The following is a 98,324-nucleotide window of genomic DNA, read 5'->3' as shown; positions in this document are numbered from 1 at the left end:
CCCTTTTCCATATTCCCTTTCAGACTTCCTGTTGGAAGAAGCTGTAAGAATGCAATTGTAAGTTTCATATATTCCTCCATATCATTGTAGAAACCAACTCAATGCTCTACAAATACCGATTTTTAACTGACCACATCTCCGTCACACATCATATTATACCAGACATCATAACCTTTTCAATCACCAACTTGCATGACGAAATGGAAAAATCATATTTTCTCCCGCCTACAAACTCTTATATTTCTGCACTAATGCCCCCAATTCTTCCAATAATGCATCAGATGATGCCACAGTTTTGTCCCCCTTCAGTATGTAATCCGTACTCACTCCATAAATTTCACTAAACATCAACAGCGAGTCAATCGACATTCCCTTTGCTCCTCGCTCTATCCTACTGATCGTTCCCGGCTCAAGTCCAACTGCCTCCGCTACCTGCTCCTGTGTCTTTTCTGTCTGTTTTCTTAATATCTTTAATCTCTTACCGCTTGCTTCCATGTCATAAATCATCATAATTCTTCATCCTTTCCAGCCATCTCGATAGCCAGAAGTAAGATGATGAAAAATTATTTTTGAATTTTCCGCTCCCTGAACTACGCAAAAAAACGCAAAGGAAAGCCAGTTTGAGATGGTCATCCATTTTTGTAACATTCACACTGAAAAAATCATTGATTGGAATATCTCTTTTCAAACGGTGTCATGTATCCATTTGATGAATGTGGACGTATATGATTGTAATAGCCATATACATAATCCAACGTGCTTTCATTTAACTCGTGGTCTGTTTCAAAACAATTCTGTCGTATAAATTCCGACTTAAATGTTCCATAAAAACTTTCCATCGGAGAATTATCATAAGGACATCCTGCTTTGCTCATGCTCTGTCGAATCCCTTTTCCCTCACAAAATTCTGTGAAGGCTCTGGATGTATACTGTGACCCCTGATCACTATGCAGAATAATTTCTCCTTTTACAGGATTTCTGTCCAGGGCAATCTGTAATGTCTGGATAGCCAATTCCGCATCTATTCTTTTGCTGTTCAGGGTTGCCAGTACCGATTTATCATACAGATTTATGATACTGCAGTTATATCTTTTTGCACCATCCGAAAGATGAAGATAAGTAAAATCTGTACACCATTTTTCGTTTGGCTTAATTGCTGTGAAGTCCTGCTTTAACAGATTATTAAATCTTTTATAACAGTCTCCTTTACGGTACCGAGGTTTTTTGGGTATCACAACAGATCTGAGCTTTAATTTCCTCATATATTTGAGTACAGTTGTCCTACTCAGACTGATTACCCTTCTTCTTAAAAATATAACCATCATCCGATATCCGGGACGTCCATCATATTCATAGTAAATACTTAATATTTGTTGTTTTTTCTTTTCTTTGTCTGCCAGATAACTTGCCTTTCTGTTCTTTTTGTAATTATAGTAGGAATTCGGATAAATATGGAATCGGGCAAGAAGCCATCTTACTCCGAACTCATTGTGGTATTGGTCAATAAATCGGTATTGCTCTAATCGATTTCCTTTGCGAAGAATGCAATGCCACCAGCGGTGGCTATGGCTTTATTTTAGGAAACGAACTTCTTTTTCTGCTTCTTCCAATTTTTTACGGAGTCTGCGGTTTTCTTCATAAATGTCTTTTGTGTCTTTTGTTTCTGGATTTTTTTCGCATTCTTCTTCAAACTGTCTGATCCAGCTCCGGACAGTTCCTTCTCCTAAGCCATACTCTTTATTGACGCTTGCGATGGTTCGTCCTTCTTCTAATACCAGCCGGACCATCTTTTTTTTGAATTCAGGCTCATAACGTTTGTTCGTGTTTGCCATTTTAATCACCTTCACTTTCATTTTGATTATATCATTTATTCCAGTGTTGGTGTTACAACTTTATTATACCATCTCAAGGATTAAACTGCTCATCAAGGATATTTTGCAATTCATTACTGAAATCGGAATCCTTGGTTGTTACTGTCCATGGACGGATCCATTGGGCTTTGATGCCCATTTGTTTCATGTATTTACCGACAGTTCTTTCAGAAATGTTTTCCCCTGTTTTACGCAATTCCCTTGTAATCTTAGGGGCACCATAATTCTGATGAGAATTGTCATAAATCTTTTTGATCTTGTCTTTGAGCAGTTCTATTCCATGTTCCAGCAAATATTGACTTAACAAATCACAGGTATGCCCACAACAATCATTTGGGAAGTTATTAAATGGATATAAATTTCTAAACATATCATCTTCCCATGCCGCATCTAATGCATTTCGAAATTGTCTTGCAATTCTTTCTATCTTTTTCATTCTTAATCTCCAATGTAACCATTTTAGATTTCCACAATATACTCTCTAACTATATCCATTATAAAATCAGCACTTGCGGGTGTATAATTTGGAGATTGCGCCATTACAACAAAGTCAAAGTCCCCATTATACTTTACATCTTGAATAGACGGAATAATAAATAGAGGAACCTCTGGCTCTTTTACAGCATTCTTCAAATATGCTTGCTTTTCTTGTTCATCTGCATTATACGAAGGAAATTCCATATCTGGATTACAGACAAGCTGTATAGTATTCTCAACCGGTTTGTCCCAAATGAACTTCTCTTCAAAATCTTTCAGTGTCTCCCACACATAATCATTTTTGTTGCCATTGGGATTAGCACAATAGGTCAAACTATTTATCCAGCGAAAGGCAATGGCATACAGCAGGTAATCTCCTATTCCAACATCATTCAACTGCCCAAAGCTATCCAAATATTTTGTATGCATACGTCGTTCTTCAACCGGATATTGAAGCAAATCATCTAAAATATATGTCCATGAAAGATAACCCAAACCTAAATCCGCATGTGAATCTATATGCGCAACTTCAAATGGCGTTTCCAAACTTTCTTTTGTTATCAACTCCTGCCAAAAGAATAGTGCTTCGTTGTGTCCGGTCACAATTCTTCCCTTGATTTTTCTATCTTTTGAAAGTCCAAGGTTATCTTCCAGAAAACTCCTTATTCGTTGCTCACTCCAAACACAATATCCATACTCATCTTCTGACAGACGTTCTTCTCTGCTTTCCGTAATCCCGATAGCTATATTCTCCATAAAATAGTCCATATCCAAATCAAGAAGTTTCATTTGCATCTCCTGTCTAAGTAGCATCCACTCTCAAATCCGCACTGTTTCCAAAAAGATTCACTTTCTTCTCCAGATGGTTCTAAATTTACTTCTCCATAATAGTCTTGTAAAAACTGAGCAATAATTCTTTTCCCCAGTCCTCTGTCTCGATATGGCTTAAACACCTCGAACAATGCAATCATCATCCTATCTTTGTTCTCATTTAAAAAGTAATAATTGATCAGAGCCACCATTGTTCCATCTTCATCATATACTTTTTCAGTTACATCTATATATTCCTTTTCAAGCAGTGTCCAACCGCTTAGCAACAAATCTTCTCTGCGTTGTATTGCCTGCAACTCTTCATAAGAACATTTTTCAAATATAAACACAGCTTTCTCCTCCTGTTGTATCAAGTTCCTCAAGCTATCAAGTTACTCCAACCCATGTATTTCTTTCTGCAACTTTTCAAGAAATACAAGGATATCTTTAAATTCCGGTATATTTCCATATATCATATTCCGCATAGCCTGATAATCATCTTCTAATTCTTTATGTATTCGCTCTCCCGGCACAAGCATAATGTTTTCTAAAGTTGCTGTTTCATAATGTGCACCTTTTGCATAATAGAATTTTTGCTTATAGAATTTTGCTGCTTCCGAATTAATCTGCTTATTGAATAAATCCTGCTTGGTTTTTGACCTTTCTTCCCAAGGATTTACCTCGTCATTAATTATTTTTCGCCAGTCCAAAATCAAATCTATATCCTCGGAAAACCGCTCAATAACATGGTATGATTTAGAAAGGCTTGTTCCACCTTTAAATACGAAGGCGTTTTTGTACCTGCAATCATGGAATAAATGATCCAACATAAAACATACCCAAAAGTCTTTCTCGATTACATTAGGTTGCATTCCCATAGAAATTGCAGTAGCCTGAAACAATTCTGTTCTATCCTTTATCTGTAATTTAGCAACTTCTTTCACTATTCAGCACACACCTTTCTGATCACTGCATGTATCCATTCACTTACACCTGTTGCTTCCTCTAACATCTTTTTCTTTTCCGCCTCAGGTAATCTACTTTTTAAGCTCAAGATAATACTCTCATCAATCCGCTCTTTTCCCAATGTCTTTAATGCCTCAACAACCAAAGTGGTCGTCTCAGACATAAATGAAATCTCTCTATTTGCACGGTGCTTAAAAGACAATGCTATATTATCCCACGAAAATTTTCTATAAGGACCGTCACTGATATAGGACCAAACAACCGGAACCTGTGTAGATAGTCCCAACTTATTTAATGCTACATCTCCGCACGGAGCAATGGTCCAATGAAAACTTCTGGCAATAGCATAAGCTACCAGCTCAGGATTTGCTGGAATATACTCTTTAAGCAATTTACTATATACAGGCTTCTCATACACTCCGTCCATAATCCTTCGTATATTTTTCTCTTCAACTTGCCGAGCTAGACATTTTCTGACAGTTGTTGTTGTCGCAATGTCCGTAAAATCCGATGTCAAAAAAACCGTTCCCGACTCAGCCAACTCTATTCTCTTCTTTATTTCTGTATAAATGCCGCTTGCCATAAAATCACGCTCCTTATTTTGTCACGATTATTATATAATTTTCGCGACATTTTTTCAATATCATTTATATATTATTCCATAAAAAATAGAAAAAGATGTTTCATCTCTCATTTTTTGATGAAACATCTTTGATAACTCGTAAAAAATTCAAATTAATACGTGTTTCCAGGCTCACCAGAAGCCTAAACTTGAATTTACTTATATCTATTCCTATAAAAGTGTCAATATATATCCGTCTATCAGAGCAATTAGCAGATACATAATAAAGGCTCTGATAAACGCTTCTATATGCTTTTTCGGATTTTGATACAATTCCTTTTCTGGTATTTTTCTTAAACGAACACGCTTTGTATTCCGCCACCATAAAAGGTCTACAATAAATAAGTCAAAGATATTCAATCCCTGTCCTATAATACTTAAACAAAGAAAATTATGTGTGAAGCCATTTTCTTTGATAAACAACCCTAATATAAATAGTACGAACAGAAATAACAGAAAATTGGATATAAATGTAACCACTTTATTGCTTTCCTTAAATTTTCCTTGATATTCTGCAATACTATTTATTCGATTTTGCACTTCATCTGGATAAGATGAATAGCTTTTTAAATTTTTGTTATCTGTTCCTGTTCCCCAAAAACATATTAGAAAAAACGCGATACATAAAATTACGGTTTCGATTATTATAATCATTCTGTTTCACTCCAAATTCCGATTGAACAAAATCGTTGCGCGATGGCCTGCCAAGGCTGTAGCGCAGTTTTATTTTTATTAAAAAAGCAGAGGCATTACTTTTCATAATCCGTTATTGTTAAGTTACCACACGAAACAACTGAACTAAGAAAGCTCCACTGCCTATGATAAGAATAACATTTTCCAGTCTCTTCCGCAATCGGAATTATGACGCCAATGCACCTCCGAATAGGTAGATATAATTATTAACACTACTTATTCTGGAGGTTTTATTATGTATAAAGATATTTTTGAATCCATCCGCAATGAAGCGGAAAAACGTAACCTGCGTGAAAGAACTATTCAACTGTATTGCTCTGATGTCAGTTACTTCCTTCGTTGGATTGGAAAAAATGTTTCTGATCTTACACTTGAAGATGCGGAAAGTTTTCTTACTGCCAAACGTCTGGAAGGAAGGTCTCCTGAAACTCAAAATCACTATCGGTCTGCAATCAAGTTCTTATATAAAAAGGTGCTGAAGATTGTCTGGGATGATGACACTGTTCCGGCTATGAAAAGAGAGCGAAATCTTCCTGCTGTTCTATCCCACGATGAAATAAATGCAATCATTGACGCCACTCCGAATCTGAAGCATAAAGCGATTATTGCAACTATGTATTCTTCCGGATTACGTGTATCAGAGGTTGTTCATCTTCATTATGATGACATTTCACGTACCAACATGACGATTCATGTTCGTGAAACCAAAGGCATAATTGACAGGTATACAATTCTGTCTCAAAAAAATTTAGACCTTCTCACAGAGTATTGGTACAAATGTGGTCGCCCTAAAAATGAAGTGCTATAATAAAGTTGTAACAGAGATGGCTAGCCGCATGAGTTAATACAGATATTTTTTTAGCCAAAAGTGTTACAAAAAAGCTTGACCACAACAGCCACCACGCTGCTTTTCTGTTCCACGATTTTGTGCTGTAGCGCCGTCATCTTTATTTGAGTATCATGCAGGCACTCAAGAGTACTGCTATTCCTCTTCCGCCTGTTCCAAGCGTTTCTGAATAGTTTCCTCTTTAATAATGTGCTTTATCGTACTAAGCCGACAAATTTGCCGCTATACATCATTCATTCAAAAATCTGTTTTGGTATCTTAAAAACAGCATTGTCAAAACGCGCAAGATTGTGTTATAATTACACGATAGTGTGTGCTGGCATATAAATTCCATCTGTGCACAGCGTGCGAAGCGCAGATGATAGATGTGACCGGCACCGGTAACAATTTGATTACGAAGAAAATACGCACGCAGAAAAGAGGATATCATGGCAGAAAAGAAAAACATCTTGACCGAAGAAGGTCTTGCAAAACTGGAAGATGAATTACAGGACTTAAAGGTAAATAGACGTAAAGAAGTTGCAGCAAAGATTAAAGAGGCAAGAGAACAGGGTGACTTGTCCGAGAACGCCGAGTATGATGCAGCGAAAGATGAGCAGAGAGATATTGAGATCCGTATTGAAGAGATCGAGAAGATCTTGAAAAATGCAGAGGTTGTCAGCAGCAAAGATGTTGATGCTAATGCGATCAACATTGGTTCTACCGTTCGCATCAAAGATCTTTCTTCCGGAGAAGAGATGCAGTATAAGATCGTAGGTTCTACGGAGGCAGACATTCTTGGTGGTAAGATTTCCAATGAGTCTCCGGTTGGTGTTGCATTGATCGGTGCGAAAGCAGGTCAGACTGTTGATGTTGAAACACCAAAGGGAACTGTATTGCAATATGAGATCCTTGAGATTCAAAAATAATAAATGCAATGCGAGATCCTTGAAATATAGGAATAATAGATTTTGTATAATAGCATGAACTTGCAGAAACAAGAAAATCTGCATACAGAAATCGTCGATAGATATAAGAGAAAGGGGCTAAGATCGTGGCTGAGCAGCAGAAGAAACCACAGAAGGAGCAGGATATCAACCAGCTTCTCAAAGTTCGTAGAGAAAAATTAGCAAATTTACAGGCAGAAGGCAAGGATCCTTTTGTTATTACAAAATATGATGTTACACATCATTCTATGGAGATCAAAGATAACTATGATACATTAGAGGGAAAAGAAGTGTCAGTGGCAGGCCGTATGATGTTTAAGCGTGTCATGGGTAAGGCATCTTTCTGTAATGTGCAGGATCTTCAGGGTAACATTCAGGCATATGTCGCTAGAGATGACATTGGCGAGGATTCCTATAAGGATTTCAAAAAATATGATGTAGGAGATATTCTTGGTATCAAAGGATTTGTCTTTAAGACAAAGACCGGAGAGATCTCTATCCATGCGAAGGAAGTTACGTTATTGTCTAAGAGTCTGCAGATCCTTCCGGAGAAATATCATGGACTGACTGACACAGATACTCGTTATCGTCAGCGTTATGTCGATTTGATCATGAATGAAGACGTTAAAGATACTTTTATCAAGCGTTCCAAGGTAATCAGCAGCATTCGCCGCTATTTGGATGGACAGGGCTTTATGGAGGTTGAGACCCCAATGCTTGTCTCCAATGCCGGTGGTGCAGCCGCAAGACCATTTGAGACACACTTTAATGCTTTGGACGAAGACTTAAAACTTCGTATTTCTTTGGAGTTGTACTTAAAGAGATTGATCGTGGGCGGCATGGAGCGTGTATACGAGATCGGCCGTGTATTCCGTAACGAGGGATTGGACACTAGACACAATCCGGAGTTCACGTTGATGGAGTTATATCAGGCATATACAGACTATCACGGCATGATGGACCTGACAGAGAACCTGTATCGTTACATTGCAAAGGAAGTAACCGGTTCGGAGGTGCTTACTTACGGCGAGCATACAATGGATCTGTCCAAACCGTTTGAGCGTATCACAATGGTAGACGCGGTTAAGAAGTACGCAAATGTTGACTTCAACGAAGTTGCAGATACAGCCGCTGCTAAGAAATTGGCAGATGAGCATCATATTGAATATGAGGATCGTCATGAAAAAGGTGACATTCTCAACCTCTTCTTCGAGGAATATGTAGAGGAGCATTTGATCCAGCCAACCTTTATTATGGATCATCCGATTGAGATTTCTCCTCTGACTAAGAAGAAACCGGACAATCCGGATTATGTAGAGCGTTTTGAGTTCTTTATGAACGGCTGGGAGATGGCAAATGCATACTCTGAGTTGAATGATCCGATCGATCAGAGAGAGCGTTTCGAGGCACAGGAGAAAGCGTTTGAAGCTGGTGATGATGAAGCAAATCACACCGATGAGGACTTCTTGAATGCTTTGAGCATTGGTATGCCTCCTACCGGCGGAATCGGATTTGGTATTGACCGCATGGTTATGATGATGACAAACTCACCGGCAATTAGAGATGTGTTGTTGTTCCCGACAATGAAGAGCCTCGACAAGTAAATTTCTATAAATAGGTGTTTAAACCGTGTAAAATGAATTAAGAAAACAAAAAACCTTTTCAAAATGAGAAATCATTTTGAAAAGGCTTTTTTATTTTGAAAGATCTTTACCAAGATCCACCGCCGCCTCCGCCGGAACCACCGCCGGAATGACCGCCGCCAGAACCTCCACTTCCCTTAGAGCTTGGCGTCGACGTCATTGCCGCTGTGACAGACCGCATCGTCGTATTCATAAAATGATGGAACCGCACTGTATCAAACGTGTTGTAATGCCCATGAGATGAATACCATTGCGGTGGTTCGATCGCAATAGATTCAAATTTCTCCATCCATATATCCGACACGTCAAGCACATATGCATACGGCAATATATTGTAGAAATACTGCGGTTCACGCTCTACCATAGTCTCCAGGCGATCTTTTTCTGCTGTCTGCAAAAATGTCCGAAATCCTCGTAATCGTCCCAAAACCTCCGTGCCATACTCTGTACGCTTTGGCATATAATGATCAAAGAACATGATCACACCACATGCGATAATCGCCAACACAAAGGCGATCCGATAAATTGTCGGTGTATATAACACAACATTACGCAGTCCCAGACAATATCCGCTGATCATAGCGATCGACATCACGACGCTGAGGATCTTACTAAAGATCGTCTCTGAACTAAAGATCGTCCGAATAATAAATGCCAGCACAAAACCAAACATGATCGGTATTGTTAGTGAAAATGTCGCATTGTATGTATAATCATATATCGGCAGATACGTTGCTAAAAAGAAAATCCCCGCCATCATCGCATAACAGATCAAATGCTTATTAATGGAATTAGCATAAAATAACACTTGTCTATTTTGCTTTGTATTTACCATTTTCAAGATCTTATTCACCGTCTTGTAGAATTTATCCTTCAGCTGATCTTTATTGGTAACATCAAAGCCACGAAACAAGCCTTTCATGAATGCCCGTTCTATCGCATTATTTCCATCATATTCTTTCAATTTGCGGATCGTAAAATCCTGATTTCCAAGCAGGCCCTTCTTCCCTTCAACAATTTCTATATAACCCTTTTGTGCCAGGTACACTAACAACGATATAACATCATTCGCATCCACCTTGCCCTTATAGGCAAAGGCTGCCTCTACACTATTGAATTCCTTTGGCGGATGGAACTGTATCGTTTCCACTACCACATTATCCCGTCCGACTTTCCACCAAAGCAGAAATGCTGCACCCGCTGCTGCCAAGGACAACAAAATACTGATCAGCGCCGGCCAGATCCTTTGTTTGACCTGATCATAATATCCATCCGGTAAGACCATTCTAACTGTAACTGCCTCTCCTGGATTTAAGATAATGGAGGAATCTACATATCCTTCCATCACTTTGCCATTGATCGTATACTGCAGTCCCTCATTATTAGTCGAACCACTCTCACCATATGCCATACCGACTTTACTTTCGTCAATATCTTCCGGCATCATGATATGAAAGGTAACATTTTGGATCGTTGTATCCCAACTGGTTCCAATGATATTATAATAGAACTCATCTTCCCCTTTACGTACATCTTTCCCCATATTGTAATCGTAAGAAATGTGATACATATGCTCGCCAACAAGCGTCTTATTCTTATCTCCCAGCTGAATACGGCAATAAGAACCCTCTCGGCCTACGGTCCTTTTTTCACCATAGGTTTTGATATTCGTTACGCGCGCCTGAATACGGGAAGTTGATCCATCCTCGCGACTTACGTTATTGATAACCGGTATGTCTCGGTAAATACCATGTCTCGCCTGGTTAAAGTTCACCTGCAGCCTCTCCGTAACATGATACACATTATCCTTACCAACTTTAACTGTGACATCGTATCCTTGTATCTCGTAGGGATAATAAGAGTCTGCCAAAGCCGGTTTTGCCATCAGCAAAATCCCGGCAAGCAACATAAAGCCAAAAAGCTTTCCTTTTCTCCAAATGCTCTCCACCACTAAAATTTCACCTGCACATTCTGCCGCTCAACAGCATTCTCAACCTCAAACATCTTCTTTGTCTCAAAATGAAACAGACCGGCGATCAAACTTCCCGGAAACATCTGTACTTTCATATTGTACTGCTTCACCGCACCGTTATAATATTTTCTTGCATTTGCAATATCATCCTCTGTTTCATTCAGATTATGACTCAGATCCATAAAATTCTGATTTGCTTTCAGATCCGGATACTGCTCTGCCACTGCCATGATCTGTGGTATCATTTTAGAGATCTGTGCACCATTCTGAATCTTTTCCTCCGGTGTCATTGCGTCATAACTGCCGGTACGCAGCGATATCACCTTTTCCAATGTTTCTTTCTCATGCGAAGCATATCCTTTGACTGTTTCCACCAGATTTGGGATCAGATCATAACGTTTTTTCAGATACACATCCATCGTTGCAAATGCCTCATCTACAACAATTCTTCCTTTGATCAGCCCATTGTATGTACCAATCACCCAACAAACGATCAATAGTACAACAACTATTCCAATAATCCATCCTATCATCTTTGTTCCTCCTATGCTTTTGCGGGATCAAACCCATTACGGCTGCCGGTTGCAACTGCACCATCCTCACGAGAAGTGCGAAATGGTGCTGCCGGAATGCCGTTTTGTCCAAACAACGTTACCGGTCGATAATTAGTCCAGCAATATCTTCCGTATACAGGTTCTTTCACCTCATCACAAGTCAGTTCTATTTCTTCTCCCTTTAGAACTGCCTTCGCCTCATGATACACTTTATCTTTACCGGCAAGTTCAAAACCGGTTAAAGTTTCCTCTGTACAATGTAGTCCCTTCGCATGGGCAAATGATACAATCATCGCACTATTCTCAATGCGGTAAGACTGATACATCGGGCCAAACGCCTCTTCTTTCGTGCATAAACCATACACTTCATACATTGCCTGCAAAGCGAGACGCTCACCAACGCTGTCTTTCTCTGTCGGATGAATATTGCCAAACTCACCCTTATCCAGAATCACCGCAATCCCGGTATGCTTGAACGTGTCGAACACACGCATCTGTGCCTCTCGAATAAATGGCCAGTTCTGGTAATCCGGCTCCCCCTCTCCATTTTGGAACATCGGAAGCTGTACCAGCATAAACGGTAACGTATCATCTTTCCAATCGCCTCTCCACTGACGGATCAGCGCTGATAACAAGGAGTAATAGCGGTATGGACGATGATCGTCCTCCTCTCCCTGATAATACAAAAATCCACGTAACGTATACGGACAAACTCTTTGCAGCATCGACTCGTACAAACCACACGGTCTGGTCTCTGAACGCGGTCCCATTGGTCCCGGATATTGATTCTCACCGTACAGACGTAATGCCTCCTCCCAAGTCGGGTTCTCTGCTGTCTCGTAATATTTCCCTACATTTTTGTCAAACTCTGCCTGATATACAAGATATGCCTCACGCGCTTTGATATATTCCTCCGGATCCTGCTCAGCAATAATTGCATCATAATCATCAATATACTCTTTGATCTCCTGCGTTCCTTCCAACGCTTCACGGCTCACCCAGCAGGAAGCAGACGTTCCGCCCCAGTTACAGCCAATAATGCCGACGGTTACCCCTGTCTCTCGCGCGATCTTATCTGCAAAATAATATGCAACCGCTGACCATCGTCCTGCCTTATCCGGCGTACACAGATCCCATGCACTTTCCTTTTCTGCTTCTTCCAACTTATCCCCTACATACGGAACCTGTGGAGTATAATAATAGCGTACTCCATCATTATGTATATTTTGAACGATCTCCTTGCCGTTTTTGCTATTTTGCAACTCCAGCTCCATATTGGACTGACCGCCGGCAAGCCATACTTCGCCGATCATAACATCTTCATACACCACTTGTTCTGTCTGAGACTGCACCGTCAGTGTATATGGTCCACCTGCCTCAAATGGCGGTAATATAGCCTGGAACCTTCCCTGTTCCGGAACCACACTCACAGATTTGTCTGCCAAAGTAATCTTAAGCGACTCTGCATCACTGTCTCCCCATACGCTGATATTTTTCTGTCTCTGCAAAACCATGTGACTGCTAAAAACAGCTGATAATTGAATCATTCTTTTATCCTCTTTTCACTTATTTATTAGTGTGATGTTTTCTTGCCTACCGGTGCCTGAAACGGTTTCTCCTGCTCCGTTCCCAGATCCATCACATAGACAGATTTTCCATCATATGTTTCATAAAACAAATACTTACTTGTCAGATGCAGATAATTGTAATTGCCATCCGCGATCTTACGCACTTCTCCACCCTCTAAATCCTTTACATACAATCCATTGCTCGTTCCATTATCTACCTGATAATATACAGCACTCTCCTTTTCATCCACATTATATGTTGCCAAGCGGTCTGAAACGATCGTGACCGGATCAGAGCCATCCAAATTCACACGTACTAATGCATAATTTTGTGACATATCTATAAAATACAAATGCTCTCCTGCCCGAATCAATGAAGTACAATTACCATTGTAAATTGTCTGCTCATCTGAACCGTTAATATTCATGGTATGTATGTTATGATCCTTGTCATAACCTGTATAATACATAACGCCCTGCGAAATAGAATACGGCGATACTCCCTCATCCAACAATAATTCATCGCTGGAGCCGTCCATCTTAGCTGCATTTAACTGTAATCCCTTTTTTTCATCGTAATGCTGATAATACAGATAGTTTCCGTATAAGCACACAGACTGTGTCGGATCATCATACAGCTTACCCATATTTTTGCCATCGGTCGTTAAGCGGAACAATCCCGTCTTACTTAATGCCAACACATTACCGCCGGTAACACTCTTGCGGTCATTACGTCTTGTATAGAAAATATAATCACCTGCAACATTCAAATAACTAACCGTATCTCCATGTAATTTCGTGCTTTTCTGTAATTTATCATCTGTTACATAGAGAGAATCGTTATCATACGGATCAGCATAATAGATTCTGCCATCTGCCTCGCAAAACTTACCCCCGTTAAGCAGATTTCCAGCCGTATTTCCTGTCGTATTCGGATCATCATATAGCTGTACTTTCGTCTTCTGCCACATAAAAAATCCCACAACAACCAAAATCACCGCCCCAAGACCCCCTAAGATCCGATTCCGTACATGATGTTTGGAACTTGCTGCCATTCTTCACTCTCCCTTTCAAAACCACGATTACCCACCTCTATAAGAATACCATGCTGCAAATGACTAATCAAGTGCCATCAACAGCATAAAATCATCTTCTCTCACTGATCAAGTGCCATCAACAATTCGTGAATTGTCTTTGAGCAGATCGGATGTACCCGATATGGTGCGATCTGATCAAGCGGTTCCAACACAAATCTTCGATTACACATTTCCGGATGCGGAATGGTAAGATTCTCTTCTACAACGACCTCTTCATCATACAATAATATATCCACATCGATCGTTCTCGGTCCCCAATGAATGGTTCGAACACGATCTAATTTCTTCTCAATGACTCCAATCTGATCCAAAATCTGTTGAGGCGTATATAATGTCTGCATAACAACCGCGCCATTCAAAAAATCATCCTGCTCGACACCGCCTACCGGTTCCGTCACGATATAATCTGATACTTTTACCAATTGATTATGCTCATCTGCTGCCAAGATTTCCAAAGCCTGGTCCAGATTAGCATGCTTATCCCCCATATTGGAACCAATTCCTAAGCATACCGTATGCCATCCTCTTTGAATCTCTACAGAAACCGTCTTAAGCGGCAGTCGTATCGGTGCCCACGGCTTATCTATCCGAAGCGACAATGACTTCACCAACGGAAATGTTAATAAGATCTGCTCTGCCAAGTGTCCGGCAAGGTGCTCGATCAACTGAAACGTATTGCGTTTCGTCTCTGAATGGATCAGTTCCGCTACCTCTACGTAATTAACAGCATCTTCTATATCATCCGATTCGGCTGCCTTGCTTGTATCAACAGTAAGATCTACTGATACAACAAACTTTTGTCCCAGTTCATTTTCTTGTTTCAGTACTCCATGATTGGCAAATACTTCTAATTCCTTAATTTGAATGTGATCCATGATCCATCCTCCCCGCTTTTTGAAATGTTGCTCTAACTCCAATACCACGCACTTCCTGTACACTTCATTAATACACGACGCGGTAATTTATCATATACAAGACCCAGACGATATCCGATCAATCTGCATCCGCACTGTACGCAGAAATAAAAAGCATCCCATACATGTCCACCCTTTAACAACGTTTTCACGATCTTCGCTGCATATCCTGCGCCCTCTTTTTCCGAAGACACCTTCGCAAACACCTCCGCATACTGCTTATGAGATACGCCAAGATCAAAGTTTCTGGCGAACTGCTGCCTGCACGTGTAATCATGAGAATGCACCACTTTTGCCTCTGCGCAATATGCAACACGATATCCTTCCTGCATCATCATATATGCTATGATCATATCTTCATTAAAAATCGTTGGCTGCACAAATCCGCCAACCTGCTCATAATACGCCTTACGATACAGGGCACATACATCAGAGCAAAAATATGTCTTTACACCGAGTTCTTTCTTGTCATCCTCACTCTTAATACGGCTCTGTGCAGGATAATTATAGATTCTCGTCATACGTTCCACTCGCCCTGAATTTGGACGGGCAAGCTGTCTCGCATAAGCAACAGCTACCGAAGCATCCTCCATGCAGGCAAGCAGATTCTCTATCAGATGCTCATCTGCCGGAACTGCATCCTGCGTCATCATTAAGACAAACTCTGCAGTAGATTTGTCCATGCCTAACGCACGCGTGCCGCCATGGTCAAACTCAGACTGCATCACGGGTATGATCCGGATACGCTCATCCATAGACTGTACCATTATCTCTGATTCATCCCGAATCGTCTGCATAATAAAAATATGTTCCGGGACAACTGTTTGATGCATTAAACGCTTGATCAGATCACTAAATTCACTTCCCGGTTTATATACGGGTATCACAATATCGATCTTTGTCTGCTCCATCCGCTACTCACCATACCTTTCCATCAAATTGCTCCTGCCTTCTTTTATCTTCCTAAAAGTCTGGCAACTTCCACAACAGCTTCCTGTGCATCTTTAGAGTAACCTTCTGCACCAATCTCATCTGCAAAGCTGCGTGTGATAACGGCTCCACCGATCATAACCTTCACCGGAAGATTCTGCTCACGAACCATATTCACTACTTTCTTCATTTCCATCATCGTCGTTGTCATAAGTGCAGAAAGCCCGATAATATCTGCTTTTTCACGAATAGCTGCCTGTATGATATCCTCCGCCGGGACATCTTTACCCAGATCCACCACACGATATCCATAGTTACGTAACATCAATGCAACCAGATTTTTACCAATATCATGAATGTCATGCTCCACTGTTGCAATGACGATCGTTCCAAGCGGCTCACTAGACCGATTGGCTGCAAGGATCGGCTCTACCACACCAATACCTGTCTCCATCGTCTCTGCGCTCGAAATAAGCTGGGGCAGAAAATATATCTGCTTATCAAAGAGCACTCCGACATGATTGATCGCCGGGATCAAACTCTCGTCAATCACTTTCTGTGCATCTATTCCACCTTGTAAAGCATCCTGCACCAAAGTTTCGATCTTATTTTTACGGCCCTTTACAACCGCCTCAAAGATCTTATCCCCCTCATGTTCCGGTGGAATCAAGTCCTTTGATCCGGATCCACTCTTTTTCGTCGTTGTCTGTACAGAATCGACCTCTCCGGACACAACGGAGATCTTATGCTCGGACACGCGATTGATATAACGCAGATCGGCATCAGGTTTATTCATCAACAGATCAGCCGCAAATACCGCATGCATTAACAAATCCTGAGACGGATTCGCAATCGCCATCGTCAGTCCCTGTCCGATTGCTAATGCCATAAACGAACTGTTCACAAAAAGTCTCTCCGGCAATCCAAAGGAAATATTAGAAAGTCCGCACGCCGTTGCCAGACCAAGCTCATGTTTGCAATATCGGATCGTCTCCAACGTTTCGATCGCAGCATTGCGGTTGGCGCCGATCGTTGCCACCAAGCCATCTACTACAATGTCCTCACCACATAACCCATGGCGTTTTGCCTCTTCATATATCGTATGGATAATCTCCTTTTTCTCATCAAGATTCTCCGGCAAACCTTTTTCTGAAAGTGGAAGCAAAATAAACATCGCACCATATTTCTTGGCGATTGGGATCAGCTTCTCAAACTTCTCCGGCTCCAGCGAGATCGAATTGATCAAGGCACGGCCCGGATAGATACGAAGCGCTGCCTCAACCACATCTACATAACTCGAATCAATGGATAACGGCAGATTACTCACCATCGTAAGCTCATTCACCGCTTTAAGCATCATCTCTTTTTCATCAATGCCATTCATTCCCATATTGACATCCAGGATTGCCGCTCCGTCCTCTTCCTGTGCTTCTGCCATCTCCGTAACAAGGTCAAGCTGTCCGGCACGAAGCTGCTCCTGCAATGCTTTCTTACCTGTCGGGTTAATACGTTCTCCGATCACCATAAACGGTCCGTCCAAGTCGATCGGACGAGTCACACGTTCATTAGACAGGGCACGACGTATCACCTTACCCTGTCTGCTCAGATGGGACACCTCATCCATCCGGCCACTCTGCTGTATTTTCTGAGTGAGCAAACGGATATGCTCTGGCGTTGTACCACAGCAGCCTCCTAAAATATCGGCTCCGGCATCGATCAACGCCATCATTTCTTCCGCAAATTCTGGTGCTTCCATTTCGTAGACGGTCTTTCCATCTACAAGCTGCGGCAGTCCGGCATTCGGCTTCGCAACCAATGGAATGTCCGCATATGCACGCATTTTGCGTACTACATCACACATTTTATCCGGTCCTGTGGAACAGTTCACACCTAACGCATCCACTCCAAGTGTAGTAAGCACAAGAGCTGCCGTCTCCGGATCCGTTCCAAACAAAGTACGTCCATCCTCTGCAAAGGTAAGTGTCACCATGATCGGTAAGTCACAGCATTCTTTCGCTGCAATCACCGCTGCACGACACTCCTGCAGGCTCATCATCGTTTCAACAGCCAAAAAATCCACACCTGCGTCAACTAACGCCTCTGTCTGCTCCTTATAAATGTCTACCAGCTCTTCAAAAGACAAAGGGCCCATCGGTTGTACCTGCTTACCCGTCATAGTCAGATCGCCACATACATACAATGGCTTGTCTGCATCTACAAGTCCGCGTTCCTTCACCTCTGCCACCGCCTGCTTCGAAATTGCTACCAAGCCATGGTTCATCTCCACCAAATTATCTTGCAGACCATACTCTTCTAACTTAATTCGGTTTCCGGAAAAAGTGGGTGCATACACTGCATCAGACCCTGCCGCATAATACTCTATCTGTAATTCTTTCAGCACGCCAGGATTCTCTAATATCCACTCCTCAGGGCATACTCCCGCCGGAAGACCTCTCTCCTGCAAATTGGAACCGGTCGCACCGTCCAATATCATTTTCCCCTGTGCCAAACGTTCACGAAACTGCTCTTTTGTCATGTTGCTGTCAATCTCCATTCTGCTATATTGGTATATTTCCTGCTCCCGGCTCACGTGGCTTCATACCACCTAACACATAGCCCTCCCTGTGTGCCGATAGACAAAATCTTCTCTTTCGATTGTACCACATGGCATCACATACGTAAAGAAGTATTCCTTTACAACCCGTGCTTTTTTTGCTTTTTTGTGCAAAATCCGATATACTATAAGAATCACTGCAAACGGAGGATATCATTATGATTTTACAATGCAGTCATATAGACAAAGCATTTAGCACAGATGTCATTCTTTCTGACATCTCTTTTCATATCAATGAACATGAAAAAGCAGCCATCGTCGGTGCAAATGGTTCCGGCAAATCAACACTGCTTAAGATCATTACAGGACATTTATCCGCAGACAACGGTGAGGTGATCCTGTCCGGCGGCACGACTGTCGGCTACTTGGCACAGAACCAGGAATACGCTTCCGAGCACAGCATCTACGATGAAATGCGTGATGCCAAACCGGAGATCATACAGTTAGAGCAGCAGATGGAAAAACTGTCTGCACGCATGGATATTGAAACCGGCGAAGCTCTAGAGCAAGTCATCAAACAGTATGACAATGCAAGACAACGCTATGAGCGTCTCGACGGATACGCCTACCAAAGCGAGTTGGTGGGTGTCTTGAAAGGTCTTGGCTTCACAGAAGAAGACTTTGAGAAACCGGTCATTTCCCTATCCGGTGGTGAAAAGACTCGTGTTGCTCTCGCCAAGATGCTGTTGCAGGCGCCGGATCTTATCATATTAGACGAGCCTACCAACCATCTGGATATCAATGCCATTGCATGGCTGGAATCCTACCTGACCAATTATCGCGGTGCTGTATTGATCGTAGCCCATGACCGTTATTTTTTGGATAAAATTGTCACAAAAGTTATCGAGCTTCGCCAGACGCACGCTCGTATGTATATGGGCAATTACAGCGAATATGCCGCCAAACGTCAGCAGATCATGGATAGTCTGATGAAACAATATCTCAACCAGCAGGCAGAGATCAAACATCAGGAAGAAGTTATTGCTAAGCTGAAATCCTTTAACCGCGAAAAATCGATCAAGCGCGCCGAGAGCCGCGAAAAGATGTTAGATAAAATAGAGCGCATTGAAAAACCTGTCGATGAAAACACGCAAATGCGCTTATTGTTTACACCAAAGATTCAAAGTGGTAACGACGTATTGACCGTAGAGGGGCTTTCCAAATCCTTTGATGGAACGCCTTTATTTACCGACCTCTCCTTTGAACTGAAGCGTGGAGAACATGTAGCGATCATCGGAGACAACGGAGCAGGTAAGACAACGATCCTCAAAATAATAAATGAATTGCTCCCTGCCGACAGTGGTAAGATCACGCTTGGAACAAACGTGGAGATTGGCTACTACGATCAGGAGCATCAAGTTCTGCACCCGGATAAAACATTGTTTGAAGAGATCAGTGATGCGTATCCTCATATGAACAATACGCAGATCCGTAACACACTGGCCGCCTTTCTATTTACGGAAGACGATGTATTCAAGCAGATCAAGAGTCTGAGCGGTGGAGAACGCGGTCGCGTATCCTTGGCAAAACTCATGTTGTCCGATGCTAATCTTCTCATTCTCGATGAGCCGACAAACCATTTAGATATGGATTCTAAGGAAATATTAGAAAATGCGATCCGACATTTTGAGGGAACTGTATTGTATGTTTCCCATGATCGTTACTTTATTAATACAACCGCAACCCGAATCTTAAATCTTACAGGCGGACATGTTTTGAACTATGTCGGAAACTACGACTATTATCTGGATAAAAAAGAAGATGTGGAGCGTGCTTACTATGCGGCCCAGCCAAACCACAACGCATCAGCGATAGCTTCCACCGATGCTGCCGGGCCATCTCCTTCCACTGAAATGTCCACAGCAGACGGTACTGCTCCTCAAGCGGAAAATAATACGCCTAACGCAGCCACGTCTTCCAATGCACTATCCTGGCAGGAACAAAAGGAAGAACAGGCACGACTGCGCAAAATACAAAAAGAATTAAATCGCGTTGAATCAGAGATTGAACGCTTAGAAGCAGAAAACACCGCATTAGATGAGGCAATTGCTGATCCTGCTAATGCAACCAATTCTGCAAAACTGCAGGAGCTCTCCATCCAACGTGGTGAAAACGATGCAAAATTAGAAGAACTCCTAGAACATTGGGAAGAACTTTCGGAATAACTGTGTGCTATTCTGCAGTCATGCGCTCCATCCGCCGGCGTGCCTGATCATAGACTTCCTGCGGCGAAACGCCAAGAAAGAACTGTCCATCTTCATACATAATACGCCCTGCGATCATCGTCAATTTTACGTTTTGTTTACTGCCACTATATACGATGTTCTTCGCAACATTATTCATAGGCTGCATATTCGGCTGTGTCATATCTAAGATGATCATATCCGCCTGCCTGCCTTCTGCAAGCACGTCACAGTCCTGCAGCCCCATGGCTTCTGCGCCTCCTACCGTTGCCATCTCTAACACATCCAATGCATCCAATGCTGATGCGTCCCCTAATACTACTTTTTGCAACGCTGTCGTCAAAAACATCTCTCGAAACATATCCAAACAATTGTTGCTTGCCGGTCCATCCGTACCAATTGCAAGACCAATCCCCATATCTTTCATCCTCTGGATCGGTGCAATGCCACTCGCAAGCTTTAGATTCGATGCCGGATTCGTGACAACCCACACCTGCTTGTCTTTGCAGATCTGCAAGTCTTCATCCGTCATATGCACACAATGAAAACCGCCACCACCATACTCAAACATTCCCAGCTTATCAAGAAACTTTGTAGGCGTCATGCCATAGCGTTCCACACATTCTGCCACTTCCTTTGCCGTTTCCGAATTGTGTGTATAGACCGGTGCATGATATTTCTGCCCTAAAGCCGCCATCCTTTCCAAAATTTCACGGCTAGTCGTGTATTCCGCATGAAATCCAAACCGATAAGATACCAATGGATCACACGCATTGTATTTGAGAAACTGCTGCTCCATTTCCTCAACCGTACCAACAAAGTTATTGATGCTGCCACACAAAACCGTTCGAAATCCGGTATCCATGGAAGCTTTCACAATAGCATCATTCTTCTGATACATATCAAAACATGCCGTAATGCCACTCGTCAGGTACTCCATATAAGCTAAAATTGTAAACCAATAAACATCTTCTTCCGTCAGCTTATCCTCCATCGGGAACACACGATCATACAGCCACTCCTGTAATGGCAGATCATCTGCATAAGAGCGCAAAAATGTCATTGCAGAATGTGTGTGTGCATCCTTAAATCCCGGCATTACAACATTTCCACCTGCATTAATCTGACGATCCCACTGTAAAGATGGTGCGCCATCTTCCGTTCCCAGATATACGATCTTGTCATCCTGTATATGAACTTCCCCACAAAACATTCTTTGCCCCGGCTGCATCGTTAATATATTCGCATTATATATTCGGATTCTCATAATTTTGTCCTCATTCCTGCTATACAGTATGAATGGCAGTAATACATTCTGTCACAAGCTTCTTAAACAACGGTGCCACTCTGTCTGCCGTTTCCTGCACTTCCTGATGTGTCAATGGATTTGCTGTAATGCCACACGCCATATTGGAAATACAAGAAATGCCACAAATTTTCATTCCCATATGATTGGCCGCAACTGCCTCACATGCCGTACTCATCCCCACTGCATCTGCTCCAAGTGTCCTGCACATACGAACTTCTGCCGGAGATTCGTAATTTGGTCCCGTTAATTGTATATATACCCCTTCTTGCAACGGAATATCCTTTAACGCTGCCGTTTTCCGCAATATCTGCTGTAGATCCGCATCATAAATCTGACTCATATCCGGAAAACGAGCACCCAACTCTTCCGCATTCGGTCCGATCAACGGCGATGGCACGAACGAAGAAATCTGATCCTTGATCATCATAAAGTCTCCTGCCTTAAAACAAGTATTGATACCACCGGAAGCATTTGTCAAAAACAACACCTGCGCTCCCATCAGTTTCATAAGACGTATTGGCAGTACAACATCACTGATCGGATAACCTTCATAGTAATGTACGCGCCCCTTCATACATACGACCGGCACTTCATTCACATATCCCAAGATATACTTCCCCTGATGCCCTGCTACCGTCGATACCGGAAAACCTTCCATTTCATGGTAATCGATCTCCGCAACAACTTGAATATCATCTGCATAATCCCCCAAACCGGATCCAAGCACCAATGCGATCTCCGGAACAAAATCAATCTCCCGTGCCTTGCAAATCTTCTGATACTGCTCATAACATTTGTTTAACTTTGCATACACCTCATTCATAAACAGCCTCCGTTCTTATAACAAAGGGAACGCTGCTGTGCGTTCCCCGTATCTTTCTCTGTACTCTTTGTTACTCATTCTGTTTTAAATGTGTACGAACAATCTTTCCAACACGCATTGCATCTGCATATGCTAACAAACGATCCATCTGATTGGAATTACGCTGCAAGAAATTCGAAATGATCAAATGCAGCATGTCCTCCCCAATATCTGCACGAAATCGAATACAATCACAAACACTGCGTTCAATGTCATACACACGAATCTTGCCATACGGTGTCTCATCCACCTGCATATCCTGCTGAAATGCCAAATCAGAATAATAATGTCTGCACACCGGAAAATTAAGCTGCATACGAGAGCGATCCGTCTTCAATGTGGCAACCGACAATCTCTCCGGCTCCACATCGATCAAGCCATGATAATAACATGCGCTATCTGCACAGATCACCGCTCTTGAATTAACTCTGCAAGCCTCGATCATCTTATAATTCTCCGGCTTGCCATTCTCCTCGTCTACAAGCCAATAATGACCATGTGACACACGTTCAATAATCCCCATATTCACCAATTCCTTGATCTGCACCGTCGTGATCTTCGCGTCCTTCAACTCCGATGCATCCCGATAGCCATTGCCACTTTCAAACAAGTCCATCACTTTCTTATACGTATTTAACAACATATCTTCTCCTCCTCTTCCAACCGATAGTCTCCTACCCGTTTCCTGCTCTGTCATAATGCTAACGTGCAAAAAGATTTTGCCTGATAATATTTATTATATCACGTGTTACGAAAATTGCAATATCCTATTATAGAAAAACAACAGAAAAAAAGGGCAAAACTAATGTTTTGCCCTACACTGCCTCAATCTCTTCCCTACACCGCTTTTCCGGTATACAACTGATAATATTTGCCCTTACGCTCCAGCAACTCGTCATGCGTACCGCGCTCAATGATACGCCCCTGCTCTAATACCATAATGCAGTCACTATTGCGTACCGTCGACAAACGATGAGCGATCACAAATGTTGTGCGTCCTTTCATCAGGCGGTCCATACCTTCCTGTACCAATTTCTCAGTACGTGTATCGATCGAACTCGTTGCTTCGTCCAAAATAAGTGCCGGTGGATTGGCAACGGCTGCCCTCGCAATGGCTAACAACTGTCTCTGACCCTGGCTTAAATTCGCACCATCACCGGTGATCATCGTCCGGTAACCATCCGGCAGACGTTTAATAAAGCTGTGTGCATTTGCCAATTTAGCTGCTGCGATCACTTCGTCATCTGTAGCATCCAACTTACCATAGCGAATATTGTCCATTACTGTTCCGGTGAACAAATGCGTATCCTGTAACACAATGCCAAGCGAACGGCGCAGATCCTTTTTGTGGATCTTATTAATGTTGACACCATCAAAACGGATCTTACCATCCTGAATATCATAAAAACGATTGATCAAATTGGTGATCGTCGTTTTACCTGCACCGGTTGCACCAACAAAAGCTATCTTCTGTCCCGGTTTTGCATAGATCTTGATATTATGCAAAATGATCTTCTCATCATTATATCCAAAATCAACATCATCAAATACAACATCACCTTCCAACTTGCGATAAGTTGTTGTTCCATCATCCTGATGATAATGTTTCCAAGCCCACAATCCGGTCTGTTTCTCGCTCTCCTTGATCTGACCATCCTGCTCGGTCACATTCACGAGCTGCACATAACCTTCGTCCACCTCCGGCTCTTGGTCAAGCAGCTTAAAGATACGATCTGCACCCGCCAATGCCATAACGATCGCATTGATCTGCTGACTGATCTGATTGATCGGCTGACTGAAAGATTTATTAAACGTTAGGAAACTGACCAATTTACCAAGCGTAAATCCTGCGAAGCCCTGCAATGCAAGGACACCGCCTGCCATCGCGCAGAATACATAGCTGATATTACCAAGCTGCGCATTGATCGGCATCAGGATATTGGCAAACGTATTTGCATTATTGGCGCTCTCAAACAACTCTTCATTCATTTTGTTGAACTCTTCTAACGAAGCCTGTTCATGACAGAATACTTTAACTACTTTCTGTCCATTCATCATTTCTTCGATCTGCCCATTCACTTTAGCCAGATCACGCTGCTGTGACAGGAAATAACTACCGCTCAGTCCGGCGATCTTCTTCGTCACCACCAAAGTAATACCAATCATGATCATTGTCAATATCGTTAATGGAATACTCAAGACAACCATACACACAAATACACTCACGATCGTTATACCACAGTTGATCGCCTGCGGTATACTCTGGCTGATCATCTGCCGCAGTGTATCAATATCATTCGTATACGTTGACATAATATCACCATGTGCATTCGTATCAAAATATTTTATTGGCAGTGTTTCCATCTTCTCAAACATCTCTACGCGAAGATTTCGAAGCGTTCCCTGTGTCACATTAACCATAATACGGTTATACGCATAGGTCGTAATAACACCAATTCCATAAAAACCGGCCACCTGCAGGATCTTCGCCGCTAACGGTCCAAAATTCGGATGCGCTGTCTTCGTCAATGGTACAATATAATCATCGATCAACGACTGCGTAAACATGGTTCCCTGCACATTGGCAAGTACGCTGATAATAATACAGACAAGCACAAAAAAACAATGAGGTCCATAACTCTTAAAAATATAACAAAACAGCCGCTTAAGCTTTCCCATCGGATCTTCAATCTTTGGCTTCGGTTTTCCTATAGCATTTGGTCTTGGCATCGTCTATCACTCCTTTCCCGGTTCATCAAAATCTGCATTACCCGCTGCCTGTGACTCATAAATCTCCTGATAGATCTGATTTCGCGCTAACAATTCCTCATGTGCACCAAAGTCATTGACACGTCCATCCTCCATCACAATAATGCGGTCACAATTTTGTATACTGGATATACGCTGTGCAATAATAAGCTTCGTCGTTCCCGGAATTTCCTCGGCAAAAGCCCGGCGAATCGATGCATCCGTCGCTGTGTCAACTGCACTGGTAGAATCATCCAAGATCAATACCTTTGGCTTTTTGAGCAAAGCTCTGGCAATACATAAACGCTGTTTCTGACCACCGGAAACATTCGTACCGCCCTGCTCGATATATGTATGATAGCCTTTCGGCATCTTCTGAATAAACTCATCCGCACAGGCGAGCTCACAAGCATGTTTACACTCTTCTTCCGTTGCCTCCGGATCACCCCAGCGCAAATTATCTAAAATCGTTCCACTAAAGAGTACATTATTCTGCAATACTACTGCCACTTGATTACGAAGTGCCTCAACGCCATAGTTACGAACATCTACACCGCCTACACGTACGCTTCCCTCTGTCACATCGTACAAACGGCTGACCAGATTCACTAAGCTGGACTTAGCACTACCGGTACCACCAAGAATACCAATCGTCTCTCCGGAAGCAATCTGTAGATTAATATCCTTAAGGACCGGCTCTCCGGATTGTTTCTTATAACTAAAGTCAACATGATCAAATTCAATGCTGCCATCCGAAACGGTAAGCACCGGATTCTCCGGATCCGTAATGTCCGGTCTGTCATTGATCACTTCCGCAACACGCTCTCCACTGGCAATACTCATCGTGATCATAACAAATACCATAGAAAGCATCATGAGGCTCATCAAAATATTCATGCAGTAACCAAGCAGTGCTGACAGATCACCCACCTGCATAGTGCCTCCGACGATCATTTTAGCTCCGATCCAACTGATCAGCAAAATGCAGCCATATACCGTAAGCATCATAACCGGAGCGTTGAGTACGATCAAGCTCTCTGCTTTGACAAACATTTTATATACATTCTCACTCGCCTTGCGGAACTTACTCTGCTCGTATTCCTCACGAGAATATGCCTTTACAACACGAATCGCCGACACATTCTCCTGTACACTCTCATTCAAATCATCATATTTCCGGAAAACCGCGTCGAAATATCCCATCGTCTTACGTACCAGCACAAACAAGAAAATGCCTAAGACAATAACTGCGATCAGATAAATACAGGCAACTTTGGCATTTACATAAAAGGCCATTGCCATCGCACAGATCAAAGACATCGGAGAACGCATGCACATTCTAAGAATCATCTGATACGCATTCTGTAAATTCGTCACATCCGTCGTTAAGCGGGTCACCAGACCTGATGTACTATACTTATCAATATTTGAGAAACTGAACGTCTGAATATTCTCATACATCGCCTTACGCAGATTTTTCGCAAATCCGGTTGATGCTCTGGCTCCATACTTGCCGCCCATCGCTCCGGACCAAAGTCCGCCTACAGCAAGCACGAACATCGCTGCACCAACGATATAAATATGTTTCAGATCACCTTTCATCACACCATCATTAATGATCGATGCCATCAATAATGGAATCAATGTCTCGAAGATAACTTCTAAGATCATAAACACCGGTGTCAGAATCGAATCCCGCTTGTATTCTTTCACCTGCGCTAATAATGTTTTTACCATAGAAACCTCCATTACTAATAAAGATTAGCATATCATAGGACGAATGTTCCCTGACAGCTAATCTATAATTAAGAAATAATATACCAAAGTAATCTGTAAAAATCAAATGAACTTTCTGTGAACAGCAATTTCCTATTCCACGAGAAAAGCCCCTATCAAGCTTTCGCCTGATAAGGACTTTCCCCGCAAGAATATATATGCATCAACTTTAGTCAAGGTTGAACATGTATACATTTTCTTCGTTCTTCTTCTCTTTCTCGATACCAATGATCTCCAAGATGGTCTTACCCACTTTACGATCATTCTGAATGTTAAATTCCAGCTTATTGAACAACATTGTGTTCGCCTTATTCGCATTCTCCTTATCGTAGGTTACGAAGTACTGTCTGCCGTCCACAAGTGTATCATTAAACTGACCCGGACTACCCTGTGGTGCAGTGATCCTCTCATACTCACCATCACCAAGACTTCGATATATCTTTGTTACCGGAAGGCTGATCGCCTCATTCTTATCATTATCTACACCTGTAAATTGCACATGCAATTGCTTGATCGTGACGCCCTTGGTATTACCTTCATGCGGTGTAAAGAATATGATATGCGTGTCACTGTCACCAAACACATCTTTTTTCCTTACCTTATCTACCTTCGGCTTCTTTGGATCATTGTTGCCACTATCATAATCGCCATCGTAATCCGCCGCATACAGCTTCACGGACAGCAATTTCACTTCCGGTCGATTATAGTTGTATGGACACAGCTTAAAGACATCAATATCATCCTGAGACCTTACACCAAGCATCTCTTTCATATCCTTTACTGTCATCTGTAAGATCTGAATTTCTGTTGCGTTCTCAGAATCACCAACACATGCAGTCCAATGAGTATCACACTTCGTCCACTCATTCTTGCTATATCCACCATAAACATCCCATACCGGTGTTGTTGGGTCTAATTCCATCGTACACGTATAAGTAAACTGTACAATGGCATTATTATCCAAATCTTTCAGCCAACTGTTTTGATCATGCACGTTAGAGGAGAACGTATTACCGGATCCACCCGTTGTATTCTCCCACACAGTTACCGGTGCCGGCGTTGTCGTAGGCTTTGGCTCCTCTGTCGGCTCTGCGGAAGGTTCTGCGGAAGCTGCCGGTTTTGCAGAATGAACAACATTGTTCTTCTCCTGTTTCAAATACTCTTTGAACATGAGCGTCTTAACTTCTTTCTCACCAGCCGTTACTTCAAAAGAGTAATTTCTCTCTGCAACTTCTACCTTGTCTTCAACTAACTTCTCTGCATCTCCATTGATCTTAGTAACTTTATCCACCGTTACATACGGTGTACCATAGGAGAACTCATATGCCCCGATCAAGGTATTGATAAACAACTGCATCTCCTGATCTTTGGTCGTATTCTCCAGATCAATTGCATCGTAAAATACATTCGCAACATTATACAAGTAATAGTTATTCGCTGCATCGTTTGGTGACATTGCATAGTACGTATTCAACTTACCTGCTGCTGCACCTCTGCCCTGATTATCACCAAGACAATACCATACATCAGCATCCGGTATCTCAAGATTCAACTGATAATCCTGCGCTCTGGCACCGGTCAGGGACAAGCTCTCACCGATCGTATACGGATAATTACATACCGTACCATTGTTTGCTCTAGAGCCCTTCGTGGTCTTCTGCTGATGATCGTCGGCGTATGTCAATTTCTGACCCTTTACATCCGTCCACTTACCATTCTTGTATGCCAGATAACTGTTCGCTGTCGTACCTTTCAACGTTGCCTGATCATACGTGTATTCTAACTCCGTATAATCTTTGGACGTAAGCTTCTCGCCATCTGCACCTGTAGCAGTATCATTATAGCTTGAAGTCGTCTCATCTTTGGACGTATATCGGCTAAGTCCGCTGGTATCCTTAAGCATCTTGCGGTTCTCACCGTTCGATGTTCCGGCATTGATCAAGTTATCTGTATAGATCACACTCTTGTCATTCTTAGATACCCAGGCTGCAAATGCCACGGCTCCATCCTTGTTGCTTGCTTTCTGCAGATCGGCGCCACAACTAAACAAGAAGATATGATAATCCATATAATCCATCGGATAATAGAAATTATCTCCAGACTGCGAGAATAATGTTCTCGTTGTCTTATCCCCCTTATAGTCGCTTGCATTAACCTCTGCAAAATGCTTGAGATATTCGGATAACGTAATGGTTGTTACGTTGATCTTGTAATCATCCAGTTTTGCATACTTCTTAAAAAGCTCTGCATTGCTGCTTTCCAGATTGACAGCGGTATCTTTCTTATCATCGGAAACGATCTGTAATACCTTAACCTCAGGTATTACTGCCTCCCCATCTTCCTCATCACCTTTGTATAAGGAAATTCCGGATACCTGATAGTAAATGTTTTCATTTGCGGTATTATATACCGTAAATCTCCAAGCGATCGGACCATTTGTCTGCTCTTCCGGAATGGTAAAGGCAACGTTATACTCAGCCGGTTCTTCATTACCTTCATCATCCATTGTACCGGACGAGAATGTCTGTCCGGCAGATACGGTGCTGTTCCAACTGTCCATAACATCTGCGCCGGTCTCATTATCCGAAATAACACCATCGCCATTCTTATCTACCAGCAATCGCACTGCATATTCCTGTTTCTTGGAAGCATAACCGATCTTAAACGTGAATTTCAGTTTATACTTGCCATCGCTGTCCTTTTCGATCGCTGTCTTATTTACGGTACTCTCTGCACCGGTGCTCTCATCCTTTACCTCTGTGGTATCGGAAGGGTTATTATAAATTGGCGGTGTGTCCGTAATCTTCACCTTTGCACTCTTTGGTGCAAAGCTGATCAAATTGCTTGATGTGATCGCGGAAGTGGAGAATACGTTCTTACTGTCTCCAACTGCCTGCAAAAACTTGCGTGTGTTAGATTTCTTGCTTACAATTTTTGCATAAGCACTGTTATTAGAGAAATCCCCCATATGCAATACATCCGGCAATAACATTGCCTTACCGGACTTCACATATTTCTGTAGTGCCTTGGATGAAATGCTAGTCAAGTCATTACCGGACAAGCGATATTTATCGCCATTCTCACCCTTAACCAGATCACCTGTATGCAGGAATATCTCCCCATTATTGGAGCTATCATTATACGCAGGTGCATCATAACTATAATTATACTCGTTATAACCGCCCCACTGATTTTTATCACCGGTATACTTGATCGATGATGCTGTAAAATTCAGCTTACCGGTCGAATCGCCGAAGTAGATCAAGTCATACTTCGAAAGGTCTTCCTTACTGCCGTTTAACTCAGCGGTCGTCATATGCGTAATGTTAAACGAATCATCGTCAAACGAATATTGATCACTCTCCGGGAACAGTAAGTACAAGTAATCCAATGTCATCTTCGAGAAATCACTACATGGCTCTATATCTAAGATCTCAATAGCACCATCTTTACCGTTATTTCCCGAATCAGACTTATCATAGTTCAACAGATAATGAATGATATCCAATGAAGTAACCTTATCTTTATGCTCCTTCTTCTTGTTATAATAATCAAATACCTGTCCCATATATGGATTGTTTGTATCACTGTTAATCGTATTTGCAAGAGAGTTAAGCATCATGTTGGAGTTGTAGAACATCGTATTGTTCAAAACACCAAGGTTGCCCTCAAAGTTCATTGGAGCGGTACCACCCTGCCCCATATTCAAGCCATACTTCTTAATGTAAGCCGGCCACAAATCCTGTATTGGCAGGAATGTATGTGGATGCCAGTAACTTCTCGCATCTCCGGTAAATGGTGTAACCTCACCGGTTGTCTTATCAACTACAGAGGTACCCGTCGCAACACGATTACGAAGGAACATATTATAAAAGTTCTTCTGGTCCATTAACAGATCCATAACACAGAACTTATATATATTATTGTTGTATCCCGTAGCCGTATATCCTGAATTTTTCTTCGGCTTCATTGTCTCCCAGTCAAGACGAGACATGTTAACTGATTTTGCGTCATATCCATCCGCAGCGCTCACCTGATAAAATGTTGTTGGCATAATAACCGGTGCATAATTCAATTTCAGATTACTATCTGTAGAACATCTTTGTGTTCCTTTGTACTGTTCCAATTTGTTCGCCTTATAGAACATTTTCAAAGCAATTTCAAAGGTAATATCATTCTGCTTATCTTTGTACTCGCCATTTCCGTACTTACCAAATGTAGCTCCCTCTGCATTTTTAGATTTCGACGTATCATAATGCAATATACCCTTACTGCCGTCCGGATCCTGCTGCAACGCAGCTTGATAATGTCTGATAGCAGCACCATCCTCATCGCTCTTATGCATATAGATCATATCTGCATAATCCAGCCATTCCGGATGCTCATTTAACTCCCATGGCTCAATCGTCTTAAAGACGATATTATAATTCTCCACCTCATAACGGGAACGTAATCTCAAACTGTAACGAAGAAAATCGTCATAGAAATACATCTTCGTTGTTCCAATATCAATACCATTTTCCCACTGTGTCTGATACTGATAAACCTGACCGGTACGTGACGTATACTCACGATCACCAACTTTGTATTTGGAATTCATCACTGCTGCTGTCGTACCACTGGCAAACTTCACATTTTCGGTCGCTTTATGATTTTTATATCCTGCATCCTGTGAATCTGACATAGAAACCCAAATATACTGTGCTATCTCATCCACATGAGCCTGACGGAATACCGGATGTTCCCCTCCATTGGCAGCCGTCTTAGCCTCGTCAATAACAAAGGTAGGCTTCAGATTACCTTTCAGATGCTGTCCCGGATTTACTTTCTCATAGTAACCATAAACTGTTTTTTCATCTGACGTCAGCTTCCAAGGGACTCTTACCTGAGAGCCATTGTATTCAGCCGCACCGTCTTTACCCGGATAATTCTCCTCCGGGAATGCATAATCGCAAATGATTCCATATCCTTTATTCACATAAAGGCTACCACCAATGTTATTGTGCTGAGATACTTTCTCAATATCGACAGCCTGACAGCCGGTTACGCAATAACTAATATTACCAACACCCTGCCAAGGCACGATCTCAAGATAAACAAAAGGATTCTCTGCAGAACCAAGTTCCCCGGCTCCTATACCCATGGTACGCTTTGCACCGCTCTTCTTCCCTTTGATCTCACTAATGTCGTTGATCACACCACGCATCTGACCAATTTGGGTATCTTCTGCATGCGAATTGTACATATGTACGCCAACATATGCACCCATGGCAACAACCACGCATACTGCTGCAGCTATAGCTGTTTTCTTATTACGCAACAAATTGACCAGACTTGTCTTTGGTCTCCTCTTGCTCATAGTAAGCCCTCCATTCTACCTATCTGCCTTTATACTACATATCCTCCATCTGTCCATTGTCTTTCCATGCGAAAAAACAATATCATATGTCTCTGCTACGCTGTCATATTATGATCACGGATAAGTGATCCATCCATTACGAATTGTAATTCCTTCATTCAACTCGTACTTGCTCTTACCATTTTTCATCTTCATCGTAAGCTGCACATCATTCTTCTTAATAGTCGCCTTAAAGTCCTGCATATATCTGCTAAAAAGGAAATCATCCATAGCAACGCAGGTTGTTGTAAGTGACGCAGCATCCACCGCTGTAGGATCTAGATCCTTGCGTAAATACAGCTTATCATCAACCAAATATACTATCGTCACCTTTGCCGTCTTCGTCGGTGCCGGTGCTGCTGTTGCCACCGGTGCTGCAGTTGCTCCTGCAGATGGTGTCGGTGCCGGGACCTTATCCACATCATATAAGATCAACGCCTTATGTGTGCTGTCATATTTGGCATAATTGGATGAATACGTGATATCACGTATCTGATTGAGTAACATCTGCGATTCCATCTGCAGATTCAACTCACTTTTGGAATGTCCGTAACTTTTTGTTCCTGCCGTCAGAAAAAACATGATCGCAAGCATTACAATAGAAAACATTCCCATTGATATTACAAGTTCTACTAATGTAAAACCATTTTCATCTTTGCGTCGCATCATTCATCCCCCTTCCTATCCCTGCATATGTTTGCCGGTATCTTTTACAAGCTTTACTCCATAGGAAGTAGTACCGCGTCCCTTAAATGAAATTTCTTTATAAAAAGTGCTTCCTGCAGCATCATCTGCCTTTTTACAGCATTTGAATGCTCCGCTCGCCTTATCAAAAGAAATCTTAATTACCAAATCCGATGTATCTTTACTATTCACAGAATCGCTGCCTGATGTCGCTGTAAAATCCACACCGGAACCGGCAATATCTGTTACAACTCCATCCGCCTTATGAGCAATCACATCACTCTGAGAGTTAAGACCTGTGTCTGTACCATCATTGTACATCAATGTCTGTACCCCATCGCTGTCCTTAAATAAATACAAATAGGTTGTTCCCTTCTTGGTCATGTTTTCTACCTGCGTGGTATCCAACCTTCCCAAAAATCTGGATGTCGATTTTGATGCATTTCCAGACTTGATGATCGAATATGCACCTCCGATAATCCCCGCCAGAATCGCCATAATTGCAATCGTGATGATCATTTCCACCATCGTGAAACCTCTCTCATCTCTGCTACCTCTTTGCATCTCCATCACCTCCTATTTTAATTCTTCTTCCAGTTCTCATAGCAAATACCGTTATCTCCGCTGCTATCATCTTTGGCAATAGATGATGCGATTGTCTTGCGGAAATACTTACTAAACATATTGTAAATAATTGTGTCGTTATCAAAAATCTTTTCAAGACGGTCGGAATCCGCTACAACCTTAGTAGCACCGCTAAATTCAATGTCTCCACCAGCAATGATCAATCCCTTGAAGTTTTTCTCCAGCTTAACATTACCGGTTGCAACAATGATTCCACCTTCCTCAGAGCCGTTCCAAGTATAATCGCCCTTCTTCACAACGATAATACTATTCGACGGAAGCTTTGGATTCGATGAACTCTTGCTCTCATAATCAGCAATCTTACCTTCGTCGAGAAGTACTGCAAATAAATTTGTCTTATCCGATGAAGTATTTGTGATACCCTTCTTCGTATATACATCGCTGTAATTATCTGACAAACGATACTGGGTAGACTTTAAGGATAAATCGTAATCGGATGTCAGCGACATCTGCAATGACATATATTCTTTACTTTTTTCTGCTGCATAGCTGCGAACTACTGCACCCTCATTGCCCGGCGACTCATCACCGATCTCGATCTTCTCCTGACCGGATGCACCATCACGATACAATATATTACCGGTCGCACAAAATACTCCGGCACCACCGCTAAACTTGATTCCTGTCGATGACATATACTTTGCATTGACATCCTTAAGGATCGCATAATCCGGACTGCACTTTGCATATGTCTGATAGAAGGAAGTCAGTTTGTCTTCTTTCACATTCAAATAGAAATAAGTCAAGGCGTCTGCCTTCACATCCGTATCATGACGATAGTAATACACAAGCGGCATAGCCGAATCTATATAATCTCTCACATCAAATTTATTGCCACCAACGAACTCATTGTATCCCTCTACATCAAATTCATATTCATCTGTAGATCCCTCTATCGGTGTAAATACAATGCCATTTGGAAATGTCGGGCCGGAAGATCCAACCTTTTTCCAATAGTCGCTCGGTACATAATAGGCAACCTGACTACTCTTTACAGTCAATGCCTCTCCTGTACGTATATCCTTGCTTCCTGCATAAGATGGACCTGCACCGTCAAGACTCTCATTTTTATTTCCCTTCTTAGAAATAAATGTCTTACCGGATAAGATCAGCTTTGATAAACTTTGTATATCTAATGTAACATTTTTTCCATTGATCACCATCGCAGAACTAAACTGTGCATTATCGGATGTTTTACCAATATTCGCTGCACTATAATCCTTGTTGTAGTTGTAACCACAATAAGAATTCTTAAAAGTGACATTGTCATTATTTCCCCAAATCTCCAAATCATCCGAAACATTTGTTTCTGCATTAATCCTTAATACATTACCGGCTGTTCCTGTGGAAGAGGCCTTGGTCTGAATATTTTCAACCCAGACATGTGCATCCAAGCCGTTCAAACCGTTAATTCTCATATAAGATCTGCCTCGAACCAAAATATCTCCGCGAGATATAATGTTCTCAGCATTTATGTTCAATGTTGCCCCATTATCTACGACAAATCCTGCCTCCGGATCCGCTTCTACATTTGGTTCCGGACTGGCTCCCGGAAGATCTCTGCGAACCGTTCCGGAATAAACGTCACCATCAATCGTTGCCGCACTGGAGCCACCATTGATCTTTACTTTGTTATCTGCGATCAACGCATAATTCAAATACTCAGAATGTGTACCGGCCTTCATCTCCGGCAGGTTCACACGAATATCTGTCGTGATCGTTGTCTGATAGTCGCCCTCTGTCTTTATAACCGTCAAATCCTTCAGTAATAAGCTATTGTCGCCACTGTCATACTCCATATCACCTTTACCATTAACATGACTCTTATATCCATCTACAAAATTACCGCCACTGTATTTGGACTGTGCCTCTGTCAAGAAGCCTCTGATGACGGAATCATGATATTTCATATTCGTCACGCCTGTGGTAATATCACAGTCTCCTTCGGACAAAGCGCTAATTACTGCATTAAAATATTTTGAAGAATACTTTCCGGTCAATGAATCTGTTGAACCGGAACGCACAGCACCATACGCTGCATATACGCTTTCATATGCATCTCTGGCTGCCGTATCTGATACATTCTCCACACCCGCTTTGATCGCATCTACGATGGAGTCTGCATTATAAAAATTGGTCTGAGATTTCTTCTGTGCCTGTTTCAGCTTAATATTGGTTACTGTCATTGAAATAACCGCTACTGCCAACAGGGAAATGAACGTCGCTGCTATGATGGTCATAACTAACGATGATCCTCTCTCATCCTTTCTGAACTTATTCATACGCTCTCCATCCTTTCCCTTCTATTTACTGAACCTTATTGCCATCTACTGAGGCCAATTTATCTGACTCATCAAATGGATAAGACCCTCCCTTATCCTTGTAAACCGATACTGTAATGTCGACCAGTCGGTTACTATCCTCTGTCGTGATCAACGTATAATTACCCGAACCATCTTTTTGCATCACCGTAGACACATTACCACTTGAGGCAATTTCATCATGACCACTTGCACATAAGTTTGTGTAAGCTTTTGTGACTGTACCTGTCAGATTCGTATCTGTTGATACTTTCATCGAATATGTCATATCACGGACGATAATGTCCGGATCGCTGTGATCTCCCGGCGTCGCCAATGAATTTGCTACACTATTCTCTGCCACAAGGTACAGTTTCATATTAGCCACACCTAATGTTGATGCAAGCGTTGATCCCTTAATCTCTACCTCATCGTTTTTCGTATCCGGCTTGTAGAATATAAAAATATTCTCAAACTTATCCGCATCGATCGACTGCTTTGCGATATCTACTTTGTAAGGATCCGGATGTGCCGTAAGAATTGCATCCGGATATTCATCCGAAGCATCCTTCACATAGCTATACTCATATGTAACTGTCGCAATGATCTTACCGGTCGATGCACCCGGCTTAATACCTACAACGATCTTACGTTTCAAATGATTTCCGATCGTCGTTGTATTGACTTTCGTTGTATCCTTCACAATCGTATTCTTATTATCCTTACAATATGTAGAGTACAAACCACCGTAATATAACTTAGCATCGGACAGATACTGTGCTGTCTCTGTTGAGATCAAGTCTTTGTTGGAATCCATCGATGGAATGATCGCCTTACTATACGATAGGTTGCGATCATACAGACCATTTGAACCATTATAAACATTATTCACTGACTTCTTTGGGGTGACATGTGCAACCACATTATAACTACTGCCATTAACAGTATAGTTCTTGTACATATCATATGCCGCCGGCGCCGATGGCAATGGAGATGCTACTGTCCAGCTTGCCTTTGGTGCCGCAGATGGGTCTGCCACCTTATCGTTATCGAGACTAAATGAAGCGTTCTTTAACTCCTCGACAGCATCCTGTGCTGCAACAACAGCGTTCTGCTGCTGCTTGGTCCTTGCACTGTGCCGCATAGACTCTGAGAAATACGCCAATAACGGGATCGAAATAGTAGCAAGTACGACCGTCGTTATTACAATCTCGATCAACGTAAAACCCTTATTCTCTTTCCATAATTTTTTGATCATACTAATTTCTCCCCTACCGTCTCACTATTACTCCAATACGCCCGGATTCGTCATCCGAACCCGAGCGTAACCTATTTACTGAAAAATATTGTCTTTGCGAAGTGGTACACCGGATAATGTCAGATCCTTATACTCTTTCGCCTGTCCTCCAACTGAGAACATCTGCACGGTCATTGTACACTGTAATGCCTTAGATCCTTCATCGGATGAAATATTAACATTCGAAACATTCATTCGCTCTGAATAGTTGTTGATAAAGTTCAACACGCTCTTCAACGATTTATAATCCGTAGCAAATGTAATGCCTACATCCGAACGGTAACCGGTATAATTACCGGTGTCGGTTGACTGCGCATTCTGTGCATTGTCTGCAGCAGCAGTCTCATTCGTTACTGCGTTAGCCGTATTATTCGTACTATTCTGTGCATTATTACCACTAGCTGTCGAATTGCCACCATTCGCATCTTTCGACTGAGCATCGCTGTCTGCATTCTGTGCAACAACTTGCTCTAATGCTGCGCCATCCTGGAAGAAGATCTGATTCATTGTAAAGTTCTCCGTTGTGATCGTAAGACCCTTCACTTTCTTCTCTAACTGGTCAAAGCGATTGATCGCATCCTGCGTACGAAGCTCTGACGGATATGCAAGAAGCACCTGCTCGGTACGGGCATTCTTCTTCTCCGTATCAGCCTCTACCTGTGCTTTCTTGGATACTTTTGCACGAAGCTGTGACACTTCCATCGCCAACTGATCATTCTCTGTCGCTACTGTCTCGCGCTGCTCATTAAACTTCTGATAACCTAAGAACCATGCCAACGCTAAAATCACCAGTGCACCAAGGATCATCAATACTTTCTTATCTTTATCTGCTAATGTCGTCTTCGTCTTTGTGTTCTGTGTAGCCATTCTGTGTCACCTCCTATTACTGTGCCGTCTGTGTTGTATCTGTTGTCGTTGTATCTGCTTCATCCAGTGAAACATCCTTCTCTTCTTTCGTTGGTAACTGTGTATAATCTGCTGTTACCGAGAATGTGTATTTACCTACTTTTCCGTCATTATCTTCACCAGTAATAGAAGCAACATTCACATTCGTCAATAGATCAATTCCTTCAAATTCCACCAACATTTTCGCAACTGAAATTTTTGTTTTTGTTGTGATCGTCAGTGTCACTTTATCTTCTGTCGACTGTAATGTAGATACCTGCATCTGCTTTGGCAGCTTCTTCTGTAACTGCTCGATCAATGCTACCAAATTTTGATTCTTCGTCGATGTCGCCACATGCAGCGCAGCCGCATCTTCAAACTTCTTAGTCGCCTGTTCGTTCTCCGTATATACCTGATTAATGCTCTGCAGTGACTGCTTCTCCATCTTGAGATTCTCGTTCTCCTTGTTCGCACCAACAAGTCGGAACCATCCAACTGCAACGAGCGCAACTGCAACAACCACACTGCCTGCCAAGATGATCTTGACCGTTCTCATGCTTGCCGCACGACCCTGCTTGTTTTTCAGTTCCTTTAAGGAAAATCCAACCGGCTCAATCGCTGCACCAATCGCTGCGATATACTCCGTCTGATCCTGCAAGCTTCTTGCGAATCCTCTAGAGAATGTAATGTTTGTTAATTTCTCCAGCTTACGAACCGGAAGGTCCATCTCACGCTCAAACAAAGTATCCAAACCGCGGATCTTAACACCCATACCTGTGATATAAATATAACCGAGCTGGCAGTCCGGATAACGAGAGCCAAAATAATCAACCACTCGAATAACACTTAATAAGATACCGCCTACCGCATCGGTAACTGCTTTTCTTGCCTCACGGCTTTGGCCGGAGCGTTTCCACTGATCCTCGGAAATTCTTGTTCCTCGTACTGTCTCGTCCTCATAATCCAATGTGGAATACACAACATTTTCACGACAGAGCATTTCCATTGCATCCGTCTCATCGCGGCACTCCAATGCCGGATGTGCTAACATCGTCTCTATAATTGTATTCGTACCATATGGAATCGTTCTCTGCATGATCTGTTGATTCTCTTTCAATACACTCACCATAGTATTTAAGGAACCGATCTGCACACACACGCTATATCCGGAGCCAATATGTTTCTGCAGCACCTGCATGGAACCGTTTCCATAATAGTCAATGGATTCCACGCGAACGCCCATCAGATCTGCCAGACTATAATAATTCTGGATCAAAGAATCCGGCGCAGCAAGAAGCAACAGCTTCAAGCTCTTTTTATCCTTTTCCTTAACGGTCTCTAACACGTTGTAAGCCAATGTGTACTCATCCATGTTGACCGGGAAGTAATCCTGCGCTGTCGCATTGATCAGATTGTCTAAGTTCTTCTCCGGAACGTACGGAACAGTTACCTCACGACTCGCAATCTTGCTAGATGCGATAGAGAACACAACCTCTTTTTCTTTGACACCATTGTCTTTCATCTGTTCACGAAGAAGTTGTGCCATACGATCCTTATCCTTGACATAACCATCTTCCATAACACCATCCGGTGTGTCAAAGGAAAAGGCATTGTACACATGAGGGTTCTTCTTCAGGAAATCAATGACAACTGCCTTGGTTACCTGTTGTCCTATCTCAATACTCAATACTTTCTTTGCCATCTATCTTGTTCCTCCCTGTCTTTTTCATCATAATTTGATCCATAGCTTCTGTACGAAATACAATAGAAACCAGTTTCATATCACACAATGTTTGACAATGCGTCAAGCACTCTGTGACAATGAAACCAAGATTTTCCATTGCTTAATCTTGGTCAAAAAAGCCCATAACAACAAAGATATGTGTGTCCTATGCCAGTCCACACAATCTCAAGTACCACTCTATTATCGGTTCACTAAATAACATTGCAAACCATATTCCCATTGAAAGATAAGGTCCTAACGCTAAGCGATGATTTGCACCACTAACTTTCATTCGTATCACATGAATGATCGATCCGGCAATACACCCTACAATAAATGCAACAATACATGCTTTCCAGCCAATCACCAGTCCTGCAACCGCCATCAGCTTTACATCGCCGCCGCCAATGCCGCGTCCTACTGTCACCAAATAGATGATTAATAAGATAACACTGACTGAAAAGAAACCGATCACATGGTCTTTCCATTGTGACTGGTCTACAATCGTAGCAATAATACCCAACACAAGAATCACTATGTTCACCTTGTCCGGGATAATGTATTGTCTAAAATCAATGATACTTAATACTATTAGGGCGGATGTCAGGAGACAATATATCACGCTCATAACGTTGAAACCGTTCGCCAAGAAAACGATCACATATAATGCTCCATTCATTCCTTCCACGAGGGGATACTGAAGCGATAACTTCGCATGGCACTTCCTGCATCTGCCCCTTAGTATTAGAAAACTGAATAATGGGATCAGATCATACCAGCGCAGGTGGTATCCACATTCCATACAATGCGAGTCCTTTAACAAACTCTCCTTCTTCGGATAACGATAAATGCAGACATTCAAGAAACTGCCTATCACTATTCCAAACATAAATACACATATGTACAAAACCAAATACGCACACCACATTGGCATAATCTTGCTCCTTAATTGTTCAACAATAATAATTACTCAGATTTTACTTCCAATTTTCCACCTACAGAGGTTCCACTAGCATCACCAACAAATACTGTTACCACACCAGAAGAACGTTTAACATAAATTTTTGGTGATGTTCCTGCAAGTTTACTCTTTAACTTACCAGTAACATCACTTTCAATATCAGCCAAAGACTTATCTGTTGTTCCGTCAGCACTGCGAAGACCTTCTAACACTTTTCCCCATGAACCAGCACCGTTTCCAACAGCACTTAATTCAGTAGCAGTAGTAATATCTCCAGGATCTGTATCTGCCTGTGAAATTGCGCTTACAATGTCCGTGCAAAGGCTAGACAGCTGCTGCTGATCTTTAGACTGACGAGATTTCTCCATGTACGGAATAACCTGTGATGCAACTACACCTACTAAGATAGCCATAATTGCCATAACGATGATCAACTCAACGAGAGAGAAACCTTTCTCTTCGTTTTCACGTAACTTTGCTAAATAATTTTTCATAACTTTAATCTCCTTTTCTTATAAAATATTTATTATAAACCACTCCTTGGCTCGTGGTTATAACACAACTTTGATTTAGTACAGAAACCTCTTTAAGAATTCTCTGCCATACTATAGATGCTAAGCATCGGTGCCATAATTGCTCCCATGATTGGAACGACAATTGCTGCCATCAAAATGATGATAAGAGGTTCCATAATCGCCGTTACCGCTTGCGTTGCCGCTTCCACTTCCTCATCATAGTAATCGGCAACCTTTTCCAGCATTTCTTCCATATTACCGGTTTCCTCACCAATACGCGTCATGTGACAGAGAAGCGGTGGAAATACTCCACTATCTTCTAACGGCTGCGACAGTGCCACACCTCGCTCTACTTCATTCTTCGCATCCTCAACTGCCACTTGAACCAATCGATTCGACATCAGTTTTGCGACTATTTCTATCGCTGCTACCATCGGAATTCCGGATGCCATCAATGTACTTAATGTACGAGTCAGTCTCGCACTTGCCGACTTGATCGTGAGATTTCCAAATATCGGTGCTTTCATAGCAATCGTTCCAAAGAACACTGCTCCTTGGTCTGTCTTCATAAACATTCGGATAGCAACAACAACTGCGATCACACCACCTAAGAAGAACGGCCACTTTGCGATCAGGAAGTTACTGATCGCCACAACTGCTAATGTAATACCCGGCAATTTGCCACCTGCCGAATCAAACGTCTCTTGGAATGATGGTACTACCTTTACTAACATGATGATAACTACACCAACGATTACTAAAAGTAAGATACAAGGATAAATCATTGCCTGCATAACCATTCCCTTAATCTTGGCATCTTTATCAAAGTTTACCGACATTCGTTCAAATGTTGTCTCTAAACTACCGGAAGCTTCACCGGCTTCCACCATGTTTACCAAAATACTCGGAAATACATCCGGCATCGTGCTCATCGCACCCGCCAATGTATCACCTTTCTCTACAAGTACCTTTACTTCCTGTACCGCATTCTGCAGTTTCTTATTCTCACACTGCTCACCAAGCATTCCAAGCGCCTGGATCACGGTAACTCCGGCATGCAGGATACTTTGGAACTGCTTACAGAACACTGCCAAGTCTTTCGCCTTAACCTTACCGCCAATGTTGATGCTCAGTTCCTTATTCAAGGCATTTGGTTTCTCCACCGTAATCGGTGTCAACCCCTGATTCTTCAGATTCGCTCTCGCCGCATCTAAGCTGGCAGCTTCGATCGTGCCTTTTTTCTGTTTTCCACCGGCGTCTATCGCCGTATAGTTAAACGCTGTTGTCGCCACACGTATCACCTTTTCCTTCCACTATGTATGTATGAACAATCTTCTATATAAATGATACTCGTTTCGAATTTCACCCATATAGAATCCGTTTCAATTCCAAGTTGTTCATAGTTTGTTCAAAAATTATACCATATTTTTTGCTTTTTTAGACAATTTTGTGTCATTTTTTCCATTTTTGTTAAAACTATCCAATTTTCTACTGCCGTAGTTAGACAATATGCCGAATTTAAATATTTAGTATAATTTTTTACGCAACTGATCCGGTTCCTGTGCAAATTCAAGTGCCTGCGTAGAATCGATCTTGCCGTCATTATACAATTTGTAAATCGCATCATCCATCGTGATCATGCCCATATTCTTACTTGTCTGGATCGAAGATGAAATCTGATGTGTCTTATTCTCACGGATCAGGTTCTGGATCGCAGGTGTAGTATGCATGATCTCAAACGCTGCTACACGACCTTTGCCATCTCTCGTTGGGATCAAGGACTGAGAAATAACAGAAATCAATACATTCGCCAACTGCACACGAATCTGCTGCTGCTGATGTGGCGGGAATACGTCGATAACACGATCGACAGTTGCTGCTGCACCAATGGTATGCAAGGTTGAAAATACCAAGTGACCGGTCTCAGCCGCAGTGATCGCTGATGAAATCGTCTCCAAGTCACGCATCTCGCCGACGAGGATAACGTCCGGATCCTCACGAAGTGCTGCACGGAGCGCTGCGCTAAAGGACATCGTATCCATTCCTACTTCACGCTGATTGATAATGGACGCCTTATGAAAATGTTCGTACTCGATCGGGTCTTCCATTGTGATAATATGTTCTGCACGTTCTGTATTAATAATATCTATGAGCGATGCCAACGTGGTAGATTTACCACTACCGGTCGGTCCTGTCACTAAGACAAGTCCACGCTTTTTCTTGGTAAGCTCTACGACTGACGGTGGCAGCCCCAAAGACTCTGCACTGGGAATCTCCGTACTGATCAAACGAATAACCGTACCCAATGCACCTTTCTGCTTGAGTACGTTCACACGGAATCGGCCATTCCCCGGAATGGCGTGCGAGAAATCCGCCTCACCCGTCTCATCCAGCGATGCACGCAATCGTTCCGGCACCATCGGCATGATCAATTCCGCAGTGTCTGCTGCCGACAACGGTTCCCTTGTAATTTTCCTTAATTCACCGTGCACACGGCATTTTGCCTCTGCTCCTGCAGCTACATGAAGATCGGATGCGCCGATCTTACGTGCCTGTGCAAGCAGATCATTAATCGTAAAACTTAACATGTCTGTTCCCCCATTTTGTGCTTAGATTTTTAGTTCTATCCGATAAGGTCTAACAATAGCCCTCTCTTTTTACTCTTCTCCATATGCAACACGATGTACTTCTTCAATCGTCGTAATACCCTGTAATACATATTGATTTGCTGAAGTGACAAGTGTTTTCATTCCTTCTCGAATCGCCTGATTCTCAATCTCCTCCGCTGATCCCTCGCGAATAATGATTCGCTTGATCATATTAGACATTGGCATGATCTCATAAATACCGACACGACCCTGATATCCCGATCCGCCGCATCTCATGCAATCACTGCCGACATTTGCCTGCGGTACAAGAATCTCTCTGCTCCGGTATTCCGGCCGGATATGCATTTCTTCCTTTTCGAATTCCGTCAACGGAACCATCTTCTTACAATCCGGGCATACACGTCGAAGCAGTCGCTGTGCAATAACACCAACAACAGCATCTGCAATCATGTAACTCTCTATATCCATATCTGCCAAACGGGTGATCGTACTTGCCGCACTATTTGTATGCAGCGTGCTTACTACCAAGTGACCGGTAATAGACGCTTCAACGGCAATATTAGCAGTCTCTTGGTCACGGATCTCACCGATCATGATGATGTCCGGATCCTGACGCAAGATAGAACGAAGTGCCGATGCAAAGGTAAGTCCCGCCTTCGGGTTGGTCTGTACCTGATTGATCCCGGCAAGGTTTGCCTCTACCGGGTCCTCTACGGTGATAATATTAACGCCCTCTGTATTCAATTCGCTAAGTGCCGTATACAATGTCGTAGATTTACCACTACCGGTTGGTCCTGTTACAAGGATAATACCGTGCGGGTGCGCCAAGATCTTATCGAACTTTGCTAAATCATCCGGCTGGAATCCCAAATCCTTCTTATCTCTCGTCAGTGCCTTCTTCTGAGTCAAACGCATTACGACTTTCTCGCCGTATACCGTCGGCAGGTTAGATACACGGAGATCGAACTCCTGTCGATCAACGATAACGCTCATACGACCGTCCTGTGGCTTACGTTTCTCTGAAATGTCCATACCGCTGACAATCTTGATACGAGCGACCAACGCCGGGAACAGCGTAATATCATGCCGCATCGCCTCTTGAAGCACACCGTCCACTCGGAATCGGATACGAAGCTGCTCTTCCATCGGCTCAAAGTGAATATCACTGGCTCTTTTATGTACTGCCTGCTCAATAATCTGATTTAAGAGTCGTACGATCGGTGCCTGCTTGATCTCCTCTGACTCTTCGTTACGATTCTCTCTATTACCATAACGCTCCTGATGCTCTTTCGTGAACTGATCCGCCACTTTCATTGCTTCCGCATTGCCAAAGTAACGGTCAAGCGCCTGCGCTACATCCTTTACTGTAGTAACATGCGCCTCGATGCGTAGACCTGTCACGATAGACAGATCATCTAACGCGCCGAGATCCATCGGATCGCTCATTGCTACACGGAGCACGTTCGGATTCTCCGGATCAAACTCATATGGCATCAACATATATTTACGAAGCAATTTCTCATCAACCAATGTGAGTATATTGTCTTCTATATGATAATCCGCTAAGCGAACCCTCGTCAAATTCAACTGTCTGCTCAGTACTTCTGCAATATCATCGTCAGATGCAAAGCCCAGATCGATCAGCACTGTACCAAGTTTCTGTCTGACATCACCTTCCTTTTGTGCCTGTAATGCCTGTTGAAGCTGTTCGTCATTGATCAAGCCACCTTCAATCAGCAAATCTCCTAAACGTTTCTTACGACGTCCTCTTGATGCACCAAAACTATCCATCTTCCCCTCCTGCTCATACTTTTTGCATATTTTCTTCCTTCTCGTTGTGTTGTTGCTATTATTCTCGCTCCGGGCATGTGTGCCATCCCATACAACAAGGCATACTTACCCACATTTAATTCTATTATAGTGGTTTTTGGCATATAACGCAAGTATTTGCTCTGATAATATAGGTTCTTATCCTCGTTCTGCCCCAACTCCCAAACTTCTCACATACTGTTCTACCGCTGCATCCCATGCGAACTCAATACGTTTATCCATGGTGAATTCTGCATGCGTAATACCGGTGACGAATACCAATTCCTGCTTTTCATAGCGAAATTGCAGTTGCAACATCGGTTTTTCCTGCAAATACAGGTCATAAACGCCACTGTTTTCCAACAATTTTTCTGCAAATTCTGCACTGGCTTTCAAAGAAATGCGCATCATCGTTGGCGTTCGATCCCCTTTTATATAAGTAAATATCGTTGGTTTGCACTCTTTCCATCGAACCCCGTCATCTGCAGGCGCTTCATCGTACCAATTCGGATTACGCCCACCCTGCATGGTCAATTTGGCAAAGGTGAGCACTTCTGCCTGCTCCAAATAACATTCATCAAAGGCATCACGGATCAATAAGTGCGCCATAGCTTTTTGTATTTCAGAAATTTTCAATAAAATCATAAAATCCTGCTTTCTGTGCATACTAATTGCACGACAAATTTTCTGCTGTTTGGATGCAGAGAGTTTGTCTTCCTATAGATTACAGCCGTGTGCACTTGCGCTGTCAGCATCGGCTGCCTACTTCAGACAGCGCAGATAAGGAGGCACGATCATGAAAAAAGATGCAAAAACCATGAAAGAAGTTGCAGAACATTGTACGCAGTATTGCCCTTGCGAAACAGGCAAATGCGGATGCTCTAACTCTACTGCAGAGAGCGTATCTTGCACTAACTGCACCCATTACACAGAGCCAAATGTCTGTGATCTTGATCTTTACTCAGAAATCATGAAAAATCACGATTTCTAATTGTATTTCTGATCTGCGTCTGCAGACACTCCCTCATGCGGATGCAGGGGCGCGGTTCTTCGCTCCTGTGTCTGCTTTTTTGCTTGCGACGGCTACCGGTCGCATATATCTGCTAGCGGCTGACAAATACAACAATAGAACGCGGTGGAACTACGGTTGCACGCTGCTTGCCCAGTTTTGTATTCTTGCTTCTCTTGGTCTGCTTAACGGCCGTCTGCGGCAACACGTGAAATGTTTCATCAAATGTCTCGATGGCAGCATGCCATTCTTTGCCTGCCGGCAGCGTTGGCAGATCAAAGGACTTTGTCTCCCAATACATATTAAAAATGATGTATATAGAATCATCGGAAGTTCCATCCGGTTTCTGCGCATAATCTCCGGCTAACAGCACACCTAATATGCGGCTGTAATTGGAAAAGTCCGGACGCCACGTTTGCACTCCATGCGCCGATATGCCGGGCAGACCACAGGATAACGTATCCTGCATACATAATGCTTTCGCTTGATGAAGCACCGGATGCTCTGTACGAAATGCGATCAACTGTTTCACATAGTTGCGGATCTGCTCCCCTGTCTTGGTTGGTTTCCAATTGAGCCAAGTTACCGCATCATCGTGACAATACGGATTATTATTGCCTTCCTGACTATTGCCAAATTCATCGCCTGCAAGGATCATCGGCGTTCCCTGACTAAATAACAGCATCAAAAATGCGTTGCGGATCTGACGTTTCCGCTGCTCCAGTACAGCCTTTTTGCGGGTTTTTCCTTCCACGCCACAGTTCCAGCTATAATTGTACTCCGTTCCGTCGGCATTTCGTTCCCCGTTTGATTCGTTATGTTTGATATCGTAGGACACCAGGTCCATCATCGTAAATCCATTTACATGGGTCATAAAGTTGATAACGCCCACTTTATCCGGATGGCGGTAAAATCTTTTATAAAACGCTTCTGCCTGTCCCTCATCACTTTTCAGGAAACGTCGGGCATCGTTCATAAAGCCTTCGTTATATTCTGCCAGACAGTTATCCGCCTGATGAATACCGGCGCCGGATAGCATTTCTTCATCCCAATAAGAAGAAAACAGCTTGACACCGGATAAAATAGGATCTGATGCTAATGTAAGCGATGGCATGACTTCTGTGTTGACCCGAAAACCATCCACATGGTAGTTTAATACCCAATGCCGCAAACAATCTGTCATTAAGTTGAGATTGGTGCCGGGTGCAAAATAGAAGTCCAAAATAACTTCCATCCCGTTGCGATGAAGCTTTTTGATCGTTTCTTTGAATTCTTCATCTGCATTTTCTCCGCTGCTATAGGCTGCTTTTGGTGCAAAATAATACGTATCACTTACACCGTATCCCCAATAATTTACTTTATCACCCTGCTTTTCTTCAAAATCATATACCGGAAGCAAGAGTACGCCATTGATCCCAAGATCTTTCATATATGGTATCTTGTCCTGCAGACCTGCGAAAGTACCCGGCTTGCTCACGCCGGAGGAGGCATGTTTTGTGAATCCTCTTACATGTAATTGATATAAAACCAGCTCATGAAAGGGCTTGCGCAGAATGTAATCTCCTTCCCAGTCAAATTCTTTCAAACAGATACGACCTCTGACGGGCATTTTATCTGTACGATTCCAACGGTCACGACCGGATATTCCTGCCGCATAGGGATCCACAATATCTTCCCCGTCTGCTTCGTATACGTATTCGTACTTATCGGATAATTCTTCGGCTATATCAAAGGCACTTGTCGTATTTTTGGAACGCAGGTGTACGAAATATACGCTTCCCATGCGATATTCATCCGTAAGCGGTATCCGATACTGCTCTGTCTGATGCCCTTTACGAAATAGCTTTAGGTAACATTCTCTCTTGTCCGGCAAATATATGGCGAATTGAACACCATCTGCCACCTTTGTCACGCCAAGCGGCAGTGCATTGCCCGGCTGTATTGTAAATTGATTTTTTGTCATACTGTTACTCCAATCATTTTTGACCCTATGGTCTAGTCACTATTTCTATTTTACTACATTTTTAACATTGGTGTAAAGGTAATATGCAAGATGTGTACTTCATCGATCTAATTCAACTATTTGCAAGAATGTCATGAAACTTTTTTAAAAAAGGGCTTGCTTTTTGGAAAATATTATTATATAATAGCTGAGTGCTTGAGCGAAATATTTACATGAAACATTGTAAATGGCATGCTTTGAGACATATGATGGGCTATCGCCAAATGGTAAGGCACTGGACTCTGACTCCAGCATTTCAAGGTTCGAATCCTTGTAGCCCAGTTTTTTATTTTTAAACCTTAGATAGTTATCTAGGGTTTTATTTTTTTGTTTGCTTTTTATATATAATTTTTGCGACTCTGTCTTACATAGACAATCATAACAATAAAAAGATGCATTCGTTCATTTTGTACTATATATTCTGTTAGCTTCCTCTTCACTGATTGAAAATGTCTTCTGCAATTCTGATAATATCGTTTCTTTCGGTATCTTCATATTTCTCAACATGGTTACTGTCTGTCCTATAGTTTCTGCACGACCTTCCTCTCGGCTCTCTGCCTTCAGATCCTCAATTGCTTTGCACATATCCACTTTCCCCCTGTCTTGCCTAATTTCCAATCCTATCCCTGCAACTGTATTAATCACATTAGCTGCTGCAATCATTGCAACTTGTTTATCATACTGCAGTGCATCATATACCATGTTACGCACCGGCATTGCATAATGCACCTCCATCTGATTCTCAACCCCTAATATCACATAGTTTGCATAAGAGTCCTGCATCATTGCTGCAAATTTCAACAAATCGCGGTGTTTCTGCGCTGAATTACTGCCATCCGTTTTACGCTTGGAACGTTTATGCATTTGAGATCTTTTTATGCTAACGTCCACTTCTCTTGACAATTCCTGTCCTTTTATTGCCGCCGGCAATGTAACCAATTCCGTAACATCCTTCTCTGTAAGATTCTCCGGCTTTATTTTTTGTTCTCCATCATAAAGAAAAAAATTAAAGACATCCGCAAAAATTTCTGGGTTTCCTATGTATTCTTTAACGATTGTATCTTTAATAATATCCCCCCTATCCTTCTGTATCATCAAATGTTGCTTATCTGAATTTTACTATAATACATTTTCTTAGATGTTTCAATATTTTATGTCATTTGTCGCAATAAATATGGCATTTTTTAAAAAAAGCCACTTCTAAAGAGTTATATATTCAAAATCTGTGTAGCTTGTGATTAAGAAGGTGTTGAATATTCTAAAAAAAAGACTTGCTTTTTCGTTTCCAGTGTTATATAATAAATAAGTGCTTGAGCAAAAGGCTTACACAAAACATTGTAAGTTGTATACTTCAAGACATATGATGGGCTATCGCCAAATGGTAAGGCACTGGACTCTGACTCCAGCATTTCAAGGTTCGAATCCTTGTAGCCCAGTTTTTCTTTTTTAAACCTTAGAGATGTATTTCTAAGGTTTATTTTTTTGCAGGAATAAACTATTAACCATCTATTCCATAACCAAAGCAGTATTTATTCAAACAAAACGCCCCATGGGATCCTACATAAGCGTGGAACTCCATGGGGCACACTAATTTCTTATATTTATACAATCTGGTTTATAGCTTCTGCTGTATATTAATCCTCTTCTTCTGCCTGTACAGACAAGATCTGACGTTTTCTTGCCATCTCATCATTTTCCAGATATTCATCGTATGTTGAAATCTTGTCGATCAATCCACCCGGTGTGATTTCCATAATACGATTTGCAATTGTCTGAATAAACTGATGATCCTGAGATGTAAAGAGAATTACTCCCGGGAATTTGATCAATCCATTATTCAATGCGGTGATTGATTCCATATCCAAATGCGCTGTCGGCTCATCAATGATCAAAACATTGGATGCCAAGATCATCATTTTGGACAGCATAACACGAACACGCTCTCCACCGGATAATACGTTAACCTTTTTGACACCATCTTCGCCCGGGAATAACATACGTCCGAGGAAACCACGTACATAGGTTGGATCCTTTTCCGGTGAAAATGGCATTAACCAGTCAACGATCGTCTCGTCCCCGGAGAACAACTCTGTATTGTCTTTTGGGAAATAAGACTGGCTTGTCGTAACACCCCACTTATAACTTCCCTCGTCCGGTTCCAACTCTCCTGCTAAGATCTGGAACAACGTAGTTGTGGCGATCGTGTTGCTTCCTACAAAAGCAACCTTATCTTCGCGATTGATGATGAAAGAAATGTCATCTAAAACTTTAACACCATCAATAGTCTTAGACAAATGTTCTACGGTAAGCACTTCATTACCAATCTCTCGTTCCGGACGGAAATCAATATATGGATATTTTCTGCTGGATGGCTTCATGTCATCAAGCTCGATCTTTTCCAATGCCTTTTTACGAGAAGTTGCCTGCTTGGATTTGGAAGCGTTCGCACTGAATCGCTGAATAAATTCCTGCAGCTCTTTGATCTTCTCTTCTTTCTTCTTGTTGGCTTCTTTCATCTGCTTGATCATCAACTGACTTGACTCATACCAAAAGTCATAGTTACCGGCATATAGCTGTATTTTCGCATAATCAATGTCCGCAATATGTGTGCAGACTTTATTTAAGAAATATCGGTCATGGGATACCACGATAACCGTATTGTCAAAATCGATCAGGAAGTCTTCCAGCCAACGGATCGCATCTAAGTCCAAGTGGTTGGTCGGCTCATCTAACAATAAGATATCCGGGTTACCAAATAACGCCTGCGCAAGCAGGATCTTTACCTTGTCGCTGGCTGCGATCTCACTCATCTTTTTATAATGAAGTTCCGGTGCGATTCCAAGACCATTTAGCAAAGTCGCAGCATCTGATTCTGCTTCCCATCCGTCCATTTCCGCAAATTCTGCTTCTAATTCACTGGCACGGATACCATCTTCTTCTGTGAAATCTTCTTTTGCATAAATCGCATCTTTTTCTTTCATGATGTCGTATAAGCGTTCGTTACCCATTATAACAGTATCAAGTGCAACAAACTCATCATACTGGAAATGATCCTGCTTCAAGAAAGAAAGTCGCTGACCAGGAGTAATAATGATGTCTCCTTTACTTGGTTCGATCTCTCCGGTAAGTATTTTTAAAAATGTAGATTTGCCGGCACCATTTGCACCGATCAATCCATAACAATTTCCTTCTGTAAATTTAATATTTACATCCTCAAACAGGGCTTTCTTGCCCAAGCGCAATGTCACGTTACTTGCCTGTATCATAATTATCTCTTTCCTTTCTCAGTTCACATACTCTTAATATGCAACGCTTACTATTTTACAGGAACTATGTAAATTTGCAAGCCTTTTTCGGGAATTTAAGCCTTTTTCAGCCATTTATACCGATCCTTAGCGATCCAACAGCCCTCGGATCTGTTTAATGATCCGCAATATAAGCTCGACTCTCTTAAATGGCGTGATCAGATAAAAGCCATCCACATATGGGGCAATTTCCTGTGCAACCTGAGCAGATATCTGCTCTGCCAGTTCCTCTCCCTGTGCCCGGTCTTTGTCCTGATACATTTCTATAATACGCGGATCGACATCAATTCCTGCCATTTCACTATTCATAAAGCAGGCATTCCGATAGCTGACTACCGGCATAATTCCGCCTAAGATCTTAACATCTAATTCCTCTCTGGCACGCTTGAGGTTATTTAATGCTCTTTCCGTAAGTACCGGCTGCGTAAATAATACATCGATTCCTTGGCTGATCTTACGCTTAGCATGGATGATCTGACTGTCAAAATTAACGGCATTTACATTTAATGCTCCACTGATCATAAACGGATTGTTCTGAAAAATCTGCTCATTCAGGGTACGAATATGGTTTGCAAGCACCGCTGAATTATAGCTAAACATTGTTTTTACCAAGCCTCGCTCTGCTGCCGGCACCGGATCTCCGGTCACGGTAAGTACGTTGTTAACACCCTCCACATTTAATCCCAGCAACAATGCCTTCGTTGCATTAATATTACGGTCACGACAGGTCATATGCGGAATTGCTGTCAGACCAAGTTCGCGCATGACTTTGCATGCCAATATACTACTGTCAATGCGTGCCTTTGCCACCGGGCAGTCGGCAATATCAATGGCGTCAACGCCTGCCTGCTGGTACTTGACTGCTCCTTCCATGAAGAAATCGATCTCCGGCGTTACAGGCGGATCCAGTTCTACGACCAAAACCTTCTCGCCACATGCCAATTTTGCTGCAAAGGTATTGCACAGATTGTCCTTTCCGGCATAGTTTTTCACTTCCTGTCCATCATTTGCGACAGGGATTGATTGTTCCGTTTGCCGGTTCTCCACAACAGAGTGGACGGACCGTCCCGAACCATCCGCACTATATGTTTTTCTTCCGGGGAGCGGCGACTGCTGCAACGTCTTAGCTATTTCCGAGATAAAGCTTGGATCGGTACCGCAACAGCCTCCTATGATAGACGCCCCCTGCTTTGCGATCTGGTACATCTCTTTTGCATAATAATAATGATGTGCCTCGTAATACGTTCTATTATCCAGTACGGCAGGATAACCGGCATTTGGCATGATCGAGATATATTTTGTATTCTTTTCTCTTGACAATTTATACATGAGATCCAGCAAATGCTTAGGACCGGAAATACAATTAAAGCCAAGTGCATCGATCGACGATACTTTCATCATCTTTTGATATAAACTACGCCCATAGCATCCACTTCGGGTTAAGCCCTCCGGTGATACTGCAAATGAGACAATAATAAATGCTTCCGGCTGCTTCTGCTTAATATACTCGGTAATTTCATCCAATCCTTCTATGTTGTCTAATGTCTCAAACAAAAAATGACGCACACCCTGCTCCAAAAAGCAGTCCACCGGAAGGCGATAACGTTCTGCCGCATCATTCTCATCGCCGATCACAACAGGACCAATATCACCAAATAATATCTGCTCTCCTGCAGATTCCTCGATTGCCTCCCGTGCAATCTGCGTGCCGGCTGCTATAACCTTTCCAACCTCTTCTGCTGTAAAATGATCTCCTGCATTGGCCGCAAATGTGTTTGTTTTGATCGCCACTGCTCCGGCATCAATATACTCTTTGTGTATCTGTTTAATACGCTCCGGATAGCGAAGATTCCATTTTTCGCAGGATTCCCCACCAAATTGTATATATTTATCTGCAAGGTAAGTTCCCATTGCACCGTCAAACAGCAATGGCTGCTTACTAAGATAGTCTCGAATATTTCCCTGGTAAAGCATTATTTTCCTCCATATGCGCTATGTTATATGTGTTCTCTGATTTTCTGAATGACAAAAAAGATCGCAAACGCACATAAATTAACTAATACAACGCTTGCTCCTGCCGGCGTTGAAAATTGATAGGATACGATCATTCCGATGCAAAAACAGATTACGGCCAAAATACCGGAAGAGATCACCACACTCTTAAAACTTTTCCATATACGCATAGATGTGAGTGCCGGAAAAATAACCAAACTCGATATCAACATGGCTCCCATCATCTGCATTCCAAGAACGATCGTCACTGCCGTCAAAATTGCGATCATTGTATTGTAAAATGATACCTTTACCCCCGTTGCTCTGGCAAAGCTTTCGTCGAAAGTGACCGTAAAGATACTGTGATAACAAAAGATAAATAACAACAATACGATCACAGACAAACCAACGCTTAAATATACATCTGCGGATGTCATCGCCAAAATGCTGCCAAACATGTAACTGCACACATCCGTAGTCATTCCTGTCGTAAGGCTTGTTACCGATACACCGATCGCTAACGCCGAAGCTGACATGGCAGCGATGGCTGCATCCGACTTCATTAATCCATTCTCTGTCATACGCAACAGGAAAAAGGCCGCTACGATCACTACCGGTATTGAAAGTGCAAGCGGTGCGATGCCACATGCGATCGCAATTGACAATGCCCCGTAAGACACATGGGATAATCCATCCCCGATCATGGAATACTGTTTTAATACTAAGCTTACCCCTAACAGGGCGGCACATAGCGATACCAATATTCCGACAATAAATGCTCTCACTATAAATGGATAGGAAAACATCTGCATTAACATTTCCATGTATGATTCCTCCTATATTTACCGCATTGTATGCCATACCCCGGCATACTCTGTCTCTAAATACTTCGCAACGTTGCCATAAAAATAGTCTCCTTCACGAATATGCAAAATATAATCTGCACACTCGACCGCCTTGTGTACATCGTGTGTCACCATAATGATGGCAACGCCTTCTTGGTGAAGTTTGTCAAGATTTGCATACAATGACGCTGCCGCAGCCATATCAAGACCGGTAACCGGCTCGTCTAATACTAACAGTCTCTCCGTTGCGCACAGCGCACGGGCTAACAGTACTCTCTGCTGCTGTCCACCGGAAAGTTCCCCATAGCATTTCCCCTTTAGATCGGTAATTTCCAAACGCTCCAGGTTACGAAGTGCTTCTTTCTTTTGTGTGCGCCGATACCAAGGCTTGCCATGCATCTGATTTTGGAAACCGGACAGCACAACTTCCATCACGCTGGCCGGAAAGTGCTTCTGTGCCTGTGTCTGCTGTGGCAGATAACCGATTGCTCCGCCGTGAAGAGAAGGTGCCAACTCCACTTTGCCACTGACCGGCTTCAACAAACCAAGTAAAGTTCGGATCAATGTGCTTTTACCGGATCCGTTCTCACCAACAACGCATATATATTCTCCACGATGTACGCTGAAGTCCAAATGTTCTATAATTGCTCGATTCTCATAACCAAGTCCTGCATCTACACAGGAAACCAAGCAATCTTCTTTTTTTTGCTCCATAGTTTACCTCTTTTCTAATCTAAGTCGCAATATCATTAAAGGTTATTATATCATACATCAATTAGCCTTTTTATTAAACTCGCAAATCCGCTCCTTCAGAGCTTATTCGCTTGTTACACAAGCTTATTTGCTCGTTAATGAGCCCAGAAAAACAAATGTCTGCTTCGCAGCCGCTTGTTTTTCTCTGAGGCTCATTATATCACAAATTCGCAACGCAAGATATCTTGACATTTCCTACATTCCTCGGTAGAATATTGCTTGTTATACTATAATGATCCTTAGCGATTTTGTCAAAGTCCTTAAGGATACATTTTATCATTAAGCTGCACGGTTACTTTGCAGCCCCATTAATTAGGATTGGAGTTGATTTTTTTTGGATTCAAGCGACGCCCGGCAGATAGTTATTTTACTTATTCTGCTCGCACTCTCTGCTTTCTTTTCATCTGCAGAGACTTGCTTAACAACAGTAAACAAAATGCGTATCAAATCATTGGCAGACGATAAAAACAAGAATGCCTCTCTGGTACTCAAACTGATCGAAGAAAAGACGCAAATGCTTAGTGCCATATTAATAGGTAATAACGTTGTGAACTTATCTGCTTCTTCTCTGACAACAACCTTCGCAATGAAACTTGCAAAAAGTTCAGGTATGAGTGACAGTGTAAGCGCGATCACCGGTATTGCAACAGGAATTATTACTATTTTGGTCTTAATATTTGGAGAAATCATTCCAAAGTCCCTCGCAACAATGAATGCGGAACGTTTATCTCTGATCTATGCCAAACCGATTTATGGACTAACGAACATACTTCGGCCGATTTCTTTTTTAATGAATCAATTGAGCAACGGACTAATGCATCTGCTCCATGTAAAGTCGAATCACTCTCCTGCGATTACAGAGGGCGAGCTTCGTACGATCTTGGATGTCAGCCACGAGGAGGGTGTTATTGAAAGCGAAGAGCGTCAGATGATCACAAACGTGGTTGATTTCGGTGATTCGATGGCTAAGGACGTCATGGTTCCTAAAATGGATGTTGGATTCGTCAGTGCGGATATTTCTTATCAGGAATTGTTCGAGGTATATAAGGAACTTCGCCATACAAGAATGCCTGTATATAGTGAAAGCCGTGATAATGTGATCGGTATCATTAATGTTAAAGACCTGTTCTTCTATGAAGATGCCCGCGATAAATTTGATGTTACAACTATTATGCGTGAACCTTACTTCACCTACGAATATAAGAAAATTTCCGAACTCTTTTTTGAGATGAAGAAGGAGTCTATTCCATTGGCTGTTGTGTTAGATGAATACGGCGCAACTGCCGGCATTTTAACACTGGAAGATCTCATAGAAGAAATTGTAGGTGAGATCCGTGATGAATATGACACAAACGAAGAGGATGAGATCACCAAGATTGATGACGAAAATTTCATCTTACTTGGTATCGCAAAATTAGATGATATTAATGATGAGCTTGGCATTGATCTGGAATCAGAGGATTATGACTCGATTGCCGGACATATCATTAATCTGTTGGATCATTTCCCGAAAGCCGGGGAAACTGTACAGGATGAATACGCTGAATACCGGGTACTCGAGGCAACCAACAATCGTATTGATAAAGTAAAAGTTCATCTACTTCCTCAGAAAGATACGACAGCAGATTTGGATGAGGAAGAAGGGGTCTAACGCACCTACATCACTCGGTGCGCAAGCCCCTTTTCGATCACGTCACTACGAGGATCAGACACACACCGCTCAAATTGGCAGTCTTGAATCAATCCCGCTGTTGCGCCATACATCCAGACTGCTGCACCGCGAGTGTCACGACACCCGACAAACTTACAACGTATCACTTTACCACCCTGCATATATAATGCTCCACCTTGACAGTAACTAAACGTGCTGTCAAGGATCTCGGAGGCATATGCATTATAAACCGCTCTCCCGCCTTTCGTATTGGCAAAAAAGCACTGTGCGATCTTTACTCTTGTTCCTGTCGCCCGGAGTATTCCCACCCGGTTACGTCCATCAAACAAACAATGCTGCAATACCGCGAAAGCAGCATGGTCCAAACGGATCAGATCACCTTGTTCACATTGTCCACAGATCATTTTCACATTATGCATCTCAAGACTTCCATAGCAGACTATTGGCTGATTCATATATATAACGCTATCGCTTATCGTAAGTTTTGCTCCTGTTGCCACCTCTAATGAACAATCAAGTATCGCTGTACATTGTGAAATTTTACGTTCCTTCTGTACTCGAATTCCTTTTTTATCAATGCTTCCGCCTACCCGCCAATGTCTTACAAATGGCATATCTTTCGGCACACACTCATGATAAGTACAATGTGTTACATCGATATCACAGGACAAATAAATCGCTGCACCACGCTCTGCTTCACACTGTTCAAATACATTATCACAGACCACACCCTGCCCTCCTCGAAGCATTAATGCTCCACCGGATTCTGCAGAATAACAGTCGCGAAAATGACAGCGGATCACATGGATGCGCTCTCCCCAAAAACGAATTGCAGCTCCTTTGGTTGTACGCACGATCGTGCTGTCTGCCACCGATACCACTCCATCTTCCGCTCTAAGAAACATTCCATAATAGGCACAATCAATCACACTGTTCTCAATCAAAACACGACTTCCGCACTGATGCACATTAATTCCGGCACGATGAGAATTACTAGTACGTACAAGCCGGCTATTACTGATATGCAATTCTCCACCTCGCAGTGCTATATTGCCAGCCATGGATACAACGGCCTGATCGATCAGCAACGTCATTCCTTCATACAAAACAATGTCCGTCGGAAGAATGTAATTTCCCGTGATCCGAATCCGTTTGTACTGTTGCAGCTGCGCCTGCAGCTTTGTACCATCCATCGCATCTCCCAGAGGACTCATCTCTTTATTATATTGCTCAAAACGGGTTAATACATCTTGAATCATTGACGCCCCTCCTTATAATTCTGAAAAAATGCTTCCTGTACATTTTGATCGGAAATTACTTCGCATCCCGATATAGTCTGTTCACATCTGTAATTTTGAAAATATACTGCTGCACCCAGATATTTTGCATGGCATTCCACAAACTGGCACTGTCGGATCCGTACACTACCGAAGGTTTCTGAGTAAATTGCCCCTCCATAGTCTCTCGTACCGTTGACGAATCGACAATTGTGTATATACACTTTCGCCGGATCTTCGAATACCAACAGTCCTTCTAATCCATTCTGCAGTCCGGTATTCTGAAACTCTGCATACTCTCCGGCAAAATGCACCAGTGGCACCCGAGCACTTCGGCATAGCCTGCTATCTTTAACGAGCAAACTCCCCTTTTGCTGATAGATAGCACCACACAGCGACTGACAGTCTAATACTGTCGCTGTCAACATGATCGAAGATCCGGCAGTCATTGTTATGAAATATTTCTGTGAACAGTTCTCAACGCATATCTCACAATTTTGAAAATGTACTCTTCCACCTTGAACACGTATTGCTCCATCCATAGTAATCTCTGCTTCTTCACACCAAAGCGTTGCACCGGTTTCCACCAAAATATCCCCATCTATGATCTGCTTTCCATGAAGATAAATCGTCTCTCCTGTATGTACCGTAAACCCTTTCCGCGTCTGTTTCCACAAAAAATCCGGATAGATATAACGCATTACTGCAAAAGGCATACAGCCTCCAAGCTGTTCATATCGTTCGTACTGCTCGGCTGCTAAGGTTTGATCCTGTTTCGCCGCAGCCTCCCCAAAAGCACATATAAATTCACGTTCTCTCTTGCTGATCTGAAACATAATAGCGTACTGATCAAAAATTGCCTGACAGTAATCCACAGACCAAACCGCCATAAGACACATCTTGTATATATCCAACAAGAAGCAACACTGGTCTACACGATCACATACCGTTTGGCGCACCAGCTCCAAATGTCGTTCCAGATCATTATTAATATCCGTAATGATCTGTGCGTATTGATCCTGATCCGGCAGTAATTGCCGCAGCAACCGTTCATAATATGGCTGTAACTCCATAATCGCACGCATATTGCCCATCGCCAGCACACCTAGCCCAAAACAATACCGGTATCGATATGCAGCACTTCGTTCCCGCATCGGGTGTGACACCAATGATCCTTTATTTTCTTCCCTTTCCATGGTTTCCTCCTCCCCGAAATCGCATTAGTTCTATATTATTTATCGAACAAAATCCGTCATTTGCCCATGTGCTGCGACAAAAAAGTCATCAATTCTGTATCATTTATCATCGCGAGAGTCCTGACAACTTTCTATGCGCTGATGAAGCAATTCTACAGCCCGATCAACTTGTCTCATAAAAAAAGCATTCTCCTTATTCTGTTTTTCATCAATATTACGATTCAAAAATTGCAGTACTCTACCATACGTAACCGCCTCTTCTAACTCTAAATTATAAGGGATCACGCCAATATTTTGTCTTGGGATATGAAAACGATAACATATTCTACGCAAATTCCAAGTATGATTAGGCTGATATTTACCAATCAAAAAGAACGCTTTATTGCGTATTATTGGATGATTTTCAAAAAATTCCGTCAACATCTTTGTATCCTGTCGTAGATTGACTACTATTAAGTCTGCATCGGAAAGTATACTGGTTGTACTAAGATTTCTGTTGGATTCAGTATCCACAAATAATAGATCTGCTGCCTCTTCCAGACATTGAAACAAAGTCTCTCTGACTAATTCAAATTCATAATTGAATACATCTCGATTTACAATGAAACTCTGTGGCAAATAGAATAAATTCTGAAACAATAAAGGAATCGCTGTGTGCTGTATCATATTCGCATCATTCTTTCCGGAATACAGTTCTTTCAAAAGATGTTCCAACCCGTATTTGTTATAATATTGACCCTGCTCACGCAAACATTCGATCCTCTCTGACGGGAGCATCAGGTCACCGATATTTCTAAGACTGTAATGATTCTCTAGGAGCATGCATTTCTTTTCACTATGAACTGCTGTCATAGCTGCCATACACGCAAGATTCGTCGTGACACACGCCCCCTCTCTCGTATGGCTCCAAAATGCAATCTTCAATTGAACTCCAAACCTCCTTCCCTATTATGAGCGACCTGCCAGACAACGTAAGTTGCTTTCGGGCTGGTCAAAATACTAATTCTTTGTCGTTCAACTTGGGAGTAAGGTTACTATATCTGTTTTACCCGAAAACGTAAAGACTTTTTTTCTGTTTTTTTCACTTTCCATACATTGCACAAAATTAAAGCAAAAATTTGTTAATAAATTCAAAAAACACCCGATTCTTTCGGGTGTTTTTGTCAATATGCCACTTTCATTCTGTATCACCATTTGGCAGAGCTTGTGCAATGGTGTGATCCGACCATCCAACATACATTTGATGGACACGCTGCCCCATTTGTTTGCCGTGTGCCGAAAAGCGATAAATCCAATGGATCGCATCTAAGATGTCCTGTTCCCCAAGAAATCCTCGACAGGCAAACCGGCTGCAGCATATGACACGCAGCAGCAACAATTCACCCAGCACCTGATGAATACGTTCTGTGTTCATCTCTTGTGGATACTCCAAATACCGGGATAAAATCCGATAGCGCATATAATTGTCATAATACTGCTTCCACCATTGCCCCGTATTTGCCACAAATCGACGTATCAAATCACAAGCCGCTTCGTCACTTTCCCGCTCATAAAAATCAAAACTATCCTCTAAATATCGGCATTCCGGAAACGCCAGTATAATGTCCAAACATTCCATAGACACATTTACAAACGAATCAAAATCCGGATCCTCGTGTGAATATGCCGCACTTAACAATTGCAGGGCACTTTTTCCCTCTTTCCATACAGAAAGATCATCTAAACAGATTCTCTCTCCCTGCAGAGTGATCCACTCTACCGGATCATGTAGCAGATATCTGCTTACTGCAGGGCAGGAAGCAGCAAGCGAGATCCATACATCGCCATTAATGGCTGCTGTTAAACGTGGAAATTTACGACAGGTATTGCATAACATCTGCTCAGAGGTATTCCGTTGTATCCTGCACAATCCATCCTCGTCTAGCATCGCGCAGCGACCTCCTGCAAGATTTTCAAAGCAATAAACGCCCTCTTTTTTATGGATATGTGAGAGTATGTCCTCTCGGAGCCATTCCGGCTCTATCTTCTGAAACCACTCATACGCCTCCGGATCCACGACAATTTTCCAGCCGGCGCAGCATGTTGCCTCACAACGATCTGCTAAGCAGGAAAATTCCCGATAATACTTAAGTACTACGCCATCCATTAGAATGTCAACTCTGACTTATCATGCAACAGCTTAGCACCTTTGGTGATCAGTACGACACCGGCGGCAATCGCACCAACGATCAACAAAATGCCTAATACAATATTACTAGCCCCAACAGATTTCATTGTTTTATATACTTTTTCGACCATACATGACCTCCATGTTTACAATAATCACTCAATTAGTGTACACCGTACTCCGCATAGTATGCGTCAATAGCAGCCTTCAAGTTATCATCGATCAATACTCTGCCCTGGCACTCTTTGTTGTAAAGACATTCCACGACGTCCTCCATTGTAACGATCGCATTTGCACCAAAGCCATATTTCTGCTGAATCTCATCCAGTGCGCTGGCATTCGAAGTGAGTCCTCGCTCCATTCGATTTAACGATACCATCAGACCAATGATTTCAACATCGCCCTGTGCTTTAATGATCGGGAATGTTTCCTCAATGGATTTACCGGAAGTGGTCACATCTTCAATAATAACCACTTTATCACCATCTTTGATCTTGCTTCCCAATAAAATACCGGTATCGCCGTGGTCCTTCACCTCTTTGCGGTTTGAGCAGTAACGGATTTCTTTGCCATATAACTCGCTGAATGCTATAGTTGTTGCCACACTAAGGGGAATTCCCTTATAGGCCGGTCCAAACAACACATCGAAGTCATCCCCGTAATGCTCATGAATTGCCTTCGCATAATACTCTCCCAGCTTTTTAAGCTGCGCACCGGTTACATAAGCTCCCGCATTCATAAAAAACGGAGATTTACGACCACTTTTTAATGTAAATTCCCCAAATTTCAATACATCGCTTGCAACCATAAACTCAATAAATTCTTTCTTGTATGCTTCCATCTTAACGATAATCCTCCTTTTCATAGGCGTTTCGCCATATTGCTGTATAACTGTTTTTAGATTCTACACCATTTGAACACCAAAATCAGCTTCTTTATACTACTTTACGCATCCTATCAGCTCATTAATGTCTTTCACGCCGTTTTGCTGCATAAACTGTTCTATTCCTTCTATCACCTGCACAGTTGTCGCCGGTTCATTGAAATTGGCGGTACCGACTGCCACCATTGTAGCTCCCGCCATAATAAACTCTAACGCATCTTCTGCTGTTCGGATCCCTCCCATTCCAAGTACCGGAATATTCACAGCATGTGCTGCCTGATAGACCATGCGAACCGCAACCGGCTTCACTGCCGGACCGGACATTCCTCCTGTCTTATTGGCAAGTGCAAAGGTTCGACGATTAATATCAATCTTCATCCCGGTCAACGTATTGATCAAAGAGATTGCATCTGCTCCGCCTGCTTCCGCTGCTTTTGCCATCTCTGTAATGTCTGTTACGTTTGGACTTAATTTCATGATCACAGGCTGTTTTGCCACTGCCTTAATCTGTGCAGTGATCTTCTCAACCTGCTTCGGATCCTGACCAAATGCAATGCCTCCCGCTTTAACATTCGGGCAGGAAATGTTAATTTCTAACAGTGCAACATCTTCCTCTGCCAAACGTCTGACAACATCAATATATTCGTCTGGTGTCTTACCACACACATTGACAATGATATTGGTATCATACTGCTTCAAATACGGAATATCACGCTCAATAAATACGTCTATCCCCGGATTTTGCAAACCGATCGCATTCAACATACCACCATAAGTCTCGCACACTCTCGGTGTTGGATTGCCGGGCCAAGGTACATTTGCCACACCTTTCGTTGTCACAGCTCCCAAGCGGTTCAGATCCACATATTCTCCGTACTCTGCACCAGAACCAAAGGTACCGGATGCCGTCGTAACGGGATTTTTCATTGATACTCCCGCAAAATTTACTGCCAGATTCATCCTTTTCCTCCTATATCTCTACGGTCTGCGCATCAAATACCGGACCGTCCTTGCAAATTCTTGTATTATTGACGTGACTGTGTGCATCTTTTTCTTTGGTTGTGCATACACAGCCTAAGCAAGCACCGATACCACACGCCATATGCTCTTCCAAAGAAATCTGAGCTTCGATCCCCTGCTCTGCCGCAAATGCTTTTACACCACGCAGCATCGGCATAGGCCCACACGCATAGATCACATCTGCTGTAATACCCTCGGCACGGATCGCATCTATGACATTGCCCTTGGTTCCCACGCTGCCATCCTCAGTCGAAACATATACAGATGCATATGGGGCAAAGTCTTCTTTCAAAAATTGCACTGCATCGCGGTATCCTAATACGACCTGCACTTCACCGGACAGACTCTTCGCTAATGCTAACATTGGCGGGATACCAATTCCTCCGCCGATCAAAATACTTTTGCCGGAACGAGGTGTAAATCCGTTGCCAAGTGGCCCTACAACTGCGATCGTATCACCTTCCTGCTTACCGGAAAATTCTAACGTGCCGGCTCCTGCCACTCGGTATACCAAGCGGATCATGCGCTTAGCCGCGTCAATCTCGCATATACTGATCGGTCTTGGGAGCAGTCTGCTGCCATCATCGCTATACAGCGACAAAAACTGTCCCGGTTTTGCCATTGCTGCAACATTGTATTCTTCGGGAAAAGCAAGCCACAAACTGTATATTCCCGGTGCCAACTCTGACTGGCTCTTCACGGTTGCCAGACATTTCTTTTTCTCTGCCATTGCTATCCTCTTTCTCTAAACGTTCTACTTGATCGCTCCGTTAATATCTGCGATCATATCAATTACTGCCTGTCTGGAGGCATCTGCATAATTGTCAGCGCCAAACTTACTATATTTGTCCTGCTTGTATGCGGCAATGATACCACGCGAAGAGTTGACGATCGCACCTAAGCCATCGCTGTTAAAGTATGGTTTCAATCCCTCAGCGGTACCGCCCTGCGCACCATAACCCGGTACCAGAATATATGTCTTTGGCATCAGTTTACGAAGTACCTTACCCATTTCCGGATACGTAGCACCAACCACGCAGCCAACATTGCTATAGGTATCTCCCATGCACTGCTCACCCCATTCTACCACTTTCTTAGCTACCAGTTCATACAACGGCTTGCCATCGATGAGCTGATCCTGAAATTCACCACTGGAAGGGTTGGACGTCTTTACCAATACAAAGATTCCTTTATTTTCCTCTTTGCAGACATCGAGAAATGGATTAACACCATCGCTTCCCAAATACGGATTAACCGTAACAAAATCCTCATCAAAGGCTGCATAGGACTTAGACCCTACTTGCACTTTACCAATATGTCCTACCGCATATGCAGCAGATGTAGACCCGATATCTCCGCGCTTAATATCACCAATAACAACAAGACCTTTCTCCTTACAATAGTCAACTGTTTTCTTGAATGCTGTCAGACCTGGAATACCAAACTGCTCGTACATAGCGATCTGTGGCTTTACTGCAGGGATCAGATCATGTGTTGCATCTACGATTCCCTTGTTAAACTGCCAAATTGCCTCTGCAGCACCCTCTAACGTCTCTCCGTACTGCTCAAAAGCTGCCTTGCAAATATGTTCCGGCACGTAACTTAACATTGGATCCAATCCGACAACGATCGGTGCATCCTTTTTGGTAATCTGCTCAATCAATGTATTAATCATACTACTTATCCATTCCTTTCTTCACTATAAACCAATTTTCCATCCACGAAGGTATTTAAGACTTTGCCGTATACTAACTTTCCATCAAACGGTGTGTTCGTACCCTTTGATAAAAACTTGCTGCTGTCAATCGCATATTCCGTATCAATATCTGCAACCACTACATCTGCTGCCGTTCCCGGTTTCAGCGTTCCCTTGGCAATGCCCAGTACCTTTGCCGGATTTGTGCTCATCTTAGCAACTAACTCTGATAAACTTAATATACCACGTTTGACAAGTTCTGTGTAGCCTAATGCAAAGGAAGTCTCTAACCCGACAATACCAAACGGTGCTTTACGCATAGACTGATCTTTTTCTTCTTTACCATGTGGTGCATGATCCGTAGATATCACATCCATGATCCCTCCGGCAAGTCCCTTTTTGAGTGCTTCGACATCCGCTCTGCTGCGAAGTGGCGGATTCATCTTGAAACGGCCATGATCCTCTGTAATCTCATCATCAGACATCGTAAAATGATGCGGGCAAACCTCTCCGGTCACAGGAAGCCCCTGTTGCTTTGCCATTTCAATGATTAAAACGCTGTCCGCTGTTGAACAATGACACAAATGTAACCGGCAGCCTGTCTCTTTTGCCATCAGAATATCTCTGGCAACGATAACGTCTTCTACTGCGTTCGTAATTCCCGGCAGCCCAAGCTCCTCTGCTTTGGCTCCGGCATTCATAACTCCACCGTCTACTAATGCCTTGTCTTCACAATGCGAAAACATTGGTATTTTGTTCTTAGCAGCTTCCTTAAGTGCATGGCGAAAAACTAACGAATCCATCACTGATTTGCCATCTTCACTAAGCGCCACTGCACCGGCCTCTTTCATACCGGCAATATCTGCTAACTCGTTTCCCTCCTGACCGATCGTTACTGCTCCGATCGGCAAAATGTGAACTGCTGCATCTTTGGCACGTTCTAACAGATCCTTTACTCTTTCCGGACTATCGATCGCCGGTTTCGTATTTGGCATTGGACAGATTGTGGTCACACCGCCCCTTGCAGCCGCCATGGCGCCGGTCCTTATCGTCTCTTTATATTCAAATCCCGGTTCGCGCAAATGTACGTGCAGATCAATAAATCCCGGCATGACAACGTGTCCTTCTGCATTAATTGTCTGATCTGCCTCCTCTATAATCTTCGGCGCGATCTGTGCGATCTTACCATCTTCTATTAAGATGTCTCCGATCTCGTCCATGTTCTGCGCAGGGTCAATAATTCGTCCCCCACATATCAGTGTTTTCATCAATCCTCCTCCTTTTCATAGGCTGTCCTGTATACATTTTGCATACTCCCATACATACAGAGAGCACCTGCCGGTAATCCGGCAGATGCCATCTCTTAATATACGTCTGCCTGCTGTAAATCCGCAAGCATTCTCTTATTGTTGATCAAATCATCAAACTCTGCCGATGTGATCCATTGCGCATCATGCAGGTCCTCAGAAAGCTGCACAGCGTCTTCTTCCATCTCTGTCAGACAAAGATACGCAATGCCAAGATTACATTCTGAACCAATCATAAAGGTCCAAGTATACAAAATCCGGTCAACAACCGCGATCAACCCTGTCTGCTCCTGAATGATACGCAACACAGCCGCATCCGGTGATTCTCCAAATTCCGTTTCACCATCAACAAATTCCCACTGATACGGATCTATGATATTATCATCATACCATTTCTCCACCGCCAGAAACTTGTCATCCTTTTGTACAATTCCTTTTACCAAAATACGATATCGGTTCATCCTAATAACCATGCCTTTCTATAATTGATTATTTGGCTGTGATGTATTTCTTAGCAGTCAGTAACTCTGCCGTAAGAACAGCACCACCTGCTGCACCACGCACCGTATTATGTGAAAGACCAACAAACTTGTAATCAAATACAGTATCCTCACGAAGACGACCCATAGATACACCAAATCCATTCTCATAATTAACATCCAATGCTACCTGAGGACGGTTGTCATCCTCAAGATACTGAATAAAATGTTCTGGTGCACTTGGAAGTTTCAGCTCCTGTGGAACACCACTGTACTCTCTCCAAACTTTAATGATCTCTTCCTTAGAAGGCTTCTTGCCCTCTTCGAAAGTAACAAATACGGCTGCTGTATGACCATCTAAAACCGGTACACGGATACACTGTGTCGTGATAACCGGTCCCTCTGCCTTAACGATCTCACCATTCTCGATGTGACCCCAGATACGAAGTGGCTCCTGCTCACTCTTCTCTTCCTCACCACCGATGAATGGAATGATATTGTGCTCCATCTCCGGCCAATCCTTAAAGTTCTTGCCGGCACCGGAAATTGCCTGGTATGTTGTTGCTACTACTGTCTTTGGCTCATAACCTGCTTTCTTCAAAGCATGGAGAGCGGGTGTATAGCTCTGAATAGAGCAGTTTGGCTTAACAGCAATGAAACCTCTGGTTGTACCCAAACGCTTCTTCTGAGACTCGATCACTTCGAGATGCTCCGGATTTAACTCCGGCACTACCATCGGAACATCCGGTGTCCAACGATGTGCACTGTTGTTGGAGACAACCGGTGTCTCTGTCTTAGCATACTCTTCTTCGATCTTCTTGATCTCATCTTTAGTCATGTCAACTGCACTAAATACAAAATCTACGGAAGAAGCTACGTTCTTAACATCGCTAACATCCTGTACGATAATCTTTTTCACTGCTTCCGGCATTGGTGTTGTCATTTTCCAGCGTCCGCCGATAGCTTCCTCATAGGTCTTCCCAGCGCTGCGTGGGCTTGCGGCAATCGTAGTTACCTCAAACCAAGGATGATTTTCCAAAAGTGAAATAAATCTCTGTCCTACCATACCGGTACCGCCAAGGATACCAACTCTTAACTTCTTGTCCATAGTTTTCGATTCCTCCATTGATTATAATGTGTAAATCTGCAGATAAACATCAACTGTGATCTGCCATTTATCATCAGACTTATACATGCCATATTACACTATTCTGCGAAATAAGTCAAAATGATATTTGCCCACTGTATTAAAATATGATAGACTATTACTGCCGTAGAACAATATAATACAGATTATTCTATCTGTCTTTCTACTGTTTTGCGTCAATACTTACCAGAAAGGAATTGAAATAATGAAAGCAACACCGGTAAAAGGAACGAGAGATTATCTGCCAAAGGAGGTTATGATCCGCGACCATCTGCAGGAGATCATCCGTGAAACATATCAGGAAGCGGGTTTTGAACGCATCACAACCCCTATTATAGAAGATGCTGTAAACTTAGATAAAAGCGAAGGTGGCGAAAATTTAAATCTGATCTTCAAGATCTTAAAACGAGGCAAAAAGTTATCCTCTGCCTTAGAAGCAGAAGCCCCTACCGAACAGACGCTTGCCGATATGGGGCTGCGTTATGACCTGACACTGCCACTCTCCCGCTATTATGCCAACAACCGCAATGATCTGATGAATCCTTTCAAGGTTATTCAGATGGACCGCGTTTACCGCGCAGAGCGGCCACAGAAGGGACGTCTTAGAGAGTTTATGCAGTGCGATATCGATATCATTGGCAATGCCTCTCCAGATGCCGAAGTGGAATTGATCCTTACAACAACAAAGGCTCTGACCCGCATTGGTCTATCTTCTTTTAAGGTCAAGATCAACGACCGCCGCATCCTCAAGGCAATCTTTACTTATGCAGGCTTTGCCGAGGAAGATCATGAAAAACTGGCGATCATTTTTGATAAATTAGATAAGATCGGTATTGAAGGTGTGCAGAAAGAATTAGAAGAAAATGCATTTGATGCTTCTGCTATTGAAAAATTTATTGCCTTGTTTGAAAGCGGCGCTTTGGATCTGGATTCTGTTGCAAAAGTATGCGATGCCGACTATGTTGCTTCTCTGAAATACATTATGGATACCGTAACTTCTGTCTCCGGCAATGCCTTTCCGATCGAATTCACACCGTCTCTCGTGCGTGGTCAGGGCTATTACACCGGAACGATCTTTGAAGTAGAAGCAGAGGGCTATAGTGGCGCCGTTGCCGGTGGTGGACGTTATGACAATCTGATCGGTAAATTCTTAAACGAAGATATCCCGGCAGTTGGATTTTCCATTGGCTTTGAGCGTATCTTTGGTATTTTGATGGATAACGGTTACGAAATCCCGGGACAGAAAAAGCGCATTGCGGTATTCTATGATCCGGATACTTATGCAGCTGCATTGCAATATGCTGAAGAACTCCGCAGCGAATATCTGGTTTCAACGATCGCCCGTCCTAAGAAACTGGGCAAATTCTTAAATCGCCTGGAAACCGCCGGATACGATGGATTCGCTGTGTACGGTCAGGAAGATGGTGTCAAATTGTTTTCCTAAGGAATAACACCACACTACGATAAGTTTCCTATAAAGTAAAAAAAGTGGCTGTTCCGCTTATGTTGGAACAGCCATTTTTTTATCCTCTAAAATCATCCGCTAAAGATCTACCGAATGAAGTTCGTCCCGATACGTTCTTCCAGCTCCGGCAGACCAAACATTTCTTTACCCATAGCAATACTCTTGATCAAAAATGCCATATTATTTCCAAGTGTTCTCATAATCTGAAGGCCCTCTCCATCCTGCTTTGCCTCATCTGCGTTATTGCCATGAATGCTGTTCCAGTATTGGCTGGATGCTACCGGCATACCGGAGATTGTGAAAAATTTGTTGAGCTCATCAAACGATGCCGAACATCCGCCTCGTCTTGCAGACACTACAGAAGCACCAACTTTCATACGTTTATCAAAGTGTGTACTGTAAAACAATCTGGTCAGGCACGCCACAAGCGTTGCATTGGCAGAGGCATAATATACCGGGCTTCCAACTACCAGACCATCCGCTTTTTCAAACTTTGGTGCAATTTCATTGACAATATCATCAATAACACATTTACCGATTTCTGCGCAAGCCCCACAAGCCATACAACTGCGTACCGCCAGGTGACCGACCTGTACAATTTCTGTGTGCACGCCGTTGCGTTCTAAGGCACCTGCGACTTCCTCAAGTGCTGTTGCTGTCGAACCGTTACAATGTGGCGATCCATTCAATAGTAACACATAAGATGGTTCTGCGTTCTTCTCAGAAGACACTTTTCCTGCAGCAATCAGCTCCTCTGTCTCTGCAGACACCTTCTCTGCAGTAATCGACTCCTCTGTCTCTGTAGATACCTTCTCTGCAGTAATCGGCTCCTCTGTATCCGAAGATACCTTCTCTGTGGTTATGGGTTCTACTTTCTCCCCTAAATAGATCACTGTTCCACAATTTGCCGGCAAAGTAACCTGCAGTTGTCCATTCTCATAATGTACTTGTTCTGCCTGTCCTAACATATCTGTAGCACTTGTTGCTCCAACCGGCGCCTGTACGGTAATTGTTGTCGGCTCGTCATCGCAATTGAGTAACGTGATCATTGCCGTTTCTGAAAGTGCTCTCGCATATGCAAATTGACGATTAGTCAATGACAGTTCCTGATATTGTCCCTCACTCAACTCCGGATACTGTTTCTTTAATTCGCCCAATTTCACGCACAATGCTGTAATCGGATTATTGGTATATGCATCCGCATAATCTGCAAGTTCCAGATGAGGACGCAAGTTCCAGTCTGATCCTTGTTCCTTTTTCCCTTCGATACCAAATTCTGATCCATAGTACATGGAAGGGATTCCGTATAATGTATAAACGAGCAGCGTTACCAAACCCATATGCTCTTTATTGTTCAATTTCGAATAAATGCGCTCTACATCGTGATTATCCATAAATGTATACAAGCGGTAGTCTCCGCAAATGCCAAGTAAGCGTTTTACGGAATGAGCGATCTCAAAATAATTATGATCGTTATGTCCGGAATACAAGCCTTTATGCAGCTCATAATTTGTTACCGAATGCAGCATGCCATCGTTTACCCAACGACTGTAATCGCCATGGATCACTTCACCCATCAACCAAAAATCCGGTTTCATAGCATCTGTCATCTGACGCATCGCATGCATAAATCCATGATCCAGTACATCTGCCGCATCCAAACGGATTCCATCAATATCAAACTCAGCCACCCAAAAACGGATCGCGTCAAAAATATAGTTCTGCACTTCCGGATTCTGCTGATTTAACTTGACTAACAGATTATATCCGCCCCAGTTTTCATAAGAAAAGCCGTCATTATACTCGTTATTTCCACCAAAATTCAGGTTACAAAACCAACTGCAATATGGAGACTGCTCTCTATTTTGCTGCACATCCTTAAACGCAAAGAACTCTCGTCCGACATGATTAAAGACACCGTCTACGATCACGCGAAGCCCTAACTTGTGGCAATATGCTACATAATCTCTGAAATCATCATTTGTTCCCAAACGACAGTCTACTCTGCGATAATCTGTCGTCTCATATCCATGCCCCACTGACTCAAACAACGGTCCGATATAAATTGCCGTACAATTTAACTTAGCGGCATGTTCTGCCCACTCCTTTAACTGATCAAAATGGGATTCAGCAATCCCTGTATTTTCTTTGGCGCATCCACAAAGTCCCAGTGGATAAATGTGATAAAAAACTGCCTGATCATACCATTTCATCATTCTTTTGTCTCCTTCTGTGTTAAACGCTTGTGATGTTCTTCTTTATCCGCATACATCTTGTCATCTGCCTGCTTCATAATACGTTCTATATCGGACGCTCCGTGAATCTCTTCCCAGATCACACCACAACTGGCACCAATCCGGTAAGGCTTACCACTGTCTCTGTCAATCTGCGCGATCCGCTCCTGAAGCATTTGACGATATTTCTCATAAAACGTAAGATTTGCCTTGTCATACTCTTCTACCAGACACATAACGTATTCATCCCCACCGAAGCGTGCACATATCCCATCTACCTCAACGGCAGTATCGGATATCGCCTGTGCTATGCTGCGAATGGCAAAATCTCCCTCTATATGTCCATAATGATCATTGATCAATTTGAGCTGATCCAGATCTACCGACGCCATAAACAACATTTTGCGCTTGCCGGCGAGCTTTGCAATCCGATTGCGTAATTCGTCATAAAATCCGTGTCGATTATAAATCGCTGTCAATGCATCTTTGACATATAAGCTATACAACTGCGCCTGCTTACGTACTGTACCAAACACCTGATCCAAACTCATGGAAAACTCATATAACATTCCATAATCCATCTTGGCTGCATCATGTGAGACCACCATATAGCCATAGATCTCCGATTGCCAATGAATTGGCACGACAATTACCTGAGTGGTACAGGCTCGGATCCTGTCAAAACACTGTAATTGCTTTTCCAGTGGTATCCGTTCTAATGGCATCGTAAATGTTCCATCGCATATTTCGACCAGCTTAACCAAGTCAGTCACGTCACTCGCACAGCAAATGTCAGAATCATGATAGAAATTATAATTTACTATAATCATAAAATTATCCGCCGGAAAACAATCTTTATATTGTTGGAACGACTCTGCCAGCTTGACCAGAGAATGACCATCTGACATGCTATTCGTCATCATGAAAAAGTCATATGACTGATATCTGGCTATCTCTCTCTGACCATACCAGTGCATCACTTCCTCACTTAAATTGCGCTGTTGGACCGGCTCACAACCACACGATTCACTATAATCGACATAAAAAGGAACAACAATGTCATATACATTTGTACATTTCCCATTTTGGTGATCATCGATCATCTGTATGACATTCCACCCAATCTGTGCCGCATCATTCTTGGCAGAAGTCAGCTTTGGCATGCAACATTCACCTAATAACAGCCCGTCAAAACCGGTCACAATAACATCTTCCGGTACTTTCAACCCATGATTTTGCAACACATTACTCGCCGTAATTGCCATCATATCATTTGCACATATGATAGCCTCCGGTCTTCTGGACGTACCAGCCTCCCATTCCTGCACCCATTTTTCCATTGCAGCGCGAGACGGAAATTCCCAAAAATCTCCATAAGCAATGTACTCTTCTTTGACGGTACATCCATTTTCTTTCATAACACGTCGATAAGTCTCTAATCTTTGTTCCGAAAAAACATTATCTCGAAATCCTGCAATAAAATTCACTTCTTGACAACCATGGTATTCGATAACATGACGTACGATCTGTTCAAATGATTTCTCATAGTCAAATTTAATATTATAGCATCCCTTTTTGTAACAATCGAGCATAACTACCGGAACATTGTTCTTGTGCGCTTTTGCCACCAGATCATCACAAACTGCATCATTCCGAATAGATTCGCCCAATACCACCAATGCAGCTAACTGATCATACGGGATGACAGAAAACACGCTCAATTCACCCCTGCTATGACTCGTCTCAACATCCATCTTGACAGACAGATTGTAGATTATAACCTCATATCCGCGTTCCCTGGCACAATCACAGATTGCGTGGATCTGACGCTCCTGTTCCCACAGATATATCTGCGCTGCACAAATCGCAATAATCTTGTTCATATCCCTCTCCATCTCTCTTTATTGCCATCAGCAAATGTCAGTATTTTCTTGTTTATCGTGTGTACTGCAACACCACGAATTTATTATCTGTTACTCGTTCTTTTTATTCTGCTCATACTTATTTTTAGTATACCATAATCCATCTGCAAATAAAAGGGTTGCAAGCAAGTATACACCGGCAAATATTACGATCGAGATCTTTTGCCCTGATGGAAAAACAAGTTGTAATACATAGCTGGTTGCATTAAAGATAATATGTGTTCCTATCGATGCAAATATCGTTCCGACACTGACACGCACCAAGCCTAGAACTGCTCCCAGTACAAACGCATAAATCCCCTGTACGAGATTCATGTGGTATATGCCAAACAATAGTGCCTGCAGCAAATTAGCTGTCCAAAATGGAAATGCCAAATATAAGCGATCCAATATCGCCCCACGAAAGATCAACTCTTCGGATATCGGACCGATCAACAACACATAGCAATATGTCAGCCAAGGACTGCTGGTCGAAAAGTTGGACATCACATTTGAATACTGCCGAAACTCTCCCGGAAAGATTGTCTGCCATATCGTAAGTGTAATGCTAATAAAAACACAGCCGCCTACTGCCACCGAGATCAACGCAATGAGCTGGCGAAGCTGTAATGCATTGCGATATGAAAAATCTCGTTTTCGCCAATCTGAACGCCAATACCAATAGCCGGACCACACAGCCGCCATGAAAGCACTTAACATAGATACAAACATCACATAATTCGGTGAATTCGGTGTAATTCCTGTCACCTTAGACAGAGCAAGCGTTATGACCGCTGCAAAAATCTGCAGAATCAGCACGGACAAAAAGATACCTAACGCACCAATTGTCTGTCTCACCTGAATTTTCGTCCATTGTACGTTTTGTTGATTCATTCTTACCTCATTTCTTTGTTACAAACGGAAAAGGATTTGGACAAACAACTCTAGTCGGCCCAAATCCTTATTTTCTCTTGTTTTAATGTTCTTAACGCTTACGCTGTAAAAATTCCGGAATCTTGATTCCATCCTCTGCCTGACGGCTGTAGGAAGGTGTCTGAGGTCTGGCAGTATGACTGCTTCCCAAAGCGGATGGTGCAACCGGACGTGAGCTTGCAAGCTGTCCCTCTTTGGTTGGGAAATTCGTCTTTGGTGCTGCCGGCTTCTTTAAGAATGCCGGTGTGTGCTCCTCTGTAAGATGCATGCCATCATCTTCCAATCCTGTAGCGATAACGGTAATCTTTACGCTGTCATCTTCTGCCTCCGGGAACATAACACCGAAGATAATATTGGTATTCTCACCCGTAAGCTCTTCTATGTACATAGCTGCATCATTTGCTTCCTGTAATCCTACATCACCGGAAATATTTATAATAACATGAGATGCACCCTCGATCGTCGTCTCAAGCAATGGACTGGAAATTGCTTCCTTTACAGCTTCTACGCACTTATCGTCCCCACTGCCGGTTCCAATTCCGATATGGGCGATCCCCTTATCTTTCATAACCGTCTGTACGTCTGCAAAGTCAAGGTTGATAAGACCAGGTACATTGATCAGGTCAGTGATACCCTGCACACCCTGCTGCAACACTTCGTCTGCTTTCTTCAAAGCATCCGGCATAGAAGTGCGTCGATCTACGATCTCAAGCAGCTTGTCGTTTGGAATGACGATCAATGTATCAACATTTTTCTTTAACTCGTCAATACCGGAAGTTGCATTGTTCATACGGCTTCTAGCCTCGAAACGGAATGGTTTGGTCACAATACCAACCGTCAGAATGCCCATTTCCTTGGCAATACCTGCAATGACCGGTGCTGCACCGGTTCCGGTTCCGCCACCCATACCACAAGTTACGAATACCATATCGGCACCCTTTACCAGCTCTGTAAGCTCTTCTCTATTCTCCTCTGCGGCTGCCTTGCCTACCTCCGGATCTGCGCCCGCGCCCAATCCTTTGGTAAGTTTCTCACCGATCTGAATACAATTGCCGGCTTTACAATTTGATAAATGCTGCTTGTCTGTATTTACACAAACAAATTCAACACCCATAATTCCTTCATCTATCATTCGATTGACTGCGTTATTTCCACCGCCGCCAACACCAATTACAATTATTTTTGCAGCTAAGTCTGACTCATTTGTCTTAATCTCTAACAACGTTGCTCCTCCTTCACCTTGCATTCTCACAATCCCCTAAGTTATATAATAACCATTTAAGGCTCAATAATCAAGAGAATGTTTGTTCTTTTTTGCTAATTTTCCTCTTTCTTTTTCGTTTTTTTGACATTTTTGTTTGTTTTCTTGGGAGGATCCACTACAATACTGTCTCCAGCCTTGTAATTTTCCATATGAATCGTACCTTCCAGCGTCAATTTTTCCTTGACTGCCGTCTCAAAAACACGTGCCAGATTGTTCATTTCGTCATCGTATCTTTTTTTCTTGCCAAGATAGATCTTAAGCTTGCCGGAATACAATATTAACGCCCCGGATTCGATATGAAGCTGTTTCGCGGAAATATTGTAATGTGAGATAAGCTGCGAAACATTCATGATGGATTCAAACACACCCTCATCTGCCGTTTTGAATGCCTCTCCCACCGTAAAATTACCAAAGTTGCCACCGGTTACGACCGGAATCCCCTTTTTCTTTTTAGGAAGCGTCTGCAACACAATACCATCTTTATCAAAATATACATATTGACCTAAGTATTTGATACATCCACTGATCGTTTTGTCATATACGTGCAGTGTTACGCTACGCGGCCCATGATATTCCACCTCTATCGTTTCAATAAAAGGAAGGGAACCAAGCCCCACTGTTTTTTCATAAAGCCAAAGCACTACTTCATTGCCTGACAGTTTCTTTTGAAAAACCAGATTTTTAATCTCAGAATCCGAGTAATACTCCGTTCCTTCCACTGTCACATTATCGATATGAAAGATAAAATATACTCCCACCAACAATAATGCGATCACTGCCGCCACTGCGAACAGTCTCTTTAGTACACGCATAATTATCCCCATTTCCTTATTTACTTCCGGCTGACACCGACAACACCAGTCCCATTTCCGCCATCATGATCGTCGCAGAAGTTCCACCATAACTGATCAACGGCAATGGAATCCCGGTCGACGGAATCGAATTGGTCACTACAGCCACATTGATCACAACCTGTATTGCCAATTGGATCAATACTCCGACACAGATCATTGTTCCAAACAGATCCGTTGCCTTGATCGCAATCCACGTGATCCTCCAAAACATTACCAAAAAAGCGATGATAAGTCCTGCAGCTCCAACAATTCCAAGCTCTTCACAGATCACAGCAAATATCATATCGTTATATGCCTCCGGAATATAGCCGAGCTTTTGCATACTATTTCCCAGCCCTTTGCCAAAAACACCGCCGGTTGCAATTGCATATAATCCCTGCTTGATCTGATGTGCATTCTCATTCGTTTCTACATGCAGCCAAATATCAATGCGCTCTGCACGAAATCCCTCTCCCAAAAAGATATAGCAGGCTCCGCCGCAGATCAACAGCACAAGACATACTGCGAAATACAGTTTCTTGCGGCTTCCCACAAAGCACATCCCGACAACGATACCGGAAACAATAATCGCAGAACTCATATTTTCCACTAAGATCAGCACAATACTCGGTCCCATAAAAAGCATTACCCGCAAAAAACCGGCAAAATGATCTAACGACTGTCTGCTCCGATAGATTGCATATGCTACAAACAATATTGCTGCGATCTTAGAGATTTCAGACGGCTGAAACTGTACAAACCCAAGATTCAGCCAGCGTTTTGCGCCATTTTTTTCAACACCGACAAATAAAACGGCAACCTGCATAATAATTGCTGCCAGATAGACCAAATATACAAAATTGATCTTTTTTCCAAAGATCGGTTTGATAAACAGGCGATAATCTATCCCGGATACAAGAATCATTCCGACAACGCCGATCCCAAGGCCAAGCACCTGCTGCGTCACATAACGCCACTGTGACCCTGTCAGCACTGCGGTATAGTATCCGGCACTGTAGATCATGAAAACGCCAAAAACAGCGATCCCAATTGTCATAAAAAGTAATACATAATCGTAATTACGAATTTTATAACTTTTTGACATATTCCTTAAAAAGGTCGCCTCTCTCTTCAAAATTTTTGAACATTCCCCAGCTTGCGCACGCCGGAGATAACAGCACAGCATCACCATCCTGTGCCTGACGGGCACATTCAGCTACTGCCTCTTCTAAAGAATCCACTTTCGTCACTGCAGTAAAGCCCGCCTTAGCGGCTACCTCTGCGATTTTATCTGCTGTCTGCCCAAGCAATACCAGACTTTTTACTTTCGTTCCGAACGATGCGATCCATTCATCATAAACGGACTCTTTGTCATAACCGCCGCCGATCACGATCGTTGGACGAACCATTGCTTCAACAGCCTTGATCGCTGCATCCGGGTTCGTTCCCTTAGAGTCATTGTAATATTTTACACCGTTCACTTCTTTTACAAACTCGATACGATGCGGCACAGCCTGGAACTCACAAACCACTTTACGGATCACATCCCACGGCACGTTCATACCATGTGCGATTGCTGCCGCTGCCATTACATTCTCGTAGTTATGCATACCTAACAGTTTCAGATCATGTATGTTGCAGAGCGTGATCTCTTCGCCGTCGCGGCATACGATCTCTTCTCCACGCAGGAAAATGCCTCGTTCTAATTCTCTGGCACTGCTAAACCAAAATACATCTGCCGACATATTTTTTGCAACCTGCTGCAAACGCTCATCTTCATAATTGAGTACGCACATCTGCTCTTTGGTCTGATTCATCGCAACACGTGCTTTCGTCTCTGTATAACACTCCATCGTATGATGTCTGTTGAGATGGTCCGGCGTTATGTTCAAAATAGCGCTGACCTGAGGGCAGAATTTGTGGATTGTCTCCAGCTGGAAACTGCTGACCTCTGCCACCGTAACTGTATCATCACACATCTGCATTGCATATTGTGTATACGGCAGTCCGATATTTCCTACGACAAATACACTGTCATAGTATGCTTTCATGATCTCACCCGTCAATGCTGTCGTTGTCGTCTTACCATTGGTTCCTGTGATCGCAACAACTTTTCCTTTACCACATACATAAGCAAGTTCGATCTCGCCCCAAATTGGAATGCCTGCCTCCTGCATACGTACCACAAACGGCAGATCCGTCGGCACACCCGGGCTTAACACTGCCAGATCGATCCGATCCATCACCTGATCCGGCAGATCTCCCAAAATCAGATCATAATGAATATCCTCTGAAAACTTCGCCGCCACTGTCTCCGGTGACAGCTCTGTATTGCCGTCTAATAAAATAATATTGGCACTCTGCGTTGCTAACAGATTTACTGCTGCTATGCCACTAATTCCTGTACCTACTACTAATACTGTCTTTCCTGATAATCCCATTTCGCTATCCACTTCCGTTCCTCCTTTTGCTGCTCTTTCCTAAACAATTGTAATGCAATCCACCCGAGAAATCAACCAAATGACGTTTATTTCTTCGTTTGTTTTTGCGGTGTTTTTTTTACGCCCAAATATGGCAGGGCATTATCTAACAGTTCCGATACGACCGGTGCGGCAATTGTTCCTCCATAGTAGATTCCTTCCGGCTCATCGATCAAAACGACTGTCAAAACCTTCGGATTGTCTACCGGGGCAAAGCCAATACAGGATGCAATGTATTTGCCACTGCGGCGCGGAAGCTTTTCTGAGGTTCCTGTTTTGGCACCGACCTGATATCCTTCGACCGAAGCTTTGGAACCGGATCCTTCTGTTACCACACTCTCTAGGATCATTTTCATATTTTCCGAAGTTTCCTTAGACACTATTTTTTTCTTCTGCGGATATGATAATTTGCGTACCGATCCGTTCGATGTATTCTCGATGCTGACGCCGAAATGCGGTACAATACTGTGGCCACCATTGATCACGGCACTAACCGATGTTAACAGTCTGATCGGCGATAACTGAAACGACTGTCCAAAAGACATCGTAGCAAGTTCCACCGCTCCCACATTTTTTTGCTGATGCATGATCGTTGATGCCTCTCCCGGAACGTCGATGTTGGTTTTTGAAAGGATACCAAGCTGTCTCATTCCACGAAACATCCCACCGACTCCAAGTCTTGCTCCAACCTCCATAAATACCGGGTTGCATGAATTTTGCACCCCCTGCACAAAGGTTTCACTACCATGCCCACCTGCCTTATGACATCGGATACGCCGATCCTCAACAATCTTAAAGCCCGGGCAATAAAAGGTATCATTCAAGGATACTGCCCCCGCCTCCAAAGCTGCCGTTGAGGTGATGATCTTAAATGTTGATCCCGGCTCGTAAGTATCGCTAACACATCCATTTCTCCACATTTTATTCAACTCTTCATTTTTTTGTTTCTCCGACAGATTTTTGCTCTGATCCACTAATTCGTATGGCTTAGTCAATGAAAACTCTGGTGAATTGACCATCGCATAAATCTCTCCATTTTGCGGATTCATCATGATAACCCGCACCCCTGCAGCATTTTTTGCCTCGCGCACTCTCTCTGCCGCCTGTGTTGCAAATTGCTGCAGATTACTATCAATACTTGTGTAAAGATTTTGCCCGGCAACCGGTTCTCTTCTCTCTTCCGCCTTCCCGTCAATCTCCAGGCCACGCGCTGTCGTCATAGTTAATATTGCGCCGTTTTGTCCCTGCAATATATCATCATAGCTTACTTCCAAACCGATAATTCCCTGATTATCCGCACCGGTAAATCCAATAACACGTGACGCCAAGGTATCATACGGATAATACCTTTTGTAGTCTTCATCCACCATGACTCCCGCCAGATTCTCTTCTCGGATCTTATCGGAAGTTTCTTTCGGCACATTTGCCTTGATACGCTCGATAGATGACACCTTTTCAACGCGTTTTCGCACTTCCTGTTCATCCAGATTTAATAGCTCAGATAGTCTGGTGATCACCTTTTCCGGTTCTTTAATCTGGTTGTGAATAACAGAAATGGTGGACACCGGCTTATTCCCAGCCAATATCTCACCATTTCTATCGTATATCACACCGCGCTTTGCCTTGATCGCGCGCTCTCGTTGTTGTACATCTTTTGCTTTCTGTCCGTAATAATCTGCTTTGGCGACCATCAAATATGCCAACCGCCCTGTAAGCGATAACGACAACAGACAGACCATAATATATACAAAAAGGATTCTCTGCCGCTGCGGTGTTTTGCAATTTTTCATTATTTTGGATTTTCACTGTTTGGTTGCAATCAGTATATGAATCCGTTCGACAAAGTATACCTTTGCCGGGGTCCCACCACTAAACGGTCACTGTAATTTCTTATAATCTTCGGTGCTGTAACCACCTTTTGGCACTTCCAACGGAAGATTGCCGTTTTTGGTAGACGGAAGCTGTACTTTCGTTTTTCCTCCGGAAGAGTCGTTTTTATAGACACCAAGCATTGGAAGGACGTCTCCCATAACGGAACTGGCAAATTCTGTGGCATAGGTGCTATGCGCCTGATCCTCCACATGGGGCTGATCGATCACGACATAGATCACAACCTCCGGGTGTTCTACCGGTGTGAATCCAATAAAGGAAACCAGATAATTTTTCTTTTTACGCGGATACTTCTCTGCAGTACCGGTTTTGCCGCCAACTTTATAGCCTTTCACCTGTGCCGCCTTCGCAGTACCCTCTTCCACAGTTTTGTATAGATAACCGCGAAGCAGCTTACTCGTTTCCGCGGTAACTACTTTATGAACCGGCTGTGTTTCTATTTCAGAAACAGTAGCTCCATTTTCATTTTGAATTTCCTTCACAACGTGCGGAGTGTAATAATACCCACCATTTACTACCGAGGAAAACGCTGCTGCCATCTGCACCATGGTCACCGTCTGGCTCTGTCCAAAACTTGACGTAGCTAAGTCGGCACTGCGCATCGTATCCTCTGTAAAGATCTTGCCGGTTGCCTCACCAGGAAGATCAATGCCTGTTTTTTGTCCATATCCAAAATCGTTTACATATTTTAAGAAACGCTTGCCCCCTAATACATCTCCCATCTGCATCAAGACATCGTTACAAGATTCCATCAACGCCTGACATATATTGATCGTTCCATGACCGCCTTTGCTAAACGCCACGCACTTGATCTTGCTTCCACCAACTTTCTGATAACCATCGCAGACATACGTTCTGCTTGGAGAAGTCGTTCCCTCTTCCAAACTTGCCGCTACCGTGATCGGTTTGAAAGTTGATCCCGGTTCGTAAGCATCACTGATGCAGAAATTACGCCAGATCTCATTTAATTCCTCCATCTTTTTCTTGTCACTCATACCAGCAAGCTTGTCCTCTGAGTAATACTTACTCAGATCACTTGGATCATTCAGGTCATACCCGGGTGATGATGCCATCGCATATATTTCTCCGTTGTTTGGATTCATAATGATGACACCCATATTTTCAGATCCGGTATCCGTCTGAAACTTCTGCATATGCTGTTCCAACACACCCTGCACATTAACATCAATCGTAGAAATGATCTTTTTACCATTTTCCGGTTCTTTGACATTCTCTACAAGATTAAGATCCGAATCATAATACCCATACTTTTTGCCTGTTTTACCACTAAGCTGGCTGTTGTACTGATTTTCAATTCCCCATATTCCAACATTATCCGAAGAACAAAATCCGATCACATTACTTGCTACTGTTGAATACGGATACTGTCTCACATATTCTTCTTCAAACCATACTCCCTGAATGTTTTTATCTTTATCAGCAAGCTCATTAAAAGCATCCACAACATCTCTGGATAATCCCTTATACTTCTTCACAACATAATAATGAGAATCCGGCTTTTTGTCGATGATCTTACGAACCGCACCTTCTGACATTCCAACTGTCTGTTGCAACGCTTTGGTCGTCGGCTCAAAATATGCGCTGTCCAACGTCAGTGCCTTTGGATCCAGTACTAAATTATACACCTTCTTACTGGACGCCAGCTTATTGCCATTGCGATCCAAAATATCTCCTCTACGGTATGCGATCGTATTACTCACATAACTTTGCTGTGATAACACGATCTTCTCATATTCATCCCCTTTACTCTGCCCCAGCCAGATCGTCCAGCCCACACAAACTAACGCAAATAAAACAATAGCACCGAGCGCAATAAATGTTCTTTGATACATCCTGCGGGTGCTAAATTTGTATTTTGTGTGTACTTTTCGGCGTCTCTGAGGATTGCCGGCTCGGTTTGTCTGTCTTCTCCTACTTTGGTTACTCTGCGTTCTTCTGCTCATCCGTGCCTCCATGTCCTGCTGTTTCGCATATACCGAATGCAAAAATTACTTTGCATCCGGTATCTCACCATATTGTTTTACCATATCACTCTTTTTGTTCTGATAGGTATATACCTGATCCTTTTTGGCGCGAACCATGCCAAGTTCCTGTGTCGCCTTGCGATAAACATCCGCAAGATCTACAGAGTCCACTACAGTCTGGTACTCCTGTTCATTATCTTCTTTCATCTGTGCAATGTCAGACTGGATCGCTACGACCTGCTGACGCTGCTCATGGAGCTGATTCTGTGTCTGAACATAAGAAAAACATACATAAAACACTGCAGCAACTGCCATGATCAAAAACAACACAGATGCACGGTGTACTCCCGGAAGTTCAACCGTTCTGCTATACGGATTTCTTCTTTCGCGCTCTCTTCGCTGATATTCCTCTTCACGTCTTTTGCGCTCCTGCTCTCTTCGAAGCGGTTCTACATCATATACCCTGGCTGCACTGCCCTCTACATATGCCTGTCCACCACGGCCGGAATATCTGCTGTGGCTGCTTACAGTTCGACTTCCACTCCCTGTCTGCCGACTGTATCCATATTGTCTGCTGCTATAACTTCCTTGTCTGCCTGCCATTCTTTGGCCCCCTTTTTATATATGCTCAAATACACGTAACTTTGCACTCTTCGCTCTCGGATTACGTTCCATTTCCTCCTCTGACGGAAGAATCGGTTTTCTTCCTACCATATGTCCTTTTGATCGGTTGCCGCACACGCACACCGGAAAATTCGGTGGACAGGTACACGGATCCTGCGCCTTCTTAAACGCTTGTTTTACAATTCGATCCTCCAAGGAGTGAAATGTGATAATGCACAATCTGCCTCCCGGATTTAACAGGTCGATCATCTCTTCTAATGTATTTTGTAACACGGATAATTCCTGATTCACCTCAATGCGTATCGCCTGAAAGGTTCTCTTTGCCGGATGTCCTCCCTGTTTACGAACTTTCATTGGTATCGCCTGACTGATGATCTCTGCCAAACGTCCTGTTGTTTTAATCGGTTCCTTTGCCCGTTCTATCACAATATGTTTCGCAATATTTTTGGCAAATTTGTCTTCCCCATAATTTTTGATCAAATGAAACAGATCACTTTCGGAATATTCGTTGACCACGTTATATGCTGACAACGCCTGTCTGTCATCCATACGCATATCGAGTGGTGCATCAAAACGATAAGAAAATCCTCTCTCGGATGTATCTAGCTGAAAAGATGAGACTCCCAAGTCTAAAGTAATGCCATCCACGCCTGCAATACCAAGCTCCTGCAATACCTGCTTCATCTCTGCATAATTACTGCGAACGATCGTCACCTTTGAACCATACGGTTTCAAACGTTCTGTGCTCGCTGCGATCGCATCTGCATCCTGATCGATCCCTATAAATCGTCCCTTGTCCCCTAGCATAGAACAGACAACACTACCATGTCCTGCTCCCCCTAAGGTTCCATCCACATATATGCCATCCGGTTTCACCGCAAGTCCATCAATGACTTCCTGCAATAACACCGAAGTATGCTGAAACTCCACGGTTACACGCCCCTTTCTTAACGATGGTTTATAAGTTTATAAAGAAATATCCAAAGTATCCATTGCACTTGCAAGAAGTTCTTCGTCCTCTTCTGTCTCCTCCGTGTTGTAACGTGCCTTATCCCAAAGCTCTACACGGTTCATCATACCAACAAAAACGACATCTTTCTCCAGATCAGCCATCTCACGATGCAGTGCCGGAACCAGAATTCGTCCCTGCTTGTCCAGACTCACCTCCATCGCTTTCGATAGAAACTGTCGTTGAATTTTACGATTTTGTAATGTAGATGGGAGACTTTGCAGCTTGTCTGCAAACTCCTGCCAAGCGTCTGACGGATATAGATATAAGCAGCCATCCAAACCTCTGGTGATAATAAAAGTCTCTCCAAGCCCTTCTCGGTACTTTGCAGGAATGATAGTTCTGCCCTTTGCATCAATGGTATGTTCGTATTGACCCATGAACATTGCTATCACCACCCTTCTTTCAAAATACACGAATCATAAGCTCGGATCTCCGCGAATTACTCCCGCATAAAATGCTGTTCTGACGCTGCGCCTGGATCAAATCCTGTTCTGACGCTGTGTCATCGACTCCCCAGTTGAACCTACAGCGGTCTCATCAACTCCCCAGTTGAACCTGCAGCGGTCTCATCAACTCCCCAGTTGAACTTGCAGCGGTCTCACAAAATCACTTCTCACCACTTTTTAGGTTTTTCTAACCACCTTCCCCCACTTCGCCCCACTTTTCCTAAAATTCTATCGCTTTTTTGGGAATATTGCAAGTATTTTTTTATAAAAGTATGTAAAAAAGGACAAAAAAAAGATCTCAATTGTAATTTTTGAGATCTTTTTACAACTTATCACGTTATTCTATTGTGTTTGTTTTGCTTGCGTTTGTTTTGCCTTAAAGATCAACATTCCAACGGCAAACAGGAATAAAACTCCCGAAAGAAGCTGTGATACTGCAATTCCACTTTCAAACAGCATCAACTGATCTGTACGTAATCCTTCGATCCAAAACCGTCCCAGACCATATCCTGCCAAATACAGTAAAAATAATTGACCATTATATTTTTTATGTGGTGTGGCAACCAAAATGATGACAAGGACCAAGAGGTTCCATACGGATTCATACAAAAATGTTGGATGCACTTGAATATACTGCGTACCGCCAATCGTCACCAAATGTTGGTTGACCGCATGCGTGATATTCGCCGGTGCTACCGCATCTTTTGGGATCTGCATCGCAAATAAGCCATCCGTATAACTGCCAAACGCCTCTCGGTTAAAGAAATTGCCCCATCGACCAATGATCTGTCCCACCAAAAGTCCGGCACAGGCCGTATCCACCAAACACAAGAAAGACTGTTTACGAATTTTTGCAAAAATCAACGTCGTGATCACTCCTGCGATCACACCACCATAAATAGCTAATCCGCCGCCCCTTGTATTTAATATCTCACCCGGATGTTTAGCATAATAATCCCAACTAAACACGACATAATAAATTCTTGCTCCTATGATTGCAAAAATAATATCCCATACTGCCAGGTCCAAATACAATTCCTGATTTTGTCCGGTGCGTTTTGCCTGCCAGCTTGCCATCAAAAACCCAAGAATCATGCCGAGTGCAATGATCATGCCATAGTATGCGATTGAAAATCCGCCTATCGTAATCGACCGCCCCAAATGTGCAATTTCAATCCCCAAATGTGGAAATCGTATATCCATAATCTTCTCCATTCTTCCCTCTGTTTCAACCTTCGCTTGTCACTTATACGTTAAAACGGAACAAGATAACATCTCCATCCTGTACTACATAATCTTTTCCTTCGGAACGCACCAATCCCTTTTCTTTAGCTGCATTCTCACTTCCCTGCTCTACCAGATTGTCGTAGCTGACAACTTCTGCACGGATAAATCCACGCTCAAAATCTGTATGGATCTTTCCTGCTGCCTGCGGAGCTTTCGTTCCCCGCTCGATCGTCCAAGCACGGCTCTCATCCGGTCCGGTCGTCAAATAACTGATCAATCCCAACAAGTTATAACTTGCTGTAATAAGCTTATCCAATCCGGACTCTGATAAACCTAAATCCTCAAGAAATTCTTTCTTCTCATCATCTTCTAACTCTGCAATCTCCTGCTCGATCTGAGCACAGATCACAAACACCTCAGAGCCTTCCTGCTTTGCAAACTCACGAACCTTTGCTACATATTCGTTGGATGCAGCATCGTCTGCCAGATCATCTTCCGCAACATTGGCAGCATAGATCGTTGGCTTGTAAGTCAGCAAATTAAAGCTTTCAAGCAATTCCTTCTCATCATCATCTTCCGGCTCATAAGTCTTAGCTAAATTGCCATCCTCCATATGCTTCTTTAACTTTTCAACCAATTCCGTCTCTTTTACAAGGGTCTTGTCATTTTTGACACTCTTTACCAACTTAGCATAGCGTCTTTCCAAAATCTCCATATCAGAGAACAATAACTCCAAGTTGATCGTCTCAATATCACGAACCGGGTCAACACTGCCATCGACATGCACGATGTTAGTATCGTCAAAGCAGCGAACCACATGAACGATTGCATCAACCTCACGGATGTTAGCCAAGAACTGGTTACCAAGACCTTCACCCTTAGATGCTCCCTTTACCAATCCGGCAATATCCACAAACTCAATTGTAGCATGTACTACTTTAGCGGAATGATGCATCTCTGCCAAAACATCCAAGCGCTTGTCCGGAACAGGCACGATACCAACGTTTGGCTCGATCGTGCAGAATGGGTAGTTGGCAGCCTCTGCTGCTCCTGCCTTGGTTAATGAATTAAATAGTGTACTTTTTCCTACATTAGGAAGACCAACAATTCCTAGTTTCATTTTCTATCTTTCCTTTCTTGTAAACCTTGATTTTACGGGGTTTGCGGGTTTTGGCATCTCGTTTATGTACCAATTTATGTACCAATTTTTCGAGACAGCAATTTTTCTGCCCTCAAAAATTTTGGTTAACGTACCAATCATGTACCAATTTTTGAGAGCAAAAAAAATTAAACCACTTTCAAAGCATCCGCAATCTGGTCGATTTCTTTTTGTTTTTGTTCTTCTGTTGTATGTACATAAAGGTTCATGGTGATCCCAATATTGGAATGACCTAAGATTGTCTGTAATGTTTTAGGTTTCATTCCAGCTTCAATACATCTGGTTGCAAACGTATGTCGCAGCACATGCATGGAAAACTTGGGAATCTTCGCTTTATCACATAGCTTGAACAGCATCGTATCATATGTGCTGTTCTTAATCGGTGTTCCTTTTCTGCAAAGAAATACAAACTCTGACCACTCCATCACCGTAACCTTGAGCGCATTATTTTTCATCTTTTGCTGTCTCAAGATTTCAACGGCTTCCTCTGTCAATGGTATCGTTCGATATCCCGCCTTGCTTTTCGGTTCACCAATCCTCCATTCCTTTGTAGAATGGCGATACTCCATAGAGCGCCTTATCGTCATGGTACGGCGATCCATATCAATGTCTGACCATTTCAACCCTACCAACTCTCCGGTACGAAGACCGGTCTGTAACAGGAAACGGTACTGATACTCGTACGCATTTCCCTTGATCACATTGCAAAACTCACGCTGATACTGTAATGTCAATGCCTCTTTCTTTTCAGAAGGCTTACCTATGTCAGAACGAACCATCTTGTTACATGGATTCTTCATGATCACATCATTCTGATAGGCATAATCCAACATATTATACAATGTAATCCGCGCCTGATAGATTGTTGAAGTGCGATAGCCTTCATCCGCCATACGATTCATAACCGTCTGGCATTGAATGGTATTCACACTCCCCAGTATCTTTTTCCCTATAACCGGTTTAATATTGCGGTGATATCGTTCCGTATAGTTTCGAACTGTATTTGGTCGAACAGTTCTCTTCTTCATCGAAATCCAATACTCAAACCACGAATCAACCGTCATTTCCTCTGGGAAATCCATATTGCTGTGTTCATCGCGATATGCGGAGTCAGCCAGCCACTGTCTGCACTCTTGAAGCTTTAGGAATAATTTTTGAACACGTCTCCCATATTTATTCGTATATCTTCCAACATAGTAGCCATCTTCTCTTTGGCTTATTCCCAGACCAAGCTCTTTTCCTTTTAGGTTTTTACCCATATTGCAGCTCCTTTCACACAAAAAGAGCCTCAATACTCAAATTTAATCATATCATAAAGAGGCTCAAATGTAAAATCCTATATTTCGATCTGCTCGGACAAGTATTCTTCAAATTCCCTGCGTTTTATCAATTTTTTCTTTCCAACATATAAAACAAATGGACAATTTGGAACTTTTAACATTTCTTCAAGCTTGTTGATTCCGATATGGCTGTACAATGCAGCTTCTTGTTTCGTCAACATCGCTTTTTCCCATATTGGAATGTTCATATTATCTAATTCCAATCTCATCACTCTCCCAAACCCAACTGACGCTTTAATAGGTCGTTGATTTTTTGCATGATACCTGATTGCTCTGGAATATGCCCTGCTTTCATTAAAATCTGCCGGTCATCAATTGTTACAAGCTGCTCTGCCATGAAAACCGTTGTTTTTCCAAGCCTTCCAAAGACATCCTTCTGAAATACTGTCACATGTACCGGAAATGCTTTCTTTTCCTGCTTGCTGGTTCCCGGCATTACTGTATATACCGGACCATTTCCTTTATCTGTACTGACAACCAGACATGGTCTTTTTCCAGATTGTCTATGACTGCCGGGAAATTCTCCCAAATCCACCCAAATAATATCTCCACGATATATATTCTTTATATTATTCTGTTTCATCCTATCTTCCTCTCTTTCTCCGCCCGGAATCGGATATTCATTTTCAACTCTCCATCATCCACAGAAAATATTCGAAAACCCGCTTTTCTTACTTGTCCAACCTTGCGATAGGCATCCTCTTCATCCAAAGCAAGATACTCCATATTGGCAACCAATATAGCCTCTGCCTTTCCCTGCTGCATCCAATCAATACACCGGCTATACATTTGATTTACAACATACGGGGCAAAACAGCTCTTACGCACGATCTTCATAGGAATTAACCCATGTGCATCTGCATATTGATTGATGTATCGCAACTGCCGATCCTCTTTCTTTTCTGCCAGTTCAAACGATTCTTCGTCCGTTGCCAGAAACACAATGCAAGGGATATTCTCCTGTCTTGCCATTCTTTGTTTCTTCTTTTCTCTTCTCCTTGCTCTTCTCGCTTCCATCACGCTACCCCCATTGCTGCACTTCCAAGTATCGTGTTGGCATCTGTTTCAAAATATCTGATCAACTTTATCAGCATTTTCAGGCTCATACCTCTCATACCTTCTTCGATCTTTGCATAATGGGTATAACTAACCCCCAACACATCAACTACCTGCATCTGTGTTACTCTTTTCTGCTCTCGAAGCTCCCGAAGATTATTTCCTATCGTAAACATATCAACATCCGTTGTTTCTATATCGCTCATTTTAAACACACTCCTTCTTCTGCAGCCTGATGTAGCCGCCATCATATATTTTTTCGTTACGATGTATGCGCATGTCATCCGGTCTTACGACCTGTATTTATCGTAAAATAACCCTAGGAAAAAATGAAGAACAGTTTCTGTAGAGAATGAGCGAAATAACTACACAGTTTTTGTATAGTTAAGAAAAGAAAAAAGGTACATATTATTAGAATTCACATCCAAATAATATGTACCTACGCAATGTCATAAAGAATCTTTGCTGCACCTGCCAATTTTATCAATTTTGTATCGTCTAACCCGCCAAGAATTTGGAAAATTTCTTCCCTGCTCGGTTTTTCCTCCATTCGATCCTTCTTTCCCAGAAGGAGATAATCTGTGGATACTCCTAACACTTGACTGAGCTGACAAATGTATTCAGTGCTTATGCTAGTGCCCTGATATATCCGATTTATGGTGTGTATTCCATTCCCCGTAATTTCTGCAAGTTTCTCTGCTGTATATCCCCTGCTCTGAGCAGTTTCCTTTATACGTTTTCCAATCATTTTCGGATCATAATCATTCATATATTCCACGATTATCACCTCCTCTCAGTTTCTGAATCTGTTGCGGAGGCAATAAAAAAAGACCTCTACAACCATTAGTTACCAGCCCTCTCTGCAAAAGAGAGTACTCCATGCGTTCATCCACATTTCATTCAACAATTCGCTATGTAACTATGTATGTAAAAATCTTTGCCTATTAAAATATTATTCTTATTCTAAAACATATCTGGCAATATATAAAATATAAAAATAAAGCGATACTACAATAATTAATTTATAAATTCGCATCTCCATATTCAATTGATATTCTATATATTACCAGTAATTACCTTTACTGTCAATATATGACAATTTTTGTCCTATACATATTCCTTTCGACTTTCTCCGACATAAAGGCGCAGAGAAAAATCGACAAAAATCTTACATAACGTAATCATTTATCACATTTTCCCCTGCGTCTCTGGTGCTTCCATCATTGCTGATGTGCCCTTATCAGGTGGGCTGTTCATTTAATTGTTATTTTATTCTTATATCACTTGTCCCCTACGGACAATTCAAGTATATCAGTGCAGGTACTTAATAAAGAGAACCCGAAAGATAAGTGACTGGTACTGATAGGAAAATTTGCGCAAAAAAATAGGCAGCCCTCTCGAACTGCCTACCCGCCAATGGGATATTCGGATCAAGGCTTTACCCACGCCTCCCTACGGACATTACTATTATATTCAAACATTACTATTAAAATTCACTGATTTCATCGTATAGTGTCTCCCATTGTTCCGGAAGTATTTTTAATGTATAAATATCTACACTGCTCTTTTTTATCAGTTTCACCAAATCCTTCTTCATGGACTTCGCATCTTCAACTGACAACAATTTCTTCAATGCGTATAATCTGGAATATAAATCATTGTTCTTAGGTAACAGATTTTCTGCATCTTTCTGATGTCGTAGTACAATGGAAGATTTCAGTCCAACCACCATGGAATTATGTGCACAATAATTTCTCAAATTTCGTACACCATCTAGCCATGTATCCACAAGTTCCGTGTCTCCTTTAGAATATCTTTTCTCATGAAACAGATATGTGAGCACACCCTTTCTCAAATCACCGCGAAGATAATTATACATCATTGACATAGTACCAAATTCCGTATAACTGAATGTTACCCATATTGGGAGTTTATTGGTATGCCTGTTTCCACCTTTACGATACTCCTTTAGTTCTGGATATTTAACAACATTTTTTCTCAGTTTTTCTTCTTTGCGTACAATATCATCATAGAAAACGCTTTCAAAATATTTTATATTCGTTTTTCTCTTCTTGGTATCCCTCTCTCCTCTTGACGGAGCATAAAACTCCTTTTTCATATAAAAAGTCCCATCCTGTGCCTTTATCGCACAGGCATTAGATATTGCACTCTTAAATCGCACTTCGACACGATTGCAATAATAAATAAGTATTCTCCTCAGATCAACATCAAACTGATACAACGCAAACAATGCATCCTGTGACGATTTATAACCCACATTCTCAACATTAGAAAGCAAAAATTTCCCATATCTGCTCGCTCTAAAATATCCTGCATGCAGTAAAAAACGACGCATTCGTATTCGTTGTCTAAAAGACACATACTTTTTCATCATGTCTATCTGTTCTTCAAGCGTAATCGGTAATTCCTTTTGTGCCATTTCATCTCTCCTTTAGGTAAAAAAAAAGAATGGATATACCATTCTTAATCCCGCTAATGGGATATTTGGATTAAGGCATTACCCATGCCTCCCTACGGCCTATAATTATATTAACACATGTTTCAGAACAATGCAAGGCACAATTTGCCGTCTCTGACAATAATTACACCTCCTTCCGCATCCAAGTATGTGGACAATCTTCGTCCATATGAATATCATTCAGCTCCATATATCCTTGTTTCTTGTAAAACTCTGCCACACGACACTGTGCAGACAATTCTACTCTTTTACCTCCGAGATCACTAACTGCTTTTTCCGCACCCTGCAACATCTTTTCACCATATTGCTTCCCTCGAAATTCTTTACTGACCGCAATCCTGCCAATCACATAGCAATCTCTTTCAACAGAGAAAAAGAATCTGCAAGTAGCTACTGGAATATCGTCCTCGAAAAGCAACATATGTTTCGCCAGATGATCTGTCTCATCAAATTCATCCTTAAATCCCTGCTCTTTCATGAATACTGATTTCCGTATCGCCTTCGCTTCCTGTGGTATCTCATCATAAATCTTTATAAACATTGTTGTCCACCTTTTGTATTAATTTGAAGCAACTCTCAAAAAATATGAAGTTGTCACTCTCTAATTGTCAGTTTTTTTATACTAGCAATAAGAATTTATTCCTTTTGCCCACAGCTCTTTATTTCTAGAATTGGCAATGAAATCAACGCTCATTACAATTACTTTTCCTTAACTTCCACCCTTTGTTCCTCAGGCTCTATATTGACAATTGAAAATGATAGCTTCCCTGTTTCATCAATAGACATTTCAATTTTCTGTTTTCGAAGCAAAAGTATATTTGTAGTCAATATATGAAGAATACCTCTATCAATATTTCTCGCCTCGTCCACAAATGAAGCAAACACCTCTGACATAGCCTGAATAAATACAGCTTTTTGTTTATCTGGAAAGTTATCAACTCTTCCCAATAAATTATCCCACATCAAATACATTCTCTGTTTAGAATCACTATCTTTCTTTGATACTTCCAATGACATGTAATCAATCACATCTTTAGTAATAGACATTAAGCAACCTTCATCTAATAAAGATTGCAAGTACCCAATTAATCTCGTATCATCTATTTGCTGTCCAACCAACCAATCTGAAACTGAAATAACACTTAAATCGACCAACTCATTTAGTGACAAAGATGCTAATATCGCTTCAATTATTACCAAAGAATACTCTTCATTATATTGAACAAATGCTATAGCATCATAATCACAAATTCCGAACAATTCCTTGCTATCAAATTTTCCAAAAAACTCTCCGTCCAGATCCTGATCGCTCTTGACGGTGGGGATAGCTTCACAATACTTTTTAAACCCCCCAGCTTCTTTTAGCCAATAATCTTTACCAGCCTCATCTACTTGATTAATAAAAGGCTTCCCATCAATAACCCCTAAAGAAGCTACAGTATCTCTATTGTATTCTTTAATGACATCTGCAACATCTGAATCAGCCTGTACCAATGTGGATTCCATAATAGTTCCACCAGATTCTCTTATTTTATCCGCCGGATATCCCGCTTTATACAAGGCGACTAATGCCGAAAAGGAAATTACATATTTCTCTGCGGTTTTAGATGCATGAACTATCTGCCTAACAAAATAGTCATGCGATGCGAGAATCATATCTACAAACTGAAAATATGTAAGACGTGTAAATCCTTTATATGTATACAGCGGCAACGGAGCATCTTGAATGTTATTATACTGTTCAAGCCAATCAACTGACTGTCTTTCATCCGGAATGATTTGAGCAAGCATTTCTGTAAAAGCAGAAGAATCCAGTTCTCCATTTTTCACCGGAATAGATAATTCCTTAGCAAATCCATGCTGCGCCATTTTCGCTGTACATGTTCTAAATAAGTAACATTCTAACGGCACTATTTCTGTAATTATATATATACCATTATCTATAGTAATTTGATCGCCGATATGCTTTCTTAAAAAGCCAAATCTGGCGGCATCATCAATATGCACATGGTAATCATTATTCCAAACATGTGGAGAAGTCGGAAGAATACAATCTTTATATACACATATCCATCGCAGACTACCATCGTCCTTTTTACAATATGCTGCCGTATCTGCCTCGATTCCTGTTATTGTTATTACTTCGTTACTGTGTATGGATGACGAAATCGCTATATATTGTCCAAACGCAGGATTGTAGCTTTCTCCTGACATTAAAATAGCACGTATATTTTCACTCTTCGCTCTTGATATGTCACCATCATTCAAATAACAGGCAGCTACCAGCATATGTAGGCGTGATGTGTCTGCCTTTATTGCTGCGTCTAATACATCCTTGCTAACCATTCGCTTATTTACCAGTGATAATGTTAACAATGAATCTATAACGAATTTATCAGTGTTATTATCCTCAAACGCTTCCTTGTACCACTTTAAGGCTTCTACATCATTCTTTTTACCTTGATGAATAATCGCTTTGTATTTTTTTATTCTAAAATCTTTTTCACCTACTTCTTCATATTTTGTTACATACAATTGTGCAAGATCATATTCATGAAAATTGAGCAAACGTTCAATTATACAATAGGCTGATTGTTTTAACAAGCATGTCATTTTGCCATCACGACATGCTTCAACAAATGCCTTCTGATTTTCCTCTAAATCCGATAAATTCAACATTTCATTCCAATATTCATAAATATTACTTAATTCATCAGTATGTTTTTTTAATTGAAATGCATATTCATCGTTGTGTTCCAAAGCCTTTAACGCATCTAAATACATAAAAAACAACAGCCAATCTTTCTCAAAGATTTCCTCGTGTTCACTGCAAAAGTCAATCAATTCCTTCTCGTTTTTGTTCGCCACAAAATAATTGTTTAGTAACCAATAGGTTTCATTTCGTACCGAATAGTCATAGACCTCTTTTAACCCTACTTCCCTCTTCTCAATTCTTATAGCATAAGCATAATCAGACAGAGGTCGTTCCTGCATCAAATCTTTTGGAACACACTTTTCTGCTTCGTCAATTTCATCCATTACCAAATAAACTTTTACCAAAACAGAATAGAAAAAGCTTCGGATTTTTTTACATAGTCTGTCATAGATTCCCTCATACTGCAGTATTTGATTTATTACAGTATTTAATTCTTGCGAATTATCATCAGTGTTATTGCTTATTAAACTCTCCACTCTCTTATCCGCTATTAAGATATCCGTGAACCAGGTCCGTCTCCCCTTTCCCACTTCTTCCATGGCAAAATGGATATTTCTTATCCTCTTCTCATATAAAGATAAAATAGCAATCAACCTTATTAGGTTTTCTTCTTCATAGACCAACTTTTTATTGAGCGCAAAACTATGAATTTCAATGCCATTAGAATAAGTAATCTCATCTGAAAAGATTCTTTCATTATTGCCACTTAATAAACTATCTACAATATCCCGCAATGACCTCGTAGTAGCAGCTTCTATCAGTCCATCTATAGGTTCATCTCTAAATAAAAGTATAGGGAGTGCTGTTCTAACTGCATTATCCCTAATTCTCTCATCAGAAATATCAACTATTTTTTTGACCGCATCATCACAATTCTCCGAACGTAGAATTTGAGACAAACAATCGTAGAAAAGCGACAAATCACCAGATTTATCTTTTACTGCAATTGCAAGATCATCAAATTCCTGAAGTCTTCCTTCATACAACTCCTTTGATAACAAATCAGCTATCAATGATGCTTCCATATTGTTGAGTTTTCCTGCTACTTTTACCGTATTAAGGATTTCAATAATGTCCTTGCGATTTTCTTTATGATTGGCATTTACTGCTTCCTTTAATTCCGTCAATTGATCCAAACATATAGACACCATACGCCTCTGTTCAACAGAAAGACTATTGCGATAATAAGTACCTACCTTATCCATTATTAAGTGATATAATCCTTCTATAACACTCTCCTCACTGTTTGCAAAAGTAATACCTTCTGCGACCGCTATTTCTCTCGCTTTTCTAGTCTCATCCTGAAGGAATGCCTTGTTACTCTTCTCAAGTTTAGTTGCAACTGACCTTTCAATCACCCTTTTCAAGAAATCCGTATTACGAATAAAGTACTCAAAAGCACCTGAATTAATATATATACTCTCATTTTTCTCGCAAAACTTGCTAATATCTTTTCTAAGCATTTTAAGAAAACGGTTCCATCGACATCTATCTGTCCATTTCTTTATGACAGAACCAGTAATATCATATATTATATTTTCCAACATGCTCAACAACAGTTCTGTCATGATTTCTTCACATCCTTGCTTTATCTTCAATGCCATAAATGCTGCATCCCCCAGAAAATTGTATAATATAGTCACGAATGTAAATGTAACAAACAAAACATCCGGACATCTACTATTTGTTTTCCTACCTACTTTAAAGTACCCTTATAAATCAGTTTGCCGCTCACTCGGTACCCCACATAATACCCATTGACAATATTGTAGCATCTTCTGTTATTTATCTCAATGAAAAACTAGAATGTGGTTTGCTTACCAACTCCAAATTCCCCCTTTATTTCCTACAAACTCTTATATTTCTGCACCAATGCCTCCAATTCTTCCAACAACGCATCAGATGGTGTCATAGTCTCGTCCCCCTTCAGTATGTAATCCGTACTCACTCCATAAATTTCACTAAACATCAACAGCGAATCGATCGACATTCCCTTCACTCCTCGCTCTATCCGGCTGATCGTTCCCGGCTCAAGTCCAACTGCCTCCGCCACCTGCTCCTGTGTCTTTCCTGCCTGTTTTCTTAATTCCTTTAATCTCTTTCCACTTGCTTCCATGTCATAAATCATCATAATTCTTCATCCTTTCCAGCCATCTTGATAGCCAGAATTAATATGATGAAAAATTATCTTTGAATTTTCCGCTCCCTGATCCACGCAAAAAGACGCAAAGGAAAGCCAGTTATCTACTGGTTATCTTTCCCCTGCGTCTCTGGTGCTTCCATCATTGCTGATGTGCCCTTATCAGGTGGGCTGTTCATTTA

General features: G+C 42.3%; 83 protein-coding genes and 2 tRNA genes. 9 read left to right on the top strand and 76 right to left on the bottom strand.

The window, feature by feature from the left end; genetic code table 11:
• Window positions 1-225: 225 nt before the first annotated feature.
• The 9 genes from DXB73_RS09320 to DXB73_RS09280 all read right to left on the bottom strand — a co-directional run bounded on the left by DXB73_RS09320 (window position 226) and on the right by DXB73_RS09280 (window position 5,400).
• Window positions 226-510, bottom strand: a complete 285-nt coding sequence (locus DXB73_RS09320; protein ID WP_118690923.1) for a helix-turn-helix transcriptional regulator — start codon at window positions 508-510, stop codon at window positions 226-228.
• 152 nt (window positions 511-662) lie between these two features.
• Window positions 663-1,544: an IS3 family transposase gene (locus tag DXB73_RS09315; protein WP_118690922.1), complete on the bottom strand. Its 882-nt coding sequence runs from the start codon at window positions 1,542-1,544 to the stop codon at window positions 663-665.
• A 27-nt stretch (window positions 1,545-1,571) separates the two neighbouring features.
• Window positions 1,572-1,832, bottom strand: coding sequence for a transposase (locus tag DXB73_RS09310; protein WP_182448282.1), 261 nt, complete (start codon window positions 1,830-1,832; stop codon window positions 1,572-1,574).
• A gap of 73 nt (window positions 1,833-1,905) precedes the next feature.
• Window positions 1,906-2,307, bottom strand: coding sequence for a transposase (locus DXB73_RS14880; RefSeq protein WP_243104009.1), 402 nt, complete (start codon window positions 2,305-2,307; stop codon window positions 1,906-1,908).
• Between the two features lie 23 nt (window positions 2,308-2,330).
• Window positions 2,331-3,137, bottom strand: a complete 807-nt coding sequence (locus DXB73_RS09300; RefSeq protein WP_182448283.1) for a UPF0489 family protein — start codon at window positions 3,135-3,137, stop codon at window positions 2,331-2,333.
• The gene (locus DXB73_RS09295) at window positions 3,134-3,508 is read right to left on the bottom strand and encodes a GNAT family N-acetyltransferase (RefSeq protein WP_118690919.1); all 375 of its coding nucleotides are present in this window, start codon (window positions 3,506-3,508) and stop codon (window positions 3,134-3,136) included. Before DXB73_RS09295 ends, DXB73_RS09300 begins: the two co-directional genes overlap by 4 nt.
• Before the next feature lie 42 nt (window positions 3,509-3,550).
• Window positions 3,551-4,102 (bottom strand): nucleotidyl transferase AbiEii/AbiGii toxin family protein, encoded by a 552-nt coding sequence (locus DXB73_RS09290; RefSeq protein WP_243104010.1) that lies wholly within the window; start codon window positions 4,100-4,102, stop codon window positions 3,551-3,553.
• The gene (locus DXB73_RS09285) at window positions 4,102-4,707 is read right to left on the bottom strand and encodes a DUF6088 family protein (RefSeq protein WP_118690918.1); all 606 of its coding nucleotides are present in this window, start codon (window positions 4,705-4,707) and stop codon (window positions 4,102-4,104) included. Before DXB73_RS09285 ends, DXB73_RS09290 begins: the two co-directional genes overlap by 1 nt.
• 210 nt (window positions 4,708-4,917) lie before the next feature.
• Window positions 4,918-5,400 (bottom strand): ABC transporter permease, encoded by a 483-nt coding sequence (locus tag DXB73_RS09280; RefSeq protein WP_118690917.1) that lies wholly within the window; start codon window positions 5,398-5,400, stop codon window positions 4,918-4,920.
• Between the two features lie 274 nt (window positions 5,401-5,674).
• On the opposite strand from DXB73_RS09280, the gene DXB73_RS09275 reads away from it, so the two are divergent.
• The 3 genes from DXB73_RS09275 (at window position 5,675) to lysS (ending at window position 8,816) form a co-directional block, all read left to right on the top strand.
• The gene (locus tag DXB73_RS09275) at window positions 5,675-6,247 is read left to right on the top strand and encodes a site-specific integrase (RefSeq protein ID WP_243104011.1); all 573 of its coding nucleotides are present in this window, start codon (window positions 5,675-5,677) and stop codon (window positions 6,245-6,247) included.
• A 467-nt stretch (window positions 6,248-6,714) separates the two neighbouring features.
• Window positions 6,715-7,194, top strand: coding sequence for a transcription elongation factor GreA (gene greA / locus DXB73_RS09270; protein ID WP_022025984.1), 480 nt, complete (start codon window positions 6,715-6,717; stop codon window positions 7,192-7,194).
• Window positions 7,195-7,319: 125 nt separating this feature from the next.
• A complete protein-coding gene (lysS, locus tag DXB73_RS09265) occupies window positions 7,320-8,816 on the top strand; it encodes a lysine--tRNA ligase (protein WP_118690916.1) in 1,497 nt (498 codons plus the stop codon).
• Window positions 8,817-8,922: 106 nt separating this feature from the next.
• On the opposite strand, the gene DXB73_RS09260 is transcribed toward lysS, so the two are convergent.
• From DXB73_RS09260 to DXB73_RS09230, 7 genes are all read right to left on the bottom strand, one after another.
• The gene (locus DXB73_RS09260) at window positions 8,923-10,806 is read right to left on the bottom strand and encodes a DUF2207 domain-containing protein (RefSeq protein WP_118690915.1); all 1,884 of its coding nucleotides are present in this window, start codon (window positions 10,804-10,806) and stop codon (window positions 8,923-8,925) included.
• Window positions 10,806-11,360 carry a LemA family protein gene (locus tag DXB73_RS09255; protein ID WP_022025987.1) on the bottom strand — a complete coding sequence of 185 codons (555 nt, stop codon included), beginning with the start codon at window positions 11,358-11,360 and terminating at the stop codon, window positions 10,806-10,808. The genes DXB73_RS09260 and DXB73_RS09255 overlap by 1 nt, the downstream gene beginning before the upstream one ends.
• A gap of 11 nt (window positions 11,361-11,371) precedes the next feature.
• The gene (locus tag DXB73_RS09250) at window positions 11,372-12,928 is read right to left on the bottom strand and encodes a sialate O-acetylesterase (RefSeq protein WP_118690914.1); all 1,557 of its coding nucleotides are present in this window, start codon (window positions 12,926-12,928) and stop codon (window positions 11,372-11,374) included.
• A 26-nt stretch (window positions 12,929-12,954) separates the two neighbouring features.
• Window positions 12,955-14,004, bottom strand: coding sequence for a DUF5050 domain-containing protein (locus DXB73_RS09245; RefSeq protein ID WP_118690913.1), 1,050 nt, complete (start codon window positions 14,002-14,004; stop codon window positions 12,955-12,957).
• A gap of 101 nt (window positions 14,005-14,105) precedes the next feature.
• Window positions 14,106-14,921 carry a 2-amino-4-hydroxy-6-hydroxymethyldihydropteridine diphosphokinase gene (gene folK, locus DXB73_RS09240; protein WP_118690912.1) on the bottom strand — a complete coding sequence of 272 codons (816 nt, stop codon included), beginning with the start codon at window positions 14,919-14,921 and terminating at the stop codon, window positions 14,106-14,108.
• 32 nt (window positions 14,922-14,953) lie between these two features.
• Window positions 14,954-15,871 carry a glycosyltransferase gene (locus DXB73_RS09235; RefSeq protein WP_118690911.1) on the bottom strand — a complete coding sequence of 306 codons (918 nt, stop codon included), beginning with the start codon at window positions 15,869-15,871 and terminating at the stop codon, window positions 14,954-14,956.
• 44 nt (window positions 15,872-15,915) lie between these two features.
• Complete coding sequence (locus tag DXB73_RS09230; RefSeq protein ID WP_347559531.1) at window positions 15,916-18,480, bottom strand: homocysteine S-methyltransferase family protein; 2,565 nt, start codon at window positions 18,478-18,480, stop codon at window positions 15,916-15,918.
• A 182-nt stretch (window positions 18,481-18,662) separates the two neighbouring features.
• Between DXB73_RS09230 and DXB73_RS09225 the strand changes: the two genes are divergently transcribed.
• Window positions 18,663-20,669: an ABC-F family ATP-binding cassette domain-containing protein gene (locus tag DXB73_RS09225; RefSeq protein ID WP_118690910.1), complete on the top strand. Its 2,007-nt coding sequence runs from the start codon at window positions 18,663-18,665 to the stop codon at window positions 20,667-20,669.
• A gap of 7 nt (window positions 20,670-20,676) precedes the next feature.
• Here the strand turns inward: DXB73_RS09225 and DXB73_RS09220 are convergent, their stop codons facing one another.
• The 18 genes from DXB73_RS09220 to DXB73_RS09135 all read right to left on the bottom strand — a co-directional run bounded on the left by DXB73_RS09220 (window position 20,677) and on the right by DXB73_RS09135 (window position 46,853).
• Complete coding sequence (locus DXB73_RS09220; RefSeq protein ID WP_182448284.1) at window positions 20,677-21,954, bottom strand: amidohydrolase; 1,278 nt, start codon at window positions 21,952-21,954, stop codon at window positions 20,677-20,679.
• A 19-nt stretch (window positions 21,955-21,973) separates the two neighbouring features.
• The gene (locus DXB73_RS09215; protein ID WP_182448285.1) at window positions 21,974-22,819 is read right to left on the bottom strand and encodes a purine-nucleoside phosphorylase; all 846 of its coding nucleotides are present in this window, start codon (window positions 22,817-22,819) and stop codon (window positions 21,974-21,976) included.
• Window positions 22,820-22,889: 70 nt separating this feature from the next.
• Complete coding sequence (locus DXB73_RS09210; RefSeq protein ID WP_022026096.1) at window positions 22,890-23,501, bottom strand: type IV toxin-antitoxin system AbiEi family antitoxin domain-containing protein; 612 nt, start codon at window positions 23,499-23,501, stop codon at window positions 22,890-22,892.
• A gap of 194 nt (window positions 23,502-23,695) precedes the next feature.
• The gene (locus tag DXB73_RS09205) at window positions 23,696-25,588 is read right to left on the bottom strand and encodes an ABC transporter ATP-binding protein (protein WP_118690908.1); all 1,893 of its coding nucleotides are present in this window, start codon (window positions 25,586-25,588) and stop codon (window positions 23,696-23,698) included.
• 6 nt (window positions 25,589-25,594) lie between these two features.
• Window positions 25,595-27,343 carry an ABC transporter ATP-binding protein gene (locus DXB73_RS09200; RefSeq protein ID WP_118690907.1) on the bottom strand — a complete coding sequence of 583 codons (1,749 nt, stop codon included), beginning with the start codon at window positions 27,341-27,343 and terminating at the stop codon, window positions 25,595-25,597.
• Between the two features lie 208 nt (window positions 27,344-27,551).
• Entirely contained in the window at window positions 27,552-32,741 is a 5,190-nt protein-coding gene (locus tag DXB73_RS09195) for a DUF5057 domain-containing protein (protein ID WP_118690906.1), read from the bottom strand.
• 114 nt (window positions 32,742-32,855) lie between these two features.
• Window positions 32,856-33,449, bottom strand: coding sequence for a type II secretion system protein (locus tag DXB73_RS09190; protein WP_118506804.1), 594 nt, complete (start codon window positions 33,447-33,449; stop codon window positions 32,856-32,858).
• Window positions 33,450-33,461: 12 nt separating this feature from the next.
• Window positions 33,462-34,028, bottom strand: a complete 567-nt coding sequence (locus tag DXB73_RS09185) for a prepilin-type N-terminal cleavage/methylation domain-containing protein (protein ID WP_182448286.1) — start codon at window positions 34,026-34,028, stop codon at window positions 33,462-33,464.
• A gap of 17 nt (window positions 34,029-34,045) precedes the next feature.
• Window positions 34,046-36,391, bottom strand: a complete 2,346-nt coding sequence (locus tag DXB73_RS09180) for a hypothetical protein (RefSeq protein ID WP_118690904.1) — start codon at window positions 36,389-36,391, stop codon at window positions 34,046-34,048.
• Window positions 36,392-36,416: 25 nt separating this feature from the next.
• A complete protein-coding gene (locus DXB73_RS09175) occupies window positions 36,417-37,667 on the bottom strand; it encodes a type II secretion system protein (RefSeq protein WP_118690903.1) in 1,251 nt (416 codons plus the stop codon).
• A 75-nt stretch (window positions 37,668-37,742) separates the two neighbouring features.
• A complete protein-coding gene (locus tag DXB73_RS09170; RefSeq protein WP_118690902.1) occupies window positions 37,743-38,573 on the bottom strand; it encodes a hypothetical protein in 831 nt (276 codons plus the stop codon).
• 16 nt (window positions 38,574-38,589) lie between these two features.
• Window positions 38,590-40,293, bottom strand: a complete 1,704-nt coding sequence (gene pilM, locus DXB73_RS09165) for a pilus assembly protein PilM (RefSeq protein ID WP_118690901.1) — start codon at window positions 40,291-40,293, stop codon at window positions 38,590-38,592.
• Between the two features lie 187 nt (window positions 40,294-40,480).
• Window positions 40,481-41,248 (bottom strand): A24 family peptidase, encoded by a 768-nt coding sequence (locus DXB73_RS09160; protein ID WP_118690900.1) that lies wholly within the window; start codon window positions 41,246-41,248, stop codon window positions 40,481-40,483.
• A gap of 32 nt (window positions 41,249-41,280) precedes the next feature.
• A complete protein-coding gene (locus DXB73_RS09155; RefSeq protein ID WP_118690899.1) occupies window positions 41,281-41,769 on the bottom strand; it encodes a prepilin-type N-terminal cleavage/methylation domain-containing protein in 489 nt (162 codons plus the stop codon).
• Between the two features lie 92 nt (window positions 41,770-41,861).
• Window positions 41,862-43,091, bottom strand: coding sequence for a type II secretion system F family protein (locus DXB73_RS09150; RefSeq protein ID WP_118690898.1), 1,230 nt, complete (start codon window positions 43,089-43,091; stop codon window positions 41,862-41,864).
• A gap of 225 nt (window positions 43,092-43,316) precedes the next feature.
• Window positions 43,317-44,378: a type IV pilus twitching motility protein PilT gene (locus DXB73_RS09145; RefSeq protein ID WP_118506796.1), complete on the bottom strand. Its 1,062-nt coding sequence runs from the start codon at window positions 44,376-44,378 to the stop codon at window positions 43,317-43,319.
• A 69-nt stretch (window positions 44,379-44,447) separates the two neighbouring features.
• Window positions 44,448-46,190, bottom strand: coding sequence for an ATPase, T2SS/T4P/T4SS family (locus DXB73_RS09140; RefSeq protein WP_118690897.1), 1,743 nt, complete (start codon window positions 46,188-46,190; stop codon window positions 44,448-44,450).
• 177 nt (window positions 46,191-46,367) lie between these two features.
• A complete protein-coding gene (locus DXB73_RS09135) occupies window positions 46,368-46,853 on the bottom strand; it encodes a DUF5721 family protein (protein WP_118690896.1) in 486 nt (161 codons plus the stop codon).
• Between the two features lie 151 nt (window positions 46,854-47,004).
• Between DXB73_RS09135 and DXB73_RS09130 the strand changes: the two genes are divergently transcribed.
• Window positions 47,005-47,199, top strand: coding sequence for a hypothetical protein (locus DXB73_RS09130; protein WP_118690895.1), 195 nt, complete (start codon window positions 47,005-47,007; stop codon window positions 47,197-47,199).
• A gap of 112 nt (window positions 47,200-47,311) precedes the next feature.
• Here DXB73_RS09130 and DXB73_RS09125 read toward each other — a convergent pair whose 3' ends face one another.
• Window positions 47,312-49,180 carry an alpha-amylase family glycosyl hydrolase gene (locus DXB73_RS09125; protein WP_118690894.1) on the bottom strand — a complete coding sequence of 623 codons (1,869 nt, stop codon included), beginning with the start codon at window positions 49,178-49,180 and terminating at the stop codon, window positions 47,312-47,314.
• A gap of 249 nt (window positions 49,181-49,429) precedes the next feature.
• On the opposite strand from DXB73_RS09125, the gene DXB73_RS09120 reads away from it, so the two are divergent.
• Window positions 49,430-49,501 (top strand) — tRNA-Gln (locus DXB73_RS09120).
• Window positions 49,502-49,621: 120 nt separating this feature from the next.
• On the opposite strand, the gene DXB73_RS09115 is transcribed toward DXB73_RS09120, so the two are convergent.
• On the bottom strand, window positions 49,622-50,314 hold the full coding sequence (locus DXB73_RS09115; RefSeq protein ID WP_118690893.1) for a hypothetical protein: 693 nt from the start codon (window positions 50,312-50,314) through the stop codon (window positions 49,622-49,624).
• A 269-nt stretch (window positions 50,315-50,583) separates the two neighbouring features.
• On the opposite strand from DXB73_RS09115, the gene DXB73_RS09110 reads away from it, so the two are divergent.
• Window positions 50,584-50,655: transfer RNA gene (locus tag DXB73_RS09110), tRNA-Gln, on the top strand.
• A 198-nt stretch (window positions 50,656-50,853) separates the two neighbouring features.
• Here DXB73_RS09110 and DXB73_RS09105 read toward each other — a convergent pair.
• The 4 genes from DXB73_RS09105 to DXB73_RS09090 form a co-directional block, all read right to left on the bottom strand.
• On the bottom strand, window positions 50,854-52,485 hold the full coding sequence (locus tag DXB73_RS09105; protein WP_022025300.1) for an ATP-binding cassette domain-containing protein: 1,632 nt from the start codon (window positions 52,483-52,485) through the stop codon (window positions 50,854-50,856).
• A 126-nt stretch (window positions 52,486-52,611) separates the two neighbouring features.
• Entirely contained in the window at window positions 52,612-54,498 is a 1,887-nt protein-coding gene (locus tag DXB73_RS09100; RefSeq protein WP_118690892.1) for a bifunctional homocysteine S-methyltransferase/methylenetetrahydrofolate reductase, read from the bottom strand.
• Between the two features lie 23 nt (window positions 54,499-54,521).
• Entirely contained in the window at window positions 54,522-55,340 is an 819-nt protein-coding gene (locus DXB73_RS09095) for a metal ABC transporter permease (RefSeq protein WP_118690891.1), read from the bottom strand.
• A gap of 18 nt (window positions 55,341-55,358) precedes the next feature.
• Window positions 55,359-56,075 (bottom strand): ATP-binding cassette domain-containing protein, encoded by a 717-nt coding sequence (locus DXB73_RS09090; RefSeq protein ID WP_118506789.1) that lies wholly within the window; start codon window positions 56,073-56,075, stop codon window positions 55,359-55,361.
• Between the two features lie 373 nt (window positions 56,076-56,448).
• Here DXB73_RS09090 and DXB73_RS09085 point away from each other — a divergent pair, with 373 nt between their 5' ends.
• The gene (locus DXB73_RS09085; RefSeq protein WP_118690890.1) at window positions 56,449-57,765 is read left to right on the top strand and encodes a hemolysin family protein; all 1,317 of its coding nucleotides are present in this window, start codon (window positions 56,449-56,451) and stop codon (window positions 57,763-57,765) included.
• A 5-nt stretch (window positions 57,766-57,770) separates the two neighbouring features.
• Here DXB73_RS09085 and DXB73_RS09080 read toward each other — a convergent pair whose 3' ends face one another.
• From DXB73_RS09080 to asd, 12 genes are all read right to left on the bottom strand, one after another.
• Entirely contained in the window at window positions 57,771-59,045 is a 1,275-nt protein-coding gene (locus DXB73_RS09080) for a right-handed parallel beta-helix repeat-containing protein (protein WP_118690889.1), read from the bottom strand.
• Entirely contained in the window at window positions 59,042-60,259 is a 1,218-nt protein-coding gene (locus DXB73_RS09075; protein ID WP_118690888.1) for a hypothetical protein, read from the bottom strand. The genes DXB73_RS09080 and DXB73_RS09075 overlap by 4 nt, the downstream gene beginning before the upstream one ends.
• Window positions 60,260-60,358: 99 nt before the next feature.
• Window positions 60,359-61,183 (bottom strand): hypothetical protein, encoded by an 825-nt coding sequence (locus DXB73_RS09070; protein ID WP_118506785.1) that lies wholly within the window; start codon window positions 61,181-61,183, stop codon window positions 60,359-60,361.
• Window positions 61,184-61,436: 253 nt separating this feature from the next.
• Window positions 61,437-62,405: a flagellin lysine-N-methylase gene (gene fliB, locus DXB73_RS09065; protein WP_118690887.1), complete on the bottom strand. Its 969-nt coding sequence runs from the start codon at window positions 62,403-62,405 to the stop codon at window positions 61,437-61,439.
• Window positions 62,405-62,557, bottom strand: coding sequence for a hypothetical protein (locus DXB73_RS14555; protein WP_182448287.1), 153 nt, complete (start codon window positions 62,555-62,557; stop codon window positions 62,405-62,407). Before DXB73_RS14555 ends, fliB begins: the two co-directional genes overlap by 1 nt.
• Before the next feature lie 32 nt (window positions 62,558-62,589).
• A complete protein-coding gene (gene pyrE, locus DXB73_RS09060; protein ID WP_022025290.1) occupies window positions 62,590-63,267 on the bottom strand; it encodes an orotate phosphoribosyltransferase in 678 nt (225 codons plus the stop codon).
• A 99-nt stretch (window positions 63,268-63,366) separates the two neighbouring features.
• Window positions 63,367-64,269 carry a dihydroorotate dehydrogenase gene (locus DXB73_RS09055; protein WP_118690886.1) on the bottom strand — a complete coding sequence of 301 codons (903 nt, stop codon included), beginning with the start codon at window positions 64,267-64,269 and terminating at the stop codon, window positions 63,367-63,369.
• Window positions 64,270-64,279: 10 nt separating this feature from the next.
• Window positions 64,280-65,059: a dihydroorotate dehydrogenase electron transfer subunit gene (locus DXB73_RS09050; RefSeq protein WP_118690885.1), complete on the bottom strand. Its 780-nt coding sequence runs from the start codon at window positions 65,057-65,059 to the stop codon at window positions 64,280-64,282.
• 24 nt (window positions 65,060-65,083) lie between these two features.
• The gene (gene pyrF / locus DXB73_RS09045) at window positions 65,084-66,004 is read right to left on the bottom strand and encodes an orotidine-5'-phosphate decarboxylase (protein WP_022025287.1); all 921 of its coding nucleotides are present in this window, start codon (window positions 66,002-66,004) and stop codon (window positions 65,084-65,086) included.
• A gap of 5 nt (window positions 66,005-66,009) precedes the next feature.
• Complete coding sequence (locus DXB73_RS09040) at window positions 66,010-67,293, bottom strand: dihydroorotase (RefSeq protein WP_118690884.1); 1,284 nt, start codon at window positions 67,291-67,293, stop codon at window positions 66,010-66,012.
• A 95-nt stretch (window positions 67,294-67,388) separates the two neighbouring features.
• Window positions 67,389-67,793: an NUDIX hydrolase gene (locus DXB73_RS09035; protein ID WP_022025285.1), complete on the bottom strand. Its 405-nt coding sequence runs from the start codon at window positions 67,791-67,793 to the stop codon at window positions 67,389-67,391.
• 28 nt (window positions 67,794-67,821) lie between these two features.
• Complete coding sequence (gene asd, locus DXB73_RS09030) at window positions 67,822-68,919, bottom strand: aspartate-semialdehyde dehydrogenase (protein WP_022025284.1); 1,098 nt, start codon at window positions 68,917-68,919, stop codon at window positions 67,822-67,824.
• A gap of 244 nt (window positions 68,920-69,163) precedes the next feature.
• Between asd and hisS the strand changes: the two genes are divergently transcribed.
• Complete coding sequence (gene hisS, locus DXB73_RS09025) at window positions 69,164-70,402, top strand: histidine--tRNA ligase (protein ID WP_022025283.1); 1,239 nt, start codon at window positions 69,164-69,166, stop codon at window positions 70,400-70,402.
• 107 nt (window positions 70,403-70,509) lie between these two features.
• On the opposite strand, the gene DXB73_RS15170 is transcribed toward hisS, so the two are convergent.
• From DXB73_RS15170 to DXB73_RS08905, 24 genes are all read right to left on the bottom strand, one after another.
• Complete coding sequence (locus tag DXB73_RS15170; RefSeq protein WP_118697923.1) at window positions 70,510-72,639, bottom strand: alpha-amylase family glycosyl hydrolase; 2,130 nt, start codon at window positions 72,637-72,639, stop codon at window positions 70,510-70,512.
• Window positions 72,636-74,540, bottom strand: coding sequence for a GGDEF domain-containing protein (locus DXB73_RS09015; RefSeq protein WP_182448288.1), 1,905 nt, complete (start codon window positions 74,538-74,540; stop codon window positions 72,636-72,638). The genes DXB73_RS15170 and DXB73_RS09015 overlap by 4 nt, the downstream gene beginning before the upstream one ends.
• A gap of 90 nt (window positions 74,541-74,630) precedes the next feature.
• Entirely contained in the window at window positions 74,631-75,452 is an 822-nt protein-coding gene (locus DXB73_RS09010) for a type II CAAX endopeptidase family protein (RefSeq protein ID WP_118690882.1), read from the bottom strand.
• Between the two features lie 91 nt (window positions 75,453-75,543).
• Window positions 75,544-76,713 (bottom strand): cell division protein FtsZ, encoded by a 1,170-nt coding sequence (gene ftsZ, locus DXB73_RS09005; RefSeq protein ID WP_118506818.1) that lies wholly within the window; start codon window positions 76,711-76,713, stop codon window positions 75,544-75,546.
• A 95-nt stretch (window positions 76,714-76,808) separates the two neighbouring features.
• Complete coding sequence (locus DXB73_RS09000; RefSeq protein ID WP_118690881.1) at window positions 76,809-77,567, bottom strand: hypothetical protein; 759 nt, start codon at window positions 77,565-77,567, stop codon at window positions 76,809-76,811.
• Window positions 77,568-77,583: 16 nt separating this feature from the next.
• Window positions 77,584-78,693, bottom strand: a complete 1,110-nt coding sequence (locus tag DXB73_RS08995) for a putative peptidoglycan glycosyltransferase FtsW (RefSeq protein WP_118690880.1) — start codon at window positions 78,691-78,693, stop codon at window positions 77,584-77,586.
• On the bottom strand, window positions 78,677-80,029 hold the full coding sequence (murD, locus tag DXB73_RS08990) for a UDP-N-acetylmuramoyl-L-alanine--D-glutamate ligase (protein WP_118690925.1): 1,353 nt from the start codon (window positions 80,027-80,029) through the stop codon (window positions 78,677-78,679). The genes DXB73_RS08995 and murD overlap by 17 nt, the downstream gene beginning before the upstream one ends.
• 86 nt (window positions 80,030-80,115) lie before the next feature.
• Complete coding sequence (locus tag DXB73_RS08985) at window positions 80,116-81,858, bottom strand: penicillin-binding transpeptidase domain-containing protein (protein WP_118690879.1); 1,743 nt, start codon at window positions 81,856-81,858, stop codon at window positions 80,116-80,118.
• Window positions 81,859-81,945: 87 nt separating this feature from the next.
• Complete coding sequence (locus DXB73_RS08980) at window positions 81,946-83,922, bottom strand: penicillin-binding transpeptidase domain-containing protein (protein ID WP_182448289.1); 1,977 nt, start codon at window positions 83,920-83,922, stop codon at window positions 81,946-81,948.
• Window positions 83,923-83,967: 45 nt separating this feature from the next.
• Window positions 83,968-84,546 carry a septum formation initiator family protein gene (locus DXB73_RS08975; protein WP_118690877.1) on the bottom strand — a complete coding sequence of 193 codons (579 nt, stop codon included), beginning with the start codon at window positions 84,544-84,546 and terminating at the stop codon, window positions 83,968-83,970.
• Window positions 84,547-84,561: 15 nt separating this feature from the next.
• Window positions 84,562-85,497 carry a 16S rRNA (cytosine(1402)-N(4))-methyltransferase RsmH gene (rsmH, locus tag DXB73_RS08970; RefSeq protein WP_022025271.1) on the bottom strand — a complete coding sequence of 312 codons (936 nt, stop codon included), beginning with the start codon at window positions 85,495-85,497 and terminating at the stop codon, window positions 84,562-84,564.
• Between the two features lie 36 nt (window positions 85,498-85,533).
• Window positions 85,534-85,962: a division/cell wall cluster transcriptional repressor MraZ gene (gene mraZ / locus DXB73_RS08965; RefSeq protein WP_022025270.1), complete on the bottom strand. Its 429-nt coding sequence runs from the start codon at window positions 85,960-85,962 to the stop codon at window positions 85,534-85,536.
• Between the two features lie 405 nt (window positions 85,963-86,367).
• Window positions 86,368-87,228: a prolipoprotein diacylglyceryl transferase gene (gene lgt, locus DXB73_RS08960; protein ID WP_243104012.1), complete on the bottom strand. Its 861-nt coding sequence runs from the start codon at window positions 87,226-87,228 to the stop codon at window positions 86,368-86,370.
• 43 nt (window positions 87,229-87,271) lie between these two features.
• The gene (gene ychF / locus DXB73_RS08955; RefSeq protein WP_118690875.1) at window positions 87,272-88,372 is read right to left on the bottom strand and encodes a redox-regulated ATPase YchF; all 1,101 of its coding nucleotides are present in this window, start codon (window positions 88,370-88,372) and stop codon (window positions 87,272-87,274) included.
• A gap of 167 nt (window positions 88,373-88,539) precedes the next feature.
• Window positions 88,540-89,670, bottom strand: a complete 1,131-nt coding sequence (locus DXB73_RS08950; protein ID WP_118690874.1) for a site-specific integrase — start codon at window positions 89,668-89,670, stop codon at window positions 88,540-88,542.
• 77 nt (window positions 89,671-89,747) lie between these two features.
• Window positions 89,748-89,939, bottom strand: a complete 192-nt coding sequence (locus DXB73_RS08945; RefSeq protein WP_243104015.1) for an excisionase — start codon at window positions 89,937-89,939, stop codon at window positions 89,748-89,750.
• A 20-nt stretch (window positions 89,940-89,959) separates the two neighbouring features.
• Complete coding sequence (locus DXB73_RS08940) at window positions 89,960-90,334, bottom strand: type II toxin-antitoxin system PemK/MazF family toxin (protein WP_118690872.1); 375 nt, start codon at window positions 90,332-90,334, stop codon at window positions 89,960-89,962.
• Window positions 90,331-90,768 (bottom strand): resolvase, encoded by a 438-nt coding sequence (locus DXB73_RS08935; RefSeq protein ID WP_118690871.1) that lies wholly within the window; start codon window positions 90,766-90,768, stop codon window positions 90,331-90,333. The genes DXB73_RS08940 and DXB73_RS08935 overlap by 4 nt, the downstream gene beginning before the upstream one ends.
• Window positions 90,768-91,013, bottom strand: a complete 246-nt coding sequence (locus DXB73_RS08930) for a helix-turn-helix transcriptional regulator (protein WP_022024392.1) — start codon at window positions 91,011-91,013, stop codon at window positions 90,768-90,770. Before DXB73_RS08930 ends, DXB73_RS08935 begins: the two co-directional genes overlap by 1 nt.
• Before the next feature lie 233 nt (window positions 91,014-91,246).
• Window positions 91,247-91,576: a helix-turn-helix transcriptional regulator gene (locus tag DXB73_RS08925; RefSeq protein WP_243104016.1), complete on the bottom strand. Its 330-nt coding sequence runs from the start codon at window positions 91,574-91,576 to the stop codon at window positions 91,247-91,249.
• 717 nt (window positions 91,577-92,293) lie between these two features.
• Window positions 92,294-93,247: an Abi family protein gene (locus DXB73_RS08920; protein ID WP_118690868.1), complete on the bottom strand. Its 954-nt coding sequence runs from the start codon at window positions 93,245-93,247 to the stop codon at window positions 92,294-92,296.
• A 163-nt stretch (window positions 93,248-93,410) separates the two neighbouring features.
• Window positions 93,411-93,827, bottom strand: a complete 417-nt coding sequence (locus DXB73_RS08915; protein ID WP_118690867.1) for a GNAT family N-acetyltransferase — start codon at window positions 93,825-93,827, stop codon at window positions 93,411-93,413.
• A 158-nt stretch (window positions 93,828-93,985) separates the two neighbouring features.
• Window positions 93,986-97,606 carry a hypothetical protein gene (locus DXB73_RS08910; protein ID WP_118690866.1) on the bottom strand — a complete coding sequence of 1,207 codons (3,621 nt, stop codon included), beginning with the start codon at window positions 97,604-97,606 and terminating at the stop codon, window positions 93,986-93,988.
• A 242-nt stretch (window positions 97,607-97,848) separates the two neighbouring features.
• Window positions 97,849-98,133, bottom strand: a complete 285-nt coding sequence (locus DXB73_RS08905; protein ID WP_118690865.1) for a helix-turn-helix transcriptional regulator — start codon at window positions 98,131-98,133, stop codon at window positions 97,849-97,851.
• Window positions 98,134-98,324 lie beyond the last annotated feature (191 nt).

This window comes from Clostridium sp. OM05-6BH, from assembly GCF_003481635.1.
GTDB lineage: Bacteria > Bacillota > Clostridia > Lachnospirales > Lachnospiraceae > Butyribacter.
Note: the sequence above shows the minus strand (reverse complement) of the source record. Positions and strands in the feature narration are given on the sequence as shown.

What these genes read in the sequence shown, in the direction of transcription:
- DXB73_RS09090 (WP_118506789.1), bottom strand. Translation starts at nt 56,075, where the DNA reads ATGGAGCAAAAAAAAGAAGATTGCTTGGTTTCCTGTGTAGATGCAGGA.
- asd (WP_022025284.1), bottom strand. Translation starts at nt 68,919, where the DNA reads ATGGACAAGAAGTTAAGAGTTGGTATCCTTGGCGGTACCGGTATGGTA.
- DXB73_RS14555 (WP_182448287.1), bottom strand. Translation starts at nt 62,557, where the DNA reads ATGGTCGAAAAAGTATATAAAACAATGAAATCTGTTGGGGCTAGTAAT.
- DXB73_RS09170 (WP_118690902.1), bottom strand. Translation starts at nt 38,573, where the DNA reads ATGGCTACACAGAACACAAAGACGAAGACGACATTAGCAGATAAAGAT.
- DXB73_RS09235 (WP_118690911.1), bottom strand. Translation starts at nt 15,871, where the DNA reads ATGGAGCAGACAAAGATCGATATTGTGATACCCGTATATAAACCGGGA.
- DXB73_RS14880 (WP_243104009.1), bottom strand. Translation starts at nt 2,307, where the DNA reads ATGAAAAAGATAGAAAGAATTGCAAGACAATTTCGAAATGCATTAGAT.
- pyrE (WP_022025290.1), bottom strand. Translation starts at nt 63,267, where the DNA reads ATGGAAGCATACAAGAAAGAATTTATTGAGTTTATGGTTGCAAGCGAT.
- DXB73_RS09280 (WP_118690917.1), bottom strand. Translation starts at nt 5,400, where the DNA reads ATGATTATAATAATCGAAACCGTAATTTTATGTATCGCGTTTTTTCTA.
- DXB73_RS09225 (WP_118690910.1), top strand. Translation starts at nt 18,663, where the DNA reads ATGATTTTACAATGCAGTCATATAGACAAAGCATTTAGCACAGATGTC.
- murD (WP_118690925.1), bottom strand. Translation starts at nt 80,029, where the DNA reads ATGGGATTATCAGGAAAGACAGTATTAGTAGTAGGTACAGGAATTAGT.
- DXB73_RS09140 (WP_118690897.1), bottom strand. Translation starts at nt 46,190, where the DNA reads ATGGATAGTTTTGGTGCATCAAGAGGACGTCGTAAGAAACGTTTAGGA.
- DXB73_RS09275 (WP_243104011.1), top strand. Translation starts at nt 5,675, where the DNA reads ATGTATAAAGATATTTTTGAATCCATCCGCAATGAAGCGGAAAAACGT.
- DXB73_RS08950 (WP_118690874.1), bottom strand. Translation starts at nt 89,670, where the DNA reads ATGGGTAAAAACCTAAAAGGAAAAGAGCTTGGTCTGGGAATAAGCCAA.
- DXB73_RS09115 (WP_118690893.1), bottom strand. Translation starts at nt 50,314, where the DNA reads ATGATACAGAAGGATAGGGGGGATATTATTAAAGATACAATCGTTAAA.
- DXB73_RS09250 (WP_118690914.1), bottom strand. Translation starts at nt 12,928, where the DNA reads ATGATTCAATTATCAGCTGTTTTTAGCAGTCACATGGTTTTGCAGAGA.
- DXB73_RS09100 (WP_118690892.1), bottom strand. Translation starts at nt 54,498, where the DNA reads ATGCTTTACCAGGGAAATATTCGAGACTATCTTAGTAAGCAGCCATTG.
- DXB73_RS09185 (WP_182448286.1), bottom strand. Translation starts at nt 34,028, where the DNA reads ATGCAAAGAGGTAGCAGAGATGAGAGAGGTTTCACGATGGTGGAAATG.
- DXB73_RS08910 (WP_118690866.1), bottom strand. Translation starts at nt 97,606, where the DNA reads ATGGCATTGAAGATAAAGCAAGGATGTGAAGAAATCATGACAGAACTG.
- DXB73_RS09285 (WP_118690918.1), bottom strand. Translation starts at nt 4,707, where the DNA reads ATGGCAAGCGGCATTTATACAGAAATAAAGAAGAGAATAGAGTTGGCT.
- DXB73_RS15170 (WP_118697923.1), bottom strand. Translation starts at nt 72,639, where the DNA reads ATGATGAAATGGTATGATCAGGCAGTTTTTTATCACATTTATCCACTG.
- DXB73_RS09320 (WP_118690923.1), bottom strand. Translation starts at nt 510, where the DNA reads ATGATGATTTATGACATGGAAGCAAGCGGTAAGAGATTAAAGATATTA.
- DXB73_RS09180 (WP_118690904.1), bottom strand. Translation starts at nt 36,391, where the DNA reads ATGAATAAGTTCAGAAAGGATGAGAGAGGATCATCGTTAGTTATGACC.
- DXB73_RS09135 (WP_118690896.1), bottom strand. Translation starts at nt 46,853, where the DNA reads ATGATTTTATTGAAAATTTCTGAAATACAAAAAGCTATGGCGCACTTA.
- DXB73_RS09220 (WP_182448284.1), bottom strand. Translation starts at nt 21,954, where the DNA reads ATGAGAATCCGAATATATAATGCGAATATATTAACGATGCAGCCGGGG.
- DXB73_RS09145 (WP_118506796.1), bottom strand. Translation starts at nt 44,378, where the DNA reads ATGTTAAGTTTTACGATTAATGATCTGCTTGCACAGGCACGTAAGATC.
- DXB73_RS08945 (WP_243104015.1), bottom strand. Translation starts at nt 89,939, where the DNA reads ATGAACATTCCAATATGGGAAAAAGCGATGTTGACGAAACAAGAAGCT.
- pilM (WP_118690901.1), bottom strand. Translation starts at nt 40,293, where the DNA reads ATGGCAAAGAAAGTATTGAGTATTGAGATAGGACAACAGGTAACCAAG.
- DXB73_RS09095 (WP_118690891.1), bottom strand. Translation starts at nt 55,340, where the DNA reads ATGGAAATGTTAATGCAGATGTTTTCCTATCCATTTATAGTGAGAGCA.
- DXB73_RS09245 (WP_118690913.1), bottom strand. Translation starts at nt 14,004, where the DNA reads ATGGCAGCAAGTTCCAAACATCATGTACGGAATCGGATCTTAGGGGGT.
- DXB73_RS08935 (WP_118690871.1), bottom strand. Translation starts at nt 90,768, where the DNA reads ATGGAAGCGAGAAGAGCAAGGAGAAGAGAAAAGAAGAAACAAAGAATG.
- DXB73_RS09015 (WP_182448288.1), bottom strand. Translation starts at nt 74,540, where the DNA reads ATGAACAAGATTATTGCGATTTGTGCAGCGCAGATATATCTGTGGGAA.
- DXB73_RS09255 (WP_022025987.1), bottom strand. Translation starts at nt 11,360, where the DNA reads ATGATAGGATGGATTATTGGAATAGTTGTTGTACTATTGATCGTTTGT.
- DXB73_RS09300 (WP_182448283.1), bottom strand. Translation starts at nt 3,137, where the DNA reads ATGAAACTTCTTGATTTGGATATGGACTATTTTATGGAGAATATAGCT.
- mraZ (WP_022025270.1), bottom strand. Translation starts at nt 85,962, where the DNA reads ATGTTCATGGGTCAATACGAACATACCATTGATGCAAAGGGCAGAACT.
- DXB73_RS09195 (WP_118690906.1), bottom strand. Translation starts at nt 32,741, where the DNA reads ATGAGCAAGAGGAGACCAAAGACAAGTCTGGTCAATTTGTTGCGTAAT.
- DXB73_RS09000 (WP_118690881.1), bottom strand. Translation starts at nt 77,567, where the DNA reads ATGCGTGTACTAAAGAGACTGTTCGCAGTGGCGGCAGTGATCGCATTA.
- DXB73_RS09175 (WP_118690903.1), bottom strand. Translation starts at nt 37,667, where the DNA reads ATGATCAAAAAATTATGGAAAGAGAATAAGGGTTTTACGTTGATCGAG.
- DXB73_RS08905 (WP_118690865.1), bottom strand. Translation starts at nt 98,133, where the DNA reads ATGATGATTTATGACATGGAAGCAAGTGGAAAGAGATTAAAGGAATTA.
- pyrF (WP_022025287.1), bottom strand. Translation starts at nt 66,004, where the DNA reads ATGATTAATACATTGATTGAGCAGATTACCAAAAAGGATGCACCGATC.
- ychF (WP_118690875.1), bottom strand. Translation starts at nt 88,372, where the DNA reads ATGAAACTAGGAATTGTTGGTCTTCCTAATGTAGGAAAAAGTACACTA.
- greA (WP_022025984.1), top strand. Translation starts at nt 6,715, where the DNA reads ATGGCAGAAAAGAAAAACATCTTGACCGAAGAAGGTCTTGCAAAACTG.
- DXB73_RS09155 (WP_118690899.1), bottom strand. Translation starts at nt 41,769, where the DNA reads ATGAAAAATTATTTAGCAAAGTTACGTGAAAACGAAGAGAAAGGTTTC.
- DXB73_RS08940 (WP_118690872.1), bottom strand. Translation starts at nt 90,334, where the DNA reads ATGAAACAGAATAATATAAAGAATATATATCGTGGAGATATTATTTGG.
- folK (WP_118690912.1), bottom strand. Translation starts at nt 14,921, where the DNA reads ATGGATCACATTCAAATTAAGGAATTAGAAGTATTTGCCAATCATGGA.
- DXB73_RS08985 (WP_118690879.1), bottom strand. Translation starts at nt 81,858, where the DNA reads ATGAAAAATTGCAAAACACCGCAGCGGCAGAGAATCCTTTTTGTATAT.
- DXB73_RS09215 (WP_182448285.1), bottom strand. Translation starts at nt 22,819, where the DNA reads ATGAATGAGGTGTATGCAAAGTTAAACAAATGTTATGAGCAGTATCAG.
- DXB73_RS09010 (WP_118690882.1), bottom strand. Translation starts at nt 75,452, where the DNA reads ATGAATCAACAAAACGTACAATGGACGAAAATTCAGGTGAGACAGACA.
- DXB73_RS09200 (WP_118690907.1), bottom strand. Translation starts at nt 27,343, where the DNA reads ATGGTAAAAACATTATTAGCGCAGGTGAAAGAATACAAGCGGGATTCG.
- DXB73_RS08980 (WP_182448289.1), bottom strand. Translation starts at nt 83,922, where the DNA reads ATGAGCAGAAGAACGCAGAGTAACCAAAGTAGGAGAAGACAGACAAAC.
- DXB73_RS08925 (WP_243104016.1), bottom strand. Translation starts at nt 91,576, where the DNA reads ATGAATGATTATGATCCGAAAATGATTGGAAAACGTATAAAGGAAACT.
- DXB73_RS09050 (WP_118690885.1), bottom strand. Translation starts at nt 65,059, where the DNA reads ATGGCAGAGAAAAAGAAATGTCTGGCAACCGTGAAGAGCCAGTCAGAG.
- DXB73_RS09210 (WP_022026096.1), bottom strand. Translation starts at nt 23,501, where the DNA reads ATGTTGTTAAATACGTATAAGAAAGTGATGGACTTGTTTGAAAGTGGC.
- hisS (WP_022025283.1), top strand. Translation starts at nt 69,164, where the DNA reads ATGAAAGCAACACCGGTAAAAGGAACGAGAGATTATCTGCCAAAGGAG.
- DXB73_RS08915 (WP_118690867.1), bottom strand. Translation starts at nt 93,827, where the DNA reads ATGTTTATAAAGATTTATGATGAGATACCACAGGAAGCGAAGGCGATA.
- fliB (WP_118690887.1), bottom strand. Translation starts at nt 62,405, where the DNA reads ATGGATGGCGTAGTACTTAAGTATTATCGGGAATTTTCCTGCTTAGCA.
- DXB73_RS09075 (WP_118690888.1), bottom strand. Translation starts at nt 60,259, where the DNA reads ATGGAAAGGGAAGAAAATAAAGGATCATTGGTGTCACACCCGATGCGG.
- lgt (WP_243104012.1), bottom strand. Translation starts at nt 87,228, where the DNA reads ATGGATATACGATTTCCACATTTGGGGATTGAAATTGCACATTTGGGG.
- DXB73_RS09040 (WP_118690884.1), bottom strand. Translation starts at nt 67,293, where the DNA reads ATGAAAACACTGATATGTGGGGGACGAATTATTGACCCTGCGCAGAAC.
- DXB73_RS09160 (WP_118690900.1), bottom strand. Translation starts at nt 41,248, where the DNA reads ATGCCAATGTGGTGTGCGTATTTGGTTTTGTACATATGTGTATTTATG.
- DXB73_RS09055 (WP_118690886.1), bottom strand. Translation starts at nt 64,269, where the DNA reads ATGAATCTGGCAGTAAATTTTGCGGGAGTATCAATGAAAAATCCCGTT.
- DXB73_RS08995 (WP_118690880.1), bottom strand. Translation starts at nt 78,693, where the DNA reads ATGTCAAAAAGTTATAAAATTCGTAATTACGATTATGTATTACTTTTT.
- DXB73_RS09035 (WP_022025285.1), bottom strand. Translation starts at nt 67,793, where the DNA reads ATGAACCGATATCGTATTTTGGTAAAAGGAATTGTACAAAAGGATGAC.
- DXB73_RS09125 (WP_118690894.1), bottom strand. Translation starts at nt 49,180, where the DNA reads ATGACAAAAAATCAATTTACAATACAGCCGGGCAATGCACTGCCGCTT.
- DXB73_RS09105 (WP_022025300.1), bottom strand. Translation starts at nt 52,485, where the DNA reads ATGATACAGGCAAGTAACGTGACATTGCGCTTGGGCAAGAAAGCCCTG.
- DXB73_RS08975 (WP_118690877.1), bottom strand. Translation starts at nt 84,546, where the DNA reads ATGGCAGGCAGACAAGGAAGTTATAGCAGCAGACAATATGGATACAGT.
- DXB73_RS09080 (WP_118690889.1), bottom strand. Translation starts at nt 59,045, where the DNA reads ATGATTCAAGATGTATTAACCCGTTTTGAGCAATATAATAAAGAGATG.
- DXB73_RS09310 (WP_182448282.1), bottom strand. Translation starts at nt 1,832, where the DNA reads ATGGCAAACACGAACAAACGTTATGAGCCTGAATTCAAAAAAAAGATG.
- DXB73_RS08930 (WP_022024392.1), bottom strand. Translation starts at nt 91,013, where the DNA reads ATGAGCGATATAGAAACAACGGATGTTGATATGTTTACGATAGGAAAT.
- DXB73_RS08920 (WP_118690868.1), bottom strand. Translation starts at nt 93,247, where the DNA reads ATGGCACAAAAGGAATTACCGATTACGCTTGAAGAACAGATAGACATG.
- DXB73_RS09205 (WP_118690908.1), bottom strand. Translation starts at nt 25,588, where the DNA reads ATGCCAAGACCAAATGCTATAGGAAAACCGAAGCCAAAGATTGAAGAT.
- DXB73_RS09130 (WP_118690895.1), top strand. Translation starts at nt 47,005, where the DNA reads ATGAAAAAAGATGCAAAAACCATGAAAGAAGTTGCAGAACATTGTACG.
- DXB73_RS09190 (WP_118506804.1), bottom strand. Translation starts at nt 33,449, where the DNA reads ATGATGCGACGCAAAGATGAAAATGGTTTTACATTAGTAGAACTTGTA.